The organism is Paenibacillus sp. CR_12 (assembly GCF_041953985.1).
Taxonomy (GTDB): Bacteria; Bacillota; Bacilli; order Paenibacillales; family Paenibacillaceae; genus Paenibacillus_AQ; species Paenibacillus_AQ lautus_A.
Genome location: NZ_JAVFHO010000003.1, coordinates 461372 through 576714, shown reverse-complemented (window position 1 = coordinate 576714; position 115343 = coordinate 461372). Strand labels below are relative to the sequence as shown.

Sequence of the window (115343 nt, the reverse complement as noted above, 5' to 3'; positions counted from 1 at the left end):
AGTCTCTCAATACTTGAATTTCTTTGGGAGATTTGCTTGAAAAAGAAGTCCCTTGAAATAATAACATATATTTACTCATGTTTACCGCCTTAATGTTCGTTTTTTGGAGCGCTTTTGTCATTATAGTCCGTTAAAAAAGAGATGTCCATAGTTTAAAGGCGAATAGATGGAGCGTGGAACAAATCAGGTGATCGCTAAGTTAAAAGGAGGCTCCTTAAATGGCTTCTTCCTCGAATTAATGACGCGATCGGGTAAATAAAGGTGAGCACCCCACCCAAAAACCAACTTTTAGTAGATATGGGTGTTTATATATGTGAGAACCTAGAATAAGGTAAGGAGAGGGGAAAACAAACATGAAATCAAAATTTATTGTTAGTTTTGTTGCAGTCGGCATTTTAGCATCTGCTTTAAGTTATGCAAGTGCAAATAATGCATTAAAACTGCCAGAGAATCCAAGGACCGAGGCCATTGCTGTCGTAGAAAGATATTTTAGTGATTTACAAACTGGTAATTTTGAAGATGCAATAAAAATCTCTGATAATCACATATATAAAGATGAAAAAACTGCACTGGAAAGAACAATCTTAAATAACACTCACAATCACATAAAAGATTTCGAGATTACTTCAGTAGATGACACCGACCTCAGAAGTATTAAAGTCTCTGTGAAAGTAGAAGAAACGGCTAATGGTGAACTTCCACCTGTAACGTATGATGTTGATTTCAAGAACGGTAAATATAAATTGCAAATAAAAGCAGTGATTATTGATATGAACCCCACCTCCCCAACATATAAGAAAGTTGAATATAACAAGAATGTGAAATATGAGGGCTAAAGATAATACATTTCGTCCCCACCTATACCCTTCCATTCCGTTTTCCGTTACGCCCATTTAAACTCCTCTCATCATACGTGCTAAAATAGAACCATCATACGCTGTTATTGGAGGTATCTTCATTGAACATTCAACTGGGCCATTTTGAAGTGAATTCCGGACAATTGGTTGTGGCCGATCCTTGTTATGAATTGGATACGAACATTATAATCATGGGCGTGTTGGAAGCCGTATTGAATGGAACTTGGGTAGGGGAAGTGGAGAAGGTGGAGATCCCGGATTGGGGTGAAGCCAACGCCAAGCTGACGGCTTACCATCACTCGGCAGCAGAACAGGGGGCATTCCTGGAGTGGATCAAGTGTCCTTTTGTGGCTGGAGTGGATAGCGGGCAGGCGGGGATTTTTGATATTCAAAAGTACCGAATTCCGGATGCGAATTCGGATAGCTCCGACACGGATACGGAATGGTATTATGCCTGCTGCGACATCACCGAGAGCGGGGAAGAAGCAGGTGTCCTGGATGGGGGCGTCGTATCTCGTACCGGCATAGGCGATGGTGCATACGGCGTGTATAAGGCCGTGAATGAGCAAGAGCAAGTGGTTGGCGTAAAGATTGTGTTTATTAAGAAGTAGTCGAGCGCTAACGGAAAAATGAATAAGAGCAAGTGCAAACAGTCATAGAAGGTAACCCTTTTATGGCTGTTTTATTAGGGATTCACCATGATGCCAACCAAACCTGTCACTATACTAGATACAATAGAGGCATTTTGGGGCTTCTGTACCAAATGGGAGCATGGAGGCCTTACTTCATCCTGGTTGCATACTCCAATGCCTTCAATATGAAGGACTCTGGAACCTTTTCCATATCCTAGAAGATAGATACAATAAGGTCCAATGAAACATTGGAGAGGATGCAAATGCCTAGAATTCTTGTCCCGCCCGAGGTATTGATTCGGGTATCGGAGGAAGCCGCTAGGGCTGCGGAAGAACTGGAAACGACCAAGAATCGGCTGGACCAGCAGATTACGTACATGATGTCTTCGTGGGAAGGAATGACACGTTCGCGGTTTTTCGAAGATTTTCAGCGTGCCCACGGCGAAATGAATAAAACGATTGAGCATCTACGGATCATCGGCCAGGAATTGAAGGCCATTGCTTTCCGGTTCATCTCAGCTGATATGCGTGAAGATCTCATGATGGCGGCATCGGCAGCGGGCGCTGCGAACGAGCCCAAAACGTTCTGGGACCATGCGGGGGACTTCTGGCAGGGGCTGCAGACCGGGGCGAAATCCGTAGCAAATTCGGTAAAGGATACGGCTACATCCTTGGTGGAAGACCCGCTTGGCACTGCCAAGGACATGGCCTATAATGCAACTATCGGGACGGCGGAAGAGATCATCGACACGGCGGTTTGGGGAGGCAAAATGATTTTTGATGCCGATACCAGGGAAAAATTTGCCGCAGACATCGAGGATTCGGGCGGCGCGTCTAATTATATGGGGCAGCAGGCGGCCATGATCCTGGCCGGCTTGGCCACACGCCGGATCGGCGTGAAGACTCACCCGCACCTGAAACATGACTCGGGTGGGGATGGGGGAAAGGTTGAGGGGTCGGGTAACTCTATCCGCAACTTCGCAGGAAACATTAATGCTGAAAGCATTCCTAATATGTCCAAGCAGGAAATCTTGGATAGCTTACCAAAGAACTGGGAGTATACTGATAATAACGGTTTTGTTCATATTCGAGATGTAAACGGAAACATTCGCATGAGAATCGACCCACCTGATAAAGTCACCAAATATGACCATGTTCATTTGTTTGATGAAAGTGGTAACCCAATCGATGTTAGTCTGAATGTGGTTGACAGAAAAAGTCCTGATGCTCATATTCCATATAAAAAATGAGGTGATACAGTGAAAGCTGAAGAGATCCTGGGTAAGATTGAAGCAATGCATTACTGGGATGCTAGAGTACTAAAATTTGATTCGAGTTTTTTTGGCGACGAATTAATACTTATTTTTGAGGACACAGAGAGTGACGTCAAATTGTCCTTTACGGGATGTTCTAAATTTTCCTTTATTACAAATGTAGATGATAGGACAAAACCTTTAAGAGAGTTGACTAGACCACAAATTCCTTATTTTCTACAAGATATCGAAGTTACAGATGTTCAAAGTGAAGGTTATCAATTACTAAATTGTAAAATTACAATGCCTCCTCTTAATGCCGAAATTGTCTGTAAATCAATTTCAGTTGAGAAGGTATAGACGAAGATTTTGAATGCCTTTCGAGTGATTCATGAAAGAATGAAACAAAGCCCAAAATGTGGCATCACCCGTTTTAGATAAAAAGGGATCACTAGTAGTAGGAATGATTACATATTCCTTTATTTTAAGTTGATCGATATGCGGAATCTTCGCAAAAGCGATGGTCCCTCACACATATATCAAGCCGAGCGAAAACGCAGGGCCGTTCCCTGTATTCGCTCGGTTTTTCGTTATGACAGCCCCTTCCTAAGAACTTGAAACAAAATTGAGACAGTCTCTGTTCCATTGTTATATTACACTTAATTAAAGAGGTTGAAATTTATCAGATCACGTCGTGTTTCTATGACTCATCGATGACTGTACTGATGCAAAGGAGAAACCTGTTTATGAAAAAAATGTCCATCTTTCTGGCTGTAATGCTCATCTTTTCGATGGTGCTTGCTCCCTTGGCTTCCGCTCAGCCCGTGGTCCGGGCTGGTTACGACTCTGTTCCGGCCGAAGAGTCCGGTTGGGTTGTCGTAGGTACGGCTGAAGAACTGGCCTATATCAATCGGAATCAAGCGTCCTACCTGGATCGGAATATCCGATTAACCAGCGACATCGATATGACCGGATACGATTGGGTCCCGATGGGCAATGAAGCGGCAGCCTTCAGTGGAATATTCGACGGTGGGGGATACCGGATTGAAGGTCTTAAGATCGAGGGCGGCGCACTGCAGGATGTCGGATTCTTCGGCCACGTGTCGGGTACGATTCGTTATCTGGGTGTCACGGTTCAAGTTCACGGCGGCAGCTATGCCGGGGGATTGGCCAGTCATCTGATCGGCGGCATCATCATCAACTCGCATTCTCAGGGCACTGTTACGAGCGGCAATACCGGTTATACAGGCGTGAGTGTAGCAGGCGGGTTGGTCGGTGTGGCATACGATCATTCCAGTATTATTCGTTCTTCTTCATCCGCTGCCGTCAAGAGCGGTGATGCCTCCAACCAATATGCCGGGGGGCTTGTCGGTTCCCAAGGTGCAGGCTCCATCAGCGACTCATATGCCACGGGATCGGTTACCAACTGGGGAGATGATGACTTTTTCTTTGGAGGCGGATTGGTGGGGCACCTAGTATATGGGGCTATTTCCAATAGTTACTCGTCGACAGCTGTCACTCAATCCGGAAAATTCAGATATGGCAGGATGGGCGGCTTTGTTGGTTTTATTTTCGATTCGACGAATCCCTCAATTCATGCCTCGTATTTCGATTCCGTTGCTACCACCCAAACCAGCGGCGTAGGAGATGGTAGTGGTACAGGCTCGATTCACATTACGGGCCTTACGACCAACGAAATGAGGGAAGCATCCAATTACCAAGGCTGGGATTTCACCGATATCTGGGCCGTCGATGCCGGTGTTAATGGAGGATATCCTTATTTTCGTCCGGACATTTTGACAACCGATCTGCCGCGGGCGGACAAGGACGCTCCTTATTCCTTGGTCCTTGAAGCTTTCGACGGCGCAAGGGGGGGCTTGACTTGGAACGCCTCCGGACTTCCTGACGGCCTGGCGTTGACGGATCACGGCATGCTCAAAGGCAGACCTACGGTGAGCGGTACGTTCCCGGTTACAGTTTCTGCGACCGATGCGGGCCAGAACACCGTTAGCGCAGTTTTGACTCTGTATGTGGATGAACCGGCACCGGTCATCGACGGGCTTGCTATTCGTCCAGGCAGCGCGAACGGTTCGACGAGCGTGACGGCGGTTCCGGGGAATCCGGGGCATACGTTTGCTTATTTGCTCGGGTCAGATGCCAGTGAGCGTCCCCTATTGGGAGATGCTCTGCCTGGCGAAGCAGCCTTGTATTCGTTAGGTACGGACATTGTGGATCCAATCCCGGGTCAATATCTCCAGGTGTTTGAACTGGATGCACAGCAGCGCATCCAGGCATGGAGCGTTATCCAAGTGGAAGCGAGCCATATTCGTAACACCATCCCCGTTACGGGGGTGAGTCTGGATCAGACGACTCTGACCCTTACGGCAGGAGGTGCTTCACAGAAGCTGACAGCCGTCCTTATGCCGGCGAATGCGACGAATCAGGCGGTATCTTGGAGTTCCAGCGATTCAAGCGTCGCCCAGGTGGACCAGAGCGGCGAGGTGACGCCGGTCGCTGAAGGTACGGCGGTCGTTACGGTGACTACCGTCGACGGCGGGTTCACGGCCACCGCAGCAGTGACGGTACATTCGGCTCCAACGGATACGGGGACGGTGACCGGCGCAGTCTACGGTACAGGGAATACACCGCTGGCCGGTGCGGCGGTATCGGTGGGTGGTACGAAGGATATGACCGACGCCGAGGGGAGATTTGCACTGAATAACGTAGCGGCAGGCCGCCATGAACTCACGGTGACGGCAGCGACGTATAACGATTATGCGACAACCGTAAATGTCTTAGCTGGGGAGACGGTCGACGTAGGACGCATCGATATGAGAGCTGCCTATACCCCAGAACCGGAACTCCCATCCTATAGCTGGGTTCCAGTTCCTGCTCCTTCTCCTGCGCCGGATCCAAGAATGATCGTAACGATCAACGGCAAACAAGTTCGGGTCACCGCCAAAAAAGAGCAGGATCATGACGGGCGCACCGTTCTGAGACTGATACCGGACTCCGATCTGGTTCGGTCATGGGCCGCTGGCGGGGAGGATATCGTTATCGACATCGATAATGAGGATCCGGTGGTGAAGGTCGATTTTCCGGCTGAAGCGCTGCAGGTTCTCCTTGCGGCCAAACCGAATGCAGCCATTCGGATTGGGGTGAACGGGGCAAGCTACAGCGTTCCGCTGCACGTGCTAAGTGGCCTCCCGAACCGAACGACCGTAACGGTTGTCATCGCGAGAATGACGGATTCTGCAAACCGTGAGCTGGATGAGGAATTGACCCGTCAAGGCTATGACATGCTGGCTAGGCCGACGATTTTTGAGCTATACAGCGACGTCAATGTAAAAATCGAAGCGGAAGGTACGTATTTGGAGCGCACATTCTCAATGAACGGTGCGGCAGAACCCGACCATTCCACCGTCGTGTGGGTGGATGAGGCAGGGAAGCCGCGCTTCGTCCCTTCCGTTTTTGAAGGAGAGACAGCGACTTTTTATGGCGCATATAACGGCGTGTTCACCGCGGTTCGCTCCAACCGAACCTTCGGGGATATCCAGGGACATTGGGCGCAAAGCGACATCGAGCGGATGGCGAACAAGCTGATCGTGAACGGATCGGCTGACGGCACGTTTGATCCTAACCGTACGGTGACCCGCGCCGAGTTCGTCGCGATGCTCGTGCGTGCGCTCGGACTAGCCGAGAAGCCGCAGCTTTCTTCCTATTCGGACGTGGGGCCGAACGAAGTTTGGCATGACGGTGCGATAGGGGCCGCATCCGCGGCTGGCTTGATTGAAGGCTACGTTGACGGTTCGTTCCGACCGGACGCTAGGATCACGAGAGAGCAGATGGCGGTGATGCTGGGCAGAGCCGTCCGATATGCCGGCGAGCTTCCGCGACAGGACACATCTGCGTTGGAACGCTTCTCGGACCATGCCCAGGTATCCGATTGGGCAAAGGGATCGGCTGCCGACCTGCTGGCTGCGGGCATGATCGAAGGCGTTGGGAACGCGGCGTTCGCTCCGCAGGCGTATGCTACGCGTGCTCAAAGCACGGTTCTCTTAAACCGAATGCTGCTCTACTTAAATTTCATGAACTGATTGCAGCTGAATAGCTGGCGCGCACATTCCAACCGAGAATGTGCGCGTTTTTTTGCTTTTATTCCGTAATGGAGCCTATTTGAAGACTCGAAACATAGTATAGTATAAAAAAATAGCAGGTTTACTAGTTGTAAGATTCAACGGGCGAAGAGCGGATGGAGTGAGATGTAACGAATGGAGAAGATTGCAAAACATCGCATCATCGGTTTGGATCGGGAAATGATGAGTTTCACGGATTGGCTGGCGGATCCCCGGGCGCTGACATCCATTTTTTCAATATCAGGAATTGGCGGCATTGGCAAAACAACGCTGCTGCTGCAAATGGCCCGCACGGCAAGGCAGTCCTCGGTGCGTTCCCTTTGGCTGGACGGGCAAGGAGGCTTAACGACGTCGGGCGCTTTTCTGGCGAGTCTGGAGATGAGTCTTGCAACCGAATACGGCAGAACCAGGGCTCCGGAATCCGCGCTGCTGCCATACATCATTAACGAGCTTCAGCTGCAGCGTACCGTGTTATTCATAGACAATGGGGAGGAGATCGAAAAGCTGGAAGGGTGGCTGTTCTCCCGCTTTCTTCCTGAGTTGAAGTCCGCTGGCGTGTTGATCGTATGTGCCTCGCGCAATGGACTGCCGCTCAAGTGGCAGACGAATCCGGAATGGAAGTCCCAAATCCAAAGGTTCCCTTTGCGGCTGTTTACGCGAGAAGAGGTCTACGATTATTTAGACGGCAGCGGCTTGTCTGCGGAATGGCAAAGGGCTATTGCCGAGAAGACGGAAGGCCATCCGTTGTCGCTTGCCTTGACCGTGGATATGCTGCTATCCGAGTCCGTGGAGCAGTGGGATGTATGGCGAGAGGTTCCGGCTGTATTGAGCGCCGAATTTTTGCGGGAAGCGGCTTCTCCTGGCGTGTACCGTGCGCTGACGGTTTTGTCGCTTCTGCCTGCAGCCGACGAGAGCATGCTGAACCGGTTGTTGGATACGCCCTTGGAAGGGGCGGACTATTACCATCTGAGGGCACTTTCGTTCGTACGGGATACGGCGGATGGGATAACGCTGCATCAGGTCGTTGCTCGAATGTTACGGGATGACTTTGCGCGCAAAAACCCCGCACAATTCGAAGCGGTTCGCCATCAGGCGTTCGTCCTGCTGGCGGAACGATTCCATTCGGTCGATCAACGGATGCAGATGCGCCTGAGCGCCCACATCTTGGAGCTGTACCGTGAATTTTTGCCCTCGGCCCATGCATATGCCAATTTCTCGTCAAGCCTGAAACCCGGCGAACAGAAGCCGTTCCGGCAGGAGGATATGCCGTATTTGCAGCGTTTTTTGCAGGCGTCTATTCGGGGTTCCGACTGGCAGTCCGAGCTGGTCGACTCTGCCGATTACCCGGTTTTGCTGGAGGAGATTGCAGCTCATTTTTCCGAAGGAATCTTTATCGTGCGGGACGAAAAAGGGACGCCGTTGGCGTTCTGCGCAGGCGTATGGCTGCATGCCTTAAGTATGCCATTGTTGGAACGATATGCGCCTGGGTGCAGGGGAATGCTGGGAGAGGAGGCTTCCTCGCTGCATCGGCTTCCTCCGGAGGCGGCCGATACGATATTTGTGCTGTTATCTGCGGTAAATTACGAACATTCCCTGTATCGTCCCGAAGAGCTGGGAGCTTTGCTGATGCAGCAATGGCTGGTTCACATGACTGGCGGTCTGCGGGGGATTTTGGCGGCGGGGGATCCGCAGTTGAATTCCTTATTGTCGATCCTGGGATTCAAAGCGTGCGGGAAAGCGACGGGATATGCGGGCATCGAGTTGACGACATGGGAGCTGGATTTTAGGCAAACGAGCTTTGATCAGTGGATTCAGCGGATCATCCGGCAAACGGAGACAGCGGCAGGACAACCGGCACATCAACGGGAGGATGAGTATCCCCGGGCCATTGATAGAAGCGTAATGAAGCAAATGCTGGAACGGCTGTTCGATCCGGACAAGCTGGAGGAACTCTCTGTCGTTCGGCGGTTGGGTTGGGACGGGATGCAGGTGAGGGACATCATTCAAGGGATTCTGGCCGACGGACGTCCGATGGAACCTTTGACGCTATTGGAGAAGGAAATTCTCATCGCAAGTTATCTGCGCAAGGAGCGGAACAAAAGCCAGCTCGCAGCATCCTTTCATATGAGCAGAGCCACCTTTTACCGTCATATGCGTTTGGCCGAAAAACATCTGGCTTTTGTGCTAAGCGATATGATGAGGTCCGGACTCTGAGTACGCATAGTAAAGGCGTAGTTAAGCTGTAGGATCCCATAGTTCATTTACACGGGTTGCAGCATAGGACAAGCGAAATACGCATCTCTTTAGGAGGTGCGTTTTTGGTGATCCATTTTTAGAGATGCTTACGCTGCTGCTAAAACGGAAATTACCATGATACTAGAAACAGAGCGCTGTGGGGCTTCTGAACCATATAGGAGCATGAAGGCTTCGCTTCATCCAACTTGCATACTCCCATGCCTTTGATATGAAGGACTCTGGAACCTTTTCCATATCCTAGAAGATGGATACAATAAGGTCCAATGAAACGTTGGAGAGGATGCAAATGCCTAGAATACTTGTCCCGCCCGAGGTATTGATTCGGGTATCGGAGGAAGCCGCCAGGGCAGCGGAAGAACTGGAAACGACCAAGAATCGGCTGGACCAGCAGATTACGTATATGATGTCTTCGTGGGAAGGAACTACCCGTTCGCGGTTTTTCGAAGATTTTCAGCGTGCCTACGGCGAAATGAATAAAACAATTGAGCATCTACGAATCATCGGCCAGGAATTGAAGGCCATTGCTTTCCGGTTCATCTCAGCCGATATGCGTGAAGATATCATGATTGCTGCTGCATCGGCAGCGGGCGCTGCGAGCGAGCCCAAAACGTTCTGGGATCATGCGGGGCACTTCTGGCAGGGGCTGCAGACCGGGGCGAAATCCGTAGCAAATTCGGTAAAGGATACGGCTACATCCTTGGTGGAAGACCCGCTTGGCACTGCAAAGGACATGGCCTATAATGCAACTATCGGGACGGCGGAAGAGATCATCGACACGGCGGTCTGGGGAGGAAAAATGATTTTTGATGCCGATACCCGGGAAAAATTCGCCGCAGACATCGAGGATTCGGGCGGCGCGTCCAATTATATGGGGCAGCAGGCTGCCATGATCCTGGCCGGCCTGGCGACACGCCGAATCGGCGTGAAGACTCACCCGCACCTGAAGCATGATTCGGGTGGGGATGGGGGGAAGGTTGTTGAGGTTAAGATTGTTGGGGATAAGGGTAACTTCACAGTTGACCCTGCAATGAAGGTGGACGATGAACGAGCAGGAGTCTTGAAAAACGGTAGTTACATTAAAAATCCAACATCACAAAATATTAATGATCTAATTACTAGTTCGGGTAAAATAGGTAGTAAACAAATGTCAGGTCAGTATATGTATGCAGTTGATACAAATGGTAACATAATTATCGGCACAAGGGCAGGTCAGAGAATGCCCCATCCGACGCTTATTGGTGGAGAGAATCCACAAGTTCAAGCGGCTGGGATAGTTGAAATCAGAGGTGGCCAGATATATAAAATCGACAATGCAAGTGGACATTATAAACCTAGTGTAGAATCACTTAAAGCTGCTGAGGAAGCATTTAGTAAACTTCCTTCTTCGACATTCGGCTCTAAGTTTCAAGGATATGTGCCATTTGATAAATAGATTTAAGGAGAGGGTTTCTGTGGCAGGTACATGGGGGATTTATCCATGGTTTGAGGAAGATGGAGAAGAATTAATTGATGAACGCCATAGGGATGAGTTTCGTAGATTAAAACCTTATGGAAAAATATTTCGGTGTGTTGGAGAACGAGACGAATTTATTGAGGTGCAATATAATGACCACAGTTACTTGGTCAAACCTCAGCTGTTCAAAAAAGTCCCTACGCCAAAATTTAATTTTGGTGACACTATTAGACTTAGAAAAAAACCGGAGGTTATTGGAACTATTTCCGAAATCAACTGGCATAATCAGACTGAAAAAGAAATGTACTTTATTGAAGTTGACGGTAAGAAAAAGTCATCCCGATACTTTAGCGAAGATTTAATAAGTATGGAGTGTGAGTAGTGGATATTACAAAATTAAGTAAAGAAGTATCATATGCCTTAAGACATGCACCATGGGAGTATGAGTTAGAATTAGATGATGAAGGATGGGTAAGCATTGAACAGATTCTAATTGCATTGCGCCGTGACAAACAATGGGAATCTATAACCGAAAATGATTTAATTGAAATGATTGATAAATCAGATAAAGCACGGCATGAAATTTTGAATGGAAAAATACGAGCTTTGTATGGTCACTCTGCACCGCAAAAAATATTGAAAGTAATTGGAACTCCGCCAACATTACTTTATCATGGGACAGCTAGACACTTAGTCGAACAAATTTTGCACGAGGGACTTCGACCAATGGGTAGACAGTATGTTCATCTATCCGTTGATAGAGAAACAGCATATTTGGTCGGAAAGCGTAAAGATCCTAGTCCCGTCCTGCTAGTAGTTCGAGCTGAGCAGGCTTCAAATGAAGGATGTAACTTTTATCAAGGCAATGATGCTGTATGGTTAGCTGACAGTGTTCCTGCGAGGTTTATTTCTGAAGAATAGTTGTAACCAATTGATTCATCTTAATTGGGTTTATAACTTTTAAAAGGCTTATTCCAACCTGAAGAAGAGTTAGGAATAAGCTTTTTTGCACGCTCTAGAAAGAAGAAACGAAGACCAAAAAATGTTGAAATGAGGAGGAGTAAAATGGCTTCGTATGTATTGTTATTAAAAGAACACGAAGATAATGATATAGTTGTTTACAGATTTGGTCCAAACGAAGACGTTATGGGGAAAATTGAATTGAATAAGACTACTAAGAAGTTTGCTGAATTAGAGCCTTTGCCTGACCCAAGTATTCCAAATAAATTTTATTTTGATAGAGCTGCTCAAAGATTGGTGGTTTGTTTGGTTCGGGAGGGGGGCAAGTTCCCGGAAAGAACTGCATTTGAATCATGAAATATTTTAAAAGGTGGTGGGGGCTACTGAGTGCCGAATGAGCCCCGCATTTAACCAATAAAACATATCATTCATGTAACTCCCTTATGAAGATTTCCTCATTTCGTTTGTATGCACACTAATGCTTGAATCTTATAATCTCCTAACGCTATACCGTTCCGTGGAATAGGTCGATTATGGTCAGATATCACCATGATTGGTCTGTTTTTTGTTATTTACGCACTTTCTTACGGTTTATCGATAAGAAGTTAATGGGGTATTAAAGGGTCCTAAATCCACATTTTTTCCAAAAGGGAATGGACACCTCAACAGGTGGTAGATGCAGTAAATGAAGCTTTTAATAATAAAGTAAATATAAAAAACAATAGATATATTGGGAAAACAAGCAGTGGTATGGAAATTGAAATTATTTTAAGGAACGATAAGATAATTTCAGCTTTTCCAGTATATTAAGATGGAGGATGCCTGTTTATGATTAAGTATAAGTATAAATTGAAATATATGGACGAATTCAATATCGTCGTAATGGATTTTGATGAAGAAAAATCATTGGAGTATGCCAATATGATAAGTGATCCTTTAGGATCTGATATACCTTGGAGATTTAAGGATTTAAAAAATGATATTGATCACTATATTGATTTATTGAAGGGGAAGATACCTGAATATAGACATGGAGGAAATGCTTCAAGCGTTATATCTTATAGGGATTGGACCATAATTGAGGATCCATTTTACGACGAAGATGAGGTTGAACCGATCTGTAAATTAGAAACAATTGAGTTTGTAAAAATTATATTAGTTTGGGCTTATGAAACCTATAAATATAAAAGTAGAAAAGGAGTTATTGCTCTAAAGGAAGCAGAAATTGCTATGAATGGGATTGAGAAAAAATTGAAAGAAGTTAAGGGTTTGGAGAATATTGAGTGTCAATAATATATTAATGAACATAAATAAGATAATTTTGAAGGAAATCTAGAGTGAAACTACTTGAACGTGCTAAGGGAACTTACGCCGATAAGCAGATTCCAGGGAAAGTTGAAATATGGATTAACAATGGAAAGGTAACGAATTAGGAGGAATCAAAATATGGCTCGATTACAATGTAAGTGTGGGAAGTACTTATCCACGGTTGAGGCTCCGAACGATGTTCAATTGCATGTCTATACAGATAGGGAATGGGACGAGATTATAAACATGGGAGATTCTATAGACCCGCTTTTAATACCTGATCCTAAGAGAGAAGTATGGAGATGTACTAATTGTGATAGAATTTACGTTTTTAACGAGGATAATACGGTAAGTAAAGTCTATATAGTAGAACAGCAGTAAGAAGAACAACATGATGAATGCTTATTCCAACTTAGTAATGGGCTTTTTTCACGCTCAATGAAGCGGTCTTGTTATCCGGGATAAGGGATAAGATCATCGAAGCCCTTGAGGGTTCGGGCACTGTGGAAAATTGCAATAAAGGAGTAATGGCTTATGAAACTTGTAGGTACAATTGAAAAAATAATCGTAGATGGTTATGAACGACTTATTTATATAAGCTTCACTGCAATAGAAAAAAAGTTATGGTGTCACTTCATTCAACATGAGGAGTATTTAGAGGAGGGGAAAACCTCTGAAATTCTTCGTGTAGGACAAAATCTAACTTTTATTGTTGGAATTGACTTAGTTAATGATTATTCAGTTATTACTAAAGAATCGGAATTTATTGAAGATGTGCTACAACCTAAAAGTGAATCCCCCCATAGTATAGTTTCAGCTACTGTTATTGAGAAAGAAGATGATTACACATTGCTTTGTGATGTTGAAGGGTTCGGTAGAAACATAGTCGTGGAGTTTGAAGAAAAAGTTAATGTAGAAACAGGAACAAGTCTAAGATTAAAAGGGAATTTAAAAGTGGAGCTTAAATGACTAAACGAATAGCTTCTGGGCAGTCCAGTGCAGGATAAATCCCTCAATCATACATATACTTTATTAATACCGTAATAAGGAATGGTTACATGGCTATTGAGTATTCACTTAGAATCGGAGAAGCAGTACCTGAACCTCTTTTAGTTCAAGAACTCGAGTCCATGGGATATAAAAATATTGACGTAGTAGAGTTATCTAGAGGAATTGAAATTCGTTCTTTTGAAGAAACACTAGGTTTAACACTATACTTAACAGAATCTGGTGCATATCCATATAACGCTTATAATACTCCGTTTTTGAAAAATGAGTTTGTGTACGAAAGTGCATTAAGTTTCCGATTCATAAACAACCTGCACAGCAATAAATCTTTTGAGTTTATGTTAGCATTGGTATTTAATTTAATGAAAAACCATAACGCAAATGCTTTATTTTTATCAAATGGTGATAATGAACTTTGCTTCTTTTCTAAAGGTTGTGTATATTTAGAAAATTCATCACATGTTTGGGATACGGGGTGTTTTGCTGAGATTCTTAAGGGGCATAGATACAGTATTTTCGATGGAAATCATATTTTATTAGAAGAATGAGAGTGAAATCCTCCGCACACATTATAAACACAACCCAAAAGACGTGACTTGGAAATGACCAACCGGCGATCCTTCCCATCACGTCTTTTTGCGTGGACTATCCTTTATTAGGCAGCTGATAGAGCTGTGCCTGGTCCTCGAAGAGTAACCGATGCAAAACATGAGAAATTTTATGCTTGCTGTCGATGCCAATTAAGAACTGCGTTTGTGCCGATAAAAAGAGGAAAAAACACCATATATTCGAATATACTCTAGAAACCATAAGAAGAGAGGGATACGCTGATGAATATGCAGACGCTAGCCGAGAAAACGAGTGCCGGCTTGTTTAACGATATCCTACAACGTGATTTTTCGCAGAACATGATTTCGGAATTGGAACAGATGAACGCAGTCCAATTGGAAAACAAATTGAAAGACATATTAGCAGTACCAATAGATATATCCAAGCAGAGGGTATTCGAATATCTTCAACTGTATTATTCAGCATCCTGGCAGAATCTCTTCACGGAGCTGAATGTGCCCCGTGCTTTAAGTCTTTTGGAAGTCGGTGCAGGCGATGTCATTTACATTCCCAAGGCTGTAGACGCCTATTCCCATGAAGCGGGGTCCTATGTGACGGCCAACCTCAACAGGGAGCTGACACAACATTTTCAGGAGAAAACAAAAGGAATGGACGTCAGCATACGGGTTGTTGAGGACGATGCCGCCAATATCGGTTTATATTATCCGGAGTCCTCTTTTGACGTTGTCGCTTTTCATCACGCTATTAACGATATCATCCAGACCATTATCGCTGAGCGTGAGGGCATTGATACAGTAAATCAAGATTGGTGGACGATCGAGCCTCTAATGCTGCAAGCTGTTATGGATTATCACCGCAAAGGTACTTTAAAAGATGCAGCGTATCAGGCGTTTATCCAAATCATGGACACAAGCTGTAAGCAGTTAAAAAGCGGAGGATACATGATATTCGATAACATTACCTATGCCGGATATGATGAAATGGGTTATTCCTCCGAATTTCACAACGACTATATACAACTGGCTAGAAGTTGGATCAGCGAAGCGAATCTAGGTCTGGAAGAGATCGAAGTCGATTCGTATGATAAACAATGGTGGATGATATGGAGAAAAGTATGAGCTTCTTATCGAAGTCATCGTCAGGAGGGATTTAGTAGTGAGTAAGCCGATTATGCAGGTCGCTCTGGTTGTCGGACCGGATTGCGATATGGAGAGCCAAGCCGTAAGGGCGGCTCTGGAGTATTTCGGGGTGCGCGTCTTTACATACTGGATCGGGAGGCCGAATGATCTGATCTCCGTCTTGTCAGGCGATGATCTATATGAAGGCACCGATATAATGTTGTTGAACTTTCACGGGGATGAGGGCAGCATGATCATGCCGGAGCTCGGTGAAGAGGTATACGAGGAGGATGAGCCGAGGGGCGGCTTCGGGCCAGGCGAGATTATGCGATATGCGAAGCTGGACGGGAAGACGGTGATCGCGAACGGCTGCTCGCTGGGGGATGCAGCACTGGCCGAAGCTTTCCTGGAGCGGGGCTGCCGGATGTATATCGGGCCGGATGACTACCCGGACGGCAACGATGCGCTGATGTTCGTTCTCCGGCTGTTCTATGAGATCGTTCAGCAAGGACGGGACGTGAAGGAAGCCTTTGCGCAAGCGGTGGCGATGAGTGGTGAGCTATCCATGTACCGGCTGTATGAACGACAGGAATCATAGATAAAGATGCTACACCCCTGCTCATGCCTAGCAGGGGTGCGTGTGCAAATATAAGTGCGATAGAGTACCTCTAGTAACCAGATTCCCCGTTCTATCCATTCTTCTCCTCGAAATATTCCTGATACTGGCTCGGCGTGACGTGGGCGTACTTCTTGAAGATGCTGATAAAATACTTGTAATCACTGAATCCGATATCCTGCGCGATGGTGTAGACCTTGTTGTCGCCTGACTTCAGTAACTCGATCGATTTCTGGATGCGGTAACGGTTAAGAAATTCATTGAAGGTATAGCTTGTCTCCGCCTTGAACTTCTGGTTCAGGTAATAGGCGCTTAAGCCGAGCTCTTCCACGAGGTCATGAATGCTGATCTTCTTGGCATAGTTCTCCTGTACATAGGCGATCATTTTGGACACGTATTTCGAGGTTTTGGTTTCCTTCTCCAGAAATTTGCTGTTCAAAATCTCTTCTTTTTCCTGCGGATGATTCGAAATCACTTCATATTTGCGGATTAAATCCACTTTGGCTTTGGCTGATTCGAGTGCCGCAACCAGTTGGTCATCCTCTAAGGGCTTCACCAGGAATTCGGTGACGCCTAACTGGAGTGCCTGCTGCGCCAGGTGGAATTCATTATAACCGGAGATAATGATGCTGCTGAAGGTATGCTGGCGCAGTCCTTCCCGAATCATCGAGATGCCGTCCATGATCGGCATGGTGATGTCGGTTATGACGATATCAGGCCTCAGCTCGCAGATCTTCTCGTAGCCGTCCTGTCCGTTAAGTCCTTCTTCAATGACGATGCAATCGTATTGAACCCAATCGATGCTGAACCGGATGCCCCGGCGAATCATATCCTCATCTTCGACCAGCAGTACTTTAAACATGATATTCACTCCATTCGTAAGGAATCGTAAGGACGACACAGGTGCCTGTTCCTTGCGTGCTGTCAATGTGGATGCCGGACGCTTCGCCATATAGAAGCACTAAACGGCGATGAACGTTGTACAGCCCGATATGCTGCGTCGTGTTTGTCTGGCTTTGCAGAATCCGGTTCACTTCCTGCAGTCTCTCTTTACTCATGCCTTGCCCGTTGTCGCGAACCTCGAGAATGAGCTTGCCGGCGGAGGTGTGGATGTTAATCTCGATCAGCACATCACTTTGATTCTCATACCCATATTTGATAGCGTTTTCGATAATCGGCTGCAGCAGAAGCTTGGGGACGTACACATCCAGCGTTTCCTCGGCTACGGTAATCCGATAGTCCAGCCGGTCATTGAACCGGATTTGCTGCAGCTTCAGGTAATCCCGGACATAATTCATGTCATTCTTCAGCTGGACGCTGCGGTCATGTCCGATGCTGTATCGAAGCAATCGGGATAGGATCAGCACGATCTCCTGGGCTTGATTCGCGTCAATCTTAATGGCATAGCGCAGCGTTTCGAGCACATTAAAAATAAAATGCGGATGGAACTGCGATTGCAGCTGCTTCACCTCGATAATCGTGCGGAGCTCCGACAGCTCTTTATTTTTCTCGATCAATTCTTTCAGCCGATCCAGCATCACGTTGTACTCATTGCCGAGTATTTGAAACTCGTCATTCGTCTGAATGTCGACATAGCCGTTGAAGTTCCCTTCGCGCAGCTGGGCTAAAGCGTGTATGAGTTTATCGATCGATTCGGAATTGCGCGCCGACATTTTGTTCGCCAGGAACTGGATCAAGACCCAGAGCAGCAGGCTGGCCGCAAGGACAAAGAAAGAAACCGTATAATAGGTGTACTGCTCCGATTTGTAGGAATTCAGCGTAATGACTTGGATCGGCGTGCCAGGAATTCGTTTGGAATATTTGTAGTACTTGCCCCCGTTCAGCAGAACATGTCCCTTGTTATCGACCTTGGGGTTGAATTTATTGAGCACGCCTTTGGTCACATTGCTTGTCGTGGCAATAATGGTGTTGTGTTCATCGGTGATCAGGGCGATTTCATTATTTTGCTCGAAAATCACCTTCTGGATGTCCGATTCGTACAGCTGATAGATGATATAGCCTATCGTCTGCTGGTCCTTCACGATGGCTTTGCCGAACGTGTAGCTCGTATCGCGGTCATGCGAATAGCGGAAGCTGTTCATTTCGGTTAGGGTGTCGCCGGGCCGCTGTTCAATCCGGTGAATGAGGTTGCCGAAGGCAAAATTGGAGTACAGCGCATCCGCCGGGGCTGAACTGGCCAGGAAGACGCCATCGGTATTGACGATATGAAAAATACTTTTGATCTTCTGTCGATTGTTGAAATCATAGAACTCGGAATATACTTGTTCGCTGCCCAGATGGGAGCTTACATAGTTGATTACGGTGGGAGATTCGGCCATCCGATGAATCTCCTCGTCATACTGCCGATATACGCCGGATATGGACTGGCTGATGGACTGGGCGGCTTCGGTCGTTTTTTGGGTTAAGTTCAAACGCCCGTTCATAATCGTGAACGCCAAGAACAATACGATTAAGATGGAGAAGGGGATCATCGTATAGACGCGAAACAAATGACGGGTGGATTCCTTGAAATTACGATAAGGTGTTGGTTTCATGCTGCCCTCCATCTGCGATAAGAACCTCGATCCTATTATACCGACTCGCGGTTAACCGCAGATAATCCAAATACATCCAAGCGGCCCTGCATGCTGCAGGCGCCGGCTTGGATGTAGGTCTACGTTATGATTACATTACATTTACATGGAAACTTCCTTTTGTCCGGAAAGCTTCAGGAAAACGAGCAGCGACACGACCGTAATGACGGTAAGAATCGTGGAGAGCGCTGCCGCCACGCCGTAGTTCCCGCGAATGACCTCGGTGTATATGGCGACCGTGACGGTCTTGGTTTTGCCTGTATACAGAATGATCGAAGTGCTTAATTCGGTAATGATGGTAATCCAGCTCAGGATCGCGCCGGAGACGACGCCTGCCAGCATCATCGGAAGCGTAATCCTGAAGAACGTCTTCATCTGGGAAGCGCCCAGGCTGATCGCCGCTTCTTCGATCCCGTCGTTAATCTGATGCAGAATGGCTGCGCTGGATCGTATCGTATAGGGCAGGCGCCGGATGACAAACGAGATGATCATGATGACGGCCGTACCGCTTAACGCCAGCGGTTTATTGTTGAACGTGATCAATAGGGCGATCCCCAGTATGGAGCCGGGAACGATATACGGGAACATGGTGAAGATATCCAGCGTATTCGTCAACGCATTCTTTCTTCGAACGGTTACGTAAGCAATCAGTATCGCTAACAGAATGATGACGACCAGCGACACGATGGCCAGGAAGAACGTGTTCAGAATGACGCCGCCAATATTACTGAAAGCATCCCGGTAGCTTTGGAGCGAGAACCCTTCAACGAAAATTCTGCCGTTGGATTTCAGGAACGAAGTATAGATGACATAGAGCTGCGGCAGCAGCGCGATTAACGTATACAGATAGATAACCGCATGAGCCGCGATATTGCCGACGCCCTTCTTCTTCTTGGCTTCGATCGGATGCAGTGCGCTCATCGTAAAGGATTTGCGATTGGCTACGAATTTTTGCAGCAGGAATATCGTGGTGGCGAACAGAACGACAATGACGCTGATCGCCGCCGCAAAGCCGTCATCGCCGCCGACCTCACTGATGAACTCGTTAAAGATCAGCACGGGCACGGTTTTATATCCCTCGCCGATCAGCATCGGCGTACCAAAATCGGCAAGCGCGCGCATGAAGACGAGCAGGCCGCCTGCCAGCAAGGTTGGCGTAATAAGCGGGAGGAGCACTTTGCGCATTTTGGCTAAGCCTGTATAGCCCATGCTCTCGGCAGCTTCCATCAGCGATTGGTCCGTATTCTTGAGTGCGCCTGATACATACATGAAGATCAGAGGGACCATCTGCAAGGTTAAGACGACTAAGATCCCCGTAAATCCGTAGATATCCGGCATCGTAATGCCGAATGTGCTGCTGACGAATTTCGTAATGACGCCGCTTCTTCCGAGCAGCAGGATCCAGGAGTAAGCGCCGATGAACGGAGCCGACATCGACGAGATCAGAATCAGTACGCGAATGGCCGAGCTGCCTTTGATCTTCACCGTAGCCATGATATAAGCCAGCGGCGTTGCGATAATCGCGGCAAGCAAGGTTACGCTGACGGTCACCTTAACGCTGTTGAAGAGGGCGTTCAAATAGTAGGGCTTACTGAAAAACTTCGTGAAATAGGCAAGGGAAAAATCGCCTGTCGTGCCATTGTACACACTCTTGAACAGCATCGTAAACAATGGCAGGGCCAGAAACAGAATATAGAACGCAAAGATCAGTAACGAAATGTTGGTCCAGACATCAAATCGTTTGCGCGTCTCTCTCATAGCCGGACGCCCCTTGTATAGTTCAGTTCGCCGGCCGCATCATAGACATTAATTTTATCTTTTTTCACCTTGAGATAGATGTCTTGACCCGGCTCGAGGATCTGTGACGTTTTCGATTCCTGCGTAATCTCCACGCGTTGACCGGATGCCAAATCCACAAAATAATGGGTGTTCTGCCCCAAAAACACGCTGTGTACGATCGTTGCTTTCATGCCGGTCTGGTCCTCGGTCAGAATGAACTCTTCCGGCCGAACCGAGATTTGAACGTTTAGCGTATCAGCCTTGGCATCTGACTTCGGCAACTCGATGTTCGTCATCTCTTCCGAATAGCCGGAGCCGAATGCCAGGGCATAGCTGCCTGCGGATTTTGTTATATTGCCCTCAAGAATGTTGGTCCGACCGATAAAGGTTGCAACGAATACGTTTGCAGGACGCTGGTAAATCTCCTGCGGCGTTCCCAGATGCTGAATCACCCCGGATTTCATGACCGCGATGCGGTCGGAAACCGCCATGGCTTCCTCCTGATCGTGCGTGACGTAGACGGTGGTAATTCCGACTTCCCGCTGAATGTCTTTAATCGCGTTACGCATGTCGACCCGAAGCTTGGCATCCAGATTGGATAGAGGCTCATCCATCAGCAGGACGTCCGGCCGGATGACGATGGCTCTGGCTAGCGCAACGCGCTGCTGCTGGCCGCCGGACAGGTTCTTCGGCATGCGGTCTTTATAGGGCTCGATCTGAACGACCTTAAGGATGTCATCGACCTTGGCGTTAATCTCTGCCTTCGATAATTTCCGATTCTCCAGCCCGAACGCGATGTTTCCTTTGACGGTTAGGTGAGGGAAGATCGCATAGCTCTGAAAAACCATCCCGATATTCCGTTTGCCCGGTTCCACCTGGTTAATGACGCGCTCGTTAAAATGTATGGTTCCGCCTTCAATGCTGTTGAAGCCGGCAATCATGCGCAGCAGTGTCGTCTTGCCGCACCCGGAAGGCCCGAGAAGGGTGAAGAATTCACCCTTCTTGATCTCCAGGGACAGCTCGGGAATGACGGTTGTGTCGCCGTATTTTTTGATTAAGTCTTGAATGGTTATGGTTACGCTCATGGTTGTCACCTGATTCTATAGTTTATTTAACGCTAGTGAACAAATCGACATAACGCTCAACGATCTCGGATTTATGCGCGCTGACGTAGTCCGTGTCTTCATCGATCATGTGGATCTCTTCATAAGGCTTCATGTGGTCGCCAAGCTTGGTATCCTGGCGAAGCGGGCGGTTCGTTAATTGCGTGCCGAACGCATCCTGCGCTTCTTGGGACAGGATGAAGTCGATGAATTTCTTGGCGTTGTCCATGTGCGGCGCATCTTTGATGATGGCGGATCCCGCATCCAGGAATACGGCGCCTTCTTTCGGATACACGATTTCTACCGGTGCGCCGTTCTTTACATAGGTGCTGGAAGGGTCTTCGTAAGTAAGGCCGACTACGTATTCTCCGTCCGCCACGCTTTTGTGGACGGCGCCGGAACCGCTGGCGATTTTGCCGTCCAGGTTCTCGATCAGTTGACCGACATAATTCCAGCCCTGCTCACTCTCATAATCGCCGCCCATGGCTTTCAGCATGTTCGTTAACTGTGCGAAAGCGGAGCTGGAGCTTGCCGGGTCGGCGGAAGCAATTTTCCCTTTAAGCTGCGGGTTCAGCAAATCCGCATAACCTTCGATTTTGATATCGCCGATCAGGTTTTTGTTCACGAGCAGCACGCTGCCATCCGAGATATAAGGGGTAGCGAAGCCCGACGTATTGCGGTGTCCTTCCATTAAATTCTTGTCTTCAGGCGATACGTAGGGCTCGTATAAAGCTTCGTTCTCGCGGAAGCCGGCCATGGAACCGCCGAACATTACGTCAGCGTACGGGTTCTGCTTCTCGGACTGTAAGCGCTTAATAATTTCTCCGGTGCCAGCCGTTACAAGCTCAACCGTGATCCCGGTCTGCTTCTCGAACATCGGAATGATGGTTTTGATGATCTCCTCGCTGTTTGGACTGTAGATCACGAGCTTATTCGACGAACCCGAATCGGACTCGCTGCTTGCACAACCGCTCAGCGCCCCTATAATGAGCACGCAGGTTAACAGTAAAATCGACAGCTTTTTCATGAATAATCCCCCTTGAGCAAATGTTTGTTTCGTAATTGCATGTTCATTGTAGCAAGCTTGGTACCGTTTACATAATCCCATAATCCGCAAACATCGTCTAAAATTCGCAACCTATTTTCGATTAGAAAGGAATCCGAACCGGCATATTTTAAAGAATTCTTTTAGATCCGTTAGGGCAAGATATGGTTTGGAACAACGTCAGGCAAGATGGAGCTGTTCCTGTCACAAATTTCGAAGGAGTGAGATGGATGGCTAATAAAAACGATCGTAATCATAAGGCTGATGCTGACCGCGACACGACCAACATGGGCGTTGACGCTGGAGAAGCTATCGGAACCGCGGGCGGCGGCGTCGTGGGTGCTGCTGTAGGTTCCATACTGGGTCCGATCGGCACGATTGCCGGTGGTATCGCAGGCGCAGCATTGGGTAACAAAGCTGGCGAGGCTGCAGAAAATGACGACAACGATTCAAAATAAACGGCGTTAAACTAGCATCTGTACGAGTAAAAATAAGGGGGCCTGGCGAATCCGGTGTGCCCTAAATTATTTGCTGTATGGTTGGACAAAGAACCGCGCTCCTGCGCGGTTCTTTCATTTTACATATAAGTTCTATGCAGCTGTAAACTTCAATTCCCTTTGCTTGACATACCACTACGCGATGTAGTAGTTTATAATCACTACATCGTGTAGTAATAAGTTCGTTATGGACGCATAACGACGTAAAGAGGTGTTCACCGTGAACCAGGTTCAAAAATTATCGGATACTGAAATGGAGCTCATGGAGGTGATTTGGGAGTGTACGCCGCCTGTCACATCCACCGAATTGCTCGCACTGTTTGCCCAGAGAGGAAGAGAATGGAAGGCACAGACCATTTCCACCTTCCTGTCGCGTTTGGTGGACAAAGGGGCACTTACGGCTGCGAGGGATGGACGGACCAATAAATATACGCCGCGCATTTCGCCTGAAGATTATAAGCTGATGGAAGCGCAGCACGTCCTGGACGGATTATATCAAGGCTCGGTTAAAAACCTAATTTCGGCTTTGTATGACGGCGAAAAGCTTTCAGATGAAGATATTGCAGAGCTGAAGCAATGGTTCTCGCAAAAGTAGGGGTGCTTATGAATACTATTCTTGAATTGCTGTTGACCCTTACCGTTGCCGGAAGTGCCGTTGTAGCCTGCATTCTTGTACTGCGGATCGTATTCGTCAATACCTTTCCTACAAAGTGGCGCTATGGAATTGGCAAAATGGCAGTAGTCTTTTATCTTTTACCCGTCGTCCTTGGTATTCAGTGGATCTCGCCGCTTTTTACATTTAGTGCAGCAGCAACCGTTCCCATTGTGAACGAGTTGCCTTCAACTGAGCAACATGCGCTGCCCGGTCCATATTCAGGGACTGGTTTGGAGCCGCTCATTCCGGCAAAGACCATTTCAGTAAACGTAGCCCTGCCCCTTATTGTCTTATGGGCACTCGGCGCTATAGCTTTTGCTGCATGGCAGATGTATTGTTATCGCAGATTTTTAAAGAAACTAGAACATTCGCGTGTCACCGTTCCGATAAGCAGCGAAGCAGCGAAACAGCTTTCCTTCATCAAGGAAGCCCTCGGTGTGAAAAGCAGCGTCGGGCTTGCCCACAGCTCCATTATTCGGAGCCCTGTTCTTGTCGGCCTATGGAAACCTACCATTTATCTCCCTATAGAGAATACCGTTAACATGGACATGGTAATCCGTCATGAGTTGATCCATCTGAAACGGAAAGATTTATGGGTCAAAGCGTTCACGCTCGGAGCAAGCGCCCTACATTGGTTTAACCCTTTGGTGCACATTCTTCGCAAGGACCTTCATGTATGGAGCGAGCTGTCTTGCGATGAAGAAGTCGTAAAAGAGATGTCCTATGCCGAGCGGAAACGCTATGGGGAGACGATTTTAAGCGTCATGGCAGGGTCAAGGAATTTACCCGTGCAATTTATTGCCTCCTTATCCGGTGACGGCAAACAATTGAAAAGGAGATTAATGATGATGCTGAATGTAAAGAAACAAAAAAAGAAAACGATGTATCTCACGTTAACAGGGGTGTTTTTGGTAGCTGTAATTAGCACGTCAGCAGCGGCATGGGCTTCTAGCAATACGCCTAAAATCATTGAGGCTGGTCATGCTGAAGCTCAACCAACAGAAGCGGCCCCAAGAGCGGTATCCTCTGAAGTCCTAGTTGAGAATAATGGAAACCATGTTGTAGATTATCCCAAAGAAGCTCGTCCTGAAGCTGCCCCTGAGAATGAAGGAGACGATGTTGTAGATTATCCCCAAGAGGCTCGTCCTGCAGCTGTAGCTGAGAATGAAGGAAGCCATGTTGTAGCTCAGCCAGAAGAAGCTCGTCTTGTGGCTGTCGCTGAAGGAGGCAATGTCGTGGATTATCCAACAGAAGCACGTCCTGTGGCTGAAGTTAAGAATGAAGGTAGCAATGTTATAGCTCCTTCAACGGAAGCTGCCCCTTCGGAGGTAATCGTTGAGAGTGAAGGAAACCCGGTTGTAGCTCCTTCAGCAGAAGCTCGTCCTGTCGATCAGGGGTATAAGTCTCATCCAAACGAGACTCCCCGAGTACTTCCATTACGATAAGATCCATGACGCTTGAAGATATTCTGAGTGTGCTTGATGCTGATGAGTGACGCATTCTAACATAAACGATGAACATAACATCAATAATTAGAGCAAAAACGAAAGAAGAGGGTGCTCCCTCTTCTTTCCCTATATATTAGAATGGCCTCAGATCGCATTTATAGCTGTAGCTGTAAATGCCAGCCTATGGTACGATGTGAAGGATTGGCAAGCGAGCAAGCTGGCAAATCGTCATACGATCATAGACATGGGATTGGGGATAACATCTTGAAGACGTTTAAGAAAGTTTACATAGAAATCACGAGCATTTGTAATTTGGCCTGCACGTTCTGTCCGCCGACGGAGCGCAAGGCCAACTTCATTAAAGTGGAGGACTTTGCGAGAAGATTGGATGAGATCAAGCCGCACACGAGTTACATTTATCTGCATGTGAAGGGAGAGCCGCTGCTTCATCCGAAGATCGACGAGCTGCTGGATATCAGCCATGAGAAGGGGTTTAAGGTCAATATCACGACCAACGGCACGTTGATCGCGAAGAACCGGCATAAGCTGCTGGGCAAGCCGGCGTTGAGACAGATGAACTTCTCGCTCCACAGCTTTGACGGACATGTCGGCTCCACGGACCGTGAAGGATATTTGCGGGACATCCTCTCTTTTGTGCGGGATGCGGAGGAACATAAGGTCATCTTCTCGTTCCGTCTGTGGAACCTAACGCAGGACAACCAAACGAACCTGGAGAAGAGCCGAAACCGCCAGACGCTTGAAATGTTGGAGCAGGAATTCAATTTGGACTACCGCATCGAGGAAAAGGTTGAACCCGGCGGTGGCGTAAGGGTAGCCGAACGCGTCTACCTGAACCAGGATTATGAGTTCCAGTGGCCGAGCTTGTCTGCCCCGGAGGATGACGGCAAGGGCTTCTGCCACGCGCTGCGCAGTCAGGCGGCCATTCTTGTAGACGGGACGGTCGTGCCTTGCTGTCTGGACGGGGAAGGGGTCATCACCTTGGGCAACCTTCATCAGAAGTCCTTCTCGGACATCGTGGATGGGGAGCGGGCGAACAACCTCGTGGACGGATTTTCGCGCCGGGAAGCGGTTGAGGAATTATGCAGAAAATGCGGATATCGGCAGCGGTTTGGGGCTTAAAGGGGAGGCGGAGAAAAATTCCGCTTCTTTTTTTATGCCGATCTGTGGTATCGTTATATGTTATGACGTAAGTATAGATATTCACCATAAAGGAGATCCCATGACATTTGAAGATTTAAATATATCCCCTGTCATTCTCAAGGCTTTGGCCAAGGAGAATTACAAAGCGCCGACGCCGATTCAGGCTCAGGCGATCCCGGCTGTGCTGGCCGGCAGAGATTTGCTGGGCTGCGCCCAGACCGGAACCGGGAAGACCGCCGCTTTTTCGGTGCCGATGATCCAGCTGTTGAATCAGCAACCCCCTAAACCGGGCATGGGGCGCCGCATTCGCGCATTGGTGTTGTCGCCGACCCGGGAGCTTGCCCTGCAAATTTCGGATAACGTCAAAGCTTACAGCCAGTTCACCAAGCTGCGTTCGACGGCCATAGTTGGCGGCGTTTCGCAGAAGACGCAGGAACGCGCGCTTCAGCAAGGAGCGGACATTCTGATTGCTACGCCAGGCAGACTGCTGGATCTCATAAATCAGAAGCACGTCGAATTGCAGCATGTGGAGATTTTGGTGCTGGATGAGGCCGACCGGATGCTGGATATGGGCTTCATCCATGACGTGAAGCGAATCATCGCCAAAATGCCGAGCAAAAAACAAACGCTGTTCTTCTCCGCCACGATGCCTGCGGAAATCACCCAGCTTGTCCAAACCTTGCTGCACAATCCCGTAAAAGTCGAGATCACGCCGGTCTCTTCTACGGCCGAACGGATCGAGCAATCGGTGTACCTGCTGGAAACCGGGAATAAGCAGCAGCAATTGAATGAGCTGATGAAGGACCCGTCCATCGTGTCGGCATTGGTCTTTACCCGTACGAAGCGGGGAGCTGACCGGGTTGCGCGCGGACTGAACAAGGTGAATATTACGGCTCAGGCCATTCACGGCGACAAATCGCAAACCAGCCGCCAGACGGCGCTCAACAATTTCAAAAGCGGGGCGACCCGCGTCCTGGTGGCAACGGATATTGCCGCGCGCGGGATCGACATCGACGAGCTGTCGCATGTCATTAACTTCAATCTCCCGAACATTCCGGAAACGTATGTGCACCGGATTGGGCGCACGGGGCGCGCGGGACTGAGCGGGACGGCGATATCGTTCTGCGAAGTGGACGAGGTTCCTTTTCTTCGGGATATCGAGAAGCTAATCGGAAAGTCCATTCCGGAAGTGAAGGACCATGACTTCCCGATGTCCGGGGCGTTAAGAGCCGCCAAGGTGGACCCGACGCCAAAATCCGGCTCGTCCAAGCCCGGCAAAGGCAAGTCAGCTGCATCGAGACCTGCTAAACCGAAGGCGGATACGGCCCGCAAACCAAAGGCCGACGCGGCACGCAACCCGAAGACGGGTGCACCCCGCCAATCAAGACAAGACGCGGGAATTAAGCCGAAGACGGACGCCGCCCGCCAATCCAAGACGAACTCGGCGCGTAAGCCCATGACGGAAGCCGTCACGAATCCATATTCAGAGATGGCACGCAAGCTGAGTTCGGAAGCAGCTTCGAAACCTAACAACGGCCAGGCCCGGAAACGCAAGTCCGGCGGATTCAACAAGGGAAGCAGAGCCGGCAGACCTTCATAAGTGGAAGCGGCGATTGGGGGGTGACTTCTTATCATGGCCAACAGCCATTCATGCATGCCCCAAACCACGCACCATGCGCATGAATTATGCAGCCGTTTCCGACGACCCATTAAACATAAAAAGCACCCTTTTCCACTTGTGAAGTGGAAGGGTGCTTTTTTTCTTGATGCCGCTAGTGAGCTACTCGCTCTTTTTCCCCGCAAGAAACAGAAACAACGGAATTCTGCGCCGGCGCTCATAGGTTTCCTCGTTGACAAAATACTCTCGCATAGGATGGGACTCCCTCAAGTGCTCCACGATAAAGCCGGCTTCCTGCATCGCCCGGAAGTAATCCTCGACGGTTCGATGGTACTTATGAACGGTGCCGCCGAGCCATTGCTGCTCCCGGTAGCCTTGGATGAAGTAGTTGTCCACCACCCAATTCGTTCTGGTGCCGGACGGCTGCAGCGTGGAGGTAATGACGGGATGCTCGACGGAGAAGATGAACCTTCCGCCTGGCTTCAAGGTCTGGTGAACGCTTCGAAAGATACCCCCGATATCCTGCAGATAGTGAAGGGCAAGCCTGGAGAGCACTACATCATAGGTGTCGCGCGAATACGCGTAATCCTCCATCCTCATGTGTTGAACGATCCCGTTCTTGTAATCGGCCAGGCTGCTCGAAGCGGCTTCCACCATGTTGCGGGAGCCCTCGATTCCGGCATAGGAGGCACACCCCTCTTGAAGCAGTTCCACGCCGAAGCCGGCATCCCCACACCCCAGGTCCAATACATGAAGGCCCGCGATATCCCCCAGCAGCTGCCGGATGACGGGCTTTTCCAACGTATCGTTGGCATTCTCCCGCCACTGCCGCCGTTCCATGTATTTTTCGAAATTCTTGTCGTTGTCGTAAAAATCGGATCCGTGATAGCTCATAGACGCCTCCTTCGGATAACAGCCTGCATCCATCTTGATGTACTGTACCATAACGGAGAGACGACATGAATTAATAAGGCAAAAAAATCTTATCTCAGGAAATCCTTGATGATGCAAAAATGAAGCGATGGCCAAGAATGAACCGCACCAACCCTGGGTCCCCTTCATATGGTACATGAGCCGACTTTTTCATTTGAAAGGGGATATTTCCGATGTACGGCAATTACTATCACGTACCGGGGCGGGTAACCAGGCAGAGAGTTTCCATGCAGCAGGCCCAAGAAATTGCGTTGGCCCGCGTGCCGGGCCAAATCGTTCATGTCGATATGGAGCTGGAGCATGGCGTGCTGGTCTATGAAATTTTTATTATGACTTCCGACAACAGGCTGTTCGAAGTGGAGGTCCTCGCGAAATCGGGAAGGATCTTGAAGGTGGAGGAAGAAGACGACGAGGATTAAGGTCTTCAGGCTGAAAAATAAAAGCAACCGGGCGAGACGAGGAGGAGCACATCGTTTCGCTCGGTTTTATAACTGGGGCGTGTTTTAAGTTTCGGTGGCTTCGCCACGTCCGGACAGCGGATAGAGCTAGGCATGGTATTATTCCTCCTTATAGATTCAATGCTGGAACCTATTTTAAGGTCTCCTGTAAGGTGAGAGTCAATGGTATGATCATATAAAGTAAGATAGAAGAGGTTTATGGAGGGGAGGAAGCACATGTTCATCGTCAATGTGGAAGGTGCCGTGCATAAGGACGGGCAGTGGCTGATGATAACGCGCAGCTTGAAGGAAGAGAACGCAGGAGGAACACTTTCGTTCGCGGGGGGCAAGGTCGACAAGGAAGGCAGCACGCCGGATATTCTGGAGTGCACGGTGAAGCGGGAGCTTTACGAAGAAGTCGGGGTTGAGGTGAAGGAAAACGTTACATATGTCTACAGCTCTTCGTTTGTAACGGGCGATGGCCGTCCCGTCATCAATATGGTGTTCTTATGCGAGTATGATGGAGGAACGCCGTATTGCAAAAGCCCGGACGAGGTCGATTCGGTGCAGTGGATGACGCCGTCGGAAATTAGGGATCATCCCCAGACGCCGCCGTGGACGATGGAGAGCGTGCGGCGGGCGGAGGAGGCGCGAAGGAAGCTTAAATAAGCATGGTTTTCGAAAAGCAAAATCCTAAGAAACGGGGGAAGGGTATGAGCAGCCTATTGCAGGTTCGAGTCACCGGAATTTTGATCGAAGATGAACGGATTCTGCTGGTCAAACAGAGCGTTTCGTCGGAACGCGGCTGGTCGCTTCCGGGAGGAAGGGTAGAGCAAGGGGAAACGCTGGAGGAAGCCATGATTCGGGAAATGGAAGAGGAGACCGGGCTTGTTACAAAAGTGACCAAGCTTCTGTATTTATGCGATAAGCCGGATTCATCGCCATCCCTTTTGCATATTACGTTTTTGCTGGAACGCTTGGAGGGGGAAATCCGCCTCCCGACGAATGAGTTCGATCTCAATCCTATCGGCGATGTGGTCATGGTCCCGATCGCAGATTTAGCAAACCACGGGTTTTCCGAGAAGTTTACGACGATCGTTCAGCGCGGATTTCCGGAGTCAGGAAGCTATCAAGGGCTCAAACGCAATATTGGATTATAGGGAGGTGCCGATCCTATGAAAAAAATATACATCGTACGCCATTGCCAAGCGGAGGGACAAGCGGCGGATGCTCCGTTAACCGAGCAGGGGCTTCAGCAATCGCTTGAACTTGCTGAATTTCTGCACGACAAAGGGATTGACCGTATTGTTTCAAGTTCTTATCGCAGAGCTCACGACACCATTACACCTTTGGCTGATCGCATAGGCGTGGCCGTTGTGCTGGATGCGAGGTTGACCGAGCGAATACTGTCGGGTCGGAATGCTCCAGAATGGCGGGAGATGCTGCGCAGAACCTATGAGGATCTGGACTTGTGCTTTGAAGGCGGAGAGTCAAGTCGTACAGCCATGCATCGTGCGGTAAGCGTAGTCCATGAGGTCCTGCAGAGTTCAAGCCGAAATGCCGTTATGGTATCCCATGGCAATCTGATCTCGCTTCTGCTGAAGCATTACGATAATCAGATCGGCTTCAACGAGTGGGAGGCTTTCTCCAATCCCGACGTGTATAAGCTCAGCTTCCGTTCAGATGTACCGGAGATCCAGCGGATATGGAATTCATAGCCACGAAAGAAGGCGTATGTAAAAAAGACTTCATAAGCATTTATTCCCTATATTTGGCGACGGCCCGTCCCCTATAATGGAGTTGCACGGATATCCGGCTTGTCCATCCTAAGGATTGAGCTTCGCATAACAAAGAATAATCGCGGCGGTGGCAAGCGGCGTGCATGGGTTCGAAATACCATTGGAGATTATGAAATAAAGGGGATATGAACCATGGCCAAAACAAAACGGGGCCGCGCACTATGGAACACGCCATCGCGCGGCCGCGGCACATGCCCGGTATGCAGCACGTCGCGCATCAAACTTCTCTACGTCGCCAACAAATCGGACGGCACGGCACTGAAGGTATGCAAACGATGCCAGAATGCCGATCAGTCCAGGGTGGACGCAGCGGTAGTGTAAGAAGCGGCTTAGCTGATATCTAGGTCAGCAACAGAGCAACCGTGTTCCGTACGTGGAGCCGCAACATCCGAAAAACCCGTTCCTTCATGAAGAAGGGCGGGTTTTTTATGGTGCCAGGGCCTTCATTCTCCATGAGGAGGTTTACTTTGTAATTCGGATGGTTTAACATCTGATTTAACAAACTATAAATTAGATGAATGTTAAATTTATATAAGGAGTTGAGTCGATAACCGTGCAATTGGATAAAGTGGTCAGTTATCACAAGGCGCTCGCAGACCCGACCCGAATCAAGATGCTCATCCTGCTTGCGGAAGGCGAAATGAACGGCCAGCTTCTGGCCGAGAAGATCGGCGTCACGCCGGCTACGATTACGCACCACGCGGCGAAGCTGCGGGAAGCGAGCCTCATCAACGAACGCAGGGACAAGAACACGATCTTTTTTTCGCTGAACGATTATTTTATTAAGAACAATGCGACAGCGACGGAGAATCTGATTTACCAAAGAGTCCGGTCCGAGGGCGTAACGGAAAGCTTGCAGGAAGAAGAACGGCGGATGAGGGATTCCGTGATCAAGAACTTCTTCACCTCCGACGGGAAGCTGAAGAGCATCCCTGCCCAGCTGAAGAAGAAACTCATCGTGCTTACGCATATGGTATCCCGGTTGGAGAAGGGACGGAAGTACAGCGAGAAGGAAATGAACGAGTTTATCAAAGAGTATCATGAAGACTTTGCGACGATCCGGAGGGAGTTTATCATGCATCACTTCATGTTCCGGGACAATGGGGTGTATGAGCTCAATCCGGAGAAGATGTGGGCACGGTGGGAGGATCTGTCCTAATGAAAGAACATTCGCCGCTAACCCATCAACGGATCGAGGATGCCAAAGCGGGGGATTTTGATGCCTACCGGATGATCGTCAACGAGTATTCCAACGCCCTTTTATCCGTTGCGTACAGCGTGCTGGGAGATTTCCACGAGGCACAGGATGCGGTGCAGGAAGCATTTCTGAAGTGCTATCGGAACCTCCATACGCTGAACGATCCAGCGAAACTGGGCAGCTGGCTGTATGCGATAACGCGCCGGACCAGCCTCGATTTTGCCAAACGAAGCAAGCAGGCTCTCCCCCTGCACGAAACGACTCCAGCATCGGACAATATCACGCCATGGCTGGAACAATATGTGATCCATGATTCCGTCTGGGGAGCCTTGCAGGGATTGGAGGAGAAGAGTAAATCCGTTGTCGTGCTGCACTACTTAAGCGAGTGGTCCATGAAAGAGATCGGACAGTTCCTTAACATGTCGGTATCTGCGGTTGAAAGCCGAATACGACGTGCCAGAGAAGTTTTGAAACAGCATCTAGCCCGTGACTTCGAGCATTATTTCCTTACTCATCGTTTGGGGAGGGATTTCGAGCAGCAGGTCTCGGAACATGTCCTTAAGCGAGCCGGTCATTTCTATATTCCAGTCACGGATAAGGGGCAGGCCACCGCCTGGTTTATCCTGCATTTTCATCTGGGAACCAGCAGGCACGGCAATCCGGTGCTGGAATCCGGACAGGAATTGTATTTGCTCGAGTGTCAGCGCCACGCCCCGGCTAGCATGCCTGTTCTCACGTTCGAAGCAGCGAGCGTTGGGGAGTTAGAGCAGCGGCTGCATCAACAGGGGATTGGAATGGAGCCGATCCGGGAAGATGCTTTATTCGGCAAATTGCTGGTATTCTACGATCCCGACGGCAATAAGTATCATGCAATTGAACCGAATTGATAAAAAAATGGCTCTCCGTGACGGAATCGGTCCGGTTCCATCGTCTATATATTGAAACCACATTGAACAAGAGGTGAATCGAATGACGATAGACAACCCATTAAACGAAGCACCCAAGCTCCAATCCTTGAACAAGCCGCTGCTAAAGAAGGTTCATTGCAATTATCTCCCGGTAAGGAATCTTCCGCTGGCGGTAAAATGGTACTCGGAGCTATTTGGCCTTACGGTGAGAAAATGCGACGATACAGGCGCCATCTTGATCTTAGGGGACGGACAGTGGTTATTCCTGCTGGAAACAATGGATAACCGAACAGCCAACTTCATAACCAACCAATGGGAAGGGGAGAATTATGAGATGTTCTCGTTAACCTTCGAGGTCGAGAATATTACGGAGCTGCATAAGCGGCTGCGGGAAAATGGAGCACAGGTCGAGCCGCTGGTAGATCACGGCTCCTGCGGATTGCAGTTCAAATTCAAGGATCCCGACGGCAACAAGTTTAATGTTTGGCAGGATGCACCCACGAGTTGACCCATCGAACCGCAAGAATGGAAGGGCAAGCGCTGGCTTTGAATGAGTCAGAGGGCTTGCCTTTTTTTATTTCCGCGATTCCGATTGGAAACGGCGGCATCTTATGACGTCTTATGAATATTCACCCCAGGACCATCTGTCGTTTGCAGGTGGTGGTCTAATTCTCCGTTAGCGTTTACAATAGGCAATATAAGGGTTAAATGCCAAATGAGGTGATTCGATGGAATTTTACCGCTGCATGAACCATCCCGAAAGGGCAGCCGCCGCGCAGTGCACGCGATGCGGGAAGCCGGTGTGCGACGAATGCCATAATCCGGAGACGGGCCGCTGCCGCTACCGCTGCGGCGAAATGCCCCCCGCTCCCGGCATGCCCGGACGATCCAGGAACATATGGGTGACCGTGATCGTCTCCATACTAGCCATCTTGGGCGGGCTTACGCTGCTGCTGCTCGCGATTTGCGGAACGATCCTGTTTTCCTATTAAAGAACGCGTTTCGAACTCGAACAAGGTCTTATTTTCAACTCAAGTTTTCATTCAAGGAGTGGGCGGATGGAATTTCCTGTTTATTTGTACCTGGGCTCCTGGCGGATTCATCCGCATGTGTTATTTGAATCGCTGGCCTACTTTATCGGTTTTCGGGTATATTTATGGACCCGTCGGCCGAGCGGCATGACAAAGCTGATGAGCCTGCAGCTTCTGGCCGGCATCATCGCCGGGGCTGCCGTTGGGGCCAAGCTGCTGTACTGGTTTGAGGATCCGGCGGCCACTTGGGAACAGCTGCGCCAATTCCATCTCCTCTGGGGTGGCAAGACGATTGTCGGCGGTCTTCTCGGCGGATTGATCGGCGTCGAGCTGACCAAACGCTGGGTGGGCTGGAAGCATTCCACGGGCGATGATTTCGTGTACCCGCTGATGCTGGGCCTGGGCCTTGGGCGAATCGGCTGTTTTCTGACCGGACTCGACGACCACACCTATGGCACGCCGACAACCTGGTTCACGGGCGTGGATTTCGGAGACGGGATCTATCGCCACCCGACTCAGCTGTACGAGATCCTCTTCCTGATCGTGCTGGCCCTGCTGCTGGTGCCGCTGTACCGCCAAAGCCGCGGCAGATCGACTCGCGAGGGCTATGTGTCCGGGCGGATGTTCCAATGGTTCATGGCCGGGTATCTGCTGTTCCGCCTGGCGATCGAATGGATCAAGCCGACGCCGCATCCTTACCTGGGATTGAACAATATCCAGCTGGCCTGCATCGCGGGCCTCATCTATTACGCATGGCTGATCGGCGGCAGAAACCGGCTTCGCCGCTTCACGTCGGATTCCCGTCTTCCAAGCTGACCAAAGGAGTATGATTATGCCAAAAAACCGGCCTTATCTGTATCATGAACTGACGAACAGCATATGCACCACCTGTTATCGCAAAGTGGAAGCCAAGATCATCGAGGAGAACGGCGTGGTGTATATGCTCAAAAGATGCCTCGTGCACGGTCCGGAAAAAGTGCTGATCGCAACCGAGGCCGAGTATTACCATCAGACGCGAAAGTTCATCAAGCCGTCCGAAATGCCGCTCGTCTGGAATACGCCGATCCGTTACGGCTGCCCTTACGACTGCGGACTGTGTCCGGACCATGAGCAGCACAGCTGCCTCACGCTGCTGGAGATTACGGATCACTGCAATCTGCAGTGCCCGATCTGCTTCGCCGAATCGTCGCCGCACCGCACCTCCTACCGGTCGCTGGCACAGATCGAATTCATGCTCGACCGGATCGTGGAGAACGAGGGGGAGCCTGACATCGTGCAGATCAGCGGCGGCGAGCCGACGACGCACCCGGATTTCTTCGACATCCTGGATATGTGCAAAAGCCGTCCCATCAAGCATATCATGGTGAACACGAACGGCATCCGCATCGCCCAGGACCGCGATTTTGCGCGAAGGCTGGCCGAGTATATGCCCGGCTTCGAGATTTACCTGCAGTTCGACAGCTTTGAGGAACATGTGCTGAAGGAGCTGAGAGGGGCCGACCTGCGGCGCATCCGCCGGCAGGCCATCGAGCACCTGAATGAATTCAACGTCTCCACGACGCTGGTCGTCACGCTGAAAAAAGGGCTAAATGACGGCGAAATCGGCGACATCATTCAGTATGGGCTTCAGCAAAAGGCGGTGCGCGGCGTCACCATTCAGCCGATTCAGGCGGCGGGACGGCTGGAGGGGTATGATCCGGCAACCGATCGGCTGACCGTAAGCGAAGTCCGGCGGATGATCATCGACCAGTCCGGAGTGTTTACGGACGCGGACATTCTGCCGGTGCCCTGCCACCCGGATTGCCTCGCCATGGGTTATGCGTTGAAGCTGGGCGGGGAAGTGCTGCCGCTGACGCGGATGATCGACCCGGAAATCCTGCTTGAAGGCGACAGCAACACGATTGTATTCGAACAAGACCCGGTCATCCGGGGCAAAATGTTTGAGCTGCTGTCGACGGGCCACTCGCCGCAATCCTCGGCGCTTTCCCTGAAGAGCCTGCTCTGCTGCCTGCCGCTGGCCGCCGTGCCGGAGCAGATTACGTACGACAACGTCTTCCGGGTCATTATCATGCAGTTCCTGGATGCCCATAACTTCGATGTCCGGTCCGTCAAGAAATCCTGCGTGCATATCGTGCATCCCGACGGGCGGATGATCCCGTTCGACACCTATAACATGTTTTACCGGGATGACAAGGAAGAGCTGCTGAAGGAGCTCAAGGAAGAGGTTGCCACCGCATGGGACAGATAAGCCGTTCTAAGGCAATGTACTTCAATTCGAGCTTACATAGGGAGGCGACATTGTGCAGAACAATAGCCCTGAACCTGAGAAGGTGTCTCCGTTTCAATTGGATCAGAACATGAAGATCGATCACGCCGAAGCGGACGAATGGTTATGGTATTCCCCATTGGAGGAGCCATTCCGAGTATCCGGCTTTGCCTGGTTCGACACCGAACGCATCTATCGCAGGCTGCCCGCCGTACCTGAGGTCCCCGTCCGACCGGAGGTGGATATGCTTGCGAACTGCACATCGGGCGGTCAAATCCGCTTCCGAACGGATTCGCGGAACGTATCCGTCCGCGTGCGGTTGACGGCAGGATCCGGCATGTACCATATGCCCTCCACCGGGGAGTGCGGAGTGGATGCGTATATCGGCGGCCCGGGCGAGTGGAAACATGCAGGAACCGCCCGTTTCCAGCCAGGTCAGGCAGAGTATGAGAGCAGCCTTTTCACTGTCGAGGATCGCAAAGCACGCTCGTTCCTGCTCAACATGCCCTTATATCAGGGCGTTGAGGAGATATGGATCGGAATGGAGCCGGAAGCCGAGGTCCTTGCGCCGGAGCCCTATGATTCCAGCTCGAGAGTGGTCATATACGGAACCTCCATCACGCAAGGCGGATGCGCGTCGCGGCCCGGCATGTCGTACACGAACATCTTAAGCCGCAGGCTCCATCTGGAGTTTATCAACCTGGGCTTCTCGGGGAACGGCAAGGGAGAGCCTGAGCTTGCCGAACTGGCCGCCCAAATCTCGGAGCCGGCCTGTCTCGTGATTGATTATGAGGCGAATTGCGGAGGGACCGAAGCTTATCGTCAGACCTTGCCGCGGTATATCGAGACCTACCGGAAGTTCCATCCGGAGGTTCCCATCATTCTGGTATCCCGCATCCCTCATGGAGCCGAGTCGTTCATGCCGGAATTTCGCGAAGGACGGCTTGAACGGAAAAAGTTTCAGATGGAGCTCATTCGGGAACTGACGGTGGCCGGAGACCATAACCTAACGTTTGTGGACGGATCGGATTGGTTAGGCGACGATCCCGGGGAAACAACCGTTGACGGAGTTCATCCGACGGACCTCGGCTTCAAGCTGATGGCGGACCGGCTTGAGCCTGTGCTAAGGCAAGTGATCGGCGATATGGCTGCAGCAGCAAGGCGATAGAACCGTTAACGGGGTGAACGGTTAGCGTGCTAATGGAGTAACGAAAGGCGTCATGAAACGTTCATAAGCTACAATCGTGAGAGAGCCCGTTCCAGGTTGGAACGGGCTTTTGTCTGCGCCGTCGCTGCATTCAAAAGTTTTAATTGTTTACCTAATAAATGAAATGTTATGATAACAATTAACTAATAACTTATCGATTACCTTAAAGGATGTGTACAGGTTATGGCAGGAAAAGTCACGGTGCAGCAAATTGCCGATCATCTCGGGCTTTCGAAGTTCGCTGTTTCTAAAGCGCTTTCAGGTAAATCCGGCGTCAGTCTCGAGACCCGGGAGAAAATCGTGAACGTCGCGACCCAGCTCGGTTATTTTGCCAATAAGTCGCCGAAGGCCGGAGGCAAGAAGAATGAAGCCAATGCCGACGGCAGCCAAGCCGCTAAGGAGACCGTCATCGTGCTTGTGCCGAATGTCCGCTACCAAACGCGGGATTCCCTGTATTGGGGACGGATTATCGACGGCATCACGAATGAGCTTGAGGCAAGGGACACGGGGATGGTCATCGTGACCGATCAATTCAAGGACAGCTTCGCGAATTTGATTAATCCGAGCGGGGTAAGAGGCATCATCGGCGTCGGATTCATCTCCTCGCAGCTGCTGCTCGAAATCCGCAGCCTGGATATTCCCTTCGTCTTAATCGATCATGAGGATCCGCTGATACCGTCGGATGCCCTGTTCATGAACAATGTGGAGTGCATGAGACGGGTGACCAATTATTTGATCGGGTGCGGGCATCGGAAGCTTCAGTTCGTAGGGAACGTCCGGTTCTCGCGCAGCTTCGCCGATCGTTATCAAGGCTATCGTTCCGTCCTCGGCGAGCAGGGGATCCCGCTGGATCAGAACGAGGAGCTCCTTAGCTTCGAAGGAGATAACCGCTCCGAGATGACGGAGTCGCTCGAGACGATACTAAGCCGGATGGAGGAACTGCCAACCGCCTTTGTGTGCGCGAACGACTCCATTGCCATCTGCATCATGACGGTGCTCGGCAAGCTGGGCGCCAAGGTGCCAGCAGACTGCTCGGTTACCGGCTTTGACAATATTGAGGATGCCGCTTATGCGGCTCCGTCACTGAGCACCATCCACGTCAACAAGGAGGCGTTCGGACGCAGGGCGGTGGAGATGCTGGCGAGACGGGTGGAGCAGCCGGACAGCCCGCTGGAAAAAATACTGCTGGCCGGCGACTTCATCCTCCGCGAATCCACCGCTTATGCAAAGAAGGTCGACTGACGTGAACCTGCGCGGCTACATTACCCGTCTATGGAAGGAGCGGCCGGCCGGACGCTTGGACCGGAAGCTGTTTGTGGTCTTTCTGTTTCTGATTATCCTGCCGATCGGACTCATCACGTATTTTGCGGCAGAGCGTTATACGGCCACCATCGAGAACAATACGGTCGCCTACGTGTCCCAGCTGTCGAGCAAAATGATGGGCAAGCTGGATGATTACGTGACCGATATGATGAAAATTTCGATCATTCCTTCGTACCTTAATGAAATTCAGTCCGGGCTCGAGATGTCCAATCGGCATTACCAGGCGGAAGGGCAGCCGAAGGAATCGGCAAGCCTGAACGAGAGCGAGCTGAAGCTCCAGATTACCCGCAAGGTCGAGCGGAGCATCTATTTCATGAACAACATCAAAGAAGGCACGAGCAACGTGTACCTGTTCGACCTTTTCGGCAACCCCTATTACGTGGTCAAAAGCGGCGGCAACCGTTCGAATCTGCAGCAGTACTATGACAACTGGCGCAAGCTGGCCACGGAGGCCGGCGGTCGGCCCGTGCTGGTCAGCACGCAGGAGATCGCCGTGTCCGCCGGCAGCAAGCAGTACATGTTCACGGTCGTCCGCGACATCATCGATAAATCGTACCATTCCATCGGCACCATTGTGGTGGATGCCAACATCGGCGTGATCGAGAACATCGTCACCGACCTGGAGGAGACGACGCACGGCACCACCTTCATCCTGGATGACAACGGGACCGTGATCTATGACAGCGAGAAGAAATATTTGTCCCGCAGCATGACCGACAATGCGGCGCTTGCCCAGGCCACCGGCAACGAAGGAAGCTTTCGCCATAAGGTCGACGGGGAGGAGCAGCTTGTCGTTTACCGGAAATCCGAGCAGACCGGCTGGCTGATCCTGATTACGGTGCCGGAGCGGCAGCTGATGCAGGATGCGCTCAAGACCCGCAAGATAACGATCGCGGCGGCTGTCGGCGTTACCAGCTTTGCCCTCATCATTTCCCTGATTCTGATCTATGCGCTGACAAGGCCGCTGCGGTCCATCGTCCATCTGATGAAGCAGGTGCAGACCGGCAAGCTGGATGTGGTGTTCCCGGTCCGAAGGAGGGACGAGGCCTCGCTGATCGGGGTCTCGTTCAACCGGATGATGGCACGCATCAAACAGCTCATCGACGATATTTACGCGATCGAGAAGCGGAAGAAGGAGGCGGAGCTTGAGCGTCTTCAGCATCAGATCAATCCGCATTTTATCTACAATACGCTGGAAACGATCCGGATGACGGCCGTCCTTCACAACGATCAGGAGGTGGGGGACATGGTTCAGCTGTTAGGGCAGCAGCTTCGTTACAGCATTCATGCCGGCAGCGAGGTCGTGGAGGTGAAGCGCGAGTGGGAGCATGTCAAAGCCTACATCGAGCTGCTAAATTACCGGTACGGCGAGCGGTTCGTGCTGACGCTGCCGGATGATCCGGGGGCTGATTCCATTCGGGTGATGAAGCTGCTGTTTCAGCCGATCATCGAGAACGCCGTCAATCACGGCTTCGACGAGAACAAAAACGTGCTGCATCTGACCATTACCTATGCCATGGATGGCATGAACCATGTGTTTACCGTTACGGATGACGGGCTGGGCATGTCGGCAGAAGCGCTTGCGAGGCTGCGCAGCATGCTCGATCAGGCGCAGTCCCCAGGAACGGACGGCCGGGGAGTCGGGCTGCGAAACGTGCACGAGCGGCTGCAGCTCCGATACGGAAGACCCTACGGCCTTACCGTAGACAGCGAGGAAGGGCGAGGAACCGCCGTTCGGATTACCTTTCCCGCGGAACATATAGAAGAACCGAGGACAGGAGGACTTGCAAATGCTTAACATCGCCGTGGTGGACGACGAGGAACGGATCAGGCTGGGGCTTGGCAAGCTGATACGGGACGCAAGCGAGCAATATCGGGTCGTAGGGACGTTTGCAAGCGGCCAGGAGCTGCTGGATCAATGGCATGAGCTCCAGCCCGACCTGGTCATTACCGATATCAAAATGCCGCAAATGAACGGGCTTCAGCTGATGGCGAATATCAAGCAGATGGCCTGCCGCACGAAATTCGCCGTGCTCAGCGGTTACAACGATTTCGAGTATGCCCGCACCGCCATGCGTCAGGGAGCGCTGGAATATTTGCTTAAGCCGGTCAACATGAAAGAGCTGCTCCGCATGCTGGAGAACGTCGACGAGCTGGTGAAGGGCGAGCAGAACGAGCAAAAGCTGGAGTCGGACGATCTGGTCAGCTTCCTGTTAGGCACGGATCAGCGAACAATGCCGGAGCATCTGTTCGAAGAAGTCTGCGACCGGCTGGATCGGCAGGCGCTGTTCCACGGACATTACGCGGTGCTCCTGCTTCGCACGTTCCCGGAGATCGCGGAAGAGAAGCTGCTGGCGTGGACGTCGGTCTGGGGGACGGAGCGGAGAATCATCGGCTGCGAAGGAGGAAGGCAAGCGATCTTGGCGTCCATCGCCGAGTCCGGCCATGCGGATATGGCGAGAGAATGGGCGGCCATGCTGCTTCAGCAGCTTCCCGCGGGCACTTCGGCGAAGCTGGGCATCAGCGGCGTATTCAGCGGGAGCCGCTGGCTCCCGCAAGCCTATAGGGAAGCCGCGAGCGTCCTGGAGCAGGCTTGGTACAGCGATGAACGGCGCAACTGCGGAGGCGAAGGCATAGCGGCGGTTCACCGGGAAGAGCGCTACCGGCTTGTCCGTTCCTTGGATAAACAGCTGCTTCCGGCGCTGCGTGCAGGCGAGTATGCACGCTTGTCGGCGGCGATGGGCACTTGGCTGGAAGAGACGGCTTCCCTGCGGCCCGGCTGGGCCGAATTGAGGGAAGCTTGCCTGACCCTGGAGTCGCATGTGGCGGAAGAGATGAAGCAGCGCGGCATTGACGCAGAGGATGCAGATTGGAACCTGGAGCCGGGGGACAGCGAGAATTGGCGTTCGTTCGCGGGCCGGCTGAAGCGCGCTGTAGAGGCTGCCGCCGGGCTTCTGGATCAAGGAAAGAGCGAGCATCGGGCTGTCGAGACGATCAAGGCCTATATTCAGCAGCATTACACCGAGGAGCTGGAGCTTCAGCACCTCGCCGACCTGGTCTATCTGACTCCGAGCTACTTGAGCAAGCTGTTCAAGACCGAAACGGGCGAGACGATTACGGACTATTGCATCGCCGTGCGAATCGAGCATGCCAAGCGGCTGCTGAAGGAGGATCACGGGCTCAAGACGTATATGGTCGGCGAACGCGTGGGCTACCCGGACCCGGCTTATTTCAATAAAGTGTTCAAAAAAATGACCGGAAAAACGCCAAAGGAGTACCGCGATTTTGTTAGGTGACTGTTATCTAAACTGAGGACAATAAAAGCAAACAAAGTCTATTATTTTTCGGGGCGCTGTCTTTTATAATGGTTGAAAACGGTACCATTTCATCCAGAAAGCGAGGAAGGGAACGTGTTCAATTTCAGTTATAAAACGCAGCGCTATCTTATTCTGTTCGGTTTCCTTGCCATTCCCGTGCTCCTGTCACTGACCTTCTCTTATTATCCGGCGCTCTCGCTGTTGTATTACAGCTTGACGGACTGGTCGGGTCTCGGCTGGGATATGAACTTTATCGGCTTTGACAATTACGTCGAGATTTTTACGAAGCCCGAAGTGTTCAGCTCACTCAAGAACAATCTGTATTATCTGATCGGGGGTCTCATCCAGGTCGTCTTTGCCCTCTATTTTGCCGTTATTCTGACGGGCAGGCTGAAGGGGAAAAACGGCTTCCGGGTCGCCTTGTTCCTGCCGTACGTGCTGCACAGCGTGGCTACGGTCATCATGTTCAAGAACGTGTACCACATGGAATACGGCTCGCTGAATACGCTTCTTGGCGCGCTGGGACTCGAATCCTGGCAGCAGAGCTGGCTGGGCGATAAAGGGATCGTGAATTTTGCGCTGGCCTTCATCTCGATGTGGAAGTACATGGGGCTGAACATGGTCATCTTTATCGGGGCGCTGCAGTCGATACCGGGCGACCTGTACGAGGCGGCCTCCATCGACGGGGCATCGGGCTGGCAGAAGTTCCGTTACATTACCTTGCCTAGCATCCGGGGCGTGCTGGAGCTGATGCTGATCCTCACCTTGACGGGCGCGCTCGAAGCGTTCGATATTCCGTTTGTGATGCTGCTCGGGGCGAACGATACGTCGACCTTCGTCATCAAGACGGTGGATACGGCATTCAAGTATCAGAACTTCGGACTGGCCTCGGCGATGGCGGTCGTGCTGCTGATCATCGTGCTGCTGTTCATTGTCATCCAACGGAAGCTGCTGTTCAGGGAGGAGAAGCAATCATGAGAAGGGAAGGCTCGATCGGCTTTAGGATTTTCAATTATTTCACGTTGGTTGTCGCTTTGTTCGTGGTGTTTTTCCCGATTTACTCGATCTTCGTAGGGGCGTTCAAGACCCAGGTGGAGTATTATCAATCCGGCCTCAGCTTGCCCGACAATTTCTTTAATTTCGAGAACTTCAAGCGGGTGATCGACATCGGGGATTTGGGGCTCGGATTTCGCAATATCCTGATCGTATTGGTCATTTCGGTGGTCGGCAACATCCTGTTCGGTACTATGGTCGCTTATGCGGTCGGACGGTTCGAATTCAAGATGAAAAAAGCGATCATGGGCATGTACCTGGTTGCTCAGGTCATTCCGATGGTCACGACGCAGGTGGCTACCTTCAGCGTCATCCAGAGCCTGGGAGCCTACAACACGATGTTTGCGCCGATTCTGCTGTACTTGGGAGCGGACGTGCTCCAGATCGTTATCTATCTGCAATTCGTGAACAGCATCCCGCGGGATCTGGATGAGAGCGCCATGCTGGAAGGGGCGTCCCTGTTCAAAATCTACCGTTCCATCATCTTCCCGCTGCTTGCGCCAGCTACGGCGACCCTGGTCATTCTGAAGAGCATTTCGATTTACAACGATTTTTACACGCCGTACCTGTATATGCCGAGCCAAGACCTGAAGGTGGTATCCACCGCGATTTATTCCTTCATCGGTCCGAACGCGGCGCAGCTGAACGTGATCTCGGCAGGCATTCTCATTATATTCATTCCGACGGTCGTGTTGTTCTTGTTCATGCAGCGGTACATTTTTGCGGGGGTTACGAACGGAGCGGTCAAATAACGAACACGAGACGATGAAGAAGAGGAGACTCGATATATGAACTCGACAAACACGTGGACGGAAAAAGTATGCGGCATGACCTGGGGGTGGACCGGCGTACGGGGCTCCTGGACGGGACCCGAGGCGGAATTCTCCATGGAACGCATGGCGGACATGGACGTGAATTGGGGGGCCATCGCGCTGTCGGCCGTGCAGGCAACGCCGCAGTCGACGGAAATCCCGTTCCGGGAGGAACCGACGGTGACGGACGATGAGGTGCGATGGGCGATCCGCAAGGCGAAGAGCCTGGGCCTCAAGGTGTGCTTGAAGCCGGTCGTGAACGTCGCGAACGGAACGTGGCGGGCCCATATTAACTTCTTCGACGAGGAGGTTCCGGGTGAGCCGAGCTGGGCGGAATGGTTCCGCTCCTATGGGGAGTTCATTCGCCATTATGCCGAAATCGCGGAGGAAGAGCGATGCGAAATGCTGTGCGTGGGCTGCGAGATGGTTCAGGCCGACAAGCGGGACGCGGAGTGGCGGGCCCTGATTGCGGATGTACGAAACGTCTACGGCGGGCTGGTGACGTATAATTGCGATAAATATCAAGAGGAGCGCGTGGGCTGGTGGGATGCGGTAGATATCATCTCCTCCAGCGGCTATTATCCGATCGACCAGTGGGAGGAGCAATTGGATCGGATCGAAGGCACGGTCCGCCGATGGAACAAGCCGTTCTTCTTCATGGAAGCCGGCTGTCCGAGCCGCGAGGGCTCCGCCGCCCGCCCGAACGATTGGTCGCTGCCCGGCGGCCCGTCGGAGGAGGAGCAGCGGCAGTATTATGAAGCGATGTTCGCTGCTTGCGCCCAGCGGGAGTGGATGCAGGGATACATGCTGTGGGATTGGCCGGCGCGGCTGTATGGCGTGGAGGAAGCGTCCCTGAACGATGATTATTGCATGTACGGCAAGCTGGCCGAGGAGACGGTGAAGACATTTTATGCGGCCGGCATCCGGGTTTAATGCAGGATCGGACGGGCGTACCGGCTCTGTGCGCAAGGTAGCTGAACATAAACATAGGGTTAACATCGCACCGCACGTTTGTTAGGACGTACGGTGCGATTTTTGCTGTCGGCTGCCGAGAAGCAGGTTATTTCGAGCCTAACAAGAAAATGATATGTTAGCATAATTTATGACAATAAAAACAAAAACAATTCATTTGTTTTGAACGTGTTAGCGATTATCATTTGAAATGTAAGCGATATCAGTAAGCGCTTCATGAAGATGCGAAGAAACGCAAGTACATTCAACGTACAGGGGGAAGACGAAATGAAAAAAAGATTTACGATGGCATTGCTTCTGCTCTTAACCGTATCATCCATTTTGGCCGCCTGCGGAGGAAATAAAACGAATAACGCAGGCACCGAGGCACCGCCGAGCGGCAGCGCCGGCAGCGAGCCGACCGAGGCATCCGGCGAAGCGGAGCTGGGCGGCAAGCTGAAGGTGTTGACGCACCGCACCGACCTGGTGAACGACGGCACGCTGGACAAATACGTGGAAGCCTTCAAAGCGAAATATCCGAAGGCGGAGATTGAATTCGAAGGATTGACCAACTATGCGACGGACATTCAGGTCCGTCTGACCACGGGCGAGGCCGGCGACGTGCTGATGATTCCGACAGGCCTTGCCACCTCAGAGTACGGCAAGTATTTTGAGCCATTGCCGGATACGATGTTCGAGGACGTTTATTTTGCGGACAATACTCTCTTCGAAGGGAAACGCTATGGAATCTCCACCGGCGTCAATACGCAAGGCATTGTATACAACAAGAAAGCGTTCCAGGCTGCAGGCGTCGACAAAGTGCCGACCACGCTGGATGAGCTTTACGCAGCCGCAGAGAAGCTGAAAGCGGCGGACATCATTCCGCTGTACATGAACTTCGGAGCCCAATGGACGATGGGCAACTGGGCGGATAACTCCGCATGGTACGTGAACGGGGATCCGCAGTTCGCCTCGAAGCAGGTCGCCGAGGAAGCGCCGTTCCAGGTGGATAATGCTTGGGGCATCCTTGCGAACATCGGGCGCACCTTCGTGCAAAAGGAATGGGTAGAGAAAGACTTGTACACAAACAACTGGGAGATTTCGAAAGGCGAAATGGCTTCCGGCAAAGCCGCGATGTATTTCCTGGGCAACTGGGTGATTCCGCAGGTGATCGGCGCCGGCGCGGCTTCGGAGGACATCGGCTTCTTCCCGCTCCCGTACGATAATAGCGGCAAGTACAACGCACCGCTTGGTTCGGATTACTTCATCGCCGTCAGCAAAGACAGCAAGAACAAAGAGCTTGCTACCGCGTGGGTCGATTTCTTCGTGAAGGAATCCGGATACGTGGAAGATTCCGGCTTCATGCCGATCATCAAATCGGCGGAGTCCTCCATCTCGCAGCTCGCCGAATTCCAATCGTTCAATCCGACCCTGATCGAGAGCGAAGCGACCGATCCGAAGTTTAACGAGATCGCGAACAAGGCGCAAATTGGCATCGGTACCGGCGATTACGTCCAGGAATATATCGTGGCCGACGATCTGCAGGCTGCATTCGACAAGCTGAACGCGAAGTGGAAGGAAGCCAAAACCGCACTGGGCTATTAATTCGGAGATAATAACGGGTTCGTTATCATGAGCTCGAGCGGCCTTACCCTGGGGTGATGGGGGTAAGGCTTTTTCATTGCAGGGCATAGATGCATGGAAGGAGAGACGGACAGATGAAAAGAGTTTTATTGCTGGGCGATTCCATCCGGGAGGGATACGAGCCTTATGTGAGAGAACGGCTGGCTGACCGCGCAGAAGTCGTGGCACCGGGAGAGAACGGGCGGTTCTCGTTCTATACGCTGTGGGGCGTCAACCTCTGGATCCGTGAGCTGGGGATCCCGGATATCGTCCACTGGAACAATGGGCTGTGGGATGTGCACCGCGAGGCTCCGAGGGTTGAAGCACTGACGCCGCTCAGCGAATATGCAGCCCATCTGAAGCGCATTGCCCATGAGCTGCGGCGAACGGGAGCACAGATCGTATTTGCCACGACGACGCCGGTGCATCCGGAATCCGAGGGCAGAAGCAATGAAGAGATCGATGCCTATAATAAGGCAGCCATCGAGGCGCTCATGCCGCTCGGCATTGCGATTCACGACCTGAACGCCCGGGTGAAGCGGGATCTCTCGGGTTACTTGTCGGATGACCGGCTTCACCTGAACGAGGCAGGATACCGGGCGTGCGCCGACTCGGTGGCAGACATGCTGGAAGGCTATCTGTGACTTTTAGCTGACCAATAAGCGCTAAGACCTATATCTATGGAATCTTTACCAAAAATGGCACAAGTCTATTATAGGTTCTAACAAATTTGTTACATCCTACTTGCGTTATGACGATATTATAGAATAATATGAAGGGGCGCGGCTTTCATAGAGGGAACCCGCGCTTTTTTGCTATCTGGCTTGCCTCGGCACCTTCTTATCGGAAGCCCCCCTGTAAGAGAGTGTAACGACGCGGAAGGCCGGCATACCTTAAGGGTCTACAGGCTTGAGGTGCGCATTTTCATATTTTCCATGTATAATAGAAGAAATCATTCAAATAGGAGCTAGGAAATGAAAAAGCTAGGAAGAAACGATCTATGTCACTGCGGAAGCGGGAAAAAGTACAAAAGATGTTGTCTTGAAAGAGATGAACGCACGGTATACGGTAAAGTCATCCAGTTCCCTGGTGCGAAAGCAGCAGAGCCTAAGCTACAGGTCGATCAGTTGCGGCAGATGATCAACGACAAGCTGGGGTGGATGGATTGGATCGCCGATGAGCATCGCGAGCTTGCAGAGTCTGTGTTTCCTCAGATCTGCCGGGATTACGAACTGCAGGATGAGCAGCAGCTGTTTCAAGTGTTCAGCCTCCTGATGGTCTGGAACAGCTTCTCCAGAGAAGCCAATCCGAAGTACCGCAAACAGGGTGGATATGCAAGTGCGATCGAATATATAGTAACTTCATCGCTTAACATTCCAACAACGAAGTCCGACATCGCGAAGAAACACGAGGTTTCGGTAGCCACGCTGACTCGCAACAGCGGCCAGATTCAAGATTTCATGGATGGCGTAGCGGCATCCGCAGACGACTCGTTCGCCGAGGACGAGGAATCCGCTGGCGAAGAGGATAAGGACTTGTCCTTGGGTCGTTAATTGCCAAAGAGCCAAAGTGAAAGATCCATAGCATAAGTACAGCATTTACGCATTCGGTTTCATAGCTGTGACCGTTCCCACAAGGGGGGCGGTCATTTTGCGTTGAAGGACCCAATCAAATTCCAAAGTTGTTTATACAAGTTAAGCCTATATGGTGGATTAATCAGTTTGTGATATGATTTAAAAGAGAAATGGAATTCAACGACAATAAGTTGGAGGTTGTGGTTATGAAAAAGGATAAACAATTAACCAAACTTATTAGGCTGACTGGCGAAAGGGCAAGACTTGAGGCCAAAGTAAACGAATCTTATGTTGTATATAAAGATGATTTTGGCAAACTGGTAAGGGAGTATTCTAATGGAGAGAAGGAATATGTCTCGGGAAAAGACAGTTGAACCAACAACGATGTTTGTTTTTGCCGGAAACAACGGGAGTGGGAAGAGTACGATTCGTAATCTCATCATCGACCGGATTGGAGTAAGTGTAAATATTGATCCCGATGCTCTGGCTCGGCGTCTGAGCCCGGGGCAACCGGAAGCAGCTCGCGTTTCTGCAGGAAAAGAGGCGATAAAATTAGCTCGAGAATGCCTTCAATTTCAACGGGATTTCTCCATGGAAACGACGCTCTCGGGTGGTTACGCTATTAGGCTTATGAAGGAAGCAAAGGCAAATGGTTTCCAGGTCACCATGTTTTATGTAGGCCTTGGTGATCCAAATCTAAATGTCGAACGAGTAGCCGGCAGAGTACGTAATGGGGGTCACCACATCCCTGCCGAAGATATCATGCATCGGCATCATTCTTCTATGCAAAATCTTCTCCAATACATGAGCCTGGTTGATCATCTATTTGTGATAGATAATAGCGCACTGAGTGGAGAAATTGTGCTGGAGGTAGAATTCGGGGTAATTAAGCATAGGGAATTTAATTTGCCGAATTGGGTTTTACCTATCGTTAATCAGCTGAAAGCCTTGGAAAATTAATTCTAAAATAATACTTTACACTCAAGCCGCTCCATTCAAGTGGAGCGGATATTTGCATTAATCTGTAAACCGGCCTTTTCGAAAGACTGCTTTCCGGACTAGGCAGAGACTCCACGTGAACTCGTCAGCAGCCAGCCCAAAGAGATGCCGTACAGCAGATGACCGGCCAGCCAGAATAGAAGGGCGGCAGGGTCGGATAATTCCGGGGTACGGTCAGACAAGACGGTGGTCGGATATAGGAGAAGTCCTACGGCCAAACAGGCCAATGAAACCCAGAACAAGCTTCGCCGGCGGGACCAGTTCTTCTGCTTCAAAAAGATGGCTAGAGCGATGCTCAGCAGGACAGAGATGACGAGATGCAGCGCAAACTCGACAAGTTCGGAGAGCTTCAGTTCATTCAGGAGAGGCACGTAATCGACGTTCAGGAGAAGCGTGTAGACCTCCAGCGAGGTGATGTGCTCGATGATCTTGAGGAACAGCCCGAGAAGAATGCCCGCCGCGATGCCTGCCCAGACCGGCCTGTTCAGCTTCCATATACCCCGCATGTGCGATCCCCTCCTTTGTTGTTCATTTTATAATATCAGTCCATCTAAGGTGAAGCGTATTTTCAATTTTGGAAAGGATGGACAAATTGGGTGCGTCTGCAGGCGGTTGCATTGTCCTTGTACATATAAAATAACGGCACTCACCCTCCTTAAACAGGAAGAACCGACGGCGTATCGTAGTCAATTCTTGTTTAGAAATTGTATAGTTATGTCTTATATCCTAGTTCTATAGACTTATACAGCAGGAGGATAGGATGACAGAGGAGTACTTTGACGAAATGCGCAAGTTCGGCCACGAGGATGAGATGAGGTATCGCATGTTGATGCGAGGGGTAAAGAAACTGCTGGAACAACGGAAGCGTGAAAAGTCCAAGCTGTTCGGAGGACTTCCGCTTCGACAGAAGCATAAAACCCCGCGTGCAGGCAAATGGTCATAAGCGGTCGGTAACCGAATGGTTAGCGGAACAGCATGTGTGCAAGTGGTGCAATGGAAGACGAAACCTATGTATTTAGCGTTTATTACAAATATAAAAGGCTGCCCCGACGTTTTGGAGCGGCCTTCTTTGTGACTCTACATGCCTTGATATGTCTCTGTAGGCCTTGACGTGTCTCTGTAGGCCTTGACGTGTCTCTGTAGGCCTTGACGTGTCTCTGTAGGCCTTGACGTGTCTCTGTAGGCCTTAATGTGGCTCTGCAGGCTTGATGTGTCTCTGCAGGCTTGATGTGTCTCTGCAGGCTTGATGTGTCTCTGTAGGCCTGAGTGTCTCTGCGGGCCTGATGTGTCTCTGTATGCCTTTTATATGTCTCTGCGTCCTGAATGTGTCTCTTTTGTCTCTCCACATGCCTTTAGTCTCTTTGCGCCCGCAATGGATTGTTGAATATGAGGAGGTTATGTTGCCTTCCATTTATCCGATGATCGGCTTAGTCCCCGACTGCTTACCGTATCTTGGTTTACGTGCCGGTTTTGAAAGAGTTCCATACCGGAGAGAGACCCAAGAGATCCAACAGATACAACAGATCCAACAGGTTCAACTGATTCAAAGGTCCAAATAATTAAAAAAGCCGGCTTTCCCGCATAAAGCGAAAACGAAGCCGGCTGTATGTTTGTATATGCTAGACCGTTGCCAGTTCAGGGGCGGGCGCCGGAGTTGTCGTTGGTTGATTCGGTTCTGCCGTATTCGGCTGCACAGCCGAAGGTCGGCGTTTGCCCTTCCCGCGCGGAACGCACATCGGAGTCCCGTACAGCGGGTCCTGAATAATTTCGCATGGGAGCTGGAACACGGTCTGCATCAAGTCGGAATTGATGATATCTCCCGGTTTGCCCTCAGCCTTGATGCTCCCGTCGCGGATGGCCACGATATGGTCGGCATAACGGCAGGCCAGATTGATATCATGCAGCACCATGACGATGGTCCGCTGTTCTTTGGCGTTTAAGTCGTACAGCAGATCCAGCACTTCGATCTGGTGCGTTAAATCCAGATAGGTGGTCGGTTCGTCCAGCAGAATGAGCGGCGTTTCCTGCGCCAGCGTCATTGCAATCCAGGCCCGCTGCCGCTGGCCGCCTGACAGCGAGTCAACTGTACGATCAGCCAGCTCGGTCAGTCCCGTGGATTCAAGAGCTGCTGTGACCGCTTCTTCATCTTCCCGCGACCATTGGCGCAGCCAGCTCTGGTAAGGATAGCGCCCTTGCTTCACCAGCTGCATGACCGTCAGCCCTTCCGGAGCCGTTGGCCCTTGAGGCAAAATGGCGAGCTTCCGCGCAACGTCCTTGGTGGACAGGCTTGCGATGTCGGCCCCGTTTAGTACAACCGAGCCTCGCTGAGGCTTCAGCAGCCTGGCCATGGAGCGCAGCAAAGTGGATTTGCCGCAGCCGTTGCTGCCGATAAACACGGTGATTTTACCTATAGGCACGGTTAAATCCAGATTTTCGAATATAAAGTCTCCCCCGTAGGACAGACCCAATCCCTTTGCTTCCAGCGTATTCATGACGCTTTAGCTCCTTTCGGTTCTAGAATCGATTGCGGTTACGATACAGCAGGTAGAGGAAGAACGGCGCGCCGATCGCGGCGGTGAATACGCCTGCCGGCACGTCGCGCGGCAGAAAGGCCGTCCGTGCCACCAGGTCCGCGACGAGCAGCAGAATCGCACCGATCAGCGCGCTGACCGGAAGCACGCTTCCGAAGTTGGGTCCCACGAGCCTGCGGGCCATATGCGGCGCCATTAATCCGATAAAAGCAATGGCGCCGCCAATCGAGATGGCCGCTCCGGCCAGAGCAACGCTGAGTCCGATCAGAATCAGCCGCTGCTTCTGAACCTGCGCGCCCGTGCTGCTGGCCACGTCGTCTCCAAGGGCCTGGATATTCACATTTCTGGCTTGCAGCCAGGTTAGCGGAAGAAGAACGGCGACCCAAGGAAGCAAGGTCATTACGTCCTTATCCCAGGACATGCCGTAAATGCTGCCCGCCATGAAGGTAAGCGAACGGTCCGCCAGCTGCAGCGGTCCGGAGATGATCAGCATATAGGAGATCGATTTGATCGCGGCCGATACCCCGATTCCGATCAAGACGAGTCGCAGTGGCGATACGCCATTTTTCCAGGCAAGCACATACAGCAGTCCGGTAATGAAAAAAGCGCCGAGAATGGCGAAGAGCGGCATCCAATGGATGGATACGGCGCCCGTAAATATGAAGATGAAGAGAACCGCCCCCAGCGATGCTCCCTCCGTAATGCCGATGACATCCGGAGAAGCAAGCGGGTTGCGGATGACGCCTTGCAGAATAGCCCCCGCCACCGCGAGAGCCGCGCCGATCAGCACAGCAATGATAATACGGGGCAGCCTTAGCTGCATGACGATGACCTGCTCCATCGGGGGAGCGTCACCGAATAACGCTTTGACGACATGCAGCGGCGAAACAAACTGGCTGCCGGTTCCCGTGCTGATAATCATGGTTGCAATGCAAAGCACGAATAGGATCAGGCACACCCATAGGGTTCTTCGCTCCAGCATAAACGAGACTTTGGCGTTCCGGGAACGGAATATGCGGTGTTTACTCATTGTGCTCGCCTTCCTTTCCTGGCTATGTACACGAAGAACGGCACCCCGATGATTGCAGTCATCACGCCGACAGGGACTTCCTTCGGCATGGCAATGTATCTGGAGCCGAGATCGGCCGTCACCAGCAGGAGTGCGCCAAACACCGCACTGTAAGGTAGTATCCACCGATAATCATTTCCTATTAAATACCGAACGATATGAGGGATGATGATCCCTACGAATGCGATGGGTCCCGCCGCCGCTACGGAGCCGCCGGCCAGCAGGATGACGGCTGCAGCAGCTAACAGCTTGATGAGTGCGGTTTTTTGCCCGAGGCTCTGAGCGATGTCGTCTCCCATGGAGAGGGCGTTCAGATGTCGTCCCAGCAGCAGCGCAGCCAGCATGCCAACGGCCATGTACGGCCATACGGCGGTTAGCTGGTTCAAATCGCGTCCGGCTACCGAACCGACCAGCCATACCAGCACCTGATCGAACATTTTGCCGTCGGAGAGCATTAATCCTTGGGTCAGGGAGTGGAAGAAAGCGGCCATGGAAGCCCCCGCTAAGGTGATTTTGACCGGCGTCATGCCGTCCCTGCCGATGCTGCCGAGGAAGAATACGATACCGCCGCTGACGGCGGCTCCGATCAACGCGACCCAGGTAAGGGACTGAAGTCCGCCAATGCCCAGCCAGCCCGATGCCAGAATAATGAAGAAAGCCGCGCCGGAGTTCACGCCAAGCGTGCTTGGCGACGCAATCGGATTGCGCGTGATGACCTGCATGAGCGCACCCGCAACCGCAAGGCACGCCCCCACGGCGACGGCAATTAGCGCTCGAGGAAGCCTTGCCGTGAGAATAATCAGATGTTCGTTGCTTCCGTTAAAGTGAGTGAACGATTCCCATACCTGATAAAGAGGGATGTTCGTTACTCCGAATGCGATGCTGCCCATGACGGCAGCGGCCAGCGCCAATAGCGATATCAATAGTCCGAATACGCGCATATATGCTCACTTTCTTAAGTCCATGAATAATTAAGTTCATATGAATTTTAGGTGAAGGGACGGTATCTGTCAATGAGCTTGATAATCATTCTCACAAATATATTGATATTTTTCACGAAACCCTTTATAGTTTTGAATCAGTGATTGATAATGGTTTTCAAATAGCGGGATATGACACAAGGGGGATTTAGATAGGAATGGGAACAGGAATGGCAAAGAAACGGGCAAGAGGCCTCAAGTTTAGCTTGCTGGCTCTGATCATGATCGTGATTCTCGTGGGGTGCGGAGCAAGCCCGGCGCAAGAAGGGACAAGCAACGCGGGCGGCGACACGACGAATACCGCAGAGGGCAACAGCGGCGCTGCTGCCGGCGGCGAATCGTATGAAGTTACGCATGCCATGGGGACGGAAACGATCAAAGGAACGCCTCAAAAGGTCGTCGTCCTCACGAACGAAGGAACCGAGGCGCTTCTGGCCTTGGGCGTGAAGCCGGTAGGTGCCGTTAGATCCTGGACGGGGGATCCTTGGTATCCGCATATTAAAGACCAGATGGAAGGCGTTACCGTTGTCGGGGAAGAGAGCCAGCCGAACATCGAGCTGATCGCGGGTCTGCAGCCTGACCTGATCATCGGCAACAAGATGCGTCAGGAAAAAGTATACGAGCAATTGAAGGCGATCGCGCCGACTGTTTTTGCCGAGGATCTTCGCGGCGAGTGGCAGAACAATTTTGAACTGTATGCCAAGGCGCTGAACAAAGTGTCGGAAGGCGAAGAACTCTTGGCTGCCTACGACAAGCGGATCCAGGAGTTTAAAGAGAAGGCTGGAAGCAAGGTCGACGAAACCGTCTCCGTGGTTCGTTTCATGGCAGGCAAGACGCGGGTGTACCACACCAATACGTTCTCGGGCGTTATTTTCGATAAAATCGGCATTGCCCGCAACGACATGACCAAGAACGCCAAGGACGATTTCGTGGACGAGATCACGAAGGAACGTCTGCCTGAGGTGGAAGCCGACAGACTGTTCTACTTCACTTATGAGACAGGGGATGGCGGCGCCAACCAGACCGAGCAGGAATGGATCAACGATCCGCTGTGGAAGAACCTGAACGTTGTGAAGAACGGTCAAGCCCACAAAGTGGATGACGCGATCTGGAATACGGCGGGCGGCATCCTGGCGGCCAACCTGATGATCGACCAACTGCAGGAGTTTTACGGCATTCAGTAAGGGATGAAGACGGATGCTGAAAGCTAGTATCATCGTATAGCGGAAGATGCTGGGAACAAGCGGATAAAGGAGGCACCCCGAAAGATCTGGGATCTTTTGGGATGCCTCCTTTTTTAACATCGCGCGTCGGTAACATCGCTACGTCGAAGTACCGCCGGTATGCAGTTGTATGTCACATCGCTCGCCAGTACAGCCTAACCAACTCCGGGCATCATGCCGCTAACCATGACCTGTTAACGGACACAGGGTCCCTTATTTCCCTGATTAACCCGCGATTCTCAGATCAAACGGACACAGGATCCCTTATTTCCGCAATAGACTGTCCTTTTGCCATCATATTCTATGAATAACGTATCTGGTGTCCGTTAGCCATCAAAAATTACGCCTTTTCAGCTAAATAACGTATCTTCAGTCCGCTTTCCTCAACCGGTCGCACCAAGACCAGTAGTAGTACCAAGACCAGTAGTAGCACCAACTATATACCGGATTCTACCTCTAACCCAAAGCTACTCTAAGTTATGGTGTTCTAAGTTGTTTTGGTCGGCGCCATCCATGCACACCCCTGGGACACCGAATCCACCCATGTCCTCCCTGTAATAACGCTCGCTTCACGGTAACTTTTTACGACATCTTCACCACGATCTCCGCCCCTGCAACATAGGTCATCGCTTGAATGTATTCCGGGTCTTGGGCACGCTGTTCCATTTCCATCGGAGTGAGGTCCTCCATTCGTGTCTGTACCCACCATAAGTTGCCGAACGGGTCCCGTACCCGTCCCACCCGATCGCCGAAGAACAAGGTCGTTGGCTCCGTCACCGAGACCGCTCCTGCGGCCAGCGCTTGCCGATACACGTCATCGCAATCCTCAACATACAAACGGAGGTATGCCGGGCTATCCGGCCATTCCGGCTTTGCGTCAAACATCATGACGACGGCATCCCCGATTCGCACCTCGGCATGGCCGATGACACCATCGCCAACATAGACGCGCGCAAGCTCTTCGGCTCGGAATGCCTGTTTGAGGAAATTGATCAGCGCTGCGGAGTTTCTTGAGATGATCCACGGCGTCACGGAGGTGTAGCCATCCGGAATGGGTTTAACCGTTTTCGGTCGGTACGTCATAAATACGCTCGCTCCTTTAAATTTCATTTATTTGAATTGTGCTTATGCACTCATTATGCAGGGGCATATATGACAGCCGAGCGTCAGTGTTTCCGGAATGAGTTTGGGGTAGCCTGCGTTTTTATCTTGCGAAAAGACAGCCGCCACGGTACATCGTCACAATCACGCGGTCGGAGGAAGGTTCGAGCTTGAGGTTCCGTCCACAAACTGTTAACGTTTGACACCACCCTCAAACCTATGTACAGTATTAGACAAAAGAATAGGAAGTCCACTAGGGGAGCCGTTGGCGGCTGAGACAAGAGCGTATCTTGGACCCTTTGAACCTGATCTAGTTCGTACTAGCGTAGGAAAGTGGAGCCTTCGAATATGAGGTCTCGGTGCGTTTTTTTGGCGCACCCGGGCTTGTTGACGAAGCCGCTCCAGTTTTCGGGGCGGCTTTTTAGCGTTGTCTGAAAAGTCGTGTCTTACGGACTTCCTGCTCTTCAATATGTTGGAGGTGGGGACAAAGATGAGTTTCACGCAAGAGCTCCGTCAGCAGGCGGGAGGCATTTTTCAAGCAATCTTCGATCATCCCTTCGTAAAAGGCATTGCCGAGGGGAATCTGAAGCGGGAGCAGCTGATTCACTATGTGAAGCAGGATTTTGAGTATTTGAATGCCTACATGCGGATATACGGAATAGCCATATCCAAATCGATCAGCCGTGAAGAGATTGCGGCCTTTAACGAACAGATTTCATTCATTCTGCACAGCGAGGTGCACCCGCATCAGAATTTTTGCGCAGCCGCCGGGGTGACCTATGAAGAGCTTCAAGGATATCCGCTGGCTCCGTCCGCGCATCATTACATCCGTCATATGCTGACGGTGGCGCATGAGGGTAGTTTGGGGGAGATTATGGCCGTGCTGCTGCCGTGCCCATGGACGTACCTGGAGATTGGCCGCAAGCTGCTGAATGAGGTGAAGCCGGATGCCTCCCATCCGTTTTACGACTGGATTTCTTTCTACGGAAACCGGGGGGAAGACGCGACAGCCAAATTCCGCGACCGTCTCGATGCATGGGCGGATCGTGCGACGGCAGCCGAGCGGGAACGGATGAGGGAGCATTTCATGCTGAGCTGCCAGCTGGAGTATCTGTTCTGGGACATGGCTTATAAGCAGGAGGAGTGGCCGGTGCAGCTGGAGGCTGCGGTGCTGTAAGAGCAATGATCACAAGCACATGGAATTCCATTATAGCGAAGAGAGGCTGATATAAATGCATTCATGGGAAAAAGAGGTTTCGGCGCTTTTGACGAAGGTACAGCAGACGAGCCCCCTCGTTCACAATATGACGAACGTGGTGGTTACGAATTTTACGGCTAACGGCTTGTACGCGCTGGGCGCGTCGCCGGTGATGGCTTACGCGCCGGAGGAAGTGGCGGATATGGCCGCCATCGCGGGCGCGCTCGTATTGAACATCGGCACGCTGAACCGCGAGCTGGTGGATGCGATGATTATCGCGGGGCAATCGGCGAATGCCCATGGCGTGCCGGTGCTGCTGGACCCGGTCGGCGCGGGAGCGACCCGTTTTCGGACGGAGTCGGCGCTGCGGATCCTAAGCGAGGTGAAGGTTTCGCTCGTGCGCGGAAATGCGGCTGAAGTCGCTCACCTTATCGGGGAGGTCCGCGAGATCAAGGGCGTAGACGCAGGCAATAGCGCAGGCAGCAATCATGCCGAGCTGGCCGTGCGGGCGGCGCGCGAGTTAGGCACGATCGTGGCCATTACCGGTGAAGAGGACGTGATTACCGATGGAACGGAAGTGCGCATCATTACCGGAGGGGATGCTCTGCTTACGAAGGTGACCGGCGCAGGCTGCCTGCTGACCTCGGTGCTGGGTGCCTTTGCCGCGGTGGAAGCAAACCTGCTGCTTGCAGGTACGGCGGGTCTGGCCTTCTATGGGGCCGCGGCGGCGAAAGCTGCTGAGCGAACGGCAGATCTGGGACCGGGAAGCTTCCAGATAACTTTCCTGGACGAGCTGACGAAGCTTCATCCAGGATCGCTGGAAGGGTATGCCGCTGTGCTGGAAGCGGGAGCGGCGGCTGCCGGAGGCACGCGATGAGCGAGGCTCGCATACCCCGTGCCCTGACGATTGCCGGGTCTGACAGCGGTGGCGGCGCCGGCATACAGGCCGATCTGAAAACCTTCCAGGAACTCGGCGTGTACGGCATGTCGGCGATTACCGCGATCACGGTGCAGAATACCTTGGGGGTTCACGGCGTATATCCGCTGCCGCCCGAAGCAACTGCGGAGCAGATTGAAGCGGTTGGATCGGACCTCGGGGTAGATGCATTGAAGACGGGCATGCTGTTCAACGCCGAGATCATTCGGCTGGTTGCTGACCGGATTCGGGCATTCGGCTGGGGGAAGGTCGTTGTCGATCCCGTGATGATCGCCAAGGGCGGAGCGGAGCTGCTGCAAAGCGAAGCGGTGCAGGCTTTAAGAGAAGATTTGCTGCCGCTGGCGTTGATTGTCACCCCCAATATACCGGAGGCCGAAGTATTGGCGGGGATGCGAATCCGCACGATGAACGATCGCAAAGAAGCGGCGAGACGTATTCATGCTCTTGGGCCCAGGATCGTAGTGATCAAAGGCGGTCATGACGAGGGAATCCTTGGAAGCGATGAAGGTACGGATCACGAAAGAGACAGGGGACCGGCTATAACGGCGGGTATGCAGCAGGAAGAGTTGCCTCAATCCGAAAGGACGCACGGTCTAACGAGAACTGCCATGCCTGCTGGGGAGTATAGGGGGGGCCGCCCGCTCTTTTCCAACGATGACGGTTATCCGGAAAGTCTTCCGGTCATCGACATCGTTTATGATGGTACGGCCTTCACAGATTTATATGGCAAACGAATTGATACCGTTCATACACATGGAACCGGCTGTACTTTCTCTGCGGCCATTACCGCAGGCCTGGCCCAAGGCTTGAGCGCACTCGATGCGATTCAGAGCGGGCGCTTATTCATTCAAGCCGCCATTGAGGACGGCTTAAACCTGGGGCAGGGGCAGGGGCCGACCAATCATTGGGCATACAATCGCCGCCGTCAGGAGGTGCTGCGATGACGGGCAGAGTGGCCCCCGAGATCATGAGGCGGCATCTGCGGATGTACCTCGTGCTCGGCAGCGTGAACTGCAGCGTCGAGCCAAGCTTGGTCCTGCAGGAAGCACTGGCTGGAGGCGCAACCATGGTCCAGTTCCGTGAGAAGGGGCAAGGAGCACTCGCCGGGGACGCGATGATCCGGCTGGCTCGCCGGATTCAGGATCAGTGCCGTCAAGCGGGCGTGCCCTTCATCGTCAATGACGATGTGGAGCTGGCACTGAAGCTGAACGCCGACGGCGTGCACGTCGGCCAGGGCGACGAATCCGCGGCTTCCGTCCGCGAGCGGATCGGCAACCGGATTCTCGGCGTTTCCGCCCACACGGTGGAGGAAGCGCGGCGCGCGATTCTCCACGGCGCAGACTATCTTGGCATCGGGCCGATCTATCCGACCCGCTCGAAGGATGATGCCATAACTGCGCAAGGCCCGGCCATTCTCCATGAGCTTCGCGAAGCTGGAATCCACCTGCCGATCGTTGGGATCGGCGGGATTACCGTGGAGCGCGTGGAGGAAGTGATTGGAGCGGGTGCGGATGGCGTCGCGGTGATATCCGCCGTGACGGGAGCGGAGTCGGCGCGGGAAGTTGTAGAGGCTTTTATAGGTAAGATACGATGTACGACCGGAAGAATTTCTTAAGATGTAAGAGGGATTAAAATCGGATCATGAAACAAGGGGGCCGACTTCTGCGGCACCCTTGTTTTGTTTACGTCGGATTTTAGAATACTGTATATGCTCAGCTTTTCCGTCAATATGCCATTTCTTTTGATCCACTCTCGTGTAACCTCCCAGATCAGTTTGCCATAGAGACCCGGATATGATATACGTAGGACAATGCACCCGCTCTGCGATGAGTGAGCACTCCCATTAAGTTGAATAGGGGATCGGAATGAATAATAGGCAAAAAGAGATTTTTCGCAATTTGTTAATGGAACCGAACCGGCTGTGGCTCGTTCAGGATCTGGCGGATCAGACCGAGTGCTCGGAGAAGACGATCCGAAACGATCTGAAGGTGATTGAAGAATATATAGCTAAGCACTCCAGCGGCCATCTGGTGAAAAGGCCGGGACTTGGCGTCTATCTGGAGATCGGGGAAGCGGATCAGGCTGATTTATTCCGCCGCTTGTATTCCAACGAGAGTACCGCCGAGGATGAATCCGATGAGGAAAGGGTGCTGCACCTGGCATATCGGCTCTTGATGAACGCGAAGCCCGTAACCCTGCAGAACCTGGCTTCACCGTTTTACGTGAACAAGGCGATTATCCGTCGGGATATGGAAAAGATTGAGGGCTGGCTGCGGAGCTTTGATCTGAGCTTAATGACGAAGCAGCGAGTAGGCTTCATGATTGAGGGCTCGGAGAAGAACAAACGGATGGCGCTGGCGCGGTTGAACCAATTGATCAACCGTCCGGAATTGACGGGACAGATGATGCGTAACCAGTATGAACCGCACGAGATCGCAGCCGTATACAATGAGTTGAAGGCGCTGCAAAAGCGGCACCAGCTCCGCTTCACCGATGAAGCCTTTGAAAGCTTGATGCTGCATATACTGCTTATGGTCAAACGGACCAAGCTGGGACAGCCGATTTCGCTCTCTGCGCAGGACATAGCGTTTTTGGAGAATAAAGCGGAATTTGCATGGGCGATAGACTTTTTGAAGCAGCTGCAAAAATTGTTCGCCGTCCCTTTTTCCAAGGAAGAAACCGCTTATCTAACCCTGCACCTGCTTGGCGGGAAGTTCCGATACACGCAGGAGGATGGAAGTGCCCGGCGGGGCGATCTGGCAGACAGCCACCCCCTGCTGCCACAGTTGGTTGAGCAACTGATTCGGCGGATGTCGGAGCTGAATATGATCCCATTTTCCAAGGACCCGGTATTATTGAACGGGTTGAAGGTGCATTTGTACACGACCATGAACCGTCTTCATTATGGTCTGGCTGTGTCCAATCCGATGCTGGCCGAGATCAAAAAGATGTATCCCTATATGTTCGATCGCGTCATCATGGCCCTGGAGGAGGTAGGGGGAGCGCTCCAACTGTACTTTCCAGAAGAGGAGGCCGCGTATTTGACTTTGCATTTTCAGGCGTCCGTAGAACGGCTTCACCAGAACGAAAGCCACCCCCAGAAGGTCATAATCGTGTGTCATATGGGCGTTGGGATGTCCCAATTGCTTCTCGCGAAGGTGGAACGAAGATTCCCGTCCGTGCATGTAGAGACAACGATGTCCAAAGCGGAAGTTGAGGATTATCTGGCAGCTCATGAGGTGGATCTTGTCATTACGACCGTTGATCTGCCCGAGTTAAAAACACCTCATATCCTCGTTTCCCCTCTGCTCGAGGCCAGTGACGAGCGGAAGCTGGAGCAAGCGATCCGGGGGCTTGATGAGCCGGACGGCAGGGCGGCTGAGGAATCGGTCTTTTTGAAATATACGACACCTTTTCTCATCTTTCCTCAGCAGGAGGTCGAGCGTCCAGAACAGTTGATCTCCAAGTTTGCGCAGATGCTGGTGGACAAAGGATATGTCCAGGCAGGATATACGGAAAGTGTGCTGGATCGTGAGAATATGTCTGCTACGACGATTGGAGGAGGCATTGCCATCCCTCATGGCAGCTCGGAGCGGGTTACACAGTCCTGCATCGTTGTTGTTACTTTGAAGCAGCCGATTACCTGGGGAACCGAGAAGGTAGAGCTTGTGTTCTTACTTGCTATCAAGCATGATGAGCGGAAAGAGATGCGGCAGCTGTTCAGGGAATTGTCACGGATCAGTGAGCAGCCGGCATTGGTCAGTGCGTTGTCTAAGGAGACGGACGCGATGCGATTGCTGAATACGTTAAAAGGGTAAAATTAGTAGTAGAGGTTGTTCAAAAAGTCCGCTTTTGATAAGAAAACCTCTTATCGAGGCCACTTCAAGGATGAGCGACCGCGATGCATAGGTAGGTTTTCTTGCGATATAGAATTTCATCAGTTCCACTGATAACTCATAAATTCTATATCTAACACGAAGCGAATCAGGAAGCAGCTCGGCATCGAATCTTGAATTCAGCCGGGCCTAAGCAGATGCTTTCGAAGCATGTTTCCTGCGGAAACATTTCAGGTGCTCACGTACCCAAAACGTACGCTCCGCTCCTGACGTCCCTAGCTTCATCCAACTGAAGCGTTTTGAAAAAACGCTCATCGGAAGCATAAGCCTCGGTGCTGAAAATCGACCTTTTTGAACACGCACTATTTCAAACTGTGATGATGAAGCAGGACGGTATACCGTCCTGCTTTTTACATTTTTTTGGGGTCCCGCGTAAAGTATTTGGATTAAGCATATAGGCTCCACTTTGTGGGGATATTTGTTTGCGAAATAAACCTGTTTTTCCGGAAGTTCCGGTAAAAAGTTCATCCGATAACAGCGTTTTCAGCATGTACACTATAAATGTAAGCGGGAACATGACAGCGAAGGAGAATGACGAACATGAAAATATTAGCGATTACTTCATGTCCTAACGGAATTGCACATACGTATATGGCCGCTGAGAATCTGCAGAAGGCAGGCGCGAAGCTTGGCGTTGAGATGAAAGTGGAGACCCAAGGCTCCATTGGCGTGGAGAACCAATTCACGGAGCAGGATATCCGCGAAGCCGATGGCATTATTATCGCAGCGGATAAGACGGTGGTGAAGGACCGGTTTGTGGGTAAAAAACTGCTTGTCGTTGGGGTGCAGGATGGTATCCGTCGTCCAGAAGAGCTGATCCAACGGATGATGGAAGGGGATGTGCCCGTCTATCAGGCACAGTCCAAGTCGGCTGAAGCTATGACGGGAGAGAACAAACCCAAACAAAATCCGATCTATCGCCACTTGATGAACGGTGTATCCTATATGGTGCCGTTTATCGTGATCGGTGGGCTGCTCATCGCAATCGCCCTGACGATGGGCGGCGTGAAAACGCCGGGTGGTCTGGTTATACCGGAAGATTCCATCTGGAAAACGATTGAGAGTATCGGCGCGGCTGCGTTTACCTTCATGGTTCCGATCCTTGCCGGATTTATCGCCATGAGTATTGCGGACAGGCCGGGGCTTGCACCAGGCATGGTCGGCGGGTTCATTGCTGCGAACGGCAGCTTTTATGGAAGTGAAGCAGGAGCTGGATTCATCGGGGGGATTATTGCCGGTTTCCTGGCGGGATATGTCGCACTTGCTATTAAAAGGATCAAGGTTCCTCGGTCGCTGCAGCCGATTATGCCCATTATCGTTATCCCGGTACTGGCTTCACTGGTTGTAGGATTAATCTTCGTCTTTGTGATTGGCGCTCCGGTTGCGGATCTGTTTGAAGCGTTAACCGTCTGGCTCGCGGGAATGCAGGGTACTAGTTCGATTCTGCTCGCGCTTATTCTGGGCGCGATGATTTCTTTTGACATGGGGGGGCCCGTGAATAAGGTTGCGTTCCTGTTCGGCTCGGCCATGATCGGTGAAGGCAACTATGAAATTATGGGCCAAATTGCCGTTGCCATCTGTGTTCCTCCGATTGCCATGGGACTGGCGGCCATGATGAACAAAAGGAAGTTTACGCCTGCGGAACGCGAAGCTGGAAAAGCGACATTTACGATGGGATTGTTCGGTATTACCGAAGGAGCGATTCCATTCGCGGCGCAAGATCCTCTACGCGTCATTCCGAGTATCATGGTCGGTTCCATGACGGGTTCGGTGATTGCCATGTTGGGCAGTGTCGGTGACAGCGTAGCCCATGGCGGTCCTATTGTAGCCGTGCTCGGTGCCGTGGATCATGTGCTGATGTTCTTCATAGCGGTCATGGCCGGTTCAGCCGTATCGGTTATCATGGTGAGCCTGCTCAAGAAAGATGTTGCAGCTGTGACTCCGGCAGTTGTTGGAGAAGGAGCAGAAGCGATAGAGAATCCTGCCGTAGCAGGTGAATCGTCGACAGTAGACGCGGCTGCCCCCATGGCCGCGGATTCAGCTGAAGTGGATTCAACCGTGATCAATAATGGTACAGCAACGGAAGTTTCTGCTATCCGCGTTGAGAAATTGACGGATATTGTGACACCGGATCTCATTAACCTGAATCTGGTAGGAACAACACAGGATGCTGTGATCGACGAAATGATCGGTGTATTGGAGCGGAATGGGGCGATCAGAGCCGACGGAGATTTTAAACAGGCCATATTAGCCCGGGAACAAGAAAGCTCCACCGGCATCGGCATGAATATTGCAATTCCTCACGGTAAATCGGATGCTGTCCTGAAACCAAGCGTGGTCTTTGGCATCCAGCAGGATGGCGTCGACTGGAAGAGTCTGGACGGTAGCGAAGCCAAACTGATCTTTATGATTGCCGTGCCGCGTAATAGTAAACAGAATGCGCATTTGAAAGTGCTGCAAATGTTGTCCCGCAAGCTGATGGACGATGATTTCAGGGAAGCGCTCTTGGCGGTGACAACCAAGGAAGAGGCCTATCGATTGCTCGATCAGGTGCATTAATTCAAGAGACTGAGTGAATTCACCTAGACCAGCCCCGCACAGAAATGAGCGGGGCTGGTTTTATACGTTTCTCGGCTTGCTTCCGCAAAATCCACGGATTTGCTTGTCAGCCGGCGCCATGCCAATCGCTTTCAGAGCAATAACTCCATGGCTGCGCGTTCTTTATCCGCTATCTCGAGCAAGAGATTGGACGCCTGCTGTAGCTCCTGGGTGTTACCTGATCTTCCCGCACGGTCGATCGCTGCGGAGACACTGGCCCACATTGGCGCGATCTCCGTAAACAAAAGGTAGGCTTGTTCGATTCTCGGGTCTTCCAACCGATCGGCGCATTCCTTCAAGTAATCCCGATACAGATTCCGAAACAAAGCACCGCCGGTTCCCGCACGCTCCATCAGCAATGCGGTCAGGCATAAATCATGTTCGAAATGGTTGCTGCGGGAAGGCCACTTCAGGATCTCTTTGCTCATTTTTACAATGCCTTTATTCCCGATATTGCGAATGGGCGGGTTCAAATAGTCATGCGCATTCTTGGTCAAGGATTCGCGTAATGCGGGAACGAGCGGCGGTAAGGCGTCGATGGGCTCGAGCGTAAAAGAGCGGTTTCGGGAACTCATGGCACCCTTTGCGTTCCTGGCTGATGCCAATCTTGTCAAACGCGTCTTCACCAGCCCGCCCTGTTGCCTGGTATCTGCCATGTAGGCATATTCGTCATCCACGCCGTATAGGACCGCATAGTGACCGGCAAAGTGCACTTTGCTCGTGAAATAGTCCAAGTAATAGGAATCCAATTTCAGCCCAACCGGAATTCCGCGTTCGATGCAGCTTCGTACGTTCCGCCACGCTTTGTCGACGGACGACGTTTCTTGGACTCTGACGGTCAATCCCAGCCTGTCGGCGAGATTGGCTGTCAACATATCCACTTTCACCCTTCCTCCGATAAACGGAAAATCCATTCCCTTCGAGTCCCAATAAATGAATCCGAGCCCTTGTCCGAGTCCGAACAGCATCGGCTCCGATAGCCGGACTCCCGCAAATTGCATTAAATTGCCCATGGTGGTCGTTTCGCAATGGTCGCCTTGGTAAGGAACAAAACCTTCAATGATTATGGTCATCTTCCCTGGTCTCCTTCGACAATTCGTTAATTAGACTGGCAACGAACGCTTGCTCACTCTCCATTAGGCTGATCGGATGCAAGAACAGCGCTCTTACGTTCAGCGGCAATCGAACACCGCCCTGGGATTCGAATTTTTGCTTTATGCCTTCTGAAGCCTCACGAAGAAAATCCAACCGTTTCCGCAAGGCAGCTATGGCCATGTCGTTCCCGATAAGAGGCAAAGCGGCCAAACCGAGATCGAAGCGGTTGTCGCGCTCCCGTGTTGACGAAAGACTGTCAAGGACTTCATCTTTCAGCTTGACCATACCGGCTTCGGTGAGGACAAACCGGGTCGGCATGGGTCCCTTGCCGGATTTTTCGTCGGATTCCTCGGATGCAATCCATCCTTTATCGCTCAGTTTCCTCAGTCCTACGTAGATTGAAGTCGTGCCGATGTTGGCCCATTCCCGATAGCCTCGTTGATCGACTAACTTCTTGATATCGTACCCCGAAGCTTGACGACATTCTGCGATCATTTGCAGCAGCATGAATTCGACGTTTGAAATAGGGTGCATGAAGAACCCCCTTGTCTTTTAATATTTCACATATGTAATATAACACTAGTGAAATATAAGATCAATCACGGGATTCAGACACTCGACAGTACGCCGAAAGATAATCATCGATACTAAACCTTTAAAACCATGAGCGGATGAATTGAAATGTATGAGTATCACGGATGGGCAACTATTAGAGAGAGTTCTTCAATTGAATTTTCAAATGACAAAATAATAGGTGATCCTTTTTTATAGCGAATTAATTTCCATTAAACTAAAGCCTGCCGTTTACCCGGCAGGCCTTCGGAATTCGGTGTTATAAATCGTATTTTCGTTTTTCAGTTCCAGTATCTTAGCAGAGATCGAACCGAAGACGTTTATTACATGTATGTTACTGACGTAAATAATGAGCAGTATCTAAAAAAGTTTGAAAGTAACCTTGGAATTGATATTGATCCATATGATTCAACAAAAAATGAGTTGAATACTGACTAAAGTAGGAGTAGAGAATTGGAGAAAAGTATTGCCGCCAGAATTGTTGTAATAAAGTTTTTCTGGGTATGATTTTGACGAAAGCATGACGGCAAATTACTAACTTCATGAAATAAAGTAAAGTGGAGCCGTTTCCTATTCGGGAGCGCAGCTTCTTTTTATGTTATAACCAGGCTGAAAAGGAATGTAATCTAAGAAAATTCAACTCATTTACAGTTTACATATCTATCGAATGAACCATACTTTCCCCCCCACCTCAACAAAACACAACCTCAACCCAAAAAAACAAAGAGGCTGCAACAGCGTACCTTCTATAATGGAGGTTACTAGACTGTCGGACCGTTAACTGGCAGGTGAGGAGGGATAAACATGAAGCGGGATGAATACATGGATGGGGCCGGATTAGAGCAGGAACGCTCGGATAATATCCCGACCGATCTATGGGTGGATGACCGAGATCGAGATCGCAACCGTCGGATAGCCTGGTGGAGGGAAGCGCGCGTTGGGCTGTTTGTGCATTGGGGGCCTTACTCGATGCTGGGCGGAATGTGGAAGGGCGAGCGAGTGGATGCGAATTATGCCGAGCATATCCAGCTTAGGGGGAAGATACCTGTAGCTGAGTATGCAGAAGCCGCAGCCGGTATGAATCCGGAGGCGTTCGATGCGCATGAGTGGGTGTTGCTGGCCAAGCGGTCGGGGGCCAAATACCTCATCGTGACGGCGAAGCATCATGACGGGTTTGCCATGTATGATTCCAAGGTTTGCGATTATTCGATTACCCGGCATGCAAATTTCCCGAGAGATCCGATCAAGGAGCTGGCAGAGGCATGCGAGGCCGAGGGGATTCGGCTCGGGATTTACTATTCTCACGCCATGGACTGGCATCACCCGGATTCGCAGGGGAACACGCTGGATTACCCGGGGAATATCGGTGCATGGGATCTGCTGGAGGACTGGATCGACGATCAGGATAAGCGGGAACGCTTTGAGCGTTACCTTCATGAGAAAGCTCTTCCCCAGGTCGAGGAGCTGCTGACCGATTACGGCCCGATCGGGTTGATGTGGTTTGATTGCGGCCATAAGATCAGCGACGAACACGCCGTGTGGTTCCATGATCGGGTACGCCGGCTGCAGCCGGATTGCCTGATTAACAAGCGGCTTCGGGATGACCGCTTTGCGGATTACGGGAATCCGCATGATAACCAGCTGCGATTTCATCCGGTGCAGCAGGACTGGGAGTCGATTCATACGCTGAATGATTCTTGGGGATTCCGGTATGGCGATGACCATTGGAAGAGTCCGGAGGAATTGATCGACCAGCTGCTGCGCGTGACAGCGGCGAACGGCAATCTGGTGCTGAATGTCGGTCCGCTCGGAAACGGGGCGATTGACGAGAAGTCGAGAAGCCTGCTGGAGACGGTGGGCAGCTTCCTGGAGCGGAACGGCGAGGCCATATATGGCACGAACGGCAGTCCGATCGGTACGCCGCAGTGGGGCTACTGCACCTGGAAGCCGGAAGAGAACAGCTTGTATCTGCTGGTTAGAGATTGGCCGCAGGACGGTTATTTGATCCTGCCCGGTCTCGCAAGCGGAGTTCAATATGCGAGGCCTATCGGAGCGAAGACGAAGGAGGACCGCCTGCCGATCCGGCAGCTTGGGCGATGGGACTGGCAAATTGATGTGCGTTCGGTACCTCAGGACGCCTATGCGACTGTGCTAGAGCTGAAGCTAAGCGGGGAGCAACTGGAGAGCAACGGGACTCCTAGATTCATATCTTCAATGCCGAATACGTTTTGGGCATATGATGGTGTTATCGAGGGCGACGGCCTGCGCCGCGACAATGGAAAAAGAGGGCATGACGGCGTTACCGGGTGGACCGCTCCACATGCGGCTGTTCAATGGGCGTTTCGTTCGGAAGAAGAGGCGCCCGTCCACTGCCGAATCATCGTCACCTTGTCCGCCTCAGCGGATCAGGCGGGGGGACGCTTTGAATTGTCCCTGGATGAACAGAAGCTGGCTTGTACCGTTTACGATACGGGCGGGGACGGATGCTGGGGAGATTTTGAGATCGGTCAATTGACGATTCATTCGGCAAGCCTACACCGTCTTGAAGTCCGCGGAATATCGCTGGCATCGGATTCTTTGATGAATTTGCGCAAGGTTACGCTGCTGCCAATGGAAGGGGAGTGAGGAGTTTATGAAAATCGTATTTGATCCTGCACCGGTTGCAGGAGGCTTTCGAATGCCGGGGTATTGGGTCTGGTGCGGCAGCGTCATTCGAGGCGAGGATGGCCGCTACCATATGTTTGCTTCGCGCTGGCCGAAATCCATGCCCATGCACCCCGGATGGCTCGCGGCCTCGGAGATCGTCCGTGCCGCCGCCGATCATCCGGCAGGACCGTACGTCTACGAGGAGACGGTGCTTGGGGCAAGGTCTCCGGCCTATTGGGACGGCTGCAGCGTGCACAATCCGCATATCGTGAAGGTGGATGGCATATATGTGCTCTATTATATGGGCACGACGTTCCCGTTCCCGCTGCCTGACGAAGGGGAGGCGCTGCTGCCGCACGATCCGCTCGCCGTGGTGGCCAGGGCCAACAAACGGATCGGCGTTGCGACCGCCCCTTCCGTAACCGGCCCTTGGACACGAAGGGATCTTCCGGTTCTGCTGCCGCGCCCGAATCAGTTTGACAGCTTTTTCGTGTCCAATCCGGCACCCTGTGTTCATGCCGACGGCTCGGTGCAGCTGATCTATAAATCCCGGCCCTACGAAGGGCATACCTATGGCAACATGCAGCTGGGCTTGGCCAGCGCTGAATCGGTATACGGTCCATACGCCCGCAAGCCTGAGCCGCTGTTTCCGCCTGCCATTCATATTGAAGATCCCTTCATTTGGCGTACGGCACGGGGGTACGAGATGATTGCCAAGGACATGGACGGCTCCATCTGTGGAGAGCGCTATAGCGGGGTCCATGCGTGGTCGGCGAACGGAGAGCAGTGGGAGATGACAACCCGGCCAGGGGAGCCGGCGTATTCCCGCAGGGTAATGTGGGACGATGGCGCGGAGCGGCTGATGGGCAACCTGGAACGGCCGTTTTTGCTCATGGAGGACGGTCGTCCGGCCTGGATGTTCGCAGCGACCTCGGATGGAACCAACGGATTTCACGACTGCACGGAAACCTGGAATATGGCGATTCCGATTCGGGAGATGGAGGAGAAGGAGCACGAATAGGGCAGCCTTTTCCGGTGCAAACGAATGGATGAGCTTGTTTTTCCCGCGAAGCCGCACGGGGTGATATTCACGATTCAGCTCCATCCGATCCCCCTTGCCAACCGGGGGACCGCCGTCCTGCGACACCGAACCAAGCATCGTAGTCGAGCGAGGTTCGTCACACGACGGCAAGGTTGTTCCCCATGGACACAGTAGGCCTGTGTCCATGCCCCATAAGCATAAGCCCTTTGGCGAAACTTGGCCGTATTAGACCAGGGTTCCCTAAAGGGTTCTTTTTTGTGTCACACTCCTTTCGCCGTGCCCTCTACAAACACAATCGTAAAAAAACACATCGACAAACAAATGCCGCCATTGTTGGCGAAGCACTCCGCTTATAGGATGAATACGAAGGCAAACTTACAACGGGAGGTCCTTATGGCGAACATCAACCCAAGCACGCGGCTAACACCGTCAGCGCGGAGCCGGGAATGGTTATCTAGCTTTCGCAAGTACAAGGCGATATACCTCATCTCGATTCCGGGCATCCTCTATTTTCTCGTATTCAAATACGTCCCTTTATTCGGCAGTGCCATGGCTTTTCAGGAGTACAACTTATTCAAAGGCATATGGGAGAGCCCTTGGGTCGGGCTGGACCAGTTCTACCGGATGTTTCAGTACGAGGAGTTTCTGCGGATTTTCTGGAACACCCTGCTGATCGGGATGTACAGCATCGCATTCGCGTTTCCGGTACCGATCATTCTGTCCCTGCTATTGAACGAGATTCGCCTTGTCCTGTACAAGCGGGTGCTCCAGACAGTCATCTACATGCCCCACTTCCTGTCCTGGGTCATTATCGGGGGGATTGCGGTGGGCATTCTGTCTCCGACCACGGGGATCATCAATCAGATCCTGATGTGGGTGGGACTCGAACCGATTTACTTCCTTGGCGAGGAAAGCTACATTCGCAGCATTCTGATCGGCTCGGGCATCTGGAAGGAAGCGGGCTGGGGAACGATTATTTACCTGGCGGCGTTGGCCGGAATCAATCCGGACCTGTACGAAGCTGCACGCGTAGACGGCGCGAACCGCTGGCGCCAGACCTTGGCGATTACGATTCCGTCGATTCTGCCAACCATCATGATTCTATTCCTGCTGAACATCGGCAACTTCCTCGATTTCGGGTTTGAACGGGTGTTTGTGTTCCTGAACGCCTTGAACGAGAACAAGGGCGACATTCTGGATACGTACATCTATCGCGTCGGTCTGCTTGGACAGCAGTACAGCTACACCACGGCCATCGGGCTGTTCAAATCGCTCATCGGGCTGCTGCTCATTGTGGGCGGTAACGCCATCAGCCGTAAAACGACCGGAAATTCCTTATACTAGGCAGGTGACCGAAAACATGATAAAACGATCAACAGGCGAAATCGTATTCGAAATGTTCAACTATATCTTCCTGGCCGTCGTGTCGGCCGCCATGATCTTTCCGATCCTGCACGTAGCGGCGCAATCGCTCAGCAGCGATCTGGCCATCTCCAGGGGGGACGTCGGCCTGTGGCCGGTTGAGTTTACGCTCTCGAACTACGCCATCGTATTGAACGATACCTCGGTATGGCGTTCCTTCATGATCAGCGTATTCGTGACCATCGTGGGGACGGGAATCAACTTAATCGCAACGGCTTCGCTGGCTTACCCGCTGTCGCGCAACGAATATCGGGGACGGAAGGTCATTCTCATGCTCGTCCTGATCACCTTTATTTTCAGCGCGCCGCTCATTCCCAACTATCTGCTCATTAAATCGCTGAATATGCTGGATACGGTCTGGGCCCTCATTATTCCGGGCGCCATTAGCGCATACAACCTGTTCATCATGCGCTCGTTCTTCATGAATCTGCCTAACGAGATTATCGACTCGGCAAGGATCGACGGGTGCGGAGAGCTGCGGATCATATCAAGCATCGTGCTTCCGCTATCCAAGCCGGTGATGGCGACGATGGGACTGTTTTACGCCGTGGCGCATTGGAATTCGTACTCGTCCGCTCTATACTATATCAATAGCCGAAAGCTGTTTCCGCTGCAGGTTCGCCTGAGGGAAATCGTGATCACCGATCAGATGGGAGAGATGGACACCACGTTCGAGAACTTGGCCAACATGTCCCCGGAGGGCATCAAGATGGCCACGATCGTCATCGCTACGCTGCCGATCATCCTGGTATACCCGTTCCTGCAGAAATATTTTATCAAGGGCATGCTTATCGGTTCGATCAAATCCTGATCGTAAAAGAACACAAATCCATAATAAGAACGCCAATTCTGCGCATGAGGGTTATGAGCTACGATGAAATGGATTTTACGAAAGCGCTTACCTCATGAATGAACCACTTGTCTATTTTTGCGAAAAGGGGAGAGGTTGATGAAAAAAAGTTGGACGGTCTTACTGATCGGCGTCATGATGATGACACTGCTTGCGGGGTGCGGGGGGAAAGCGGAAGAAGGAACAGGGAATACCAAGCCGGAAGGGAACGAGCAGGGCACCGCTTCCAGCAAGCTGGCATTCTCGATTTCATTCTCCACGGGCGGCAACACCTACATCGAATCGTCGCCCGACATCAACAAGGACAAATGGGTGCTGAAGCTGGAGGAGATGACGAACACCGATCTCGATATCCGCTTGATGTCCCATAAGGAATTCGATCAAAAGATGAGTCTGATGTTTGCAGGCAACGAAATTCCGGACGTGGTCGGCAATATGCGCGGGGGGCCGACGACGGGCTCCATGTCAGGCTCGGTGGAAGCGGGCGTGTTCATGCCGCTGGATGACCTCCTGAAGGAGCATGCGCCGAATCTGATGAAAATGGTCACCCCGGCGGCATGGGAGGAAGTATCGTACGACGGCAAAATCTACGGCATTCCGGCTTGGCTGGAGAACCCGTCGCGCCGCGCCACGTTTATCCGTACGGATCTGATGGAGAAGGCAGGCATCCAGGAAGCGCCGAAGACGGTGGAAGAGTATCTGGATATGCTGCGTGCCTTCAAGAGACTGGGAGTAGAGCATCCGTTCCAATACCGGGAGGGCTTTAAATACGCGGATACCTTCCTGGGGGCATACGACGTGCTGCCGTTCCAGTTCATGGAGCTGAACGGGGAAGTCGTGCCGAAGTTCTTCGATGTGGAGAACATGACCAAGGCACTGGAGACGTATAAGACGATGTACGACGAAGGCCTGATTCCGAAGGATTTCGCTTCCCTGTCCCAGGAGGATTACGGCCGGAATATCAATTCCGGCAAAGCCGGCATGTGGGCGTCCAACGGCGAGGGGCTGATCGGGTTCCGCGCCAAGCTGAAGGAAGTGGATCCTTCGATGAAGGTGGATATTTATCCTTCGCCAACGGGCTCGGACGGCAAGGGCGGCCTCGGCTTGTACAGCTCGATCTCGACCACGTATTACATCAACAACAAGGTCGGTAAGGAAAAAGCGATCGAAATCATTAAATTCCTCGACTGGATGCTGACGGAGGAAGCCGATATGTTCTTCTCCTTCGGGATCGAGGGCGAGAACTACACGATGGAGGACGGCAAGGTCAACTATACATGGCCCGTGAAAAAGGAAGAAGTGGACGAAGCGGGGTTCCGGGCCAACCAGCTGTGGTTCGTGCATGAGCTGACCTACAACAAGAAGCAGACGGCCCTGACCGAGGACGGCCAGGATGTCATTACGGCGTTCAGCGACGTGCTCAGCAATGAAGGCCGCGGCGGCATTACGTTTACGGCGAACCTGAACAGCTTCTCCAAGTTCCCGGATTTGGCCTCGACTGGAGATACGGGACCGAAATTCATTCTGGACAGCATGGTGAAGATGATTTACGGCAAGCAGCCGATATCCGAATGGCCGAAGGTGCTCGAGGAATATCGCGCCAAAGGCGGGGACGAGATCATCAGGGAAGCGACGGAACGCTGGAAGAACAAGGAGAACGTCGTGGATCGTACAAGATAACATGCAAGATAGGCAGTAGGACATCTCCAGTTTATCCCGAAAATCCTGTACAATGAATCCGACATGTAAGCGTTTTAAATAAATGAATGAATGCGAAAGTTCAAGGTATCCGCCGGTCTGCCATGCAAGGCAGCCGCTCGCGGATACCTTCTTGTTCCATTTCATGATTGCCTCATCCCTAATTCTTCTACATACAGGAGGCTGAAAATAATGCGGTTGTTGATTGCTGACGACGAACCTGTCATCCGAAGAGGGCTGGTCAAGATGGCGGAAACCTATCGCCTGCAGTTTGACGCCATCGATACGGCCGTGAACGGCGAGCATGCGCTCTCGATGATCAAGGAGACCGAGCCGGATGTGCTGCTGACCGATATCCGCATGCCCCGAATGGGCGGGCTGGAGCTGTGCCAGGAGCTGCATGAGATGTATGGGCATATTCAGATCATCGTCATCTCGGGTTACGGCGAATTCCAATATGCGCAGCAGTGCCTGGCTTATGGGGTGAAGCATTATCTGCTGAAGCCGGTGACGGGCGTGGTGCTGCACCAAACCTTTGACGCGATCGTAAAACATCGCAATAAAGGCATTGTCTCCCTGGCTTCCTACGTCGATTGGATTGAAAACATCGGGCAGGAAATTTGGATGCTTCAGACGGAACGGCTGGATGAGCTGTTGGTCGATTGGAGGGCGCATCTGCAGGCAGCGGGGCTTAGCGTCCCGCAGCTTCAGCAGCTGCTGGATGATGCAGTGGGGATGATTTTCCGGCGGCTGGTATCGAAGGGGTATATGGAGGTTTCCGTGATTGAACCCATCGGCCATCATGCGGCCCAGGAACAGCTGCTGAATGAATTCGAGCTGAGGGTTAAGCGGATGACGGCCGATCTGGTGACCCAGCGCTGGGGGAATTTCAAGAATCCGCTGGATGAAGTGAAAGCGTACATCGACACGCATCTGTCCGAGGAAATCACGCTGGAGGAAGTGGCGGAGATGGCGGGGTATACGCCGACCTATTTTAGCGCGATGTTTAAGAAAATGACCAATGAAACCTTTGTCCGGTACCGTATTCACCGGCGGATGGAGCGGGCGAAGGAGCTGCTTGCGCTGCCGCATATGCGGATCATCGACGTGGCGGCAAACGTCGGTTACGAGGACTATCCCCATTTTACGAAGATGTTCAAGAAGGTAACGGGACACACGCCAACGGAATATCGGACGATGCTGGGATTTAACGGATGAAGAATAAGCTGTATCGTAAGCTTTTCCTGTACTGCGTATCGATCATAGCGCTGTCCTCGTTATTGATCGGCATCGTCACGTACGCGCGTTCTTCCGCGGAGCTGGATCGGCAGCTGGATCGGCATCTGTCGCAAATCGTGCAGAATGCCTTGAATCACACGGACCTGTACATCAAATCCTATGACCGGACGATGATCTCCCTGCTGACCAACCGGGAATTGAAGAAATTCGTGGATCTGCCGAACCCGGCGGACCATTACGAATACTATCACATCAGTTCCACGATCAAGGATACGGTGTTCCGTCCCCTGATGGACCGGGGGCCCGAGCTGCTGACGATGTATCTGTTGTCTTACAACGGAAACGCGACGTACAGCTTCGGCTCCGACTTTACGGCGCCGGTGTTCAGCGAAGAGGACAAGTCGAAGCAGCTGACGGAGCTCCGCCATGCCACAAAAGACGAAAGCGGCCTCATGATTCATACGGAGAGCATTATTCCGGGACGCAGCGGCAGCGTGATACGCATGACTAGACAGATGAAGGGTTTGTCTTCCACGGCGGAAAAAGGGGTGCTCGCCATGGAGGTGCGCTCCCAGGAGCTGTCCTCCCTCTGGAAAGGCATCGATCTGGGCGAACGCGGATACTTCTATATTGCCGATGCCAGCGGTCACGTGGTTTACCAGCCCGAAGGGATGGAGGACAACGCCTCGTCTCCTGCCCGGGATACGAAGCTGACCGCCGCCATTATGGGCGCGGACGAGGAATCCTTTAAATATACGACGGTCGATGGAGAGCAGCGGGTATTCATGACCCGGATGTCCCCTTATTCCGGATGGCGCTTGGTAGCCTCGATTCCGCTGGAAGAGTGGCGCCAGCCGATTGCCAATATCCGCACGACGGCCTGGACGATCGGCTTGATCAGTCTCGTCGCCGCTTGTTTGCTTGCTTACCGTTTCACCCGTTCCATTACCCAGCCGATCCAGACGATTATCCGCGGAATGCGGCAGACGGAGCAGGGCCGATGGATTCCCCTGGACCTTCCTGAACGGCGGCAGGATGAGCTGACGGAAATGATGCAGCGGTACAATCTGATGGTGAGCCGGCTGTCGGAACTGATCGAGCGGGTATACGAGACCGAGCTGCAGCAGCAGAAGACGATCATCGAGCGGCAGAAGGCCGAGTTTCAGGCGCTTCAGCTGCAGATCAATCCGCATTTCATGTACAACACGCTGGAGACCATCGTCTGTTATGCCGAGGTTGAAGGCTCGTCCGAGATTACCGAGATGGTGTCTTCGCTGGGCTTTATGATGCGATATTCCTTACTGACCTCGCTGGAGGAGATCACGGTTGCGAACGAGCTGAACCATGTGCTGAATTATATGACCATCATGAAGCACCGGCACGACATGGAATTCGATCTTCGGGTCGAGGTTCCCCATGAGCTTCTCCTGTACAAAATGGTGCGCTTGACGCTCCAGCCTTTAATCGAAAATGCATTCCAGCATGCGTTTCCGGACGGCATCGAAGCCTCGCAGCACATCATCATCACTGCCGGATGCAGCGACGATGCCTTCTGGGTGAGCGTGACGGACAACGGCATCGGCATGACCGATGAACAGCTGCACGAGGTTGCGGCACGGCTGTCCTACGAGCACGACCACACGAATCCTTCGCCGGAATCCTCCCTGAACCTTAGCGGTACCGGAGGCATCGGCTTGCTTAACGTGCATCGCCGGATTCAGCTGGTATTCGGCGAGAGTTACGGACTGCGCCTAACCTCCGCGGGCGTGGGGACGGGAACCACCATCCGCATGGTTATGCCGAGTCCGCCGCGTGATTAGCGCAAGGCCTGCCTCTCCCGGGCATGGAGGTCAGACTCTGTGCTCGAAGTGCAAATAGAAACGCTGTCCTTAAGGTAAGGGCAGCGTTTTTCCCGTTCTTGGGGCGCATTTCGGATCGCAAAGTTTCATGGAACGAGATTCGAAGGTTCCAAGAAGCTCTGCGCCTTCAGCAGAGGCTTATGATCGGTTAACGTTTCACGAATGGCGTCCACGACGTCCAAGCCGTCCGTAAAGATCATTTCAAAGCGGCGTGAGATGGATGGATAGACCTCCATATATCTTCAGGCGCTTCGTGATCGTATCTGTGCTGCAGCAGGTTTCCGTGCGAATCTCAATGGGAGGAAGAACGGAACGATAACGATATTCGTCCGGCTCTGCCTGCTCCTGATAGATCACTGCTTGGTATGCCGTATGATCGTCAAGGAAATCCAGCGGGATTCGGGCATCTCGTCCTCCTGCGGCACAGATGGAGGCGACGAACCATTCCGTACCGGATCGTCTGGCGATCGTAACGTACCGGCCCGGATAACCTTCCAGCAGCCGCGTCTCATCCCAGACGGCAGGAACCTCGGCCAGCAGCGGCTTGCCCGGATGGTCAGCGAACACGGAGATCGCATCCGCATAGTGCTGGATGCCGGACTCGAAGAGGATGGCCAGAGCGAGCTGAAGCCCCTGGGTCGTGTTGGTCTTCCTGCTGAACGTGACCGGCGTAAAGTCCATGGATCCGATCACATTTCGCGTAAACGGCAAGGTACAGAGATGAACCGCATTCGGGCCTTCACTCTGCGCCCGGTAGTATTCCGCGCCGTAAACGCCTTCTCTTGTCATCACATGAGGCCATGTCCGGTGCTCCCCGCTCGGTTTGGTGGATCCGTGGAAATTAACCATTAGCCGGTGTCTGGCGGCGGATTCGGCGATGGCGTCGTAGACCTGGAGCGTCTCTTGATTGTCGCTGTCGAAGAAATCGACCTTGATCCCAACCGCACCCCAGGAGGCCCACAGGGGTAATTTCTCTTCTCGGAGTTCCTCCGTGTGCAGCCCTTGATAATGCGTCCACAGCCAGATGCCGACGCCGCGCTCCTTCGCGTAATCGATCAGCTGAGGCGCATCCAGCACACCCTCCCAGCCGCCGTCTACGACGACGTATTCCCATCCCATCCCGGCGGCAAAATCGATATGCTGCCGCTGAACATCCATATCGCCGCAAGAACCGCCCTCCGCGTACCAGGACCAGGCTGCTCTGCCCGGAGCGATCCAAGAGGTGTCTTTCAGCACGGGCGGGGGACATAGATGAGTCGTTACCGATGAAGTCACCAGATCCCCGAGCGATCCGATGATCATGACGCGCCAAGGCGTCGAGAGCGGAAGCTGCGCGGCAATCGGCGTTTCCTGATCCGGAGCGTACGAGATGCGAAGCTTCCGGCCGTCTTGCTCATCGGCTGCGAGGTGACTGGCGCCATAACCGCCGTCCACGGCAGCCTCTGTCAGCAGCAGCCATTGCTCCTCTGTCGATTGAACCAAGAGCGGGAAGCCGAAATGCCCTCCCCGAAGATCGTCCGGCATGGCATGGTCGTAGGTTCGTTCATAACACCGCATGAACGGCTGCGCCCAGACGTTAAGCATCCGATCCTCCGGCAGATGGAATCCGGAGATCTCGTTCTCGATGCGAATATCACCTTCTCCTTGCAGCTCATAACGGTAAGCAGCGCCGTCTCGAAAAGCGCGGAATCGAATCCTCACCTGATGATGCTCGACGGAAGCCAGGAGCACCAGCTCGCTTGCTTCGTAAGACTGCGATTTTTGCTTGCCGGTCATCAGCTCGTAACGCTCCGTGATCGTGTTGTGCTCAACCCCCTGGATGCGGATGTTTTGCTGAAATTGGTATCTGTCCGTGATGAGTCCGAGCGGGGATCTGTCAAGAACCCGGAATCCCTTGTTCATAACCGTATACAAGAGGGGACCGTTATGCGCCTGCTCCAGGGTGATCTGCAAATTCCCGTCAGGGGAAAAAAGCTGAGCATGAAACGGCGCCGACAGAGATGGGGACAGCTCATGATCCATAAACGAAACTCCTTCCTTGTCGCTACCAAAATGACGTACCCATTGCAGCCTCATTGTAACGGACAAAGGGAAGGCTTAGCATACGGCTCCGTTCGCTCCGGGTTGTGTTTTCTTACGTTGTGTTACTCCGTAAAAAAACACGGCCCTTCCGCAAGTTACGGCATGGTCTGGCGGGAGGCCGCTGTTTTAACATGGAAGCATCAAGAGGCGTCTGAAAGGAGGGTATCCTGTAATCGCGGGTAGATCGTTAATCACTACACTAGGACAAAGGATGGGTGATGATTGATGAGACAGGTGCGCAGGCGTAACGGACAGGTAAGAAGGGGGAGTATTATGTTGCTGCTGGGTATTCTGCTGTTTTCGTTCGGCAATCCGCCAATACAGGGGGAAACGCCGGCAGCCGGTGGGTTGGAGCGGGTCAACCTTGCAATGAATAGGCCGGCAACGGCCAGTTCGGAGATCAGCGGGCGTGAAGCCGGGAAAGCCGTGGATGGCAGCAAGGATACCTATTGGCAGCCGGCGAGCACGGATCGTGAGGACATGAGTGTGCACGTTCAGGTGAATCTGGGGAGCGAGCAGTCCTTCAACCAGGTCGTCCTGGACTTAAACCGGGGAGATAATTTGGGCAGCATCGAGATTGATTATTCCCTTGACGGCGAGTCTTGGACCAGAGCCTATGCGAAAAACGGGGGCATTCGAGCGGACGGTCAGGAAGTCATGGCGTTTGATTCCGTAAGCGCTTCCCAAATGCGGGTGACTCTGCAGCTCAGCCGAAATCTCAACGTTCAGCTTAAGGAGTTGGAGGTTTATATGCAGGATGGAGATCAAGGGATTCCGTCGGACGTAACGGAGCTGGCTTTCGTGAAGCCGGATGGCACTCCTTATAACAACAATGATGAACGGACCTTGGACATTGGAGAAACGTCGACCTTGGAGGTGCGCGGCAAACGAGCCAACGGAGAGTGGGTTGCGCTCCCTCCAGGCCAGGTTCAATACCATGCTGCGGGGAGCAGCATGGCCGTGGATGCAGCTGGTTCCGTAACCGGAGTCAAGGTCGGCGCCACGCGGATGTATGCGGAAATCAGCGTTAATGGCCAAACGGTTGGGACGCCGGATTTCTGGTTTGTCGTGAAGGATGATCAGGAATTCCGGGATGCGAAATATATTGCCTTCAGCTCGTTCACGCATCCGACGTTAGTCCAGAAGATCGGCGAGGCGGCGATCCTGGATGACGGCAAGCCATTGCCTGTCGTCACGATCGCTCCGAATACGGATGGGACCGTTAGCGCCAGATGGTTCAAGGACGGCCAATCCAGAGGTTCGCTGGGCACAAAGACGCTGCAAACGGGGATAAGTCAATCGATCACTCTTCCGGGCGGGATGAAGGTACCGGGCACGCACGAAGTGAGGATGACGTTCCAAGCCGCAGACGGGGGAACTTACTACGACAGCTTGTTTTACACCGTCATGCCCAAGAAAGGGATACCTGACGGTCAGAGTCATATCGCATATACAGGAAAGGACGGAAGAATGGCGTATGTTCCCGATTATAAAGGAAATCGGATCATCGATTTCTCGAATGTCGGTTATATGGGCGGCGGGGTGAAGCTTCCCGACGTGCAGGCGAGGATCGCCGTGCAGCCGACCGGCGGGGATGATACGGCGATGCTGCAAGCGGCGATCGACGAGGTGTCGCAGCTGCCGCGCGACGCAGACGGCTTCCGGGGGGCCGTGCTGCTGAAGAAGGGCACGTATCTGGTCGGCGGATCGCTGAACATCCAGGCGAGCGGCGTCGTGCTCCGGGGCGAGGGGAAGAGCGAGGACGGGACCATCATCCGCGGCACGGGAACAACGGCCAGAAATTTGATCGTCGTGGGCGGAACGAATGGCGCAACGATTGTGGACGGCACGGAGACCGATATCCAGGATCTGTACGTTCCGGCAGGCTCGCGTTCCTTCCATGTCCAGGATGCCTCTGACTATCAGGTAGGCGATTCCGTCATCGTCCGGAGGATCGGCAACGACCGCTGGATTCATGAAATCGGCATGGATCATATCTACATGCGGCCAGGAACCGGAGGAACGCAGCAGTGGTCCCCGTTCAATCTGGATTTTGACCGCGTGATTACGGCGATCGACGGCAACCGGATTACGGTGGACGCTCCGTTAGCGAATGCCGTTGAGCGTCAATGGGGCGGGGGCAAGCTGTTCAAGGCGACGGACGAATCGCGAATCGAACAGGTAGGGATCGAGAACATGCGCGCCATATCCGATTTTGATCCAAGCAAGACCGACACGAAGATGGATAACGATGTTCTGGACACTCCGTATTACTCCGATGAGGACCATGCGGAACGTTTCATCATGATGAACAGCGTGAAGAATGCCTGGGTACGAGAGGTGGCCGGCTACCATTTTTCCTATGCCTTGGTGCAGGTCGGGCGGCAGGCCAAGTGGGTCACGGTGCAGGACAGCGAAATGCACGACATGGTCAGCATTATTACCGGCGGGCGGCGTTACAGCTTTTTCATCCAGGGGCAGTTAAATCTGGTGCAGCGCAATTATACGGAGACTTCCCGCCATGCTTACGTCATTGAAAGCCGCGTGCAAGGGCCGAACGTGATGTACGACAACAAGGCCACTCGCGAATACAATACAAGCGAGCCGCACCACCGCTGGTCGACAGGCGGTTTGTACGACAACGTCAGCGCGCGCATCAGCGTCCGCGACCGGGGATGGCTGGGCAGCGGACACGGGTGGGCCGGCGCGAATTACGTCATGTGGAATACCGAAGGCGGGCTTGTCGCCCAGAAGCCCCCAACTGCCCAAAACTATGTCATCGGGCATATCCCTACCGAAGACGGCTTGAACGTGAAGCCGCTCGTTCCGAGTGCCTACGATCCAAGACCTCGCGAGGACGGCTATTGGGAATATGCCGATCGGCATGTGGCGCTCCAGAGCTTATTCATCCAGCAGCTGAAGGATCGCCTGGGACAGCATGCGGTAGATCATCTGGCCCGAACGCCGGTGGGCGGCGGTGCGTTGGATATACCGGAACAGCCTTAATCATATATAACGAACAGGGGATGTTCAGGGAGAACGCTGAGCATCCCCTTTTTCTTGAAGAAGGAGACGTGTTGGATTATGGAGAGGGAGACAACAGGAAGTAATGCCGAGTATTCTCTTGAAGGGCATCAGGGAGGTCGTGATCTTGCGGGGCAGCCTGAGGTGACGGGGGGGATAGATGTTACCGCTTCGCGGCGGCCTGACATCTCCGCAAATCGGGGCTTGCGGTTGTGGTACGATTCCCCGGCAGCGGAGTGGAATGAAGCTTTGCCGATCGGGAACGGTCGCCTGGGAGGCATGGTCTTTGGCAAGCCTTCGCTTGAGCGCGTGCAGCTAAATGAAGATTCTCTATGGTATGGAGGTCCGGGGAGGGGAGCCAATCCTGACGCCTCCGGGTATTTGAGCGAGATCAGGCAGATGCTCTTCGATGGGCGCCAAGCCGAGGCCGAGCATTTAGCCCGGATGGCGATGACCTCCTCCCCGAAATACGAGCAGCCGTACCAGCCGCTGGGCGATCTTCTGCTCAAATTCCTGGACGGGGAGGAAACGGTGGAGCATTATGAACGAGAGCTGGATCTGGAACGGTCGATGGTGACCGTATCCTATTCGTTCCGGGGCATCCGATTTCGCAGGTCGTATTTTGCCAGTGCGCCGGATGGCGTGCTGGTCATTCGCCTGTCTGCCGACAGGCCGGGGGCGCTGACGTTTGCGGCGAACCTGATGCGCCGTCCTTTTGATGGGGGGACGGTATCATTGTGTCATGATACCCTGCTGATGGAGGGAGAGTGCGGTGCGGACGGCATTTCCTTTGGCATGGCGCTGCGCGCTGCTGCTGTGGGAGGAGCCGTTCGAACCATCGGTGATTTTCTCTCGGTAGAAGGAGCGGATTCCGTTACGCTGCTGCTGTCAGCCCAGACGACCTTTCGATGCCGGCAGCCGGCCCAGGTCTGTCTGGAACAGCTGGACCGTGCGGCAGGCATGTCGTACGAGCAGCTGGTAAACCGTCATCAGACGGAGTATCGGGAGAAGTTTGAACGGTTCTCGCTTACGCTCGGCACAGGCAAGAACGGAGCGAGCAGGGCGGAATGTTCCGATAGCGGAACTGCCTTTTCGAATGGGACGGAGGTAATCCGCGCTTCAAATCGAGTCGAATATCCTAATGGAACAGAAGACGACCAGCCGTCCCTGCCCACCGATCGGCGGCTGAATTTGCTGAAGGCTAGAGTGAAGACGGAAGGCGCTTCCGCAGAGAATAGCGACCCCGAATTGATTGCCTTATACGTGCAGTACGGGCGATACCTGCTCATCTCCTGTTCCAGGCCCGGATCTCTTGCTGCGAACCTGCAAGGCATATGGAATGACAGTTTCACCCCACCTTGGGAGTCCAAGTATACGATCAATGTGAACATTCAGATGAACTATTGGCCGGCAGAGCTGTTGGGCTTGGCGGAGTGCCACGAGCCGTTGTTCGACCTGATCGACCGGATGCTCCCGAATGGCCGCGATACGGCTCGGGAGATGTATGGCTGCCGCGGCTTCGCGGCGCATCATAATACGAATCTTTGGGGAGAAACCCGGCCCGAAGGGATATTGATGACCTGTACCGTATGGCCGATGGGAGCCGCGTGGCTGTGCCTTCATCTGTGGGAGCATTACCGGTTTGGCGGCGATGCGGATTTCCTGCGGGAGCGGGCGTATCCGGTCATGAAGGAAGCGGCAGAATTCCTGCTGGATTACATGACAGTGGATGAGGTAGGGAGACGGATCACCGGCCCCTCCGTGTCGCCGGAAAACCGATTCGTGCTTCCGAACGGAGCCGTCGGCAGCCTCTGCATGGGGCCGGCCATGGACGGGCAGATTGCGACGGCTTTATTCCGTGCCTGCCTGGATGCCGGCCATCTCGTCGGAGATGAGCCTGCCTTCTTGGAGGAGCTTCAAACGGCGCTGGAGGAAATTCCGGAACCGCAGATTGGAAGGCATGGAGGGATCATGGAATGGCTGAACGATTACGAGGAGGCCGATCCCGGGCACCGGCATATCTCGCAGTTGTTCGCCCTGTATCCGGGAGAGCAGATTGATCCTGACCGGTCCACTGAGCTTGCCGAGGCGGCTTACAAGACCTTGGAGCGGCGGCTTGCTCATGGCGGCGGCCACACGGGCTGGAGCCGCGCTTGGATCATCAATTACTACGCCAGGCTGCAGCGCGGAGCGGAAGCGCACGAGCATCTCGTGAATTTGCTGGCTTCCTCGACTTATCCGAACCTGCTGGATTGCCACCCGCCTTTTCAAATCGATGGCAATTTCGGCGGGATTGCCGGCGTTGCCGAAATGCTGCTGCAGTCGCATATGGATGAGTTAAGGCTGCTCCCCGCCCTGCCCCCGCAGTGGAACAGCGGCGAGGTGAAGGGGCTTCGGGCCCGCGGCGGCTTTGTTGTCGACATGCGCTGGGAGGAAGGCGAGCTGACCGAAGTGAAGATCCGCGCTGATAGAGCCGGCGAGTGCAGGATTTGGTCCCGTGCGGCACTTGTCCTCATAGAGGAGAAACAGCTGGGAGAGGTAACTCTGATGAGTACCACGATATCCCGCAGAGGCCATGGCTGCTCCATACGGATGCAGCAGGGGGCTAGCTGCAGCTTGGAGCGCCCTGTTGGGGAGACCTATAGAACGGTTGAAGAATAAAATGATTGGCGTACCTCGATAAACGTGAAAGCAACCCGCTCCTAAGGCTGCCGCCCAAGTGTGTTGCTTTCTCATTCCTGACTCGATCTTGGAGGAGAATCGCCGATTAACACACCAATTAAACGTTATGATGCTTGCTGCCATTGCGTCCTCAAGGCTACACTAATATCATCATGAAACAGACAACGACGGATGAAAGGAGCGGATAGCCTTGAAGCATGGAAGCGGCAAGACCTCGTTGGCGACATTTGCCGGCGGTTGTTTCTGGTGCATGGTGAAGCCGTTTGACGAGCTGCCCGGTATCCTTTCCCTGGTTTCCGGCTACACGGGCGGCCATACGGAGAATCCGACCTACGAAGAAGTAGGAACGGAAACGACGGGGCATTACGAAGCCGTGCAAATCCGGTTTAATCCGGATGTGTTTCCGTACTCACGGCTGCTGGACATCTATTGGCGCTTGATTGATCCAACGGATGCGGAAGGCCAGTTCATGGACCGTGGGGCGTCTTACCGGTCGGCGATTTTCGTGCATGACGAAGCGCAGCGCGAGCAGGCGGAAGCCTCCAAGCGCAGCCTGCAGCTTAGCGGCCGGTTCAAGGGGAAGATCGTGACGCCGATCCTGCCGGCGGGTCCCCTTTATCCCGCGGAGGATGTCCATCAGAACTACTATAATACCCACCGGTATGACTATAACCGGTATTATGAGGGTTCCGGCCGGGATTCTTTTGCGAAGCGGCATTGGGGCCGCAAAGAGGATCAGGATGAGCTGCGCAGGCGTCTTACCGCGATCCAATACGCGGTGACGCAAGAAGGCTTGGACGAGCCTGCCTACGATAATCCGTATTGGAATCACGCAAGCCGGGGAATTTACGCGGACGTGGTGAACGGCGACCCTCTGTTCAGCTCGACCGATCAATATGATGCGGGTACGGGATTGCCGGCTTTTAGGAAGCCGCTGCATGAAGGATATATCAGCAAAAAGGGGGATCTCCGCGGCGGCAAGGTACGCACCGCGCTCTACGGCAGATTGTCCGGCTCTTACCTGGGACATCTGTATCATGACGGGCCCCAGCCGGGCGGCCTGCATTATCAGGTAAACTCCGCGGCGCTGCGGTTTATACCGGAGGAAGCGCTGGTCCGGGAAGGCTACGGTGAATTCGCCGGGCTGTTTGAGTAGGGAACGGATGGAGGCGTCTTATGATAATCAAACTGCTGTATCTTGTAGTGAATTTGTTTTTTCTGGCAGGGATACTGCTCTCCCCGTATAGCCCAGATTCCAAAGTGTTGATGTATATCGTCATGAGCCTGATTCTGGCGTTCGCATTCAAAAGATTATCCAAGGAAGAAGGCGGGGGAGAAGGATAGCCGTAAACTTCACCTATACCCGTTCTCTCCCACCCGCATGGCTGTCAGCTCCGTTAGAATAGGATTGGGCAAGACCAATTCTTGCGTCCTTGTGCGGAAAGGAGTGACGTTGTTGAATACGATTCATATTCACAATGGGATACAAATGAGAGGGCTTGTTACTTAGGATGAGTTGAGGTTTAAGTCCTCTCACGCTGTAGCGGGAGGAAAAAGAGCAAATGATGAAGTTAACGACGATGGTTCGCGGACTTGCTGGTGACAAGGCGGCCCGCGAGCTGATCCGCAACTGGGAGTTTGACGAGGGAACGCTGAAGTTTTGGCGGGCCAGCTCCAACTTCGTGTATATGTTTAACCGCGATGGAGAACGTTATTTCCTCCGGTTTAATTTTGAGGAAGAAAGCACGGCCCAGCAGCTGGCGGCCGAGCTGGAATTCATGCAGTATTTGCTTAAGCACGAGTACCCTTGCGTCGTGCCGATTTCTTCCGTGAACGGGAAATGGATCGAGACGATTCAGGTACCGGAGGGGCAGTATCACGGCGTCGTCTTTAGCGCCGCCGGAGGGAGTGCATTACATGCCACTCCCACCGCGCGCCAATGCAGGGACTGGGGGAAATCGCTCGCAAGGCTGCATACGCTGTCCAGCCGATATGAACCTGGAGCCGTAAGGCGAAGAAGCGTGGAGGACATCCTGCGTTTGATCGATCAGGTGCTGCGGCGGCATCCCGGGGAGCAGGATGCTATGGATGAGCTTCATCGGGTTAGTTTATGGCTGCAGTTCCTGCCCGCGTCGAGACAGACGTACGGCTTGATCCACTTTGACTTCCAGCTGGATAACATCTTTTATGAAGCGAAGGAACGTTCATTCCACGTGATCGATTTCGACGATGCCATGTACCATTGGTATGCGGCGGATATCGTCACGGCTCTTGCCGATGCCGAGTCGGAGCATGACAAGCAGGCATTTCTGAAAGGGTATCGCTCGATCCGAAGCCTGGATCACGAGCTGGAGGCAGAGTTTTCAAGATTTCAAAGATTCAGCCGTTTGTACCGTTTTGCCAGCGTGCTGCGTTCCCTGGAGGACAGCGAGTTGGCCGATGTCCCCTCTTGGTATGAGGGGCTTCGCACGAAGCTGCTGCGCGATTGCGAGCAGGAAAGACAGGGGTTCAGGGAACCGTGGTAACCGCACGAGCCATGACGCGCAGCTTGGATGCTGGCTGCTAGCAGCCGCACGGCTTTTGTGGGCTAATCGAACCAGGAATACCACATCGGGCACGGTGTGGTTTTTTGTCGCGGCTTCAAGGCGGCATCAGCCGATTTCATCCCCCTAGATCGCATCGGACAAGCAGCAAGCGGCCGGAAGCGAAAAAAATACCTTCAATTTGATATTAATTGTCGAGAAATGGTAAATATTGCTTTGTTCGCCGTTCAGGCATTTGCTATGATTTTCGTACTAGGCACAAAGAATTAGAGGAATGGAGTTGAAACGATGAATCGAAAAATGATTCTATCCACGGCTGCGTCTCTTCTGGTCGGTGTAGTGGCAGGCACGGGCATCATGATGAACGACCAGGCTTACCAGTCGGTCAAGCAGGCCGTAGGAGGAAGCGCAACGAACAATGCCATTGGCGGGATCGGCAACGTCGCACAGATCGATCTGTCCAGCATGGATATTGAGAGCGCTTTGATGGTCGTGCAGCAGCAGCGGACCCAGATGCTGGATGCGCAGCTTAACAACCAGATCCAGGACGTGCAGAAGCGGAACGAGGAAATCGCCAAGAAGAACGACGCCATGGCAGGCATTAACAGCGCCTTGACCGGAGAAGCGGTGGACGGCAAATATTCGATACCGGACGATCTTGCCGGCAAGCTGGCAGCAGAAGGCATCGCAGATGCATCCAAGAAGGAATATACGGCCGAAGAGCTCAATCAAGCCACGGAGAAGCTGAAGGGATCGATCGATAGTCTATCGAACTCCCAGCAAATGGACATGCTTCGCCTGCAGTCGATGACCAACAAGCGCAATGAAGCCTTTGACGTCATGACGAATTTTATTAAGAAAATGGAAGAATCACGCAGCAGCATCATCGGAAATATGCGATAATAGAGTCGTACATAATGAATAGAGAGGAATCTGCCGTCGGGCGGATTCTTTTCGTCTATGGAGAGAATGCAGATGACGACGAAGGCGATGGAGTTTTTGCGTAATCATACGCTGTTTCGCGGGGTGCCGCTGCATGAATTGGAAGGTGCCGTCCAGTCCATGCATGAGGAGCTGTTTCATGACGGGGACCCGTTGATCGTAGAGGGAAGCTACGGCAATTCCTGTTATTTCATCATGAACGGGCAGGTTCAGATCGTTTCGAGGAATCTGATCGGCCACACGGTGACGCTGGACGTTCTGGGCGAAGGCGCGTTGATCGGGGAGGTCTCCCTGTTTCTAGAGGAAAAAAGGACTTCGGGTGCCCAGGCGATCGGCGAGGTAACGGCATTGCGGCTGGAGCAGAACGCGTTCAGCCGGCTTGCCGCGGCAAGCCCGATGTTTCACGAGAGCCTGTCGTTCTCGGCCCGAATCCGCACGATGCATGCGATGCTGAGCAAGGCGACGATCTGGGCCGCGATTCCGAACGCGGAGCTGCGCGGTCTTGCCGAGGTCACGGTCAGGCGGAAAGTATACAAAGGGGACGTCATTGTCGCGGAAGGCACCATGGCGGACCGTTTCTATATGATTGCCGAAGGACGGTTCGAAGTGCGAAGCGGGCGCCGGAAGAAGGCGGTCTATAAGCCCGGGGATTATTTTGGCGAGATGGACCTCCTCAGCGGCGAAGCCCATACGGGCACGGTGACGGCGCTTGAGAACGGCGAGCTGATGGTGATGGGCCGGGATGAGTTTCATTTTGTCCTGCAGCAGTACGAACTGGTCAGGCGGCAATTTCATGAGGTGCTGCGGATTCGAAGCCCCGAGCTTCTCAATGATGAGGTATCGGCGAAGCTGCAATTCACGGAGGCGGAGCAGGTGCCGGAAGCTGCAGTCGAGGCTGCCGCGACCCTGGAGGCCGTTATTCCGGCCGCTCCCAAAAAAGATCGCTGGATGGATGTGCTGCTGGCGCTCGGCGGCATTTTCGTTGCGTTCACAGGGCTTGCCATTTGGCTGAAACAGCCGGTTTGGATATATGCCGCTTTGATATCTGGCGGATTCGTTGGACCGGTTTCGTTTGTTGCTTATATGCGCAGCTCCCAGCTGCTCGGATTCAAGCCCATTCGGCTGGCAGCCGTATTCGCGGCTTCCGGCATCATCGCCGTGCCGGTTGCGTGGGTGCTGGAACGCTACTGGTCCGTCGGCAGCGGCCTGGAGACAACGACCATTGAGCATGTGCAGGCATCGCTTCTGATCGGCGTTATCGAAGAAATGGCCAAGCTGCTCGTATGCTCCTTCTTCCTCCGCGGCCGCAAGCAGCGATTCCTGATGGATGCCATAGTATTCGGAGCTGCGGCAGGCATGGGCTTTGCCGCGGTTGAGAGCATTCTGTACGGCTTCATGTATCTGCAGCAGCATGCGACTTCGGGGATGCTGGCCGTGCTGTGGGTCCGGGCGCTGCTGTCCCCGTTCGGGCACGGCACCTGGACGGCCATTGCCGCAGCCGGACTGTGGTATGGCCTAGGGAGATCCGCTAAACGGGGCTCGACCGCGCATCGGCTCCTGAGGATGGCTGCCCTGCTGCTGATCAGCATTCTGCTGCATGCGGCTTGGGACTATCCTTATGCGGCGGGCTTGTGGAAAATGGTCGGCATGGTCATGGTCGGGGGCATCGGCATTGCGCTGCTCTTTTCGCTCATTCGTCAAGGCACGAAGGAGGAAAGGGCGATGCATCGGGCCGTCAATCCGGCCCAGCAGGTAGAGGAACGGCTCCGGCAAGCGGTCGGCTCCGATTCGAAGCGCGGCGGTTCCAAAGGACCGGGCACCGCCCCGCCGTCTTTAACCTGCGAGGGTTGCGGCACCGTGTCGCCTGCAGGGACGCGCTACTGCGGCCGCTGCGGCCAGGCATTGCAGTTATAATACGAAAAGGGTTAGGCAGAGGGCTTGATAGCCCGAACTGCCTAACCCTTTTTCATAACCGTCAACCATATAAATACGACTTCACATCCCGGCCGATGTAGGCTCTCCATATAATCAGATTGTAAGGATCGTCCCAGTCGATGTTCTGCGGCTCCCCGAACATGCGGTGCAGGCGGTTGTTGTTGAAGATGATCGAGCCGCGCTGATCGAAAGCCACCCCGTCCACCCACAGCATTCGGTCATCGGACAGCAGCTTGTGAAATGAGCGCGTGCAGGGCGAATAATAACCGATGCCTTTGCCTTCCAGCATGGTGTAGAAGACATGGCCTTGATTGTCGGCATGCATGCCGTCGGTCGTCGTTCCTTTGCTGCCCAGAGCTTGAACGGCATTTCGAATGAGCGGATCGGGGGTATCGAAATTACGCAGCAGCCCCGTATCGACCGCATACAGATTGCGTCCGGTTACCTGGCAGTAGAAGAGCGTTTCGCGATCCGCCGCCAGGGCGATGCCGTCCGCGCCGATCCGGACCGGCTTGTTGCGGTAGACCGGCTCCGTATCGATCTCGAACCGGAACCTTGGCACGTCCTGCGTGCTGTAATGGCTGTCCAGGACCCGCCGGAATCTCTTCGTTCTCATATTGTAGACGATGATGCCGCCGTATACCTCGTGATCGGGCCAGCCGGAGCCCGAATCGGTGATATAGGCGTAACCGTTCCGGTTATCCACCACGATATCGTTCAGGAACGACGTCCGGGGCGGTGCAATATCATCCGGGATGACGATGGAGTCGATCAGGCGGTTTGCGCTCAGGTCCCAGATGACCAGCTTTTGGGAGCCTTCGGGCGAGGTGTTATATGCGATTTTTCCTTGATCCAGAATCCACATCCGGTTATGTTCATCGATCTCGTAACCCAGGACGGATTGCAGCACTCGCATATCTCCCGCCGTATTCCACTCCCAGCTTGGAAAAGCATTCAGCACCGGCTTGCCGTTCACCATCACGATGGTGTTGAGCGTAGCGGGAACGCCTTCCGCCCAGCGCGGAACCGAAACATAGAAACGCCCCTGGTGGTCCACTTTGACGCCTGCAGGCATGCAGTGCTTCCAGTATTGATGCAGCTCGAACCGCTGCTTCATCGCAGCATTCGGAAAGTTCCAGTCCAAGCGGTTCCAGTGGAACAGCATTTGGTAAGGACTTGTTGGGTGATGAGCTTTCCTTGCATGGGGAAGGGCAGCCTGCTGCTGCATCCCCATAGGATGATAGGGTATATACATTTTGGCAAGACCTCCGGTAACGTGTTCGGTTCACCCGAAACGGGCAGCGCCTTCCTTACGAGCTTATTCCTCTGAGTTCGTTATATGCCCGGAGGGTCGGATTGGCGCTGCTTAAATCATCGGAGAGGTCTTGTTGCGTGTTTCGTTACACTTGCAGAACCTTAATCAGATTCGTGTTGCCGGATTGACCGATTGGCACGCCGGCAGACAATACGATAATGTCGCCTTTTTCGATGTAGCCTGTCTTGATGGCGTTGCGGGTCGCGGACTCGAACATTTCGTCCGTTGTGGTAACCTTGTCGCCTTTTACCGGGATGACGCCGGAGAGCAGGCAGATTTTGGCCAGCACTTCTTCATGCTGCGTGACGGCGATGATCGGTGCTTCCGGACGATATTTCGAAATCATCCGCGCCGTAAATCCGCTCTCCGTTGACGTAATGATGGCTTTGGCATTCAGCACGAGGGAAGAGCTGACCGCGCCTTGGCTGATGACCTCGGTAATATCGGCTACTTGTTGTCTGGATTTGAAAGCGAACTGGTCCTTATAATCGATCATGGTCTCGGCACGGCGGGCGACTGCCGCCATCGTACGCACGGATTCCACCGGATATTTGCCAGCGGCGGATTCTCCGGACAGCATGACCACGTCTGCGCCCTGGATCACGGCGTTCGCCACGTCGCTCACCTCGGAGCGGGTAGGGCGGGGATTGACCTGCATCGATTCCAGCATATGCGTTGCCACGATAACCGGCTTGCCTGCCAGATTGCATTTATCGATCATTTCTTTCTGCATCATCGGCACTTCTTCGATCGGCACTTCGACGCCAAGGTCGCCGCGGGCAACCATGATTCCGTCGGAGGCTTCAATGATGTCGTCCAGGTTCTCCATGCCCTCTCCGTTTTCGATCTTGGAGATGATCTGCACATGCTCCGCGCCGCGTTCCTTCAGGATGCTGCGGATTTCGCGGATGTTGTCGCCATGGCGCACGAAAGATGCGGCAATGATCTCAATGTTGTTCTCCAGTCCGAAGCCGATATGCATGACATCACGCTCGGTGACGCCGGGCAGCGTCGTTTTGATGCCGGGCAGGTTGACGCCTTTGCGCGGTTTGAGCACGCCGCCGCTGACGATTTTGCAAAGAATGTCCGGTCCGTCGACGCGAATGACGTTCAGGTCGACAAGGCCGTCATCGATCAAGATGCGGTCTCCCGGTTTCACGACTAGATTCAGCTCGGCATAATTGACCGAGATGCGCTGGGCGTCTCCCAGAATTTCTTCGGTCGTCAGGATCAGTTCCTCACCCGGTTTCAGAAGGCAGGAAGCCTCTTTCAGCTTGCCGATCCGGACTTCGGGACCTTTAATGTCCATCATGATCGGGACATACGTGTTTAATTCGGATGCGGCCTGGCGAACATTCCGAATCCGGGCCACGTGATCCTCCGGCTCGCCATGTGCCATATTCAATCGGGCGACCGTCATCCCCTCCTGAATCATATTTTTCAACAGCTCGATGGAATCGCATGCCGGCCCCATCGTACAGATGATTTTTGTCTTAAGCATGGTTGGTTGTTCCTCCTTTGTATTTGCACCCTGCGGCATTTGCAGCACTCGGGCTTCTAGAAATGTAAATCTCATGAACTACCCTAATGATCACATTGTAGCCTGTCTTGTCGAATCATGATATGAACTATAGTACAATGAATGGATTATAGTAATGCATATGAGGTGAAATTATGGTCACTCCGGTTGAAGTTCGGCAAATTAGCGGCGTCGATTGGTATGAGGAAGCAGACCATGGAAAGAGCGCATGGCGGCTAAGCGTGACGACCTATGGAAAATGCGTATATTGGGTGAATGGAGATAAGCAGATTATGGAGAAGGGGGAACTGCTGCTTATTCCGGCCGGCGTTCCCTATTACGGCAAAAGCATCCCTACCGTGACGCACACGCAAATGGTCGTACAATGGACGGGAGAGCCGTCCACGGCTTTATCCGCGCTTGAACGGGAAGAAGCGTTGAAGCATAAGCCGGGCTGTTACGAATTGATCCACGAACGTTTGAAGGCGATCCACCAGCAGTGGCGGGAGCGCCCGTCTTATTATGCAATGATGATAGAAGCATTATTGACAGAAGTGTTGATTTATATCAGCCGAGAGCTGGATCGGGGCGTTATCACGCCCGAGAAGCACTTGCATGCGGAACGGATGAAATCTTACATTGAGCGGCATTACCGGGAGAGAATAACGAAAGAGGAGCTCGGCGATGCCATCGGCAAAACGCCCAATTACGCTGCGGCGCTCTTCAAGAGCGTCACGGGACAGACGATCAGCCAGTACGTGCACGCCCAGCGGATGAAACGGGCAGCCTATCTGTTGACGGAATCGCAGCTGACGGTACAGGAGATTGCGGTATTTCTCGGCTATCAGGACCTCTCCTACTTCTACAGAATCTATAAGCGGTTCACAGGCAGCGCTCCGTCGGAGCTGCTGCATGAGCGTCCGCGGACGGTCTAGCCGAAAAGAAGAGGGCATACGCCCTCTTCGTTTGCTTGCTGGCTTTATTCAACGGCATCGCTTTCGAACAATTCCTTCACGTACTGCCGCAACTTGTTTTTATCCACGCCGAGCACCTGTGCCCGTCCGACCTTCTCGTTGGTCAACAGCGAGAACGGCGGGATCTGCTGCTGATCGACTTTGTCCAGGTTCACGTCAAAACCGAGCGCCATCAGCTTCAGCATTTCCTTCGGGCTTAAGTCCGTCTCGATATAAGGCGCGATCGAATCCAGGATGCCGGGCAGCTTGATGAGCGAGCTCGTGGTCTGCATTTTCTTGGCAACTTCCGTCATGAGAATCCGTTGTCTTTCGGTACGGGCAAAGTCGGACCTCGCATCGTGCCGGAACCGGACATACTGCAGCGCCATTTTGCCGTCGAGGTGCTGCAGCCCTTGTTTCAAATCGATGTCGTACATATGCTTGTCGGCTTTGCTTGTGTAATACATGTCTTTCTCTACTTCAATGTCGACCCCGCCGATGGCGTCGACCAGGGCGATGAATCCGACAAAATCGGTGTAAACATATTTATGTATGGGCAGGTCCAACAAATCGCCGATGGTCTGTCTGGTCAGCTCGATGCCGCCGTAAGCAAAAGCCGAATTCAGCCTTCCTTTGCCATGACCGGGGATGTCCACGTAAGTGTCCCGCAAAATCGAGAACAAATGGGCGCTTTTCGTAACGGGATCGATGGAGGCCACCAACATGGTATCGGATCTTCCGGCATCGTCTCCCCGGGAGTCTCCTCCGATCAGAAGAATATTGACGCGTTCTTTGCCCTCCCACTTCGGAATTTCAATGACCTCTTCCTGTGCGGCCCCCGTGCTGCCCGTTGGCTTCACCGGATTCGAAGCGGTCGAGATTTGGTTTGAGAATTGTATGATAGCGTAGGTATAGTACGAGATAATCCCCAAGATTCCAACGGAAAATAAGAGCATGGCGTATTTGAACCATTTCCTTTTCATCGTTTCCTATAACATCCTTTCTATTAAACTGATTGCATAATGGACCATTCTAGCAAAATAATGAGCAAAAATCATATTTTCTTGAGAAAAGCGAGATTAGGTACCGATATAACGAAGTAGAAATAGGTAGTAAAAAAGGGATGTGACAGCGTCACATCCCGAATTCTAGCAGCATAAGCCATTATCCCCTTGAAGGAAACTCTCCCTGAAGGCAAATGATGAAATTTTGAGCGATAAACGGCTGCATATTGTTATGCGGCTGCGAGCCCCCCGTCACGGAAAGTGCCATGGGTGACATTTGCACGTTTGGCGCAGGATCGAACATCTTGGTTTGCGGTGCGATTGGCGAGGCTTTCGGTGCCTGCGCCCAGAAATTCCCTGTAGGATCTGATTTGCTTCCCATGGCATCGATAGCCTGAGGCATGTGCGTGTGGGGAGGTATTTCGTTGCTGATAAGCGTAACGGTAGGGGAGCCGACCTTCGATCCCACGGTTCTTGGCGTGAGGCCTTGTCCGGCTCCTTGATTCATGGCGGCGCTGCCCATTAGATTCGGTAAGGCAAAGTTGGTTTTGCCGTCGCCGCCATATTGCACGCCAAGTATGGAGAACAGGGCGGTGTTTTGCGCAATGGGCAACAGTTGGCCGTTACATAAGGCCCAGCCTTTGGGAGCGAAGTTTCCTGCAAAGATTCGAATTTCTCCAATATAAGCTTCTGCCATTGTACTTACTCTCCTCTAATTTCGACTAGGGAATATCCCCGTAACGGCGATTGCATAATTCAGGACCAAGTACGGCTGCATGTTCGAATGCGGCTGACTTCCGCCGGATGTTGAAATAGACTGGGCATTCATCTGCACCATGGCGGCTGGTGGATCATATACGTTGTCTACGGCCGCCCAGGCGTTGCCTGCAGGGGAAACGGCGCTTGCCGTATTGGAAGATGCGGAAACCTGATGGGTATGCTGTGGCATTTCATTTTGATTTAACGTATGTTGTTCTTCCCCGGAGGACAGTCCAAGGGGGAGGGTTGAGCTCACATGAATCGGTACGCGTCCGCGGTAATCCGGAAGGGCGAAGGTATTGACGCCATCGCCGCCATATACGTTACCAAGTAAGGAGTAGAGGGCCTGATACCCATTGATCGGAAGGATTTGACCTTCACAATACATCCAGTTACGGGGAGCATATCCGTTGGCAAACAAGCGGATTTCTCCTACGAAAGGTTCTGACATTTCGTTTCCTCCTTCATTCACTGTCAAATATAGTACGAGAAATCAAGGTTGGGGAGGGAAGACCCCATATAAAGAAATAATGAATGAAATCGTAGTGGTCGGCATCATGTTGTCATGGGGTTGTCCTCCGCCAACGGAAGATAACAGCTGGGTATTCATGCCCACCGGCGTTTTTCCAGAACCATCGGAGAAGCTTCGTCTGGACGTCTGCCCCCAGATGGAGTTTTGAGGGGTACCCCCCACGGCGTTGGTTTGTCCGTTCGCATGGGGAATATGCGTGTGCTGAGGCATTTGATTAAGTGTCAAAGTAACGGATTCCGTGCCACCCTTTTCGCCAACAGGATGTGCGACATTCTTATGGATCGGAATACGGCCCTGCAGATCGGGTAAGGCAAAGGTCGTTTGACCATCCCCGCCATATGTTGTGCCTAACAGTGCAAACAACGCTTCATTCTCCGAAATGGAAAGCAATTGCCCGTTGCATAATGCCCACCCTTGCGGGGCGAAATTGCCAGCGAACATGCGGATTTCGCCCAGATAAGATTCACTCATCCATAGTCACCTCATGATTTGATATTGTATATAGAAAGTCGGAGCCATCAGATAGCCCCTCTCCATTCCAGCCTCACATGGTATCCGTCAGATTCTAGCTTGCGGAAACCCAACCGTTCATACAGCCGCAGTGCAGGAGAGGTAGGGAGTACGCTTAGTGACAATAGGTTCTGCTGCTTTGTTGCCTCTGTCTGAAGTTCACGAATGAGAGAGGTACCGATCCCGCGATTTTGGAACTCGGGAAGAAGTGAAATATCGATTAAAGTGATCGTCGTCTTTTCTTTTTGGCGATTGACAATCATTCGGCCCGCCTTTTTATTATTCTGAAGCAGAATAGACTGCTCCGCCTTCGGAAACTGCATGGCATAAGAGTGCTGCTGTGCATTCCACTGCATGAGTAAGAACTGCTCGCGCATCATATCGTCCCAACCATGGGCCTCAACCTCAGCCTGGCGCGTACTACAGTACAAAAGGAACAAAAAGCTTCGATCATCAGGGGTAACGGGACGTTTTTGAATCATAAGGTTACCCTCCCGGTGACAGGATAATTTTGGTACATAGGAAGATTATAGCATCTCGCATTCGACAATAATATACAAATTTTTTTGGTAGAAAATGCTATAAAAATGGTTTACCGGAGCGGCAGGATGACATATATTTAGTAGGTGTTATTTCGTTTTTGGTAGATACGATTCTTCGGAGGTGATGGGCAAGCAGACTGTTTTCAAAATACAGCAGTTATCTAAAGCTGCCTGTCGAATTCTTGACACGATACGACACTTCATTTTTTTGAGATGGCCAGAGGGGAGATTCGCAATTGAATCCATTTTTTAATAGAATTCGTCGCGCTTTGTGTATGATTATGGTAGTTTTGCTTGTCATTGGCTCCCAGGGGTTGGCCCCCTGGATGCCAAAAACAGAGGCGGCTGCAACTTGGGCTGAAGGGGATATGTCACCTTTCAATGTAGACCATATCAGTTTCGGCAACGGTGTTTGGCTGGCCACGGGGATGGATCGATACTATATTTCAACGGACGGTTCTACCTGGGACGAGAGGTTTTATTCTGGAGCGGACAACTGCTCCGCACGCGCGACCGTATACTCCGGCGGCAAGTGGTATGTCGCATGTTATAACGGCGCAATTCTTTCCTCCGACAGCCTGGATAGCTGGATGGAGAGGACCGTGGTTCCTGAAGGGTTGTATAACATAACGTCAAACGGAACCACGCTGGTAGCTGTCGGCGGCAATGAGAACACTGGCGACGGCGTGCTGCTTACCTCAACGGATGGGGGAGTTACCTGGAGAAATAGTTTGCCTAATAACGATATCTGGTATTTGATCGATATCATATATGCCAATGGACAATTCATGACTGTCGGAGCTGATAAAAATTATAGCCCGGTGATATTGGTTTCTTCCGACGGCATGAACTGGAATCCGTTACATCCTCAAGGCCCAGTCCAGCCTATAAACGGCATCGCATACGGTGATGGCCATTACGTTGCGGTGGGATTTGGAGGAGAGATATATACCTCGGCAGATGGCGTCAGCTGGAATAATTCTCTAACGCCACCGAATGAAGTATCCGGCAATGATTTCTTCTCTGTGGCATACAGTAACGGGAAATTTTACGCAGTCGGCACAGAAGAATCCATCATTTCGTTCTCATTTGAGCAAGGACAATGGAACAAAGAATTGGAAACCCATGTGAATTATTCCGTTCAACTGACCAGCATAGAGGCAGCGAATGGAAGAGTCGTTGCGGTAGGAGAAGACGGGATATTCAAAACAGCCAATCTAATCCCTCCTCTGAGCAGCGAAAGCCGTCTTAGCGGGTTGCAAATTTCGCCTGTCGGGATACCGTTCAATCCGGACCAAGAGACATATATGATGCCGGTGCCGCACGGAACAACTGAAGTATCGGTGACACCGACGACGATGGACTCTGCGGCGACGCTCACAGTAAACGGCGCTAGTAGGGTTAGCGGAGCCGAAACAAAGATTCAGCTGGATGCCGACGGGAGTACGGATATCAACATCATCGTTACCGCACAAAATGGAATAACAACAACATACGACGTTAATGTAGTAGAACAAGCTCCTTCAAATAACGCATTTTTGCGTAACATTCAGCCAACAATGGGAAGTTTAAGCCCGGCGTTTAGCCAGAATCAATTTGATTACGAAGTAGCCGTTCCATATCCTGTCGTGGAGATCGGCATCACGCCGGAGCTAGCGGATTCACATGCCAGTTACACGCTGCACCTTGATGGCAAGGCTATAACCGATGCTGAAGCACAGCATATAAGTCTGCTTCCAGGAGTTCCGGGCGTACTGGAGATCGAAGTGACGGCGCAGAATGGCGTCGATCAGCAAAGCTATCAAGTCAACGTAAAGCGCGCATCCCCTGCAAAGGATGCAACCTTGAGCAGTTTATCGTTGAACGGGGCCATGGTGCAGGGGTTTCAGAGCAACAAGTTGGTATATAGCGAAAGCGTACCTTATACGACCGAGATGATCGATGTGAGTTGGATCATGCATGATCCGAATGCCGCCTATAAGGTCTTGGTTGGCGGCCAGGAGCAAGTCGGTGCAACCGAGATTAGCGACCTGTCCTTGATACCAGGCACACCGACAGAAATCACAATTGAAGTAACAGCGGAAGATCCGGCGGTTAAGGAGACGTATAAGCTTACGGTAACTCGTGCAGAACCTGCGAAGAACGCAGCGCTTAATAGCTTGACTATCGATGGAGCACTGGTGAATGGGTTTCAGAGCGATGGGTTAACGTATGCAGAGCATCTGCCTTTTACAAACGACTCTGTCGATGTAGATTGGGTTGCAAGCGATCCGAATGCGACTTACAAGGTGAGGGTTGACGGTCAAGAGGTTGCAAATGCACCCAACCCTTATACCCTGCCGCTGCTCCCTGGAGCCGATAAAGTGATTGAAATCGTGGTCACAGCTCAGGACACCCGTATTGAGAGGACTTACACATTAACCGTAACACGAGGAGAGCCGGCAACCGATGCTACGCTCAGCGGCTTGACCATAAACGGAATAGCGGTGAAGGATTTCCAAAGCGGGAAGACCGATTACACTGAGGATATTCCCTACACGATGGATGCAGTCCATGTCGATTGGACCGTAAATGATGTTCATGCTACTTACAAGATTAAGGTGGATGGGCAGGAGCAAGCCAACGTAACGCGGCTTGCGAACCTCCCATTGTCGCCGGGAACGCCAAAAGTCATTGAAATCGAGGTTACCGCCCAAGACACGAATGTGAAAATGACTTATCAGTTGCAGATCACACGTGCGAACCCTGCGACTGACGCAACGCTCAGCAGCATTAACATCGATGGGAATTTGTTGGATGGATTCCAGCGGGATCAATACAGTTATACGAAGACGGTTCCATATACGACAACTGCCGTAGATGTTGATTTTGCGCTCGGTGATCCATCAACAGCGACATTCGAAATCAAGCTGGATGGCGTGGATGTCGGCCAAAATCAGTTAAACGGGATCGCCTTGATACCGGGAACCGATAGAATGGTTGAAATCAAGGGTATAGCACAGGATCAAAGCGAGAAAATCTACAGGCTGACCCTGAAACGAGAGCTGCCGGCAACGGACGCAACGCTCGATAGCTTAAGGATCGACGGTCATTTGGTAGAAAATTTCCGAAGCGACCGCTTTGCGTATACTGTAGTCGTACCTTTTACACAGGAACTAATAGATGTCTCCTGGGTTTTGGGAGATCCTAATAGGGCGACGTTTAGGGTTTTGGAAGACGGTCAGGAAGCGAGTGGGAATGAGCTTTTCGATGTGATCCTGACTTCCGGCGTAACGAAGAAGATTGAAATCGAGGTCAAGGCACAGGATCCGAATGTAATCCAAACCTATACATTGAACGTGACCCGGGATCTGCCATCCAATAATGCCCTTCTAGGTTCGCTTGCCGTATCATCAGGCGCAAGCTTGGAGCCTTCATCTTTTGTGCCGACGATAGCTGAATATAAGGTGCAGGCGCTTGAGGATACGGATAGCTTTGCCATCACTCCTGTGCTGGCGGACACTACGGCATCCATTCGGATTACAGAAGGGACTAAAAATACTTCGTGGAATAGCGGAGAAGCATACGCCATTACCCTTGATAAGGGAGAGACGAAAGAGGTAGGAATTGTGGTCTTGGCGCAAGACAGCATAACCTCCCAAACGTATACGCTGCAAGTTTCGCGTGCGCCTTCTACCAATGCACTGCTCCGTGATATCCATATGACGGCAGGTACGCTTAATCCTGGGTTTGATCCTGCCGGCCAGGAATATGCACTGCTTGTTCCGTACATGGAGAACGAGGTAGGTATTACGCCTGTATTGGCTGATTCCAAGGCTTCCTTCCAGGCAAACGTGGACGGTCAGGCAGTGAATGAAGCCGAGTTGTCCAACTTGGTACTGATTCCTGGGGTGACTAGAGTGATCGAGATTCAAGTGACCGCACAAAACCAGGCCGTAACTGCATTGTATAAGTTAACGGTAACCCGGGCAGAGCCTGCGACGGATGCTGCACTTAGCAGCTTAAACGTGGACGGCGCATTGGTAGCGGGATTTCAGAGCGATGCTTTGGAATACACGGTTCATATGCCAACGGCCAAGTCCGCTATCAACGTGAATTGGACTTTGCGGGATGCTGTAAACGCAACATCGACGGTTAAGATCGACGGTAAACCAGTGAATGACTCCACGCAGGATGTGGCATTGGTTCCTGGCGTAGCCAAAGTGATCGAGATTGAAGTGAAGGCGCAGGACGGAAGCACTCAAGTTTATAGGTTAACGGTTATTCGCGCCAAGGGAGTGGTTAATCCGCCGTCAGAACCATCCTCGCCTGCTCCGGGGCCAACTCCATTACTGCCTGTTCCGGTCAATGAAAAGGCGGAAATCGATGTAGATGGGGGCTTCAAAACTCCGGTTGCCGCGAAAATGATCATAGATCGAACAAAGGAGTCAGGCAAGATAACGGAAAAATTGACTTTGAATCATGAAAAGATCAAAGCGGCAATTCATGCGCTGCCATCTGCAAAAAATACGATCCGCCTGGTTATTCCGGATAAGAAGGACGAGGTAACGCGGCTAGATGTGAACATGCCTGCTGCAGTTTTAAAGGAACTTAGCGAAGCTAAGAAACGCCTGGAGATTTATACGGATCATGCTCGAATCCAGCTCTCACTAGAAACAATGAAAGGCCTGCTGGATTCATATTTCCGCATCGTTCCGGTCAGGGATGCACAGAAGCATACTGAAGTGCTTAACGGCGCATTGCAGGAAGAGTTTATTCAGCAATTCTCCCTCACCTCCAAGCCATTCGTGGTTGCAAGACCGATGGTCATTGAGACCAACCTGAGCAACAAGGAGGTTACGGTCGTGCTGCCGCTAAAAGACGTCACGCTACCGCAAAGCCTTGAGGAGCAGGAAGCATATGCGAAATCACTTGCCATATTTATTGAGCATAGCGACGAAGAACGCGAGCTGATCGCTGGAAGCCTTGTAGATTATGACAACAACGGCTTGATGGGGATTCAATTTACCGTGAAGAAGTTCAGCACGTTTGCCATTCTTAGCTGGCCTGGTCAAGATATGAATAAGCTTTTGAATGGGGCATCCGTAGGAAATCATGAGGCTTACATCCAGGGCTTTGCAGATGGAACGTTCCGGCCTGAGCAAGGCGTGACCCGTGAACAGCTTGCTGCCATGCTGGCACGGCTGCTTGGCAGCGAAACAGCGAAGATATCCGGCTTTACGGATGTGGGAGCAACGCATTGGGCAGCGGAAGCCATTGCTTTTGTCCAAGAACAAGGTCTGATGATTGGCGATCCGTCAGGCCAATTCGCGCCAGATCAAGAAGTGACGAGGGCAGAGCTTGCCGTCATAGCTGCACGGTATAAAGAGCTGAATGTGGTGAAGCAAGACAAGAGAGAGTTTACTGATGTTGCGTTAGAGCATTGGGCTATGGGAGCTATAACTGCTTCTAAGCAGGCCGGATTGCTGCAAGGTTATACCGATGGGTCATTCCGGCCTGACAGGAGTGTAACCCGCGCTGAGGCCGTAACCATTTTGAACAAGATGTTTGGGCGATATCCAATTGGGGGATTGCAGTTGTCTTCCTGGAAGGATGTCCCAACCGCGCATTGGGCATTTGGAGACATTGAGGAAGCTTCACGCAGCCATCAGTTTAAAGTGACAGGCGAAGGCATGGAGCAGATCATGGATTAATCCGTTTGTTGTGGTGCCGGGAATGTTTTTTGCAGAAAAGGGTTAAGTGGATGGTTACGTCTGCTTAATCCTTTTTTGCTTCACTTATTTCATTAAATCAAGGTTGACTCTCCTCCAAGGGGAGGCCTTAGACTGTAGATCGAAGGAGGGAACAGCATGCTGTACACGGTAAAAGAGGTTTCGGAACTGTCCGGGGTAACCATCAAGACGCTGCATCATTATCACAAAATCGGACTGCTGCAGCCTGCCGAGATCAGCGATGCGGGGTATCGCTTGTACGGCGCGGCGGAACTGGAGCGCTTGCAGCAAATCCGGTTCTACAGGGAGATGGATTTTCCGCTGGAACAAATTAAAGAGCTGATGGAGGAAACGCCGGATCGGCTCTCCATTCTCACGGAGCAGGAGAAACTGCTCCGTGGCCGGTGGAATCGGCTGGAGCGCGTTCTGCAGACGTTGAGGCAGTCCATAGAATACGTTGGGGAGGGAAGACGCATGGAGCCGGAAGAAATGTTCAAAGGGTTTGATAGCGAAGAAGAGTGGAAGGATGCCTTGGCTGAGCAGAATCAACATTTGAAGGAGCGGTACGAGGTGGATTTGCTTGACGGTGCACCGATGGATGTTCCCAATGTGAACGAGCAAGCGAAGGAAGCGGCAGGCTTCATGGCCGGCATGGCCAATGCTTTGAAAACGGGAATCAGGCACGATGATGAGCGTGTTCAAGATGCGATCCACGAACATTTGCGATTTATGAACGAGCATGGCCACGCTTTTACCGCCGCCGATTTTGCCGGGCAAACGAAGTTTTTCCTGCACGATGAATTCCATCTGCGGATGTTGGAAGAGCAGCAGACGGGGCTGGCTTATTATCTGCATGCGGCTGCAGAGGCGTATGCGAATCTGACGTAAATCCTATGATGAAGCCGCGCGAGCCGCGGCTTTTGTCATTTCTGACGCATACATGGATTCCGCATGAACCGGCGGGTATGGTTTCAGATCAGTCGGTCCGGGTAAGAAATACTCGGACTCATCATCACATATACGAAGGAGGACGACTTTGATGTTTATTCACATGAAAGAGCTTCAGTTCCGGGCGAAACCCGAGAAGCCGGATCCGGTATATGCGAGAAAGCTTCAAGAGGTGCTGGGCGGTCAATATGGTGAGATGTCCGTTATGATGCAATATCTCTTCCAAGGTTTTAACTGCCGTGCAGATCGGAAGTATCGGGATATGCTGCTGGATATCGGAACCGAGGAGATTGGCCATGTCGAAATGTTGAGTACGATGATTGCTCAGCTTCTGGACGGCGCTCCCGCAGATCAGGTCGACGAAGCGGCAAAGGATCCGTTGATTGCCGCTGCGCTCGGAGGCATGAATCCTCAGCATGCAATCGTATCGGGATTGGGCGCGACTCCGACGGACAGCAACGGGTATCCGTGGAACAGCAAGTACATCATCGCGAGCGGAAACCTGCTGGCTGATTTCCGCGCGAATCTGAACGCGGAGTCCCAAGGGCTGGTCCAGGTCGTACGCTTGTACGAGCAGACGACGGATCCGGGTGTCCGGGACATGCTGTCCTTTATGATAGCCCGCGATATCCTGCATCAAAATCAGTGGCTGGCCGCGATCGAGGAGATCGAGGCGATGGAAGGCCCGATTGCTCCTGCTTCGTTTCCGCGCGAGCGCAGCGTAGAAGAAGCGACCCGCCAATTCATGAATTTCTCGGTCGGCGAGGAGAGCCGCGAAGGACGCTGGGCGAACGGCCCGCTGCCGGACGGTACCGGCAATTTCGAATACGTGGCGAATCCGACGGCCTACGGCGACGTTCCCGTATTAAATCCTCCAGCCAAACACCAGCACTCTACGCTGGGAACGGGTCCCTATGTGGTGAATGAAGGAATCGGAAAGTAATGTTTAATTTTGCTCGGAAGGGTTAAATACATGACATAGCAGCAACAAAAAACAACTTAGGAGTGATGTACAATGGCTAACAACAACGGCAACAAAATGAGCAGAGAAGAAGCGGGACGCAAAGGCGGCGAAGCAACGGCCAAGAATCACGACAAGGAGTTTTACCAAGAAATCGGCCGTAAGGGCGGAGAGGCCACATCGGATTCCCACGATAAGGAGTTCTACGAGGAAATCGGCCGCAAAGGCGGAGAATCCCGCGGCAATCAAAACAATAACGATTAAATGAAATCTACAATCTAAAAATAGCAAGCTTTTAACAAAGCAGCGGCGGTTCCCGTTAAACGGAATCCGCCGCTGCTTTTTTTTAGCTGATCCCCCGGGCCCGGCTTGTTAGTCGGAAGGGGGTCCTGGTTATCTTGAACTCAAGTCCACCGTGCTGCCCACAGCTTCATTTCCTTGCAGATGACATGCAGGTCCATGCCCTTCGGCGTTAGGGTGTATTCCACCGTAACCGGAACGGTAGGGAATACTTCGCGCTCCAGCACGCCCTGTTCTTCCAAGTGGCGAAGCGTCGTGGTCAGCGCCCGCGGGCTGACATTCGGGATTTGCCGCTGCAGTTCGCCAAATCGTTTCGTGCCTCCAAAGAGCTCCCGAATGACGAGAAAAGCCCACTTTCCCCCTAGGACCAGCAGCGTTTTTTCGATATTGCATTCGATATGTTCGGGAGTTTTCGGTATGTAACTGCTCGTTTTATTTCCCATAACCATAGGCTCCTTCCGGTATTCTATTAACTATACTCCAGTATATCAGCTATCCTTCCTATAATATAGTGAAGAACTTTTCACTTCTTCCGTGGGAATAGGAACTACTTTAGAATAGTTCATGTAGCATCCAAGTTAATCTATTGAAGGAGGATTTGCCATGAAATACAGAAGATTAGGACGCACAGGTCTCAAGGTCAGTGAGGTCAGCTTGGGAAGCTGGCTTACATACGGAGGTTACGTTGAACGCGAGAATGCGGTTAACGCGATTAAAACGGCTTATGATCTGGGCATTAACTTCTTTGATACGGCGAATGTTTACGAGAAGGGCGCAGCCGAAGTATTGGTAGGCGAAACCTTGAAAGCGTATCCGCGCGAATCGTACGTGCTGGCCACGAAGGCCTTCTGGCCGATGGGTGACGGCCCGAACGACCGGGGCTTGTCCCGCAAGCACATTATGGAGCAGGCGCATGCCAGCTTGAAGCGCCTTGGCCATGATTACGTGGATATTTTCTACTGCCACCGCCATGATCCGGAAACGCCGCTGGACGAGACGCTTCGCGCGATCGACGACCTTGTTCGCCAGGGCAAGGTGCTCTATGTCGGCGTCAGCGAGTGGCAGGCATCGCAAATTGCGGAGGCATTGACGGTAGCGGATCGTTACCTCCTCGACCGCATCGTGGTCAATCAACCTATCTACAATATGTTTGAACGTTATATTGAAAAGGAAATCATTCCGCTCAGCGAGCGCTCCGGCATTGGGCAGGTCGTATTCTCCCCGCTGGCACAAGGCCTGCTGACAGGGAAATATACCTCTGCCTCCGATATTCCGGCTGACAGCCGTGCCGCGAAGCTGGAATGGATGCGCAAAGGCATTACCGAGGAGAAAATCGCGAAGGTTCGCGAGCTGGAGAAGATTGCGGCAGAGCTTGACGTGTCCGTGGGCAATCTGGCGCTTGCGTGGATTCTGCGTCAGCCGAACGTAGCCAGCGCACTGGTCGGCGCAAGCCGTCCGGAGCAGGTAACCGAGAATGCGAAGGCATCCGGTATCGAGCTTAGCGAAGATGTTCAGACTCGCATCGAGGAGATTCTGAAATAGGGAAGTAAATCGACTAAGAACTAAAACGTTATCGCATGGACCCTTGGGAATAAGAGAATCCGAGGGCAGTATGAAAGATTTATATAAGATGGCTTCTGACTTGGTTCAGGGGCCATCTTTTTTGCGTGTATATTTGGCTAATGGAGCCTCCCTCAATTAGAAGACATTTTCTTGTTGAATTATACGTTCCATCATTTATAATACTCCCTAGTAATGTTATAATACTTTCTAGTATTATATTACTGAAATAGGACAAATGCATTAGGGGGAGAAGTTGCAATATGCAAAAACGAAGGCGAATGGCATCCGCGAAATGGTTGAAGGTGATGTTGTCCATTCTAATAGGTTTAGAGGTTGTACTGGGTGTGCTCGCATCTCCGAAGACGGTTAAGGCGAATCCTCCAAACTCTCACTATCTCGGGGAGATCCGACTGTTTCCATACCATAACGGCCCCGAAGGGTGGATATACTGTGCAGGGCAGGAGCTGCCGTTAGGTCTCGAATATGTGGGTTTGTATTCATTTTTGGGGGACCAATTCGGAGGAGATGGCAGCAAGACGTTTGCAGTGCCTGATTTACGGGGAGAAGAACCCGTGCCGGGTATGGGGTACTATATAGCGGTTGAGGGATTAAACCCTAGGAACAATGGATTGACCTCCAATACGATGCTGGGGGAGCTTCGACTCTTTCCCTACTATATGGAGATGAATGATAACTGGGTGACGACGGATGGCCGCGCTTTAAGCAATTCTGACCCTCTGTACGGCATCTACGGCACTGCATTCGGCCAAGACTGGCAGGGCAGCTTTAAATTGCCGGAGATTGACCCTGTGCAGCCCAACATCCGGTATTTCGCCGCCAAGTCCGGGATCCAACCCAGTACGGCTGGTGCCGTATACATGGGCGAGACACGTCTGTTTCCTCTGGATATCCCTGCCCTCTCTTCTTTTAAGGCGGACGGTAAACTGCTGAATGTTGCCTCGAACATGGCGCTGTACGGCTTAATCGGCAACGCTTTCGGGGGATCGCCGGATCAAACGTTTGCGATTCCCGATCTTGGAGTCGATCCGCTGACAACGTATTATGTATTCCAAACGGGAATCGTTCCTGTCTTGCAGCAGGTTCAGCCCGTTAGCGTGCCGGATCAATACACGACGGCGGACTCCACCGTATTAAGCGTTCCTGCACCGGGTGTTCTGAAAAATGATTCCGATGCCATGATCGCCATCATCGTGGATCTGCCTGCTCATGGAAAGATAACATTTCATAAGAATGGCTCCTTTACCTATACGCCGGATGCCGATTTTGTTGGCACAGATTCTTTTACATATATCGCTAGCAACAATAACAAGAGCGGCAGCGTAACCAGCGTTACCATCCACGTGGCAGAGCCTGAACCACGGATAAGCGGTGTAACCGATGGAGGAATTTATAATCACGAAGTGACGCCTGTTTATACCCATGGCACGGGAACGCTGGACGGGCAGCCCTTTGCCAGCGGTACGACCATCCGCAAAGATGGCCAGTATAGACTGATCGTCGAGTCGCCTCGCGGAAAAACGGTCAAGGCGGATTTTGAGATCGACCAAACGGCGCCTTTGGTTTCAGGCGTGGCAGATGCAGGCCAATACGATCGGGAGCTGCAAATCTTCTTCAATGAAGGGAGCGCAACGCTCAATCAGCAAGCGTTTCGAAGCGGAGACAGGGTTAACACGGAAGGGGAATTCGATCTCGTCGTAACCGACCGTGCAGGGAATAAGGCTGAGGTTCATTTCTCGATCTATTTCCCTAAAACCGTGACGTTCGACAGCAACGGGGGGTCTCCCGTGGCAGATGAGGTCGTCCCTCATCATACAACGGCAACGAAGCCCGTTGATCCGGTAAAACCCGGTTATGCCTTCGGGGGGTGGTATATGGATCGAATCTTTCAGCTTCCATTTGATTTTAAGACGCCCATTCTGGCTAACCTGACGCTGTATGCCAAATGGAACGATGCGGATGCGCCTGTCGTGGTGGATCGGGCTCCTCTGCATCTGGCGGATGACGTGCCGATCGGGACGAAACTTGAATTCACGTTCGATGAACCCGTAACCGCAAGCAGCGGCAAATACATATCGATTATGAGAGCGGCGGACCATCAAAAGATCGAGTCGATCGACATAACCGATAGCTCCCGCGTCAGCGTGATCGACGAGAGGGTTGCGGTAAGTCTGACGCGACAGCTGTCGTATCTTACGCGTTATTACATCGAAATAGAGGAGGGCGCATTTCAGGATGCAGCAGGCAACCTCTATGCAGGCATGAAGGGCCCTGGAGATTGGAGCTTTACAACGGAGGCTGGGCCTGTCGCAGCACCGTTAGCACCTGCAAATTTGACGGCTACAGCAGGAGATGGTGAGGTGTCCTTACTGTGGTCCACCGTTACGGGTGCGACCTATTACGATATTTATTCCGGGACGGAGTCCGGCGTATACGGGAGCTCACCGATCGCAACGGTTACGGGTTCGACGTATTCGGCAGGGAATTTACTGAACGGAACGACTTATTATTTTGCGGTGAAAGCCGGTAACGTCGGGGGTTCCAGCGCATTTTCGGAAGAGGTGAGCGCAAGACCGGCCGGTGCCGAGATACCCGTTCCGGGCGATGCGGATTTAAGCGGATTAGCATTATCGCATGGAACGCTTGCTCCGGCATTCAACCCTGCTGTCACCAGCTACATTAGCCATGTTGGAAACCCTATAACGGAGATCCGCATAACGCCGAGCGTTTCCGATCCTCAGGCAACGGTGACGATAAACGGTAAGGCTGTCTCCGCCGGACAGGCATCAGATCCGGTCAGCCTAGCGGTAGGAAGCAACACCATTCATCTTGTGGTTTCGGCTCAGAACGGAGCTGCGAAAACTTACACGGTGGATGTGACCAGAGAGGCAGCCGCTTCTCCTGAACCTGAACCCGGAAATCCTTCCAATCCGGGGACGCCGGGCGGCGGATCAGGATCTTCGAAAGGTCAAGGACCTGGCGTAAGCGGGAGTTCTCAAGCAGGTCAAGGGGAAGGCTCAGGGCAGAGCCCGTCAGGCAGCAGCCACGTCACGTCGTATTTCAATGATGTATTGCAGACCGGCTTGATATCATCGGAGATAACGAAAGAGAATGGACAGACCGTGCTGACCGTCAAGATGAACGGAGACAGGCTCCAATCGCTGCTGGCACAGGAGAAGAACAGCCGACCGATCGTCCGGCTGCGCGCCACGGAGGGGCTTGATCAAGCCGTGGCGGTTCTGGATGGCAAGTCAGCCAAAGCGCTTGAAGCAAGCGGAGCGATGATTGCCTTCGAGACCTTGGCAGGCAGCGTCCGTATTCCGGTTCAGGCCATTTCCGAACAGATCGGCAGTCTTGCCGGAACGAAGGAAGGCACGATTCAACTTGGGCTAGCCGATGGCAACGCCGCGATCAGCGCAAAGCTGAAGCGGGTCGGGAACGGGAAGTATTTTGGTGAACATTATGGCTCCATAGACGTTAGCGTCGCAGCCTATGATCAAGGAAAACGGCTGAGCGGAAATACCTATTCCTCTTATGTGGAGCTGGAAGTTCCCGTGGCAGAGGGGTCAGCTGCCATCGTGACAACGGCCGTCCTGCTGGATGATCAAGGGAAGGTTCATCACGCACCAACCCGGCTGGTTACGCGGGAAGGCCGTACTTACGCCATAATAAAAGGTTTATACAGCGGGACGTATGCTTTAATCAGCCACGACGAAGAATTATCGGATATGAAAGGCCATTGGGCCGAGGCGGCGGTGAACGAGATGGCGTCACGCCTTCTCGTTGGCGGCAGAGGCGCCGCCGGATTCCATCCGAATGAACCGGTAACCCGTGCGGAATTCGTCACCATGATGGTACGCTCGCTCGGTTTAACGGAGCAAAGCAATACAAGCACGTTTCAAGATGTAACTTCCCGGGACTGGTATGTGGGGGCCGTTTCGGCGGCAAGCGGGAGCGGACTCATACACGGTTATGCCGACGGGACTTTTTTGCCGAATGGCTTGATCTCCAGACAGGAGGCGATGGTTATTTTCGCAAGAGCGTTAAAGTTCGCTGAGGGTTCCCCAATGGTAGAGGCCATGGATTCGGAGGCTGTGCTGGCTGCTTTCCAAGACCGTGCCGAATTGGCAAGCTGGGCGAAGGCGGCTGCAGCCGAAGTGGTTCACAGCGGACTCATGAGCGGTTACGATGCCAAGCTGAGACCACGGAGTGATATGACCAGGGCGGAAACGGCAACGATTCTTCTACGGATGCTATCAGCTTCGGGGATGATCGGAGATATGCCGTCTAAATAGTGGTTTTCGAGTATAGAAGAAAAAGAGCTGCACCGAAGGGCCGTTGGTCCCGGAGCAGCTCTTTGTATTAGCGGAACATCGCAGCTTACCCCAGCCGATACGTCGCAAACGGCTTGGCATGAACAAAGCCGTCGCTGATTTCATCCAGGCTCGAACGCAGGGACTCGTCCAGCTTAATCTCGAGGCTTTTCAGGTTATCGTCCAGCTGTTCGGTCTTCGTAGCCCCGACGATGACGGTCGAGACGGCAGGGCGGTCCATCAGCCAGGCAATGGATAGCGCGCTGGGAGAATGGCCGTGCTCTGCTGCGAGCTGGCTGACTTGTTGACCGAGCTTCAAATTGTGCTCTTCAAGGAAGCGATTGAAGTTCGGGTCCGTTTCCGCGCGGGAGCCGGCAGGCTTGCTTGCGCCCTGACCGTATTTGCCGGTGAGAATGCCGCCGGCCAGCGGGAAATACGGAATGATGCCAACGCCCTGATCGAGACAGAGGGGGACAAGCTCCAGCTCCGGCGTACGGTCTGCCAGGGAATAACTCGTTTGGGTCGATACATAACGGGCATATCCGCGCAATTCGCTGATTCCGAGCGCCTTCATGATTTCCCAGGCGGCATAGTTGGAGGCGCCGATATATCTGACTTTACCCGATGTTACCATGTCGTCCAGCGTGCGCAGGGTCTCCTCAAGGGGAGTGTCCGGATCAAACGTATGGATCTGATATAGGTCTACATAGTCGGTCTTAAGCCGCTTCAAGCTGTTCTCCAGCTCTTGCTGCAGATGATAGCGGGAGGAGCCCCGTTCGTTCGGTCCTTGGCCGTTCGCGAGTCCGGCTTTCGTGGCTAATACGACGTTATGCCGTTTGCCGGCCAGCGCCTCACCGATGATGCGCTCGGATTCCGATCCGGCGTAAATATTGGCGGTATCGATGAAATTGATGCCACGGTCCAGCGCGTGATCCAGGATCCGGGTGGATGTTTCTTGATCGGCTCTTTTGCCAAAAGCGTTCGTGCCGAGCCCCAGCTCCGAAACCTTGAGGCCGCTGCTGCCAAGACGGCGATAATTCATGCTTAATCCCACTCCTTTATGTATAGATTTCCTATAGTATAAACATGATCCAAGAGGCGCTTCAAATGGATCGAACGCATAAAAGGTATGAAGATGTAAGATTCTACATCTTTTTTCGACAATATCTAAAAAAAGTGATTAACTTCCATACCATGAAATGGTAATATAGTCGTAGGAGAAAAGATTCGGATTAACCATGAGATTTACTGCTTAAGAACTACTTCGGATGTTGGAGTACGACTTCTTTTTTCACTAATCGTTGGAGTGTGAATCATGAAGATTTATCTGAAAAATGATGCTGGGGTAACGAAACAAGTGAAGGTAGGTTTTAGCTGGACGACGCTATTCTTTGCATTCTTCCCGGCATTGTTCCGAGGCGATCTGAAGTGGGCAGTCATCATGTTTATTATCTCTGCCGTAGTCGGTCCTTTTACATTGGGAATCGGGGCTTGGATCAGCGGAATCATATTCTCGTTCGTGTATAACAAGATATATATTAAGGAGCTGTTGGAGAAAGGCTACCGTCCTGCCACGGAGGAAGCTAGAGCCGTTCTTGAAAACAACCACATCATCGCTAGAGCGGCATAATTCTATTTGCATGCATAAAGCCTGGAACTGAGTGAATCTTTCATTCATAGCTCCAGGCTTTACTATATTCTTTAGCTAACGATGAAGCGATTCGTGACTAAATTCTAAAGGTAACGCGAATTGTCTTAGGGCTCCTTGCGATAGGCAAAATAGTACGATAGGATAGTTACGTACGAATTGGAAGGGGGATTATGATATGAATGAAGCGATTTTCAACCAATTGGATTTTGCCAGAGGAGCAACCTTGAAATCGGTGGAACACGTAACGGAACAGGAAGCGGAGATCATCCCGGAAGGATTCGCGAATAGCATTCGCTGGAATCTCGGGCATATCTACACCGTAACCGAGCAGTTCGCTTTTGCGACCGCGGGCGAGCAGCCGCGTCTTCCGGAAGGATTCGAGGCATGGTTTGCAACCGGAACCAAGCCGGCCGATTGGACGTCGAAGCCGCCTGCGCTGTCCGAGCTGGCAGAGCTTTTGCAGGAGCAAACCGCCCGAATCCGCGAAACCTTCTCGAATCGCCTGGACCAGGCCTCTGCCCACCCGCTGACGATCGGTCCCGTGACGTTCCAAACCGTCGGCGAGTTTCTTACGTTCAGCTTGTACCACGAAGGCATGCACACGCAGACGATCAAGGCTTATAGAAAATTGATAAAGTAATGCATGAACTCGAAGCGATAGAAGTATGCCCAGCGTATACCTTCTATCGCTTTTGATTTGTCGCTGGGGCTGCGGGTCCTTATAATGGAATCAGCAGACTGGGAATGACGAATGGAGGATATCACACTCATGGCGATTGAAATCGAACGCAAATACCTTCTGGAGGCTTACCCCGATGAGTTGATTCAGGAAGGAAGCATCGTGGTCGAGAAGGAGCAGTTCATCGAGCAGACGTATTTGGCATTGGATGGGGACCAGGAGCTGCGGGTCCGGAAAATAACGGATCTGACATCGGGTCGGCTCGAATTCACCCATACGTTCAAAAAAGGGTGGGGAATTGCCCGGGAAGAAGTTGAATATGCGATTTCCGAAGGTCTCTACGATCAGGTAGTCAAGGCGCATGGGGCGATTCCGTTGACCAAGAGACGGGTAACCGCCCGTTGGGGCAGCACGATCATCGAAATCGACGATTATGCGCAGATAAGCTTGCTAGTGCTGGAAGTCGAATTTCCTTCCCTGGAAGCCGCTGACGGCTTTGTGCCGCCGGCATGGTTCGGACGAGATATCAGCACGGACAAACAATACAGCAACAAAAAGGTATGGCGGGATCTGCAGCTTCAAGCAGGCAGGGAAGCCTGAGCGGAATAAGGCTCGAATAGGGCTCGAATAGGGCGGCAGGCGCTTGGGACAAGCGCGGTCAGTTCAGATGAGGGGGCAACGCCGTCACCATACGGTTGGAACAAAGGCTCTTGCGGCAGGTTCGCAAGAGCCTTTTACTATGGCATACAGCAAACAGAGCGCGCAGCTATCGAGATACACCTTCGCCGGATGCCTGCTTATTCGAGCATTCTGACAGTCATCGACTTTTTTTGACAAGAATATTGTAAACGGTTTATTATTATAATATAATATTATCATGATAATTAATTATTATTCTTCAATGGACGATATCCATAAAAATGATGGCGTATCAGAGAAGGGAGAGGCTCTTTATGAATGAAAACCAGCAGCTGCTTGAAAGCTATTTTCCAATCGCTTCGTTTATCGCGGCGATCATCGGACCTCAATGCGAGGTGGTCGTGCACGATATCAGCGATCCGGAACGCTCTATCATCTTTATCGAGAACGGCCATATTAGCGGACGCCGGGTCGGCGATGCCTCCACCGACCTCGTGTTGAAGATTTTGAAGGCGGAGGCCTACCGCGAAGAGCAGTTCATCGCGAACTACAAAGCTTCCGGCGCTCGGGGGCAAACCTTCCGGTCGTCTACGTACTTTATTAAGAACGGAAGCGGCGAGCTGGTCGGTCTTATGTGCCTGAACATCGACATCACGCATATGGAGGTTGCCGCTGATTGGATCAACAGCATTTTGCGGGGAGGCTCGCTTACGCCGCCGGCCGCCCTGGATGCACCCAAGGAGGACAAACCTTCCACCGAATA

The 115343-nt window shown here is 52.3% G+C and carries 100 protein-coding genes, 1 pseudogene and 1 riboswitch (2 of these 102 running past the window's edge); of the genes and pseudogenes, 77 read left to right on the top strand and 24 right to left on the bottom strand.

Going from position 1 to position 115343, the window contains the following annotated elements:
• Positions 1 to 79 carry the beginning of a guanine deaminase gene (gene guaD / locus RB297_RS14795; RefSeq protein WP_375120821.1) on the bottom strand. Its footprint begins 1286 nt before the window's first position, so the window shows 79 of its 1365 coding nt (coding positions 1-79); its start codon is at positions 77 to 79; the stop codon falls past the left edge of the window.
• 274 nt (positions 80 to 353) lie between these two features.
• Between guaD and RB297_RS14790 the strand changes: the two genes are divergently transcribed.
• From RB297_RS14790 to RB297_RS14715, 16 genes are all read left to right on the top strand, one after another.
• A complete protein-coding gene (locus tag RB297_RS14790; RefSeq protein ID WP_213580339.1) occupies positions 354 to 836 on the top strand; it encodes a hypothetical protein in 483 nt (160 codons plus the stop codon).
• 122 nt (positions 837 to 958) lie between these two features.
• A complete protein-coding gene (locus tag RB297_RS14785) occupies positions 959 to 1468 on the top strand; it encodes a hypothetical protein (protein WP_375120820.1) in 510 nt (169 codons plus the stop codon).
• 278 nt (positions 1469 to 1746) lie between these two features.
• On the top strand, positions 1747 to 2739 hold the full coding sequence (locus tag RB297_RS14780; protein ID WP_375120923.1) for a WXG100 family type VII secretion target: 993 nt from the start codon (positions 1747 to 1749) through the stop codon (positions 2737 to 2739).
• Positions 2740 to 2748: 9 nt separating this feature from the next.
• Positions 2749 to 3102 (top strand): hypothetical protein, encoded by a 354-nt coding sequence (locus RB297_RS14775; protein WP_096775056.1) that lies wholly within the window; start codon positions 2749 to 2751, stop codon positions 3100 to 3102.
• Between the two features lie 386 nt (positions 3103 to 3488).
• On the top strand, positions 3489 to 6839 hold the full coding sequence (locus RB297_RS14770) for an S-layer homology domain-containing protein (protein WP_375120819.1): 3351 nt from the start codon (positions 3489 to 3491) through the stop codon (positions 6837 to 6839).
• A 174-nt stretch (positions 6840 to 7013) separates the two neighbouring features.
• Entirely contained in the window at positions 7014 to 9092 is a 2079-nt protein-coding gene (locus tag RB297_RS14765) for an ATP-binding protein (RefSeq protein WP_375120818.1), read from the top strand.
• Positions 9093 to 9420: 328 nt separating this feature from the next.
• Positions 9421 to 10566 carry a WXG100 family type VII secretion target gene (locus RB297_RS14760; protein ID WP_375120817.1) on the top strand — a complete coding sequence of 382 codons (1146 nt, stop codon included), beginning with the start codon at positions 9421 to 9423 and terminating at the stop codon, positions 10564 to 10566.
• A gap of 19 nt (positions 10567 to 10585) precedes the next feature.
• The gene (locus RB297_RS14755) at positions 10586 to 10969 is read left to right on the top strand and encodes a DUF6960 family protein (RefSeq protein WP_375120816.1); all 384 of its coding nucleotides are present in this window, start codon (positions 10586 to 10588) and stop codon (positions 10967 to 10969) included.
• Complete coding sequence (locus tag RB297_RS14750) at positions 10969 to 11508, top strand: RNA 2'-phosphotransferase (protein ID WP_096775060.1); 540 nt, start codon at positions 10969 to 10971, stop codon at positions 11506 to 11508. The genes RB297_RS14755 and RB297_RS14750 overlap by 1 nt, the downstream gene beginning before the upstream one ends.
• Before the next feature lie 144 nt (positions 11509 to 11652).
• The gene (locus RB297_RS14745; RefSeq protein ID WP_375120815.1) at positions 11653 to 11904 is read left to right on the top strand and encodes a hypothetical protein; all 252 of its coding nucleotides are present in this window, start codon (positions 11653 to 11655) and stop codon (positions 11902 to 11904) included.
• 312 nt (positions 11905 to 12216) lie between these two features.
• Complete coding sequence (locus RB297_RS14740; protein WP_255250573.1) at positions 12217 to 12357, top strand: EndoU domain-containing protein; 141 nt, start codon at positions 12217 to 12219, stop codon at positions 12355 to 12357.
• A gap of 18 nt (positions 12358 to 12375) precedes the next feature.
• The gene (locus RB297_RS14735) at positions 12376 to 12840 is read left to right on the top strand and encodes a hypothetical protein (RefSeq protein ID WP_096775061.1); all 465 of its coding nucleotides are present in this window, start codon (positions 12376 to 12378) and stop codon (positions 12838 to 12840) included.
• Positions 12841 to 13389: 549 nt separating this feature from the next.
• Positions 13390 to 13824, top strand: a complete 435-nt coding sequence (locus tag RB297_RS14730; RefSeq protein WP_096775063.1) for a hypothetical protein — start codon at positions 13390 to 13392, stop codon at positions 13822 to 13824.
• An 89-nt stretch (positions 13825 to 13913) separates the two neighbouring features.
• Positions 13914 to 14411: a SitI3 family protein gene (locus tag RB297_RS14725; protein ID WP_096775064.1), complete on the top strand. Its 498-nt coding sequence runs from the start codon at positions 13914 to 13916 to the stop codon at positions 14409 to 14411.
• Positions 14412 to 14693: 282 nt separating this feature from the next.
• A complete protein-coding gene (locus RB297_RS14720) occupies positions 14694 to 15551 on the top strand; it encodes a class I SAM-dependent methyltransferase (protein ID WP_375120814.1) in 858 nt (285 codons plus the stop codon).
• 37 nt (positions 15552 to 15588) lie between these two features.
• Positions 15589 to 16149 carry a delta-aminolevulinic acid dehydratase gene (locus tag RB297_RS14715; RefSeq protein ID WP_375120813.1) on the top strand — a complete coding sequence of 187 codons (561 nt, stop codon included), beginning with the start codon at positions 15589 to 15591 and terminating at the stop codon, positions 16147 to 16149.
• A gap of 91 nt (positions 16150 to 16240) precedes the next feature.
• On the opposite strand, the gene RB297_RS14710 is transcribed toward RB297_RS14715, so the two are convergent.
• The 5 genes from RB297_RS14710 to RB297_RS14690 form a co-directional block, all read right to left on the bottom strand.
• Positions 16241 to 17029 carry a response regulator transcription factor gene (locus RB297_RS14710; RefSeq protein ID WP_213580351.1) on the bottom strand — a complete coding sequence of 263 codons (789 nt, stop codon included), beginning with the start codon at positions 17027 to 17029 and terminating at the stop codon, positions 16241 to 16243.
• Positions 17022 to 18722 carry a sensor histidine kinase gene (locus RB297_RS14705; RefSeq protein WP_192569597.1) on the bottom strand — a complete coding sequence of 567 codons (1701 nt, stop codon included), beginning with the start codon at positions 18720 to 18722 and terminating at the stop codon, positions 17022 to 17024. Before RB297_RS14705 ends, RB297_RS14710 begins: the two co-directional genes overlap by 8 nt.
• Before the next feature lie 141 nt (positions 18723 to 18863).
• On the bottom strand, positions 18864 to 20519 hold the full coding sequence (locus RB297_RS14700) for an ABC transporter permease (RefSeq protein WP_375120812.1): 1656 nt from the start codon (positions 20517 to 20519) through the stop codon (positions 18864 to 18866).
• Positions 20516 to 21625: an ABC transporter ATP-binding protein gene (locus RB297_RS14695; protein ID WP_375120811.1), complete on the bottom strand. Its 1110-nt coding sequence runs from the start codon at positions 21623 to 21625 to the stop codon at positions 20516 to 20518. The genes RB297_RS14700 and RB297_RS14695 overlap by 4 nt, the downstream gene beginning before the upstream one ends.
• 22 nt (positions 21626 to 21647) lie before the next feature.
• A complete protein-coding gene (locus tag RB297_RS14690) occupies positions 21648 to 22670 on the bottom strand; it encodes an ABC transporter substrate-binding protein (protein ID WP_012819234.1) in 1023 nt (340 codons plus the stop codon).
• Positions 22671 to 22918: 248 nt separating this feature from the next.
• Between RB297_RS14690 and RB297_RS14685 the strand changes: the two genes are divergently transcribed.
• The 5 genes from RB297_RS14685 to RB297_RS14665 all read left to right on the top strand — a co-directional run bounded on the left by RB297_RS14685 (position 22919) and on the right by RB297_RS14665 (position 28049).
• On the top strand, positions 22919 to 23146 hold the full coding sequence (locus RB297_RS14685; RefSeq protein ID WP_012819235.1) for a glycine zipper domain-containing protein: 228 nt from the start codon (positions 22919 to 22921) through the stop codon (positions 23144 to 23146).
• 259 nt (positions 23147 to 23405) lie between these two features.
• Positions 23406 to 23780 carry a BlaI/MecI/CopY family transcriptional regulator gene (locus RB297_RS14680; protein WP_036661746.1) on the top strand — a complete coding sequence of 125 codons (375 nt, stop codon included), beginning with the start codon at positions 23406 to 23408 and terminating at the stop codon, positions 23778 to 23780.
• Positions 23781 to 23788: 8 nt separating this feature from the next.
• Positions 23789 to 25285, top strand: coding sequence for a M56 family metallopeptidase (locus RB297_RS14675; protein WP_375120810.1), 1497 nt, complete (start codon positions 23789 to 23791; stop codon positions 25283 to 25285).
• Between the two features lie 267 nt (positions 25286 to 25552).
• The gene (locus tag RB297_RS14670) at positions 25553 to 26428 is read left to right on the top strand and encodes a radical SAM/SPASM domain-containing protein (RefSeq protein WP_375120809.1); all 876 of its coding nucleotides are present in this window, start codon (positions 25553 to 25555) and stop codon (positions 26426 to 26428) included.
• A gap of 100 nt (positions 26429 to 26528) precedes the next feature.
• Complete coding sequence (locus tag RB297_RS14665; protein WP_375120808.1) at positions 26529 to 28049, top strand: DEAD/DEAH box helicase; 1521 nt, start codon at positions 26529 to 26531, stop codon at positions 28047 to 28049.
• 180 nt (positions 28050 to 28229) lie between these two features.
• On the opposite strand, the gene RB297_RS14660 is transcribed toward RB297_RS14665, so the two are convergent.
• Positions 28230 to 28961: a class I SAM-dependent methyltransferase gene (locus RB297_RS14660; RefSeq protein ID WP_375120807.1), complete on the bottom strand. Its 732-nt coding sequence runs from the start codon at positions 28959 to 28961 to the stop codon at positions 28230 to 28232.
• Between the two features lie 212 nt (positions 28962 to 29173).
• Here RB297_RS14660 and RB297_RS14655 point away from each other — a divergent pair, with 212 nt between their 5' ends.
• The 23 genes from RB297_RS14655 to RB297_RS14545 all read left to right on the top strand — a co-directional run bounded on the left by RB297_RS14655 (position 29174) and on the right by RB297_RS14545 (position 49459).
• Positions 29174 to 29419: a PepSY domain-containing protein gene (locus RB297_RS14655; RefSeq protein WP_096775075.1), complete on the top strand. Its 246-nt coding sequence runs from the start codon at positions 29174 to 29176 to the stop codon at positions 29417 to 29419.
• A 255-nt stretch (positions 29420 to 29674) separates the two neighbouring features.
• On the top strand, positions 29675 to 30106 hold the full coding sequence (locus RB297_RS14650) for an NUDIX hydrolase (protein ID WP_375120806.1): 432 nt from the start codon (positions 29675 to 29677) through the stop codon (positions 30104 to 30106).
• Between the two features lie 44 nt (positions 30107 to 30150).
• The gene (locus tag RB297_RS14645; RefSeq protein ID WP_375120805.1) at positions 30151 to 30597 is read left to right on the top strand and encodes an NUDIX hydrolase; all 447 of its coding nucleotides are present in this window, start codon (positions 30151 to 30153) and stop codon (positions 30595 to 30597) included.
• Between the two features lie 15 nt (positions 30598 to 30612).
• Positions 30613 to 31155, top strand: a complete 543-nt coding sequence (locus tag RB297_RS14640) for a histidine phosphatase family protein (RefSeq protein WP_096775078.1) — start codon at positions 30613 to 30615, stop codon at positions 31153 to 31155.
• A gap of 213 nt (positions 31156 to 31368) precedes the next feature.
• Positions 31369 to 31557 carry a hypothetical protein gene (locus RB297_RS14635; protein WP_096775079.1) on the top strand — a complete coding sequence of 63 codons (189 nt, stop codon included), beginning with the start codon at positions 31369 to 31371 and terminating at the stop codon, positions 31555 to 31557.
• Between the two features lie 232 nt (positions 31558 to 31789).
• Complete coding sequence (locus RB297_RS14630; RefSeq protein ID WP_096775080.1) at positions 31790 to 32395, top strand: DUF2087 domain-containing protein; 606 nt, start codon at positions 31790 to 31792, stop codon at positions 32393 to 32395.
• Positions 32395 to 33321, top strand: coding sequence for a sigma-70 family RNA polymerase sigma factor (locus RB297_RS14625; RefSeq protein WP_192569586.1), 927 nt, complete (start codon positions 32395 to 32397; stop codon positions 33319 to 33321). Before RB297_RS14630 ends, RB297_RS14625 begins: the two co-directional genes overlap by 1 nt.
• Positions 33322 to 33403: 82 nt before the next feature.
• The gene (locus RB297_RS14620; protein WP_375120804.1) at positions 33404 to 33850 is read left to right on the top strand and encodes a VOC family protein; all 447 of its coding nucleotides are present in this window, start codon (positions 33404 to 33406) and stop codon (positions 33848 to 33850) included.
• Positions 33851 to 34070: 220 nt separating this feature from the next.
• Positions 34071 to 34334 carry a hypothetical protein gene (locus tag RB297_RS14615; RefSeq protein WP_009593178.1) on the top strand — a complete coding sequence of 88 codons (264 nt, stop codon included), beginning with the start codon at positions 34071 to 34073 and terminating at the stop codon, positions 34332 to 34334.
• Between the two features lie 66 nt (positions 34335 to 34400).
• Entirely contained in the window at positions 34401 to 35189 is a 789-nt protein-coding gene (locus RB297_RS14610; RefSeq protein ID WP_375120803.1) for a prolipoprotein diacylglyceryl transferase, read from the top strand.
• A gap of 16 nt (positions 35190 to 35205) precedes the next feature.
• Entirely contained in the window at positions 35206 to 36621 is a 1416-nt protein-coding gene (locus tag RB297_RS14605; RefSeq protein ID WP_375120802.1) for a radical SAM protein, read from the top strand.
• Between the two features lie 52 nt (positions 36622 to 36673).
• Positions 36674 to 37807: an SGNH/GDSL hydrolase family protein gene (locus RB297_RS14600; protein WP_375120801.1), complete on the top strand. Its 1134-nt coding sequence runs from the start codon at positions 36674 to 36676 to the stop codon at positions 37805 to 37807.
• A gap of 222 nt (positions 37808 to 38029) precedes the next feature.
• Complete coding sequence (locus RB297_RS14595) at positions 38030 to 39088, top strand: LacI family DNA-binding transcriptional regulator (protein WP_375120800.1); 1059 nt, start codon at positions 38030 to 38032, stop codon at positions 39086 to 39088.
• A 1-nt stretch (position 39089) separates the two neighbouring features.
• The gene (locus RB297_RS14590; RefSeq protein WP_192569582.1) at positions 39090 to 40967 is read left to right on the top strand and encodes a cache domain-containing sensor histidine kinase; all 1878 of its coding nucleotides are present in this window, start codon (positions 39090 to 39092) and stop codon (positions 40965 to 40967) included.
• Positions 40960 to 42465, top strand: coding sequence for a response regulator transcription factor (locus RB297_RS14585; protein WP_375120799.1), 1506 nt, complete (start codon positions 40960 to 40962; stop codon positions 42463 to 42465). The genes RB297_RS14590 and RB297_RS14585 overlap by 8 nt, the downstream gene beginning before the upstream one ends.
• 114 nt (positions 42466 to 42579) lie before the next feature.
• Positions 42580 to 43464: a carbohydrate ABC transporter permease gene (locus RB297_RS14580; RefSeq protein ID WP_375120798.1), complete on the top strand. Its 885-nt coding sequence runs from the start codon at positions 42580 to 42582 to the stop codon at positions 43462 to 43464.
• The gene (locus tag RB297_RS14575; RefSeq protein ID WP_119849804.1) at positions 43461 to 44291 is read left to right on the top strand and encodes a carbohydrate ABC transporter permease; all 831 of its coding nucleotides are present in this window, start codon (positions 43461 to 43463) and stop codon (positions 44289 to 44291) included. Before RB297_RS14580 ends, RB297_RS14575 begins: the two co-directional genes overlap by 4 nt.
• A 36-nt stretch (positions 44292 to 44327) precedes the next feature.
• Positions 44328 to 45284 carry a glycoside hydrolase family 113 gene (locus tag RB297_RS14570; RefSeq protein ID WP_375120797.1) on the top strand — a complete coding sequence of 319 codons (957 nt, stop codon included), beginning with the start codon at positions 44328 to 44330 and terminating at the stop codon, positions 45282 to 45284.
• 306 nt (positions 45285 to 45590) lie between these two features.
• Positions 45591 to 46907: an ABC transporter substrate-binding protein gene (locus RB297_RS14565; RefSeq protein WP_096775091.1), complete on the top strand. Its 1317-nt coding sequence runs from the start codon at positions 45591 to 45593 to the stop codon at positions 46905 to 46907.
• 113 nt (positions 46908 to 47020) lie between these two features.
• On the top strand, positions 47021 to 47569 hold the full coding sequence (locus RB297_RS14560) for an SGNH/GDSL hydrolase family protein (protein WP_375120796.1): 549 nt from the start codon (positions 47021 to 47023) through the stop codon (positions 47567 to 47569).
• A gap of 330 nt (positions 47570 to 47899) precedes the next feature.
• Positions 47900 to 48478, top strand: a complete 579-nt coding sequence (locus RB297_RS14555; protein WP_036662158.1) for a YecA family protein — start codon at positions 47900 to 47902, stop codon at positions 48476 to 48478.
• Between the two features lie 227 nt (positions 48479 to 48705).
• The gene (locus RB297_RS14550; RefSeq protein WP_175495194.1) at positions 48706 to 48873 is read left to right on the top strand and encodes a hypothetical protein; all 168 of its coding nucleotides are present in this window, start codon (positions 48706 to 48708) and stop codon (positions 48871 to 48873) included.
• Positions 48851 to 49459, top strand: a complete 609-nt coding sequence (locus tag RB297_RS14545; RefSeq protein ID WP_277748112.1) for an ATPase — start codon at positions 48851 to 48853, stop codon at positions 49457 to 49459. The genes RB297_RS14550 and RB297_RS14545 overlap by 23 nt, the downstream gene beginning before the upstream one ends.
• A 98-nt stretch (positions 49460 to 49557) precedes the next feature.
• Here the strand turns inward: RB297_RS14545 and RB297_RS14540 are convergent, their stop codons facing one another.
• A complete protein-coding gene (locus RB297_RS14540) occupies positions 49558 to 50004 on the bottom strand; it encodes a hypothetical protein (RefSeq protein ID WP_375120795.1) in 447 nt (148 codons plus the stop codon).
• Positions 50005 to 50258: 254 nt separating this feature from the next.
• Here RB297_RS14540 and RB297_RS14535 point away from each other — a divergent pair, with 254 nt between their 5' ends.
• Complete coding sequence (locus RB297_RS14535; RefSeq protein WP_375120794.1) at positions 50259 to 50441, top strand: hypothetical protein; 183 nt, start codon at positions 50259 to 50261, stop codon at positions 50439 to 50441.
• 676 nt (positions 50442 to 51117) lie between these two features.
• On the opposite strand, the gene RB297_RS14530 is transcribed toward RB297_RS14535, so the two are convergent.
• From RB297_RS14530 to RB297_RS14520, 3 genes are read right to left on the bottom strand one after another with little or no spacing between them, the layout of a single operon-like run.
• On the bottom strand, positions 51118 to 51990 hold the full coding sequence (locus RB297_RS14530) for an ABC transporter ATP-binding protein (RefSeq protein ID WP_213580365.1): 873 nt from the start codon (positions 51988 to 51990) through the stop codon (positions 51118 to 51120).
• Between the two features lie 22 nt (positions 51991 to 52012).
• On the bottom strand, positions 52013 to 53059 hold the full coding sequence (locus RB297_RS14525; RefSeq protein ID WP_213580366.1) for a FecCD family ABC transporter permease: 1047 nt from the start codon (positions 53057 to 53059) through the stop codon (positions 52013 to 52015).
• A complete protein-coding gene (locus RB297_RS14520) occupies positions 53056 to 54039 on the bottom strand; it encodes a FecCD family ABC transporter permease (RefSeq protein ID WP_375120793.1) in 984 nt (327 codons plus the stop codon). Before RB297_RS14520 ends, RB297_RS14525 begins: the two co-directional genes overlap by 4 nt.
• Before the next feature lie 197 nt (positions 54040 to 54236).
• On the opposite strand from RB297_RS14520, the gene RB297_RS14515 reads away from it, so the two are divergent.
• Positions 54237 to 55262 (top strand): ABC transporter substrate-binding protein, encoded by a 1026-nt coding sequence (locus RB297_RS14515; RefSeq protein ID WP_375120792.1) that lies wholly within the window; start codon positions 54237 to 54239, stop codon positions 55260 to 55262.
• Between the two features lie 621 nt (positions 55263 to 55883).
• Here the strand turns inward: RB297_RS14515 and RB297_RS14510 are convergent.
• Positions 55884 to 56384, bottom strand: a complete 501-nt coding sequence (locus tag RB297_RS14510) for a VOC family protein (protein WP_375120791.1) — start codon at positions 56382 to 56384, stop codon at positions 55884 to 55886.
• A 263-nt stretch (positions 56385 to 56647) separates the two neighbouring features.
• Positions 56648 to 56751, top strand: a riboswitch (TPP riboswitch).
• A 141-nt stretch (positions 56752 to 56892) separates the two neighbouring features.
• Between RB297_RS14510 and tenA the strand changes: the two genes are divergently transcribed.
• The 6 genes from tenA (at position 56893) to RB297_RS14480 (ending at position 64992) form a co-directional block, all read left to right on the top strand.
• Positions 56893 to 57579, top strand: a complete 687-nt coding sequence (tenA, locus tag RB297_RS14505; protein ID WP_192569572.1) for a thiaminase II — start codon at positions 56893 to 56895, stop codon at positions 57577 to 57579.
• A 55-nt stretch (positions 57580 to 57634) separates the two neighbouring features.
• On the top strand, positions 57635 to 58477 hold the full coding sequence (thiM, locus tag RB297_RS14500; protein WP_375120790.1) for a hydroxyethylthiazole kinase: 843 nt from the start codon (positions 57635 to 57637) through the stop codon (positions 58475 to 58477).
• Positions 58474 to 59481, top strand: a complete 1008-nt coding sequence (thiD, locus tag RB297_RS14495; protein WP_375120789.1) for a bifunctional hydroxymethylpyrimidine kinase/phosphomethylpyrimidine kinase — start codon at positions 58474 to 58476, stop codon at positions 59479 to 59481. The genes thiM and thiD overlap by 4 nt, the downstream gene beginning before the upstream one ends.
• Positions 59478 to 60152, top strand: a complete 675-nt coding sequence (thiE, locus tag RB297_RS14490; protein ID WP_375120788.1) for a thiamine phosphate synthase — start codon at positions 59478 to 59480, stop codon at positions 60150 to 60152. The genes thiD and thiE overlap by 4 nt, the downstream gene beginning before the upstream one ends.
• A gap of 250 nt (positions 60153 to 60402) precedes the next feature.
• On the top strand, positions 60403 to 62355 hold the full coding sequence (locus tag RB297_RS14485) for a BglG family transcription antiterminator (RefSeq protein ID WP_375120787.1): 1953 nt from the start codon (positions 60403 to 60405) through the stop codon (positions 62353 to 62355).
• A gap of 618 nt (positions 62356 to 62973) precedes the next feature.
• Positions 62974 to 64992, top strand: a complete 2019-nt coding sequence (locus tag RB297_RS14480; protein WP_375120786.1) for a fructose-specific PTS transporter subunit EIIC — start codon at positions 62974 to 62976, stop codon at positions 64990 to 64992.
• A 131-nt stretch (positions 64993 to 65123) separates the two neighbouring features.
• Here RB297_RS14480 and RB297_RS14475 read toward each other — a convergent pair whose 3' ends face one another.
• Entirely contained in the window at positions 65124 to 66104 is a 981-nt protein-coding gene (locus RB297_RS14475; protein WP_375120785.1) for a BtrH N-terminal domain-containing protein, read from the bottom strand.
• Complete coding sequence (locus tag RB297_RS14470; protein WP_375120784.1) at positions 66088 to 66660, bottom strand: PadR family transcriptional regulator; 573 nt, start codon at positions 66658 to 66660, stop codon at positions 66088 to 66090. Before RB297_RS14470 ends, RB297_RS14475 begins: the two co-directional genes overlap by 17 nt.
• A gap of 843 nt (positions 66661 to 67503) precedes the next feature.
• On the opposite strand from RB297_RS14470, the gene RB297_RS14465 reads away from it, so the two are divergent.
• From RB297_RS14465 to RB297_RS14435, 7 genes are all read left to right on the top strand, one after another.
• On the top strand, positions 67504 to 69324 hold the full coding sequence (locus RB297_RS14465) for an alpha-L-fucosidase (RefSeq protein ID WP_375120783.1): 1821 nt from the start codon (positions 67504 to 67506) through the stop codon (positions 69322 to 69324).
• Between the two features lie 7 nt (positions 69325 to 69331).
• A complete protein-coding gene (locus tag RB297_RS14460) occupies positions 69332 to 70366 on the top strand; it encodes a glycoside hydrolase family protein (protein WP_375120782.1) in 1035 nt (344 codons plus the stop codon).
• 414 nt (positions 70367 to 70780) lie between these two features.
• Entirely contained in the window at positions 70781 to 71731 is a 951-nt protein-coding gene (locus tag RB297_RS14455) for an ABC transporter permease (protein ID WP_375120781.1), read from the top strand.
• Positions 71732 to 71747: 16 nt separating this feature from the next.
• On the top strand, positions 71748 to 72620 hold the full coding sequence (locus tag RB297_RS14450; protein WP_375120780.1) for a carbohydrate ABC transporter permease: 873 nt from the start codon (positions 71748 to 71750) through the stop codon (positions 72618 to 72620).
• A gap of 138 nt (positions 72621 to 72758) precedes the next feature.
• Entirely contained in the window at positions 72759 to 74339 is a 1581-nt protein-coding gene (locus RB297_RS14445) for an extracellular solute-binding protein (RefSeq protein ID WP_192569562.1), read from the top strand.
• 210 nt (positions 74340 to 74549) lie between these two features.
• The gene (locus tag RB297_RS14440; protein WP_375120779.1) at positions 74550 to 75575 is read left to right on the top strand and encodes a response regulator; all 1026 of its coding nucleotides are present in this window, start codon (positions 74550 to 74552) and stop codon (positions 75573 to 75575) included.
• The gene (locus RB297_RS14435) at positions 75572 to 77416 is read left to right on the top strand and encodes a cache domain-containing sensor histidine kinase (RefSeq protein ID WP_375120778.1); all 1845 of its coding nucleotides are present in this window, start codon (positions 75572 to 75574) and stop codon (positions 77414 to 77416) included. Before RB297_RS14440 ends, RB297_RS14435 begins: the two co-directional genes overlap by 4 nt.
• A gap of 240 nt (positions 77417 to 77656) precedes the next feature.
• Here the strand turns inward: RB297_RS14435 and RB297_RS14430 are convergent, their stop codons facing one another.
• Entirely contained in the window at positions 77657 to 79477 is a 1821-nt protein-coding gene (locus tag RB297_RS14430) for a glycoside hydrolase family 97 protein (RefSeq protein WP_375120777.1), read from the bottom strand.
• 333 nt (positions 79478 to 79810) lie between these two features.
• Here RB297_RS14430 and RB297_RS14425 point away from each other — a divergent pair, with 333 nt between their 5' ends.
• The 7 genes from RB297_RS14425 to RB297_RS14395 all read left to right on the top strand — a co-directional run bounded on the left by RB297_RS14425 (position 79811) and on the right by RB297_RS14395 (position 90642).
• Complete coding sequence (locus RB297_RS14425) at positions 79811 to 82543, top strand: discoidin domain-containing protein (protein ID WP_375120776.1); 2733 nt, start codon at positions 79811 to 79813, stop codon at positions 82541 to 82543.
• 78 nt (positions 82544 to 82621) lie between these two features.
• Entirely contained in the window at positions 82622 to 85222 is a 2601-nt protein-coding gene (locus tag RB297_RS14420) for a glycoside hydrolase family 95 protein (RefSeq protein ID WP_375120775.1), read from the top strand.
• 211 nt (positions 85223 to 85433) lie between these two features.
• On the top strand, positions 85434 to 86399 hold the full coding sequence (msrA, locus tag RB297_RS14415; protein WP_375120774.1) for a peptide-methionine (S)-S-oxide reductase MsrA: 966 nt from the start codon (positions 85434 to 85436) through the stop codon (positions 86397 to 86399).
• Positions 86400 to 86419: 20 nt separating this feature from the next.
• On the top strand, positions 86420 to 86587 hold the full coding sequence (locus RB297_RS14410) for a hypothetical protein (RefSeq protein ID WP_375120773.1): 168 nt from the start codon (positions 86420 to 86422) through the stop codon (positions 86585 to 86587).
• A 218-nt stretch (positions 86588 to 86805) separates the two neighbouring features.
• Positions 86806 to 87768, top strand: a complete 963-nt coding sequence (locus RB297_RS14405; RefSeq protein ID WP_375120772.1) for a phosphotransferase enzyme family protein — start codon at positions 86806 to 86808, stop codon at positions 87766 to 87768.
• Positions 87769 to 88074: 306 nt separating this feature from the next.
• Positions 88075 to 88689 carry a hypothetical protein gene (locus RB297_RS14400; protein ID WP_096775120.1) on the top strand — a complete coding sequence of 205 codons (615 nt, stop codon included), beginning with the start codon at positions 88075 to 88077 and terminating at the stop codon, positions 88687 to 88689.
• 72 nt (positions 88690 to 88761) lie between these two features.
• On the top strand, positions 88762 to 90642 hold the full coding sequence (locus tag RB297_RS14395; protein ID WP_375120771.1) for a cyclic nucleotide-binding domain-containing protein: 1881 nt from the start codon (positions 88762 to 88764) through the stop codon (positions 90640 to 90642).
• Between the two features lie 61 nt (positions 90643 to 90703).
• Here the strand turns inward: RB297_RS14395 and RB297_RS14390 are convergent, their stop codons facing one another.
• Positions 90704 to 91918, bottom strand: coding sequence for an L-dopachrome tautomerase-related protein (locus tag RB297_RS14390; protein ID WP_375120770.1), 1215 nt, complete (start codon positions 91916 to 91918; stop codon positions 90704 to 90706).
• Between the two features lie 145 nt (positions 91919 to 92063).
• Positions 92064 to 93479, bottom strand: coding sequence for a pyruvate kinase (pyk, locus tag RB297_RS14385; RefSeq protein WP_012819280.1), 1416 nt, complete (start codon positions 93477 to 93479; stop codon positions 92064 to 92066).
• Between the two features lie 173 nt (positions 93480 to 93652).
• Here pyk and RB297_RS14380 point away from each other — a divergent pair, with 173 nt between their 5' ends.
• Positions 93653 to 94432: a helix-turn-helix transcriptional regulator gene (locus RB297_RS14380; protein ID WP_096775124.1), complete on the top strand. Its 780-nt coding sequence runs from the start codon at positions 93653 to 93655 to the stop codon at positions 94430 to 94432.
• Between the two features lie 44 nt (positions 94433 to 94476).
• On the opposite strand, the gene RB297_RS14375 is transcribed toward RB297_RS14380, so the two are convergent.
• The 5 genes from RB297_RS14375 to RB297_RS14355 form a co-directional block, all read right to left on the bottom strand.
• Positions 94477 to 95433 carry an LCP family protein gene (locus tag RB297_RS14375; protein ID WP_375120769.1) on the bottom strand — a complete coding sequence of 319 codons (957 nt, stop codon included), beginning with the start codon at positions 95431 to 95433 and terminating at the stop codon, positions 94477 to 94479.
• A gap of 181 nt (positions 95434 to 95614) precedes the next feature.
• The gene (locus RB297_RS14370) at positions 95615 to 96151 is read right to left on the bottom strand and encodes a phage tail protein (RefSeq protein ID WP_375120768.1); all 537 of its coding nucleotides are present in this window, start codon (positions 96149 to 96151) and stop codon (positions 95615 to 95617) included.
• A 15-nt stretch (positions 96152 to 96166) separates the two neighbouring features.
• Complete coding sequence (locus tag RB297_RS14365; protein WP_375120767.1) at positions 96167 to 96664, bottom strand: phage tail protein; 498 nt, start codon at positions 96662 to 96664, stop codon at positions 96167 to 96169.
• A gap of 42 nt (positions 96665 to 96706) precedes the next feature.
• Entirely contained in the window at positions 96707 to 97216 is a 510-nt protein-coding gene (locus RB297_RS14360) for a phage tail protein (RefSeq protein WP_375120765.1), read from the bottom strand.
• 47 nt (positions 97217 to 97263) lie between these two features.
• Positions 97264 to 97737, bottom strand: a complete 474-nt coding sequence (locus RB297_RS14355; protein WP_375120764.1) for a GNAT family N-acetyltransferase — start codon at positions 97735 to 97737, stop codon at positions 97264 to 97266.
• A gap of 386 nt (positions 97738 to 98123) precedes the next feature.
• Between RB297_RS14355 and RB297_RS14350 the strand changes: the two genes are divergently transcribed.
• From RB297_RS14350 to RB297_RS14335, 4 genes and pseudogenes are all read left to right on the top strand, one after another.
• Positions 98124 to 103490, top strand: a complete 5367-nt coding sequence (locus RB297_RS14350; RefSeq protein ID WP_375120763.1) for a cadherin-like beta sandwich domain-containing protein — start codon at positions 98124 to 98126, stop codon at positions 103488 to 103490.
• Between the two features lie 156 nt (positions 103491 to 103646).
• Positions 103647 to 104396 carry a MerR family transcriptional regulator gene (locus tag RB297_RS14345; protein WP_375120762.1) on the top strand — a complete coding sequence of 250 codons (750 nt, stop codon included), beginning with the start codon at positions 103647 to 103649 and terminating at the stop codon, positions 104394 to 104396.
• Between the two features lie 151 nt (positions 104397 to 104547).
• Positions 104548 to 105399 (top strand): manganese catalase, encoded by an 852-nt coding sequence (locus RB297_RS14340; protein WP_375120761.1) that lies wholly within the window; start codon positions 104548 to 104550, stop codon positions 105397 to 105399.
• A 72-nt stretch (positions 105400 to 105471) separates the two neighbouring features.
• Positions 105472 to 105678, top strand: a pseudogene (locus tag RB297_RS14335) (KGG domain-containing protein); the annotation flags it as partial.
• 143 nt (positions 105679 to 105821) lie between these two features.
• Here the strand turns inward: RB297_RS14335 and RB297_RS14330 are convergent.
• A complete protein-coding gene (locus tag RB297_RS14330) occupies positions 105822 to 106160 on the bottom strand; it encodes a winged helix-turn-helix transcriptional regulator (protein ID WP_023962037.1) in 339 nt (112 codons plus the stop codon).
• A gap of 160 nt (positions 106161 to 106320) precedes the next feature.
• Here RB297_RS14330 and RB297_RS14325 point away from each other — a divergent pair, with 160 nt between their 5' ends.
• Together RB297_RS14325 and RB297_RS14320 are read left to right on the top strand one after the other, a co-directional pair.
• Positions 106321 to 107259: an aldo/keto reductase family protein gene (locus RB297_RS14325; RefSeq protein ID WP_096775126.1), complete on the top strand. Its 939-nt coding sequence runs from the start codon at positions 106321 to 106323 to the stop codon at positions 107257 to 107259.
• A gap of 281 nt (positions 107260 to 107540) precedes the next feature.
• Positions 107541 to 111593, top strand: a complete 4053-nt coding sequence (locus RB297_RS14320) for a tail fiber protein (protein ID WP_375120760.1) — start codon at positions 107541 to 107543, stop codon at positions 111591 to 111593.
• An 85-nt stretch (positions 111594 to 111678) separates the two neighbouring features.
• Here RB297_RS14320 and RB297_RS14315 read toward each other — a convergent pair whose 3' ends face one another.
• Positions 111679 to 112653, bottom strand: coding sequence for an aldo/keto reductase (locus RB297_RS14315; RefSeq protein ID WP_096775128.1), 975 nt, complete (start codon positions 112651 to 112653; stop codon positions 111679 to 111681).
• 273 nt (positions 112654 to 112926) lie between these two features.
• Here RB297_RS14315 and RB297_RS14310 point away from each other — a divergent pair, with 273 nt between their 5' ends.
• The 4 genes from RB297_RS14310 to RB297_RS14295 all read left to right on the top strand — a co-directional run.
• Entirely contained in the window at positions 112927 to 113241 is a 315-nt protein-coding gene (locus tag RB297_RS14310) for a hypothetical protein (RefSeq protein ID WP_096775129.1), read from the top strand.
• Positions 113242 to 113437: 196 nt separating this feature from the next.
• On the top strand, positions 113438 to 113902 hold the full coding sequence (locus RB297_RS14305) for a DinB family protein (protein WP_096775130.1): 465 nt from the start codon (positions 113438 to 113440) through the stop codon (positions 113900 to 113902).
• Between the two features lie 129 nt (positions 113903 to 114031).
• A complete protein-coding gene (locus RB297_RS14300) occupies positions 114032 to 114541 on the top strand; it encodes a CYTH domain-containing protein (RefSeq protein ID WP_213580401.1) in 510 nt (169 codons plus the stop codon).
• 353 nt (positions 114542 to 114894) lie between these two features.
• Positions 114895 to 115343: the 5' portion of a helix-turn-helix transcriptional regulator gene (locus tag RB297_RS14295; RefSeq protein ID WP_096775132.1), read on the top strand. The gene runs 223 nt beyond the window's last position; only the first 449 of its 672 coding nucleotides appear in the window; its start codon is at positions 114895 to 114897; its stop codon lies off the right edge, out of view.

Excerpts from the sequence above, each read along its gene's own strand:
- RB297_RS14330 (WP_023962037.1), bottom strand. The coding sequence starts at position 106,160 with ATGGGAAATAAAACGAGCAGTTACATACCGAAAACTCCCGAACATATC.
- RB297_RS14400 (WP_096775120.1), top strand. The coding sequence starts at position 88,075 with ATGAATCGAAAAATGATTCTATCCACGGCTGCGTCTCTTCTGGTCGGT.
- RB297_RS14475 (WP_375120785.1), bottom strand. The coding sequence starts at position 66,104 with ATGACCATAATCATTGAAGGTTTTGTTCCTTACCAAGGCGACCATTGC.
- RB297_RS14450 (WP_375120780.1), top strand. The coding sequence starts at position 71,748 with ATGATAAAACGATCAACAGGCGAAATCGTATTCGAAATGTTCAACTAT.
- RB297_RS14445 (WP_192569562.1), top strand. The coding sequence starts at position 72,759 with ATGAAAAAAAGTTGGACGGTCTTACTGATCGGCGTCATGATGATGACA.
- RB297_RS14380 (WP_096775124.1), top strand. The coding sequence starts at position 93,653 with ATGGTCACTCCGGTTGAAGTTCGGCAAATTAGCGGCGTCGATTGGTAT.
- RB297_RS14725 (WP_096775064.1), top strand. The coding sequence starts at position 13,914 with ATGGCTATTGAGTATTCACTTAGAATCGGAGAAGCAGTACCTGAACCT.
- RB297_RS14425 (WP_375120776.1), top strand. The coding sequence starts at position 79,811 with ATGTTGCTGCTGGGTATTCTGCTGTTTTCGTTCGGCAATCCGCCAATA.
- RB297_RS14575 (WP_119849804.1), top strand. The coding sequence starts at position 43,461 with ATGAGAAGGGAAGGCTCGATCGGCTTTAGGATTTTCAATTATTTCACG.
- RB297_RS14435 (WP_375120778.1), top strand. The coding sequence starts at position 75,572 with ATGAAGAATAAGCTGTATCGTAAGCTTTTCCTGTACTGCGTATCGATC.
- RB297_RS14430 (WP_375120777.1), bottom strand. The coding sequence starts at position 79,477 with ATGGATCATGAGCTGTCCCCATCTCTGTCGGCGCCGTTTCATGCTCAG.
- RB297_RS14375 (WP_375120769.1), bottom strand. The coding sequence starts at position 95,433 with ATGAAAAGGAAATGGTTCAAATACGCCATGCTCTTATTTTCCGTTGGA.
- RB297_RS14545 (WP_277748112.1), top strand. The coding sequence starts at position 48,851 with ATGTCTCGGGAAAAGACAGTTGAACCAACAACGATGTTTGTTTTTGCC.
- RB297_RS14365 (WP_375120767.1), bottom strand. The coding sequence starts at position 96,664 with ATGTCAGAACCTTTCGTAGGAGAAATCCGCTTGTTTGCCAACGGATAT.
- RB297_RS14765 (WP_375120818.1), top strand. The coding sequence starts at position 7,014 with ATGGAGAAGATTGCAAAACATCGCATCATCGGTTTGGATCGGGAAATG.
- RB297_RS14310 (WP_096775129.1), top strand. The coding sequence starts at position 112,927 with ATGAAGATTTATCTGAAAAATGATGCTGGGGTAACGAAACAAGTGAAG.
- RB297_RS14610 (WP_375120803.1), top strand. The coding sequence starts at position 34,401 with ATGGAATTTCCTGTTTATTTGTACCTGGGCTCCTGGCGGATTCATCCG.
- RB297_RS14320 (WP_375120760.1), top strand. The coding sequence starts at position 107,541 with ATGCAAAAACGAAGGCGAATGGCATCCGCGAAATGGTTGAAGGTGATG.
- RB297_RS14345 (WP_375120762.1), top strand. The coding sequence starts at position 103,647 with ATGCTGTACACGGTAAAAGAGGTTTCGGAACTGTCCGGGGTAACCATC.
- RB297_RS14655 (WP_096775075.1), top strand. The coding sequence starts at position 29,174 with ATGTACGGCAATTACTATCACGTACCGGGGCGGGTAACCAGGCAGAGA.
- RB297_RS14595 (WP_375120800.1), top strand. The coding sequence starts at position 38,030 with ATGGCAGGAAAAGTCACGGTGCAGCAAATTGCCGATCATCTCGGGCTT.
- RB297_RS14675 (WP_375120810.1), top strand. The coding sequence starts at position 23,789 with ATGAATACTATTCTTGAATTGCTGTTGACCCTTACCGTTGCCGGAAGT.
- RB297_RS14525 (WP_213580366.1), bottom strand. The coding sequence starts at position 53,059 with ATGAGTAAACACCGCATATTCCGTTCCCGGAACGCCAAAGTCTCGTTT.
- RB297_RS14315 (WP_096775128.1), bottom strand. The coding sequence starts at position 112,653 with ATGAATTATCGCCGTCTTGGCAGCAGCGGCCTCAAGGTTTCGGAGCTG.
- RB297_RS14665 (WP_375120808.1), top strand. The coding sequence starts at position 26,529 with ATGACATTTGAAGATTTAAATATATCCCCTGTCATTCTCAAGGCTTTG.
- tenA (WP_192569572.1), top strand. The coding sequence starts at position 56,893 with ATGAGTTTCACGCAAGAGCTCCGTCAGCAGGCGGGAGGCATTTTTCAA.
- RB297_RS14485 (WP_375120787.1), top strand. The coding sequence starts at position 60,403 with ATGAATAATAGGCAAAAAGAGATTTTTCGCAATTTGTTAATGGAACCG.
- RB297_RS14735 (WP_096775061.1), top strand. The coding sequence starts at position 12,376 with ATGATTAAGTATAAGTATAAATTGAAATATATGGACGAATTCAATATC.
- RB297_RS14770 (WP_375120819.1), top strand. The coding sequence starts at position 3,489 with ATGAAAAAAATGTCCATCTTTCTGGCTGTAATGCTCATCTTTTCGATG.
- RB297_RS14405 (WP_375120772.1), top strand. The coding sequence starts at position 86,806 with ATGATGAAGTTAACGACGATGGTTCGCGGACTTGCTGGTGACAAGGCG.
- RB297_RS14555 (WP_036662158.1), top strand. The coding sequence starts at position 47,900 with ATGAAAAAGCTAGGAAGAAACGATCTATGTCACTGCGGAAGCGGGAAA.
- thiD (WP_375120789.1), top strand. The coding sequence starts at position 58,474 with ATGAGCGAGGCTCGCATACCCCGTGCCCTGACGATTGCCGGGTCTGAC.
- RB297_RS14480 (WP_375120786.1), top strand. The coding sequence starts at position 62,974 with ATGAAAATATTAGCGATTACTTCATGTCCTAACGGAATTGCACATACG.
- RB297_RS14625 (WP_192569586.1), top strand. The coding sequence starts at position 32,395 with ATGAAAGAACATTCGCCGCTAACCCATCAACGGATCGAGGATGCCAAA.
- RB297_RS14530 (WP_213580365.1), bottom strand. The coding sequence starts at position 51,990 with ATGAATACGCTGGAAGCAAAGGGATTGGGTCTGTCCTACGGGGGAGAC.
- RB297_RS14520 (WP_375120793.1), bottom strand. The coding sequence starts at position 54,039 with ATGCGCGTATTCGGACTATTGATATCGCTATTGGCGCTGGCCGCTGCC.
- RB297_RS14710 (WP_213580351.1), bottom strand. The coding sequence starts at position 17,029 with ATGTTTAAAGTACTGCTGGTCGAAGATGAGGATATGATTCGCCGGGGC.
- RB297_RS14460 (WP_375120782.1), top strand. The coding sequence starts at position 69,332 with ATGAAAATCGTATTTGATCCTGCACCGGTTGCAGGAGGCTTTCGAATG.
- RB297_RS14615 (WP_009593178.1), top strand. The coding sequence starts at position 34,071 with ATGGAATTTTACCGCTGCATGAACCATCCCGAAAGGGCAGCCGCCGCG.
- RB297_RS14565 (WP_096775091.1), top strand. The coding sequence starts at position 45,591 with ATGAAAAAAAGATTTACGATGGCATTGCTTCTGCTCTTAACCGTATCA.
- pyk (WP_012819280.1), bottom strand. The coding sequence starts at position 93,479 with ATGCTTAAGACAAAAATCATCTGTACGATGGGGCCGGCATGCGATTCC.
- RB297_RS14650 (WP_375120806.1), top strand. The coding sequence starts at position 29,675 with ATGTTCATCGTCAATGTGGAAGGTGCCGTGCATAAGGACGGGCAGTGG.
- RB297_RS14685 (WP_012819235.1), top strand. The coding sequence starts at position 22,919 with ATGGCTAATAAAAACGATCGTAATCATAAGGCTGATGCTGACCGCGAC.
- RB297_RS14535 (WP_375120794.1), top strand. The coding sequence starts at position 50,259 with ATGACAGAGGAGTACTTTGACGAAATGCGCAAGTTCGGCCACGAGGAT.
- RB297_RS14690 (WP_012819234.1), bottom strand. The coding sequence starts at position 22,670 with ATGAAAAAGCTGTCGATTTTACTGTTAACCTGCGTGCTCATTATAGGG.
- thiM (WP_375120790.1), top strand. The coding sequence starts at position 57,635 with ATGCATTCATGGGAAAAAGAGGTTTCGGCGCTTTTGACGAAGGTACAG.
- RB297_RS14395 (WP_375120771.1), top strand. The coding sequence starts at position 88,762 with ATGACGACGAAGGCGATGGAGTTTTTGCGTAATCATACGCTGTTTCGC.
- RB297_RS14515 (WP_375120792.1), top strand. The coding sequence starts at position 54,237 with ATGGGAACAGGAATGGCAAAGAAACGGGCAAGAGGCCTCAAGTTTAGC.
- RB297_RS14465 (WP_375120783.1), top strand. The coding sequence starts at position 67,504 with ATGAAGCGGGATGAATACATGGATGGGGCCGGATTAGAGCAGGAACGC.
- RB297_RS14540 (WP_375120795.1), bottom strand. The coding sequence starts at position 50,004 with ATGCGGGGTATATGGAAGCTGAACAGGCCGGTCTGGGCAGGCATCGCG.
- thiE (WP_375120788.1), top strand. The coding sequence starts at position 59,478 with ATGACGGGCAGAGTGGCCCCCGAGATCATGAGGCGGCATCTGCGGATG.
- RB297_RS14585 (WP_375120799.1), top strand. The coding sequence starts at position 40,960 with ATGCTTAACATCGCCGTGGTGGACGACGAGGAACGGATCAGGCTGGGG.
- RB297_RS14560 (WP_375120796.1), top strand. The coding sequence starts at position 47,021 with ATGAAAAGAGTTTTATTGCTGGGCGATTCCATCCGGGAGGGATACGAG.
- RB297_RS14340 (WP_375120761.1), top strand. The coding sequence starts at position 104,548 with ATGTTTATTCACATGAAAGAGCTTCAGTTCCGGGCGAAACCCGAGAAG.
- RB297_RS14640 (WP_096775078.1), top strand. The coding sequence starts at position 30,613 with ATGAAAAAAATATACATCGTACGCCATTGCCAAGCGGAGGGACAAGCG.
- RB297_RS14645 (WP_375120805.1), top strand. The coding sequence starts at position 30,151 with ATGAGCAGCCTATTGCAGGTTCGAGTCACCGGAATTTTGATCGAAGAT.
- RB297_RS14790 (WP_213580339.1), top strand. The coding sequence starts at position 354 with ATGAAATCAAAATTTATTGTTAGTTTTGTTGCAGTCGGCATTTTAGCA.
- RB297_RS14570 (WP_375120797.1), top strand. The coding sequence starts at position 44,328 with ATGAACTCGACAAACACGTGGACGGAAAAAGTATGCGGCATGACCTGG.
- RB297_RS14420 (WP_375120775.1), top strand. The coding sequence starts at position 82,622 with ATGGAGAGGGAGACAACAGGAAGTAATGCCGAGTATTCTCTTGAAGGG.
- RB297_RS14455 (WP_375120781.1), top strand. The coding sequence starts at position 70,781 with ATGGCGAACATCAACCCAAGCACGCGGCTAACACCGTCAGCGCGGAGC.
- RB297_RS14605 (WP_375120802.1), top strand. The coding sequence starts at position 35,206 with ATGCCAAAAAACCGGCCTTATCTGTATCATGAACTGACGAACAGCATA.
- RB297_RS14470 (WP_375120784.1), bottom strand. The coding sequence starts at position 66,660 with ATGCACCCTATTTCAAACGTCGAATTCATGCTGCTGCAAATGATCGCA.
- RB297_RS14705 (WP_192569597.1), bottom strand. The coding sequence starts at position 18,722 with ATGAAACCAACACCTTATCGTAATTTCAAGGAATCCACCCGTCATTTG.
- RB297_RS14390 (WP_375120770.1), bottom strand. The coding sequence starts at position 91,918 with ATGTATATACCCTATCATCCTATGGGGATGCAGCAGCAGGCTGCCCTT.
- RB297_RS14325 (WP_096775126.1), top strand. The coding sequence starts at position 106,321 with ATGAAATACAGAAGATTAGGACGCACAGGTCTCAAGGTCAGTGAGGTC.
- RB297_RS14635 (WP_096775079.1), top strand. The coding sequence starts at position 31,369 with ATGGCCAAAACAAAACGGGGCCGCGCACTATGGAACACGCCATCGCGC.
- RB297_RS14700 (WP_375120812.1), bottom strand. The coding sequence starts at position 20,519 with ATGAGAGAGACGCGCAAACGATTTGATGTCTGGACCAACATTTCGTTA.
- RB297_RS14350 (WP_375120763.1), top strand. The coding sequence starts at position 98,124 with ATGCCAAAAACAGAGGCGGCTGCAACTTGGGCTGAAGGGGATATGTCA.
- RB297_RS14745 (WP_375120815.1), top strand. The coding sequence starts at position 11,653 with ATGGCTTCGTATGTATTGTTATTAAAAGAACACGAAGATAATGATATA.
- RB297_RS14440 (WP_375120779.1), top strand. The coding sequence starts at position 74,550 with ATGCGGTTGTTGATTGCTGACGACGAACCTGTCATCCGAAGAGGGCTG.
- RB297_RS14620 (WP_375120804.1), top strand. The coding sequence starts at position 33,404 with ATGACGATAGACAACCCATTAAACGAAGCACCCAAGCTCCAATCCTTG.
- RB297_RS14305 (WP_096775130.1), top strand. The coding sequence starts at position 113,438 with ATGAATGAAGCGATTTTCAACCAATTGGATTTTGCCAGAGGAGCAACC.
- RB297_RS14760 (WP_375120817.1), top strand. The coding sequence starts at position 9,421 with ATGCCTAGAATACTTGTCCCGCCCGAGGTATTGATTCGGGTATCGGAG.
- RB297_RS14300 (WP_213580401.1), top strand. The coding sequence starts at position 114,032 with ATGGCGATTGAAATCGAACGCAAATACCTTCTGGAGGCTTACCCCGAT.
- RB297_RS14370 (WP_375120768.1), bottom strand. The coding sequence starts at position 96,151 with ATGGCAGAAGCTTATATTGGAGAAATTCGAATCTTTGCAGGAAACTTC.
- RB297_RS14660 (WP_375120807.1), bottom strand. The coding sequence starts at position 28,961 with ATGAGCTATCACGGATCCGATTTTTACGACAACGACAAGAATTTCGAA.
- RB297_RS14510 (WP_375120791.1), bottom strand. The coding sequence starts at position 56,384 with ATGACGTACCGACCGAAAACGGTTAAACCCATTCCGGATGGCTACACC.
- RB297_RS14360 (WP_375120765.1), bottom strand. The coding sequence starts at position 97,216 with ATGAGTGAATCTTATCTGGGCGAAATCCGCATGTTCGCTGGCAATTTC.
- RB297_RS14720 (WP_375120814.1), top strand. The coding sequence starts at position 14,694 with ATGAATATGCAGACGCTAGCCGAGAAAACGAGTGCCGGCTTGTTTAAC.
- RB297_RS14695 (WP_375120811.1), bottom strand. The coding sequence starts at position 21,625 with ATGAGCGTAACCATAACCATTCAAGACTTAATCAAAAAATACGGCGAC.
- RB297_RS14550 (WP_175495194.1), top strand. The coding sequence starts at position 48,706 with ATGAAAAAGGATAAACAATTAACCAAACTTATTAGGCTGACTGGCGAA.
- RB297_RS14410 (WP_375120773.1), top strand. The coding sequence starts at position 86,420 with ATGATAATCAAACTGCTGTATCTTGTAGTGAATTTGTTTTTTCTGGCA.
- RB297_RS14730 (WP_096775063.1), top strand. The coding sequence starts at position 13,390 with ATGAAACTTGTAGGTACAATTGAAAAAATAATCGTAGATGGTTATGAA.
- RB297_RS14355 (WP_375120764.1), bottom strand. The coding sequence starts at position 97,737 with ATGATTCAAAAACGTCCCGTTACCCCTGATGATCGAAGCTTTTTGTTC.
- RB297_RS14780 (WP_375120923.1), top strand. The coding sequence starts at position 1,747 with ATGCAAATGCCTAGAATTCTTGTCCCGCCCGAGGTATTGATTCGGGTA.